Origin of the sequence: Variovorax sp. CAN15 (assembly GCF_030462475.1) — a bacterium.
Taxonomy (GTDB): Bacteria; Pseudomonadota; Gammaproteobacteria; order Burkholderiales; family Burkholderiaceae_C; genus Variovorax.
This window is the reverse complement of the sequence record NZ_JASMRZ010000002.1, coordinates 227,963-333,314: the sequence shown is the minus strand read 5'-3', so window position 1 is coordinate 333,314 and position 105,352 is coordinate 227,963. Positions and strand designations below refer to the sequence as shown.

93 protein-coding genes, 2 tRNA genes and 2 pseudogenes (1 of these 97 only partly in view) are annotated in these 105,352 nt (G+C 67.3%); 45 read left to right on the top strand and 52 right to left on the bottom strand.

Going from position 1 to position 105,352, the window contains the following annotated elements; genetic code table 11:
• From QMO14_RS03260 to flgB, 10 genes are all read right to left on the bottom strand, one after another.
• A partial coding sequence (locus tag QMO14_RS03260; protein ID WP_301504379.1) for a chemotaxis protein CheW occupies positions 1-389 on the bottom strand: 389 nt, incomplete at its 3' end.
• Between the two features lie 33 nt (positions 390-422).
• Complete coding sequence (gene flgJ, locus QMO14_RS03255; RefSeq protein WP_301504377.1) at positions 423-1,403, bottom strand: flagellar assembly peptidoglycan hydrolase FlgJ; 981 nt, start codon at positions 1,401-1,403, stop codon at positions 423-425.
• 13 nt (positions 1,404-1,416) lie between these two features.
• On the bottom strand, positions 1,417-2,475 hold the full coding sequence (locus tag QMO14_RS03250; RefSeq protein ID WP_301504375.1) for a flagellar basal body P-ring protein FlgI: 1,059 nt from the start codon (positions 2,473-2,475) through the stop codon (positions 1,417-1,419).
• A 152-nt stretch (positions 2,476-2,627) separates the two neighbouring features.
• Positions 2,628-3,308, bottom strand: a complete 681-nt coding sequence (locus tag QMO14_RS03245) for a flagellar basal body L-ring protein FlgH (protein WP_301504394.1) — start codon at positions 3,306-3,308, stop codon at positions 2,628-2,630.
• A gap of 59 nt (positions 3,309-3,367) precedes the next feature.
• Positions 3,368-4,150 (bottom strand): flagellar basal-body rod protein FlgG, encoded by a 783-nt coding sequence (gene flgG, locus QMO14_RS03240; protein WP_301504373.1) that lies wholly within the window; start codon positions 4,148-4,150, stop codon positions 3,368-3,370.
• A gap of 46 nt (positions 4,151-4,196) precedes the next feature.
• A complete protein-coding gene (flgF, locus tag QMO14_RS03235; protein ID WP_301504372.1) occupies positions 4,197-4,943 on the bottom strand; it encodes a flagellar basal-body rod protein FlgF in 747 nt (248 codons plus the stop codon).
• A gap of 46 nt (positions 4,944-4,989) precedes the next feature.
• On the bottom strand, positions 4,990-6,207 hold the full coding sequence (gene flgE, locus QMO14_RS03230; protein WP_301504370.1) for a flagellar hook protein FlgE: 1,218 nt from the start codon (positions 6,205-6,207) through the stop codon (positions 4,990-4,992).
• Positions 6,208-6,274: 67 nt separating this feature from the next.
• Complete coding sequence (locus QMO14_RS03225) at positions 6,275-6,961, bottom strand: flagellar hook assembly protein FlgD (RefSeq protein ID WP_301504368.1); 687 nt, start codon at positions 6,959-6,961, stop codon at positions 6,275-6,277.
• Between the two features lie 51 nt (positions 6,962-7,012).
• A complete protein-coding gene (gene flgC / locus QMO14_RS03220) occupies positions 7,013-7,435 on the bottom strand; it encodes a flagellar basal body rod protein FlgC (RefSeq protein ID WP_301504366.1) in 423 nt (140 codons plus the stop codon).
• 27 nt (positions 7,436-7,462) lie between these two features.
• Positions 7,463-7,870, bottom strand: coding sequence for a flagellar basal body rod protein FlgB (gene flgB, locus QMO14_RS03215; RefSeq protein WP_301504364.1), 408 nt, complete (start codon positions 7,868-7,870; stop codon positions 7,463-7,465).
• A 220-nt stretch (positions 7,871-8,090) separates the two neighbouring features.
• On the opposite strand from flgB, the gene flgA reads away from it, so the two are divergent.
• The 8 genes from flgA to QMO14_RS03175 all read left to right on the top strand — a co-directional run bounded on the left by flgA (position 8,091) and on the right by QMO14_RS03175 (position 16,747).
• A complete protein-coding gene (gene flgA / locus QMO14_RS03210; RefSeq protein ID WP_301504362.1) occupies positions 8,091-8,804 on the top strand; it encodes a flagellar basal body P-ring formation chaperone FlgA in 714 nt (237 codons plus the stop codon).
• Between the two features lie 85 nt (positions 8,805-8,889).
• A complete protein-coding gene (flgM, locus tag QMO14_RS03205) occupies positions 8,890-9,252 on the top strand; it encodes a flagellar biosynthesis anti-sigma factor FlgM (RefSeq protein ID WP_301504360.1) in 363 nt (120 codons plus the stop codon).
• Positions 9,249-9,716: a flagella synthesis protein FlgN gene (locus QMO14_RS03200; RefSeq protein ID WP_301504358.1), complete on the top strand. Its 468-nt coding sequence runs from the start codon at positions 9,249-9,251 to the stop codon at positions 9,714-9,716. Before flgM ends, QMO14_RS03200 begins: the two co-directional genes overlap by 4 nt.
• 2 nt (positions 9,717-9,718) lie before the next feature.
• Entirely contained in the window at positions 9,719-10,141 is a 423-nt protein-coding gene (locus QMO14_RS03195; protein ID WP_301504356.1) for a YadA-like family protein, read from the top strand.
• Between the two features lie 49 nt (positions 10,142-10,190).
• Positions 10,191-11,012 (top strand): winged helix-turn-helix domain-containing protein, encoded by an 822-nt coding sequence (locus tag QMO14_RS03190; RefSeq protein WP_301504354.1) that lies wholly within the window; start codon positions 10,191-10,193, stop codon positions 11,010-11,012.
• A 191-nt stretch (positions 11,013-11,203) separates the two neighbouring features.
• Positions 11,204-11,998 (top strand): 4'-phosphopantetheinyl transferase superfamily protein, encoded by a 795-nt coding sequence (locus QMO14_RS03185; RefSeq protein ID WP_301504352.1) that lies wholly within the window; start codon positions 11,204-11,206, stop codon positions 11,996-11,998.
• Between the two features lie 537 nt (positions 11,999-12,535).
• Positions 12,536-15,856 (top strand): EAL domain-containing protein, encoded by a 3,321-nt coding sequence (locus QMO14_RS03180; protein ID WP_301504350.1) that lies wholly within the window; start codon positions 12,536-12,538, stop codon positions 15,854-15,856.
• A gap of 72 nt (positions 15,857-15,928) precedes the next feature.
• Positions 15,929-16,747: a hypothetical protein gene (locus tag QMO14_RS03175; protein ID WP_301504348.1), complete on the top strand. Its 819-nt coding sequence runs from the start codon at positions 15,929-15,931 to the stop codon at positions 16,745-16,747.
• A 13-nt stretch (positions 16,748-16,760) separates the two neighbouring features.
• On the opposite strand, the gene QMO14_RS03170 is transcribed toward QMO14_RS03175, so the two are convergent.
• The 6 genes from QMO14_RS03170 to QMO14_RS03145 all read right to left on the bottom strand — a co-directional run bounded on the left by QMO14_RS03170 (position 16,761) and on the right by QMO14_RS03145 (position 21,157).
• Positions 16,761-17,063: an I78 family peptidase inhibitor gene (locus tag QMO14_RS03170; RefSeq protein WP_301504347.1), complete on the bottom strand. Its 303-nt coding sequence runs from the start codon at positions 17,061-17,063 to the stop codon at positions 16,761-16,763.
• 99 nt (positions 17,064-17,162) lie between these two features.
• Positions 17,163-17,252: transfer RNA gene (locus QMO14_RS03165), tRNA-Ser, on the bottom strand.
• A gap of 57 nt (positions 17,253-17,309) precedes the next feature.
• Entirely contained in the window at positions 17,310-18,641 is a 1,332-nt protein-coding gene (gene serS / locus QMO14_RS03160) for a serine--tRNA ligase (RefSeq protein ID WP_301504345.1), read from the bottom strand.
• Between the two features lie 145 nt (positions 18,642-18,786).
• Positions 18,787-19,752 (bottom strand): threonine/serine dehydratase, encoded by a 966-nt coding sequence (locus tag QMO14_RS03155; protein WP_301504343.1) that lies wholly within the window; start codon positions 19,750-19,752, stop codon positions 18,787-18,789.
• Positions 19,749-20,717, bottom strand: a complete 969-nt coding sequence (ispH, locus tag QMO14_RS03150; RefSeq protein WP_301504342.1) for a 4-hydroxy-3-methylbut-2-enyl diphosphate reductase — start codon at positions 20,715-20,717, stop codon at positions 19,749-19,751. Before ispH ends, QMO14_RS03155 begins: the two co-directional genes overlap by 4 nt.
• On the bottom strand, positions 20,714-21,157 hold the full coding sequence (locus QMO14_RS03145) for a peptidylprolyl isomerase (protein ID WP_019656687.1): 444 nt from the start codon (positions 21,155-21,157) through the stop codon (positions 20,714-20,716). Before QMO14_RS03145 ends, ispH begins: the two co-directional genes overlap by 4 nt.
• Positions 21,158-21,263: 106 nt before the next feature.
• Between QMO14_RS03145 and radC the strand changes: the two genes are divergently transcribed.
• A complete protein-coding gene (gene radC / locus QMO14_RS03140) occupies positions 21,264-21,941 on the top strand; it encodes a DNA repair protein RadC (protein WP_301504336.1) in 678 nt (225 codons plus the stop codon).
• Complete coding sequence (locus QMO14_RS03135; protein WP_301504335.1) at positions 21,941-22,597, top strand: Smr/MutS family protein; 657 nt, start codon at positions 21,941-21,943, stop codon at positions 22,595-22,597. Before radC ends, QMO14_RS03135 begins: the two co-directional genes overlap by 1 nt.
• 14 nt (positions 22,598-22,611) lie before the next feature.
• Here the strand turns inward: QMO14_RS03135 and QMO14_RS03130 are convergent, their stop codons facing one another.
• Genes QMO14_RS03130 through fabV form a run of 3 tightly spaced genes read right to left on the bottom strand, consistent with a single transcriptional unit; the run spans position 22,612 to position 25,528 of the window.
• Entirely contained in the window at positions 22,612-23,835 is a 1,224-nt protein-coding gene (locus QMO14_RS03130; RefSeq protein ID WP_301504333.1) for an NAD(P)/FAD-dependent oxidoreductase, read from the bottom strand.
• 49 nt (positions 23,836-23,884) lie between these two features.
• Positions 23,885-24,304, bottom strand: a complete 420-nt coding sequence (locus tag QMO14_RS03125; RefSeq protein WP_301504331.1) for a group II truncated hemoglobin — start codon at positions 24,302-24,304, stop codon at positions 23,885-23,887.
• Between the two features lie 27 nt (positions 24,305-24,331).
• Positions 24,332-25,528 (bottom strand): enoyl-ACP reductase FabV, encoded by a 1,197-nt coding sequence (gene fabV / locus QMO14_RS03120; RefSeq protein WP_301504329.1) that lies wholly within the window; start codon positions 25,526-25,528, stop codon positions 24,332-24,334.
• A gap of 183 nt (positions 25,529-25,711) precedes the next feature.
• On the opposite strand from fabV, the gene QMO14_RS03115 reads away from it, so the two are divergent.
• The 5 genes from QMO14_RS03115 (at position 25,712) to QMO14_RS03095 (ending at position 29,875) form a co-directional block, all read left to right on the top strand.
• Positions 25,712-26,542, top strand: a complete 831-nt coding sequence (locus QMO14_RS03115; RefSeq protein ID WP_301504327.1) for an ABC transporter substrate-binding protein — start codon at positions 25,712-25,714, stop codon at positions 26,540-26,542.
• A gap of 163 nt (positions 26,543-26,705) precedes the next feature.
• A complete protein-coding gene (locus QMO14_RS03110; RefSeq protein ID WP_301504325.1) occupies positions 26,706-27,401 on the top strand; it encodes an amino acid ABC transporter permease in 696 nt (231 codons plus the stop codon).
• Positions 27,402-27,417: 16 nt separating this feature from the next.
• Positions 27,418-28,128, top strand: coding sequence for an amino acid ABC transporter permease (locus tag QMO14_RS03105; protein ID WP_301504324.1), 711 nt, complete (start codon positions 27,418-27,420; stop codon positions 28,126-28,128).
• Positions 28,125-28,868, top strand: coding sequence for an amino acid ABC transporter ATP-binding protein (locus tag QMO14_RS03100; protein ID WP_176663024.1), 744 nt, complete (start codon positions 28,125-28,127; stop codon positions 28,866-28,868). The genes QMO14_RS03105 and QMO14_RS03100 overlap by 4 nt, the downstream gene beginning before the upstream one ends.
• Positions 28,865-29,875 (top strand): isopenicillin N synthase family oxygenase, encoded by a 1,011-nt coding sequence (locus QMO14_RS03095; RefSeq protein WP_301504321.1) that lies wholly within the window; start codon positions 28,865-28,867, stop codon positions 29,873-29,875. Before QMO14_RS03100 ends, QMO14_RS03095 begins: the two co-directional genes overlap by 4 nt.
• Here QMO14_RS03095 and QMO14_RS03090 read toward each other — a convergent pair.
• The 3 genes from QMO14_RS03090 to QMO14_RS03080 form a co-directional block, all read right to left on the bottom strand.
• On the bottom strand, positions 29,818-30,153 hold the full coding sequence (locus QMO14_RS03090) for a hypothetical protein (protein ID WP_301504319.1): 336 nt from the start codon (positions 30,151-30,153) through the stop codon (positions 29,818-29,820). The genes QMO14_RS03095 and QMO14_RS03090 overlap by 58 nt on opposite strands.
• Entirely contained in the window at positions 30,150-30,842 is a 693-nt protein-coding gene (locus tag QMO14_RS03085; RefSeq protein ID WP_301504317.1) for an HAD family phosphatase, read from the bottom strand. The genes QMO14_RS03090 and QMO14_RS03085 overlap by 4 nt, the downstream gene beginning before the upstream one ends.
• Before the next feature lie 67 nt (positions 30,843-30,909).
• Entirely contained in the window at positions 30,910-32,250 is a 1,341-nt protein-coding gene (locus QMO14_RS03080) for an MFS transporter (RefSeq protein ID WP_301504315.1), read from the bottom strand.
• A 179-nt stretch (positions 32,251-32,429) separates the two neighbouring features.
• On the opposite strand from QMO14_RS03080, the gene cyoA reads away from it, so the two are divergent.
• The 8 genes from cyoA to QMO14_RS03040 are packed head-to-tail and all read left to right on the top strand — an operon-like array spanning position 32,430 to position 40,004.
• Positions 32,430-33,455 carry a ubiquinol oxidase subunit II gene (cyoA, locus tag QMO14_RS03075; RefSeq protein ID WP_301504313.1) on the top strand — a complete coding sequence of 342 codons (1,026 nt, stop codon included), beginning with the start codon at positions 32,430-32,432 and terminating at the stop codon, positions 33,453-33,455.
• A gap of 1 nt (position 33,456) precedes the next feature.
• Entirely contained in the window at positions 33,457-35,460 is a 2,004-nt protein-coding gene (cyoB, locus tag QMO14_RS03070; protein ID WP_301504311.1) for a cytochrome o ubiquinol oxidase subunit I, read from the top strand.
• Positions 35,453-36,100: a cytochrome o ubiquinol oxidase subunit III gene (gene cyoC, locus QMO14_RS03065; RefSeq protein WP_301504309.1), complete on the top strand. Its 648-nt coding sequence runs from the start codon at positions 35,453-35,455 to the stop codon at positions 36,098-36,100. Before cyoB ends, cyoC begins: the two co-directional genes overlap by 8 nt.
• Positions 36,097-36,507, top strand: coding sequence for a cytochrome o ubiquinol oxidase subunit IV (gene cyoD / locus QMO14_RS03060; RefSeq protein WP_184640989.1), 411 nt, complete (start codon positions 36,097-36,099; stop codon positions 36,505-36,507). The genes cyoC and cyoD overlap by 4 nt, the downstream gene beginning before the upstream one ends.
• Positions 36,507-37,313, top strand: a complete 807-nt coding sequence (locus QMO14_RS03055) for an SURF1 family protein (RefSeq protein ID WP_301504303.1) — start codon at positions 36,507-36,509, stop codon at positions 37,311-37,313. Before cyoD ends, QMO14_RS03055 begins: the two co-directional genes overlap by 1 nt.
• On the top strand, positions 37,267-38,724 hold the full coding sequence (locus QMO14_RS03050; RefSeq protein WP_301504302.1) for an ATP-binding protein: 1,458 nt from the start codon (positions 37,267-37,269) through the stop codon (positions 38,722-38,724). Before QMO14_RS03055 ends, QMO14_RS03050 begins: the two co-directional genes overlap by 47 nt.
• Positions 38,705-39,268 (top strand): response regulator transcription factor, encoded by a 564-nt coding sequence (locus tag QMO14_RS03045; protein WP_301504300.1) that lies wholly within the window; start codon positions 38,705-38,707, stop codon positions 39,266-39,268. The genes QMO14_RS03050 and QMO14_RS03045 overlap by 20 nt, the downstream gene beginning before the upstream one ends.
• Before the next feature lie 52 nt (positions 39,269-39,320).
• A complete protein-coding gene (locus QMO14_RS03040) occupies positions 39,321-40,004 on the top strand; it encodes a hemolysin III family protein (RefSeq protein ID WP_301504298.1) in 684 nt (227 codons plus the stop codon).
• Between the two features lie 18 nt (positions 40,005-40,022).
• Here the strand turns inward: QMO14_RS03040 and QMO14_RS03035 are convergent, their stop codons facing one another.
• Positions 40,023-40,253: a SlyX family protein gene (locus QMO14_RS03035; protein ID WP_301504296.1), complete on the bottom strand. Its 231-nt coding sequence runs from the start codon at positions 40,251-40,253 to the stop codon at positions 40,023-40,025.
• Between the two features lie 168 nt (positions 40,254-40,421).
• Positions 40,422-41,930: an MFS transporter gene (locus tag QMO14_RS03030; RefSeq protein WP_301504294.1), complete on the bottom strand. Its 1,509-nt coding sequence runs from the start codon at positions 41,928-41,930 to the stop codon at positions 40,422-40,424.
• A gap of 110 nt (positions 41,931-42,040) precedes the next feature.
• Here QMO14_RS03030 and QMO14_RS03025 point away from each other — a divergent pair, with 110 nt between their 5' ends.
• Entirely contained in the window at positions 42,041-42,934 is an 894-nt protein-coding gene (locus QMO14_RS03025; RefSeq protein ID WP_301504291.1) for a LysR family transcriptional regulator, read from the top strand.
• A 75-nt stretch (positions 42,935-43,009) separates the two neighbouring features.
• Positions 43,010-43,300 carry a type II toxin-antitoxin system Phd/YefM family antitoxin gene (locus QMO14_RS03020; protein ID WP_301504393.1) on the top strand — a complete coding sequence of 97 codons (291 nt, stop codon included), beginning with the start codon at positions 43,010-43,012 and terminating at the stop codon, positions 43,298-43,300.
• A gap of 103 nt (positions 43,301-43,403) precedes the next feature.
• Here the strand turns inward: QMO14_RS03020 and QMO14_RS03015 are convergent, their stop codons facing one another.
• Together QMO14_RS03015 and QMO14_RS03010 are read right to left on the bottom strand one after the other, a co-directional pair.
• Positions 43,404-45,371: an AAA family ATPase gene (locus QMO14_RS03015; RefSeq protein WP_301504289.1), complete on the bottom strand. Its 1,968-nt coding sequence runs from the start codon at positions 45,369-45,371 to the stop codon at positions 43,404-43,406.
• A gap of 86 nt (positions 45,372-45,457) precedes the next feature.
• Positions 45,458-47,974: an ABC transporter permease gene (locus tag QMO14_RS03010; protein ID WP_301504288.1), complete on the bottom strand. Its 2,517-nt coding sequence runs from the start codon at positions 47,972-47,974 to the stop codon at positions 45,458-45,460.
• Positions 47,975-48,189: 215 nt separating this feature from the next.
• Between QMO14_RS03010 and QMO14_RS03005 the strand changes: the two genes are divergently transcribed.
• The 11 genes from QMO14_RS03005 (at position 48,190) to QMO14_RS02955 (ending at position 61,266) form a co-directional block, all read left to right on the top strand.
• Positions 48,190-48,483 (top strand): hypothetical protein, encoded by a 294-nt coding sequence (locus QMO14_RS03005; RefSeq protein ID WP_301504287.1) that lies wholly within the window; start codon positions 48,190-48,192, stop codon positions 48,481-48,483.
• 95 nt (positions 48,484-48,578) lie between these two features.
• Positions 48,579-51,656, top strand: a complete 3,078-nt coding sequence (gene fdnG / locus QMO14_RS03000; RefSeq protein WP_301504284.1) for a formate dehydrogenase-N subunit alpha — start codon at positions 48,579-48,581, stop codon at positions 51,654-51,656.
• A gap of 164 nt (positions 51,657-51,820) precedes the next feature.
• The gene (gene fdxH / locus QMO14_RS02995; protein ID WP_301504283.1) at positions 51,821-52,783 is read left to right on the top strand and encodes a formate dehydrogenase subunit beta; all 963 of its coding nucleotides are present in this window, start codon (positions 51,821-51,823) and stop codon (positions 52,781-52,783) included.
• A 13-nt stretch (positions 52,784-52,796) separates the two neighbouring features.
• A complete protein-coding gene (locus tag QMO14_RS02990) occupies positions 52,797-53,420 on the top strand; it encodes a formate dehydrogenase subunit gamma (protein ID WP_301504281.1) in 624 nt (207 codons plus the stop codon).
• Between the two features lie 162 nt (positions 53,421-53,582).
• Positions 53,583-54,599 carry a formate dehydrogenase accessory protein FdhE gene (gene fdhE / locus QMO14_RS02985; protein ID WP_301504279.1) on the top strand — a complete coding sequence of 339 codons (1,017 nt, stop codon included), beginning with the start codon at positions 53,583-53,585 and terminating at the stop codon, positions 54,597-54,599.
• Entirely contained in the window at positions 54,599-56,047 is a 1,449-nt protein-coding gene (selA, locus tag QMO14_RS02980) for an L-seryl-tRNA(Sec) selenium transferase (RefSeq protein WP_301504277.1), read from the top strand. Before fdhE ends, selA begins: the two co-directional genes overlap by 1 nt.
• A 34-nt stretch (positions 56,048-56,081) precedes the next feature.
• Positions 56,082-57,197 carry an acyl-CoA dehydrogenase family protein gene (locus QMO14_RS02975; RefSeq protein WP_301504275.1) on the top strand — a complete coding sequence of 372 codons (1,116 nt, stop codon included), beginning with the start codon at positions 56,082-56,084 and terminating at the stop codon, positions 57,195-57,197.
• A 15-nt stretch (positions 57,198-57,212) separates the two neighbouring features.
• Entirely contained in the window at positions 57,213-58,073 is an 861-nt protein-coding gene (locus tag QMO14_RS02970; protein WP_301504273.1) for a phosphate/phosphite/phosphonate ABC transporter substrate-binding protein, read from the top strand.
• The gene (locus QMO14_RS02965; protein ID WP_301504270.1) at positions 58,039-59,235 is read left to right on the top strand and encodes a ferritin-like domain-containing protein; all 1,197 of its coding nucleotides are present in this window, start codon (positions 58,039-58,041) and stop codon (positions 59,233-59,235) included. Before QMO14_RS02970 ends, QMO14_RS02965 begins: the two co-directional genes overlap by 35 nt.
• A 13-nt stretch (positions 59,236-59,248) precedes the next feature.
• Complete coding sequence (gene selB, locus QMO14_RS02960; protein WP_301504269.1) at positions 59,249-61,156, top strand: selenocysteine-specific translation elongation factor; 1,908 nt, start codon at positions 59,249-59,251, stop codon at positions 61,154-61,156.
• 17 nt (positions 61,157-61,173) lie between these two features.
• A tRNA-Sec gene (locus QMO14_RS02955) sits at positions 61,174-61,266 on the top strand.
• 147 nt (positions 61,267-61,413) lie between these two features.
• On the opposite strand, the gene selD is transcribed toward QMO14_RS02955, so the two are convergent.
• The gene (gene selD, locus QMO14_RS02950) at positions 61,414-62,481 is read right to left on the bottom strand and encodes a selenide, water dikinase SelD (protein ID WP_301504267.1); all 1,068 of its coding nucleotides are present in this window, start codon (positions 62,479-62,481) and stop codon (positions 61,414-61,416) included.
• Between the two features lie 74 nt (positions 62,482-62,555).
• Here selD and QMO14_RS02945 point away from each other — a divergent pair, with 74 nt between their 5' ends.
• The 5 genes from QMO14_RS02945 (at position 62,556) to mnmH (ending at position 67,122) form a co-directional block, all read left to right on the top strand.
• Positions 62,556-63,413 (top strand): putative selenate ABC transporter substrate-binding protein, encoded by an 858-nt coding sequence (locus QMO14_RS02945; protein ID WP_301504265.1) that lies wholly within the window; start codon positions 62,556-62,558, stop codon positions 63,411-63,413.
• A 142-nt stretch (positions 63,414-63,555) separates the two neighbouring features.
• A complete protein-coding gene (locus QMO14_RS02940) occupies positions 63,556-64,371 on the top strand; it encodes a phosphonate ABC transporter ATP-binding protein (RefSeq protein ID WP_301504264.1) in 816 nt (271 codons plus the stop codon).
• Positions 64,368-65,195 (top strand): ABC transporter permease, encoded by an 828-nt coding sequence (locus QMO14_RS02935; RefSeq protein ID WP_301504262.1) that lies wholly within the window; start codon positions 64,368-64,370, stop codon positions 65,193-65,195. Before QMO14_RS02940 ends, QMO14_RS02935 begins: the two co-directional genes overlap by 4 nt.
• Positions 65,192-65,998 carry a phosphonate ABC transporter, permease protein PhnE gene (gene phnE, locus QMO14_RS02930; RefSeq protein ID WP_301504260.1) on the top strand — a complete coding sequence of 269 codons (807 nt, stop codon included), beginning with the start codon at positions 65,192-65,194 and terminating at the stop codon, positions 65,996-65,998. The genes QMO14_RS02935 and phnE overlap by 4 nt, the downstream gene beginning before the upstream one ends.
• A 44-nt stretch (positions 65,999-66,042) precedes the next feature.
• Complete coding sequence (gene mnmH, locus QMO14_RS02925) at positions 66,043-67,122, top strand: tRNA 2-selenouridine(34) synthase MnmH (RefSeq protein WP_301504259.1); 1,080 nt, start codon at positions 66,043-66,045, stop codon at positions 67,120-67,122.
• Positions 67,123-67,280: 158 nt separating this feature from the next.
• On the opposite strand, the pseudogene QMO14_RS33350 reads toward mnmH, so the two are convergent.
• The 15 genes and pseudogenes from QMO14_RS33350 to modB all read right to left on the bottom strand — a co-directional run.
• A pseudogene (locus tag QMO14_RS33350) lies at positions 67,281-67,436 on the bottom strand (hemagglutinin repeat-containing protein); the annotation flags it as partial.
• A 468-nt stretch (positions 67,437-67,904) separates the two neighbouring features.
• Positions 67,905-68,321 (bottom strand): hypothetical protein, encoded by a 417-nt coding sequence (locus QMO14_RS02915; protein ID WP_301504255.1) that lies wholly within the window; start codon positions 68,319-68,321, stop codon positions 67,905-67,907.
• A gap of 21 nt (positions 68,322-68,342) precedes the next feature.
• Positions 68,343-68,759 (bottom strand): hypothetical protein, encoded by a 417-nt coding sequence (locus tag QMO14_RS02910; protein ID WP_301504254.1) that lies wholly within the window; start codon positions 68,757-68,759, stop codon positions 68,343-68,345.
• A 49-nt stretch (positions 68,760-68,808) separates the two neighbouring features.
• Entirely contained in the window at positions 68,809-69,396 is a 588-nt protein-coding gene (locus QMO14_RS02905) for a hypothetical protein (RefSeq protein WP_301504253.1), read from the bottom strand.
• A 190-nt stretch (positions 69,397-69,586) separates the two neighbouring features.
• A complete protein-coding gene (locus QMO14_RS02900) occupies positions 69,587-69,988 on the bottom strand; it encodes a hypothetical protein (RefSeq protein ID WP_301504251.1) in 402 nt (133 codons plus the stop codon).
• On the bottom strand, positions 69,988-78,657 hold the full coding sequence (locus tag QMO14_RS02895) for a hemagglutinin repeat-containing protein (protein ID WP_301504249.1): 8,670 nt from the start codon (positions 78,655-78,657) through the stop codon (positions 69,988-69,990). Before QMO14_RS02895 ends, QMO14_RS02900 begins: the two co-directional genes overlap by 1 nt.
• A 111-nt stretch (positions 78,658-78,768) precedes the next feature.
• Entirely contained in the window at positions 78,769-80,586 is a 1,818-nt protein-coding gene (locus tag QMO14_RS02890; protein ID WP_301504247.1) for a ShlB/FhaC/HecB family hemolysin secretion/activation protein, read from the bottom strand.
• Positions 80,587-80,769: 183 nt separating this feature from the next.
• Complete coding sequence (fdhD, locus tag QMO14_RS02885) at positions 80,770-81,651, bottom strand: formate dehydrogenase accessory sulfurtransferase FdhD (protein ID WP_301504245.1); 882 nt, start codon at positions 81,649-81,651, stop codon at positions 80,770-80,772.
• A gap of 31 nt (positions 81,652-81,682) precedes the next feature.
• Complete coding sequence (locus QMO14_RS02880) at positions 81,683-81,970, bottom strand: hypothetical protein (protein WP_301504243.1); 288 nt, start codon at positions 81,968-81,970, stop codon at positions 81,683-81,685.
• Between the two features lie 61 nt (positions 81,971-82,031).
• Complete coding sequence (locus QMO14_RS02875; protein WP_301504241.1) at positions 82,032-84,392, bottom strand: FdhF/YdeP family oxidoreductase; 2,361 nt, start codon at positions 84,390-84,392, stop codon at positions 82,032-82,034.
• A gap of 92 nt (positions 84,393-84,484) precedes the next feature.
• Positions 84,485-84,799 (bottom strand): type II toxin-antitoxin system RelE/ParE family toxin, encoded by a 315-nt coding sequence (locus tag QMO14_RS02870; protein ID WP_301504239.1) that lies wholly within the window; start codon positions 84,797-84,799, stop codon positions 84,485-84,487.
• Positions 84,796-85,080, bottom strand: a complete 285-nt coding sequence (locus QMO14_RS02865; protein WP_301504237.1) for a YlcI/YnfO family protein — start codon at positions 85,078-85,080, stop codon at positions 84,796-84,798. The genes QMO14_RS02870 and QMO14_RS02865 overlap by 4 nt, the downstream gene beginning before the upstream one ends.
• Positions 85,081-85,113: 33 nt before the next feature.
• Positions 85,114-85,902, bottom strand: coding sequence for an ABC transporter ATP-binding protein (locus tag QMO14_RS02860; RefSeq protein WP_301504235.1), 789 nt, complete (start codon positions 85,900-85,902; stop codon positions 85,114-85,116).
• Positions 85,899-86,648, bottom strand: coding sequence for a molybdate ABC transporter substrate-binding protein (gene modA / locus QMO14_RS02855; RefSeq protein ID WP_301504233.1), 750 nt, complete (start codon positions 86,646-86,648; stop codon positions 85,899-85,901). The genes QMO14_RS02860 and modA overlap by 4 nt, the downstream gene beginning before the upstream one ends.
• Positions 86,649-86,803: 155 nt before the next feature.
• A complete protein-coding gene (gene modB, locus QMO14_RS02850; RefSeq protein WP_301504231.1) occupies positions 86,804-87,487 on the bottom strand; it encodes a molybdate ABC transporter permease subunit in 684 nt (227 codons plus the stop codon).
• Positions 87,488-87,591: 104 nt separating this feature from the next.
• Between modB and QMO14_RS02845 the strand changes: the two genes are divergently transcribed.
• Positions 87,592-87,864, top strand: a complete 273-nt coding sequence (locus QMO14_RS02845) for a hypothetical protein (RefSeq protein ID WP_301504229.1) — start codon at positions 87,592-87,594, stop codon at positions 87,862-87,864.
• Positions 87,865-87,901: 37 nt separating this feature from the next.
• On the opposite strand, the gene QMO14_RS02840 is transcribed toward QMO14_RS02845, so the two are convergent.
• Both QMO14_RS02840 and QMO14_RS02835 read right to left on the bottom strand, forming a co-directional pair.
• Entirely contained in the window at positions 87,902-88,249 is a 348-nt protein-coding gene (locus tag QMO14_RS02840; protein WP_126024752.1) for a winged helix-turn-helix domain-containing protein, read from the bottom strand.
• Positions 88,250-88,347: 98 nt separating this feature from the next.
• Positions 88,348-89,097: pseudogene (locus tag QMO14_RS02835) on the bottom strand (MFS transporter); the annotation flags it as partial.
• Positions 89,098-89,614: 517 nt separating this feature from the next.
• On the opposite strand from QMO14_RS02835, the gene ffh reads away from it, so the two are divergent.
• Entirely contained in the window at positions 89,615-91,003 is a 1,389-nt protein-coding gene (gene ffh, locus QMO14_RS02830) for a signal recognition particle protein (protein ID WP_301504223.1), read from the top strand.
• A gap of 87 nt (positions 91,004-91,090) precedes the next feature.
• Here ffh and QMO14_RS02825 read toward each other — a convergent pair whose 3' ends face one another.
• The 8 genes from QMO14_RS02825 to QMO14_RS02790 all read right to left on the bottom strand — a co-directional run bounded on the left by QMO14_RS02825 (position 91,091) and on the right by QMO14_RS02790 (position 101,304).
• Entirely contained in the window at positions 91,091-92,230 is a 1,140-nt protein-coding gene (locus QMO14_RS02825; protein WP_301504222.1) for an AAA family ATPase, read from the bottom strand.
• Complete coding sequence (locus QMO14_RS02820) at positions 92,227-93,129, bottom strand: RNA ligase family protein (protein ID WP_301504220.1); 903 nt, start codon at positions 93,127-93,129, stop codon at positions 92,227-92,229. The genes QMO14_RS02825 and QMO14_RS02820 overlap by 4 nt, the downstream gene beginning before the upstream one ends.
• Before the next feature lie 305 nt (positions 93,130-93,434).
• Entirely contained in the window at positions 93,435-95,459 is a 2,025-nt protein-coding gene (gene mdoH / locus QMO14_RS02815; protein ID WP_301504218.1) for a glucans biosynthesis glucosyltransferase MdoH, read from the bottom strand.
• 402 nt (positions 95,460-95,861) lie between these two features.
• Positions 95,862-97,250 carry a sigma 54-interacting transcriptional regulator gene (locus QMO14_RS02810; protein WP_301504216.1) on the bottom strand — a complete coding sequence of 463 codons (1,389 nt, stop codon included), beginning with the start codon at positions 97,248-97,250 and terminating at the stop codon, positions 95,862-95,864.
• Entirely contained in the window at positions 97,247-97,915 is a 669-nt protein-coding gene (locus QMO14_RS02805) for a hypothetical protein (protein ID WP_301504214.1), read from the bottom strand. The genes QMO14_RS02810 and QMO14_RS02805 overlap by 4 nt, the downstream gene beginning before the upstream one ends.
• A gap of 60 nt (positions 97,916-97,975) precedes the next feature.
• Positions 97,976-99,403, bottom strand: coding sequence for a sensor histidine kinase KdpD (locus QMO14_RS02800; RefSeq protein ID WP_301504212.1), 1,428 nt, complete (start codon positions 99,401-99,403; stop codon positions 97,976-97,978).
• On the bottom strand, positions 99,403-100,752 hold the full coding sequence (miaB, locus tag QMO14_RS02795) for a tRNA (N6-isopentenyl adenosine(37)-C2)-methylthiotransferase MiaB (RefSeq protein ID WP_301504210.1): 1,350 nt from the start codon (positions 100,750-100,752) through the stop codon (positions 99,403-99,405). Before miaB ends, QMO14_RS02800 begins: the two co-directional genes overlap by 1 nt.
• A 90-nt stretch (positions 100,753-100,842) precedes the next feature.
• A complete protein-coding gene (locus tag QMO14_RS02790) occupies positions 100,843-101,304 on the bottom strand; it encodes a hypothetical protein (RefSeq protein WP_301504208.1) in 462 nt (153 codons plus the stop codon).
• 250 nt (positions 101,305-101,554) lie between these two features.
• On the opposite strand from QMO14_RS02790, the gene QMO14_RS02785 reads away from it, so the two are divergent.
• Both QMO14_RS02785 and QMO14_RS02780 read left to right on the top strand, forming a co-directional pair.
• Positions 101,555-102,730, top strand: a complete 1,176-nt coding sequence (locus QMO14_RS02785) for an efflux RND transporter periplasmic adaptor subunit (RefSeq protein WP_301504391.1) — start codon at positions 101,555-101,557, stop codon at positions 102,728-102,730.
• 55 nt (positions 102,731-102,785) lie between these two features.
• Positions 102,786-105,352, top strand: partial view of an efflux RND transporter permease subunit gene (locus tag QMO14_RS02780; protein WP_301504207.1) — the 5' portion only. The gene runs 601 nt beyond the window's last position; only the first 2,567 of its 3,168 coding nucleotides appear in the window; its start codon is at positions 102,786-102,788; the stop codon falls past the right edge of the window.

Genomic DNA, 105,352 nt, shown 5'->3' with positions numbered 1-105,352 from the left:
CTGCTGGCCCACGCCACGCCCTCCGACGCGGAGGACAAGCTGATCGACACGCTGTCCACCACCATCCCCACCACCCGACCTCCTATGTTCAGCACGATCACCACCGTGAACTGGTCGTACGTCGGCTCCCCAAGCTTGAACTTGATGCGCATGTCGATGATCGGAACGATGATCCCGCGCAGGTTCACCACCCCCTTGATGTACTCCGGCGCGTTCGCAATCCGCGTCACCGCGTCGTACCCGCGCAGCTCCTGAACCTTCTGGATGTCTATGCCGTACTCTTCCTCGCCCAGCTTGAAGGTCACGACCTCCAGCAGCGCGCCCGCGCCCTGAAGCTGGGGCGCCTGTCCTTGCCTGGTTGCTGCCGTTGACGCTGCGGTCTCTGCCATGGGGTTCCTTGGTGCAATGAGCGCTTGGGCGGCTCAACCGAATTTCTGCATGATGCGAACCAGCTTCTCGCCGTAGCGCGGGTCGGTCGCGTAGCCCGCGCGCTGCAGGCCATGGGCCGCCTCGTTCGGGTCGTCGGTCGCCAGCACGTTCGCGTAGCGCGGGTTGCGGGTAATGAAACGGGCGTAGTCGGTGAAGGCTTCCTCGTACGAGGCATAGGCGCGGAATTTCGCGCGCACCTTCTGCGGCTCGCCGTCGACGTACTCGGTGGTGGTGGTCTCCACCGTCGCGCCTTTCCAGCCGCGGTCGGCCTTGATGCCGAACAGGTTGAAGCTCTGCGTGCCGTCGTCGGCGCGGATCTCGCGCTTGCCCCAGCCCGATTCGAGCGCGGCCTGCGCAAGGATCAGCGGCGCCGGCACCCCGCTGGCCGTGCTCGCGGCCTGCGCCGATGCGCCCATGCGGCCCACGAACTCGTCGACCTGGCCCTGCAGCGATCCGGAATTCGCGCCCTGCGTGCGCCGGTCGCCGTTGAACTGGTAGATGCCGAGATCCGCCGTGCGCGCCGTCGACGCGACGGGCGCCGAACCGATCGGAATGCCCGCGCGCGCGCCCAGCGGGAAGCCGGGCATGGCCGGATCCAGCGGCATCGGTTTGACGCCGATCTCGGCATCGGCCTGCGCATCGGGCGGTCCCGACGGCATGCCGCGGCGCAGCTGCGCCAGCATCGCCTCGGCCAGCCCCACGCCGCGCCCCGAGAGGTTCTGCGTGAGCTGCTGGTCGAACATCGACAGGTACACCTTCTGGTCCTGGCTGCCGAAAAGGCCGCTCGAGGGCGTCGCCTCGCGCATGCTCTTGAGCACCATGTTCATGAACAGCGCCTCGAACTGCCGCGAGACCTGCTGCAGCCCTTCTTCAGGCGAGCTGCGCACCGTGCGGCGCAGGGCATCGACGCCCTGCACGTCGAGTGCAAAACGCTGGTCGAGCGCGCCACTGCGGTCGTTGGCCGATACCGTCATCGCACCGGCTCCGTCAGATGATTTCGAGCTCGGCGCTCAGGGCGCCGGCCGACTTCATGGCCTGGAGAATGGACACGAGGTCCTGCGGGTTCGCACCGAGGCTGTTGAGCCCCTTGACCACGTCCGACAGCGAAGCGCCGCCGCGCACCATCTGGATCGCGCCGCCGCCCTGGTTGACCGAGATCTGCGAAGTCTGCGCCGCCACCGTGCTGCCGCCCGAGAACGCTCCCGGCTGGCTGACGACCGGCTCGGTGTTGATGACCACCGACAGGTTGCCGTGTGCGATGGCGCAGTCCTTCACGCGCACGGCCTGGTTCATCACCACCGACCCGGTGCGTGCATTCACCACCACGCGGGCGCCGGCCTGCGTCGGCGTCACTTCGAGGTCTTCCAGCCGCGCAAGGAAACCCACGCGCTGCTGCGGCTCGGGCGCGCGCACGCGGATCGACCGCGCATCGATGGCCTCGGCCGTGCCCGAACCGAACTGCCGGTTGATCGCATCCACCGCGCGCTGCGTGGTGCCGAAGTCGGAGCGGTTCAGCTCGATCGAGAACGTGCCCTCGGCACCCACGGGCGACTCCACCGTCCGCTCCACCAGCGCCCCGGCCGGAATGCGCCCCGAGCTGAGCTGGTTGACCTGCACCTTGCTCCCGTTGGCCGAGGCCCCCGCGCCGCCGACCACCATGTTGCCCTGCGCCACCGCGTACGTCATGCCGTCCACGCCTTTCAGCGGCGTCATCAGCAGCGTGCCCCCGCGCAGGCTCTTCGCATTGCCCATCGAAGACACAGTCACGTCGATGTTCTGTCCGGGCCGCGCGAACGAAGGCAGCGTGGCAGTCACCATCACCGCCGCCACGTTCTTCAGCTGCATGTTCACGCCCTGCGGAATCGTGATGCCCAGCTGCTGCAGCATGTTGTTCAGGCTCTGCGTGGTGAACGGCGTCTGCATCGTCTGGTCGCCGGTGCCGTCGAGACCCACCATCAGCCCGTAGCCGATCAACGGGTTGTCGCGCACGCCCTGGATGCTGGCGAGCTCCTTGAGCCGCTCGGCATGCACAGGAACAAAGAACAATGCGCCCAGCACAGCAACCGTCGCAAAGCGCAAGCGAGCCCGAAAATTCGTGGGATGCCATGGAACCGGCTTTGCCGGGCCATTGGCATCGCCCCCTGCAAGGGGGTGGGAGTAGCGACACGAAGTGCGCGAAGCCTGGGGGTTTTTCATGTTCAAAATGGCATGACGTTGAGGAAGATGCGCTGCATCCATCCCATGGTCTGCGCCTCGTCGATGTAGCCCTTGGCCGAATACTCGATGCGCGCATCGGCCACCAGCGTCGAAGGCACGGTGTTGTTGCCCGAGACGGTGCGCGGGTTCACCACGCCCGAGAAGCGGATGTATTCCGTGCCCTGGTTGATGCCCATCTGCTTCTCGCCGCTCACCAGCAGGTTGCCGTTGCTCATCACGTCCGTCACCGTGACCGTGATCACGCCGTTGAAGGTGTTGTTGGCGTTGGCCCCGCCCTTGGCGTCGAGCTTGTTGGTGCCCGAGAGATTCGTGCCCTGCCCGTCGAGCAGGCCGCCGATGAGCTTCGGAATGACGGAGAACACGCCGGTCGTGCTGCCGGTACGGCTCGCGTTGGCGCCGGAGTTCTTGGTCGCATTGACCTTCTCGCTGATGACGATGGTGAGGATGTCGCCCACGTTTCGCGGCCTGCGGTCTTCGAAGAGCGCATTCGCGCCGGGACCGTCCTGGAAGATCGCGCCGGGCGAGCGCCGCGTCTGCACCGCCGCGTAGTTGTCGGAGCGCGCAGTCATCGGCTGGTGCACCAGCGGCTCGCGCGGCACCTGCGCGCAGCCGGTGGCGAGCACCGCGCCCCCAGCCACGAGCAGCGTCAGCAGCCGGGCCATCGCCTGGGCGGCGCCACGGCAGAGAAGACGGAGCACCTGCGACATCGTCACCATCACGCTCACAGCTGGGCCAGGCGCTGCAGCATCTGGTCCGAGGTCTGGACCGCCTTGCTGTTGATCTCGTACGAACGCTGGGTGGCGATCATGTTGACCAGCTCTTCCACCACGTTCACGTTCGAGGCTTCCACGTATCCCTGGCTCAGCGTGCCCGCCCCGTCGATGCCGGGGTTCACCTGGTTGGGCGCGCCCGATGCGTCGGTCTCGGCGTACAGGTTCTCGCCCTTGCTCTGCAGGCCCGTGGGGTTGACGAAAGTGGCGAGCTGCAGCTGGCCGATCTGCACGGTGTTGGTGCTGCCTGCCTGCACCACCGAGACGATGCCGTCGCGGCCCACGGTGATGCTGGTGGCGTTGGCCGGCACGGTGATGGCCGGCTGCACGGGAAAGCCGCTGGCGGTGACGAGCTGGCCGTCGCGGTCGGTCTGGAACGAACCGTCGCGGGTGTACGAGGTGGTGCCGTCGGGCATCAGCACCTGGAAGAAGCCGCTGCCGTTGATGGCCACGTCGGTGGGCTTGTCGGTCTTGGTGAGGTTGCCCTGCGAGTGGATGCGCTCGGTGGCGACCACGTGCACGCCGGTGCCGACCTGCAGGCCGGAAGGCAGGCGCGTCTGGTCCGACGACTGGCCTCCCACCTGGCGCAGGTTCTGGTAGACCAGATCTTCGAACACGGCGCGGCTGCGCTTGAAGCCGGTGGTGCCGACGTTGGCGAGGTTGTTGGAGACCACGTCGAGCTGCGTCTGCTGCGCGTCGAGGCCGGTCTTGGCGATGTAGAGGGAGCGGATCATTTTTGCGGGAGTCCTGCGGAAGAAGTTTCGAGAAGGAGAGCGCGCGTCAGCCGTAGGCCAGCAGCTTGTTGGCGGACTGCGCGTTGGTGTCGGCCGTCTGCAGCGACTTCATCTGCATCTCGAAGCTGCGGGCGTTGGCGATCATGGCCACCATGGCCTCGACCGGATTGACGTTGCTGCCTTCGACCACCCCGCTGACCAGCGTGACGGTCTCGTCGGCTTCGGCCGGCGGCTGGCCCGCGCGCATGCGGAACAGGCCGTCCTCGCCGCGCTCGAGCTCGGCATCCGGCGGGTTCACCAGCTTCAGGCGGCCGACTTCGGCAATGCCGGTGAGCGTGGTGGAGGCCGCGTCGCGCGCGCCCACCAGTCCGTTGGAAGCGATGCTCACCGTGGAGCCCGGCGGCACGGTCAGCGCGCCGTTGTCGCCCATCACCGGGCGCCCGCCCATGGTGGTGAGCTGGCCGTCGGCGCCGATCTGCAGGTTGCCCACACGGGTGTAGGCCTCGCCGCCATCGGGCGTCTGCACGACCAGCCAGCCCTGGCCGCTCACGGCCACGTCGAGCGCGCGGCCGGTCTCGGTGAGCGGGCCGTGGGTGAAGTCGGCGCCGGGCGTGGTGGCGGCAACGAAGGCGCGCGTGGGCGCCTCCTGGCCGACCACCGGCACCGCGCGGAAGTTGGCGATCTGCGCGCGAAAGCCCGGCGTCGAGACGTTCGCCATGTTGTTGGCGACGGCGGCCTGCTGTTCCATGACCTGCTTGGCGCCGCTCATGGCGACGTACAACATGCGATCCACTGGGTGCTCCTGGTGTCGGTCTTCGGTCTTTGTCGTCGTCTTCGCGTCAGCGGATGTTCATCAGCGTCTGCATGACCTGGTCCTGCGTCTTCACGGTCTGCGCGTTGGCCTGGTAGTTGCGCTGCGCGACGATGAGGTTGACCAGCTCGGAGGTGAGGTCGACGTTGGACGCCTCGAGCGCACCCGACTGCAGCGAGCCCAGCTTGGTGCCCTCGCCCGGCGTGCCGGTGAGCGGGTTGCCCGAGGCCTGCGTCTCGGCCCACACGTTGTTGCCCTTGGGCTCCAGGCCGTTGGGGTTGGCGAAGGAGGACAGCACGACCTGGCCCAGCAGCTTGGTCTGCTCGTTGGAGAACTTGCCGGTGATGGTGCCGTCGGCGTTGATCGAGAACGAGGTGAGCTCGCCCGAGCGGTAGCCGTCCTGCCCGAGCTTGCTCATCGCGTTGGCGGCGCCGAACTGGGTGGTGCCCGAGATGTCGATGGTGGGCGTGAGCGCCGCGGCGCCGTTGGTCAGGTTGATCGTGCCGAGGCTGAACTGGCCGCTGGCCGGGGCGGTCATCTTGCCGGCTGCGTCGAAGGTCATCGTGCCGAGCGCGCCGGCGCCGATGGCCGCGCCGTCGATGGTGCCGTACATGTCCCAGGTGTTGGCGGGCGTGGCGCTCTTGACGAAGTACACCGACACGTCGTGCGGGTTGCCCAGCGAGTCGTAGATGGGGCCGACGGCGTTCGAATAGTTGAAGGTGTCGGAGTCGGCGGGGTTGAACGGCGTCTTGGTGGGCGCCGACTTGCGCGCGTCGAGGTTGAACTCGGCGTCGATGCTGGTCGTTGCCTTGGGCGTCATCGGCGTGGTCGGGATCTGGATGGCCGCCGGCGTGCCGCCGCTGACGCCGCCGTTGGCGTTCACGCCGAAGCCGGTCAGGCGCAGGCCCGAGGCGTTGACGATGTAGCCGTCCTTGTCGCGCGTGAACTGGCCGTTGCGCGAGTACATGACCTCACCCGTGGCGCTGGTCAGGCGGAAGAAGCCGTCGCCATTGAGGATGGCCACGTCCAGCGGGCGGCTGCTCGATTGGGTCACGCCCTGCGAGAAGTTCTGCGTCACGCCCGACACCGATGCCCCCAGGCCCACGCGCGAGCCGGCGTACACGTCCTGGAAGGTGGCCGCCGCGGACTTGAAGCCGACAGTGCCCGAGTTGGCGATGTTGTTGCCGATGACGTCGAGGTTGGCCGCAGCCACGCCGAGTCCGCTGATGCCCTGGGAAAAAGCCATGTTGGTTCCTTGTCTGCCGTTGGATGCGGCGCGTTTGCGTTGAATGCGATGGGGAAGGGAAAGAAGCTCAGAGGAACAGGCGCACGTCCGACAGACCGATGCTCTCGCCCGACGACAGCTCCAGCGTCACGCCGCTGGCGCCCTGCTTGACGGCGGCGACCTGCGAGAAGGTGAGCGCGGTCGACTTCACGGAGGTGCCCCCGTTGGTCGCCTCGACGGTGAAGCGGTAGGCGCCCGCGGGCACCACGGCGCCCACGTCGTCCTTGCCGTCCCAGGTGACGGCGTTGACGCCTTCGTTCATGGAGCCGGCGTCGATGGTGCGCACCACCTTGCCGCTGGCATCAAGGATCTTGATCTGCACGTCGGAGGCGGTGCCCGGCAGCTGCACGGCGAAGGCCTGCATGGCCGGGTCCTTGCCCTCTTCCGGCGCCCTGGTGGCGAGAACGTCGCCAGGAGACAGCACGTTCTGCCCGATCAGCGAAGTGGCCTGCAGCAGCTGGTTGGAGCCGGTCTGGTTCACCAGGCCCGAGAGCGTGCTGTTGAGCTTCTCGATACCGCTCACGGTGCTCATCTGCGCGAGCTGCGAGGTGAGCTCGGCGTTCTGCATCGGGTTGAGCGGATCCTGGTTGTTCAGCTGAGTGACCAGCAGCTTCAGGAAGCGCTGCTCGCTGTCCACGTTGGAGGTGCTGCCGTTGCTGTTCACCGCGGAGGCGGCGTTCTGTCCGGTGATGGACGAGGTGTCGGAGATGGCCATGGCGCTTCGGTGCCTGTTCTTTCTTGTGTGTCCCGCGGGACCTGGGGGGAGTTACTGGCCGAGGGTCAGCGTCTTGACCATCAGCGTCTTGGCGGTGTTGAGCACCTCCACGTTGGCCTGGTAGCTGCGCGAGGCGGAGATCATGTTGGTCATCTCCTCCACCACGTTGACGTTGGGCATCGCCACATAGCCTTCGGCATTGGCGTGCGGGCTCTTGGGGTCGAACACGAGCTTCGGCGGAGACGGGTCTTCCACCACGCCGGCCACCTTGACGCCGCCGATGTCGCCTGCGCCGTATGCCGACGGCGCCACCTGGAACACCACCTGCTTCGCGCGGTAGGGCATGCCGTCTGGGCCGGCCACGCTCTCTGCGTTGGCCATGTTGCTCGCGGTCACGTTCATGCGCTGCGACTGCGCGGTCAGGGCCGAGCCGGCCACGTCGAAGATGTTCATGGAGGTGCTGTTGAAGGGCATGGAACGGGCTCCTGCTGCTTGTGCCTGTTACTGCTGCACCGCCGAGAGCAGCGACTTGATCTTCGCGTTGATGACCGTGAGGTTCGACTCGTAGCGCAGCGCGTTGTCGGCGAAGGCGATGCGCTCGACGTCCATCTCGACGGTGTTGCCGTCGAGGCTGGACTGGTTGGGCACGCGGTAGAGCAGGTCCTTGTCGGGCATGGACTGCGCCTGTCCGGCGAGATGGCGCGACGAGGTGGTGGCCAGCGACATCGACTGCGATGCGCGGCCGCGCTCCACGGCTTCGCTCAGGCGTGCGCTGAAGTCGAAGTCGCGCGCCTTGTAGTTGGGCGTGTCCGCATGGGCGATGTTGGCCGCGAGAACCTCCTGGCGTTCCGCGCGGAGGTTGAGGGCTTCGCGGTTGAAGCGAAGCGCCGCATCCAGCTTGTCGAGCATGTTTGTTCCATCCGTTGAGGCGTCGCCAACGCGCGGGGCGCAGCGACAGATGGAAAGCGAGTCTATGCATGAGCCGCTTTTGCAATCGCCCGAACAAAGGGGGTTTTCGCCTGCTGCTCGCAACTTCGATCGGCGTGCGGATTTCTAGAATTTCCGTGCGGCGGCATGCGTTGCTCCTGTGTGACGCATCGCCATCGAAGCCACTATCCACACGTATCCGATGACCCTTCCAAAGCTTGCCGAGCTTCGCGACCACGCACTGCGCACCGTGCTGCCGGCACTGGCGCTGGCGGGCTGCTGCGCGGCCAACGCAGCCGATACCTCTGCTGCCGCAGGAGCGGTCATCGAGAAATATCTGCAGGTGCAGACGGCCGGCCTTCCGGGCAAGGTGACGATCAGCCTTGAAGGCCGGGGCGCCTCCGCCCTGCCCGACTGCGACGCGCCAGAAGCCTTCCTGCCGCCGGGCGCGAAACCGTGGGGCCGGGTGTCGGTGGGCGTTCGCTGCCAGGCGGAGCGGCCATGGACGCGCTTCGTGCAGGCCCGCGTGGCGGTGGAAGGCAGTTATTTCGTGGCCACGCGTGCGATCGACGCGGGCCGGCCGCTGGGCGCGGGCGACGTCGCCGAACGCACCGGCGACCTCACCCGGCTGCCGCGCTCCATCGTCACCAGCGCGGCGGAGCTCGCCGGCGTGGTCACGGCCAACCGCGTGGCGCCCGGCGCGCCGCTGCGCAAGGAGCTGCTGCGCGGCGTGACGGTCATCCAGCAAGGCCAGGCGGTGAAGGTGGTGGCGCAGGGCCAGGGCTTCGTCATCAGCACCGAGGCCAAGGCCATGACCGGGGCGGCGGTAGGCGCCGTGGTGCAGGCCAGGACTCGCGACGGGCGGCTGGTCAGCGGCGTGGCGAACGAAGAGGGGCAGATCCAGCTGGCGCAATGACGCGGCGCACAAGACCGCCACGCACGCCATTCCTAAAGTTCTTGCGCAGGCTGCCGATATACGGGTCAGCCCCAGAGGAATCACCTTGAAAATCGATCAACCCGCCCCTTCGGCCACGCCCCTTCCCCGAACGACGCCCGCCCCCGCAGGCACGGCAGGTGCGGCCGCCGCGACCGGTGCCGATGCCGCCCAGCGCTCCGCCAAGGCGGCGGCGCCGGCTCCTTCGGCGCACATCCGCCCGCTGCCCAGCGCGGCGGGTGCCGCGAGCGATTTCGATGCGGCCCGCGTAGCGGCGATCCGCGAGGACATCCGCGCGGGGCGCTACCAGATCCGCCCCGAACGCATCGCCGACGGCCTGCTGGCCAGCGTGCGCGACCTGCTCGCGCCCGGCGCGCCCGATGCGCCCGCCGGCAACGGGCAGGACGTGAAGAAAGGCGACGGCGAATGAGGAAGCCGCACGCCGACCTGCTGGCCCACCTGCGCACCGAGGCCGCCTGTATCGAGGAATTCCTGTCGGTGCTCGACCGCGAGGCCGAGGCGATGTCGGGCGGCAGCTTCACCGACCTGGCGGCCATCGCGGGAGAAAAGACCGTGCTGCTGGACCGCATGGCCGAACTCGACGCGCAGCGCGAAGCGCTGCAGGCGGCACTGGGCTTCCCGCCCGGGCGCGAGGGCGCCGATGCCGCCGCTGCGGCAGCGGGCCCGCAGGCGCAGAAGGCCTGGCAAGAGCTGCTGGAACTCGCCGGGCAGGCGCGCGGCCACAACCTGCGCAACGGCTCGATGGTCTACGCGCATCTCGATTTCACCCAACAGGCGCTGCACTTCCTGCAGGCCAGCGCGCAGCTGTTCTACGGACCGGACGGCGCGCGCAGGACGCAGGCGGCCTCCGGCAATCGCCTCGCGGCAGGCTGAGCGTGCGGGCCGGGCTGCTGGTCGTGCTGTGGCTGTGCGCCGCCGCCGGGCACGGCATGGCGGGCGCGGCGGACGGCGCGCCGATCTCGAACGTGGCGCCGGGCGTGCGCCCGGGCGACGCGGTCAACCTCGCACAGCTGAACCAGGCGGGCGCAGCGCTGCACGACGTGGAGCGCATCGCGTACTCGGGCACGGCGATGGCCGTGGCTATGACGGCGGCGTACGTGCCCGCCCTGCAGCCCGGCGAGAAGACAGCCGGCCTCGCCTTCGGCAGCTACAGGGGCTACACGGCGGTGAGCCTGGGCTTCAGGACTCTTTCGGACGACGGGCGGACGGCCTGGGGCATGGCCGTCGCCAACGCGGGGCGGGACTGGGGATTCAACGCCGGCATCGGCTGGAAGCTGCCGCGCGGCACGGACCGCTGAGGCCGGCATGTTTCGCCCCACCACCCACCCATACATGGAAGCTTTCGACATGAACGACGATGCTCACGGCGACGCGCGACAGGTGGCGATGGTGGGTTGCGACGAAGTCCAGACACGCGCCTGGGGCCAGAGGCTGCGCCTGATGGGCTGCACCTCGGTTTCCTTCGACGGCAGCGCCGACTTCCTGCGCGCGGCCACGCACGGCGCCAATCATTTCGACCTCCTGCTGGTGGTGCTGAAGGACGAAGGCGCATGGCCGGTGCTGACCTCGATGTGCCAGGCGCTGCGCGTGCCGATCTTCCTGGTCGCCAATGCGCTGCAGCGCGAATTGCTGGCCGAGGTGCTGTCGGCGGCGGAGCCCGAGTCGCAGGGACCGGGCATCGATTTCGCGGTGCTGCCGGTCGACGACTTCGAGGTGGAGCTGCGCGTGCGCGAGGCGTTGCGGCGCAACGAGACGCTGCTGCATCCGCAGGCGACGAGCGCGCTGTTCGGCGGCTACCGCTTCATCGGCAACCGCAAGGTGGTGGTGCACAAGGGCGAGGAGATCCGGCTGAAGCCGCGCGAGTTCGAACTGGCGCTGATGTTGTTTCGCAATGCCGGCCAGTTGCTGGAACGCGAATGGCTGCTGGGTTCGCTGTGGCCGGATTCGCGCGTCGAACGCAAGAGCCGGGTGCTCGACTGCTGCGTGGCGAACATCCGCCGCAAGCTGTCGCTGCACAAGAAGAACGAGTTCGTGCTGCATTCGGTCTACGGCCGGGGCTACGAGCTTCGGCATGCGGCCGCGCAGCCGATGGCAGGCACGGTGGACGACTCGGGCTTTCCGGACACGTCGAACGAGCCGAACTGGCTGGGGGACGCGGCCCGCGCATAGATAGCCGCGCGAGCACGAGAAAGGCGTGACGATCGCCGGCCTCGAGGAGCCGCCCGCATGAAACGGGGCGGGTGCCAGGGGCAACCTCTACCAACGCCAGCAGACCGTCGACTCCAGTATCGGCCGGCAAACTTAAGCCGGGCTGAATCGAGCCGGACCGGGGGCCACCGAGGCAGGCCAGAATCCTGCGCATGCAATTGCAGATCGACCCGCATCAGGTCCACCTTTGGCACCTGTACGTTCCCGAACAGGACGACCCGGCCGCCGACGAGGCCATCATGGCCCTCCTGACGCCCGAGGAGCGGGAGAAGCACGGGCGCTTTCACTTCGCCCGGGACCGGCGCCGCTATCTCATGACGCGCGGGCTGATCCGCTCGCTGCTCTCGCGCTACGTTCCGGCGGTCGCGCCCGGAAACTGGCGCTTCGAGAACAATGAGTACGGGCGCCCGGGGATCGCCCACGCGCCTGCGCAGGCGCAGCGCATCCGCTTCAACATTTCGCACAGCGCGTCGCTCGTGGTGGCGGCGCTGGCGGTGGAGCGCGAGGTGGGCGTGGATGTCGAGCACACGGCAAGGAATGCGCCGCTGGAGATCGCGGGGCATTTCTTTTCGGCGAAGGAGGCACGTGCGCTGCAGCGGCTTTCCGCCGGACTGCAGCCGTCGCGCTTCTGGGATCTCTGGACGCTCAAGGAAAGCTATATCAAGGCGCGCGGCATGGGCCTGTCGATTCCGCTGGACCGGTTTTCCTTCGACCTGGATGGCGGTGCGGGCGAAGCCATAGGCTTCGAGCACGGCCTGGAGGACGACAGCGCCCAGCGCTGGCGGTTCTGGCGATTGCAGCCGGACGACGCGCATGCCGTCGCGCTATGCCTGGAGCGAATGAAGGACGAAAGCGAAGTGCAGATCCGGTGCCTGAAGGCAACGCCGCTGCTCGCGTCGGTAGAGGAATTCCAGGGCACGGTGACGCGCCGATCGGCGGACACCTGACGCGTGCCCGCGGCCGCCGCCGGTTCTGGTTCGCCTCGAGCTCGGCGCGGTTCCACAGACCGAAATGCAGCACCTTCGTCCATGGAAGGCCGAGCGGATGCTCCGTGGCGCCGTTGCGGGTGCTGCCGAGGTTGTCATCTAGGCGAAGTCCGAGGAAGGCGTCCAGCGGCGCCGGGGCGTTCCTGCGCCGCGGCCTTCCCAGCAGCAGATGACGGTCGCAATGGGCCTTGGCTGTGGGGATAGGAACGATTGGCCACCCGGAACTCCCGGTTTCTTGTGCGCCCCTGGCGGGCAAGTTGCCGGATTCAAGGCAGGCGGCCGCTTTCCGAGGCACCCACGGCGGGGTCTTTTGATCCGGATCAAAAGCTTTGGCATCAGACGAAGTTAATTATTAAGACCTAACAACCAGAGAACTCCTGACTCAAGATTACAGAATTAGGGGTGAATTGTTCCCAAATGAAACCACAGCGCCCGCTGGCGTGCCACACTCCGCAGCACACGGAGCCACCCGGCTTGCACAAGCGACAGGATCGAACCATGTCTTTGTCCATCTGGGCCAGGATTCGCCTGCCGCTTGTGATTTTCATCTTCGGCACGGCGCTGTCGATCGCCCTCGGAATCTCTGCCCATCAGGAAATCGGGCGCAGCGCCCGGACGCGTTTCGACGCCACCGCCCTCGACCTGGCGCGAAAGGTCGAAGCCCGGTTCGACGACTACATCGCCGTCCTGATCGGCCTGCGCGCGCGGTTCAACACTTCCGAGCCGGTGACCAGGAGCGACTTCAGGGACTACGTCGCGGGCCTGAACCTGGCAAGCGCCTACCCCGGCTTCCAGGCGGTCAACTACGCACCCAGCATCGGGCCCGGCGACAAGCAGCGCTTCGAGGAGCAGGTGCGCGGCGACGCGAGCCTCGACGCCGCCGTCGCTTCGGGGTTCGCTATCAAGCCGGGCGGCGAGCGTGAAATCTATTACCCGCTGGCCTTCATCGAACCGCTGGCCGGCAACGAGAAGCTGCTGGGCAACGACCTGGGCGCGATGCCCAACCGGGGAGACGCGCTCGAAAAGGGGCGCGACACCGGCGGACTCGTCACTTCGGGACGCAAGATCCGCATCGCGGGCCGCGAGTCCGATGTCGGACTGGCGATGCGCCTGCCGGTGTATCGCCCGAAGATGCCGATCAGCACGCTCGAGCAGCGGCGCCAGGCCTACATGGGCTCCGTCGGCGCGGGCTTCAGCCTCACGGGCATGCTGCGCGACGTGGTGAGCATCGAGGCTGCGAAGACGCTGCAGCTGCGGCTGATCGATGCCGGGCCGGGCAAGGGGCCGATCGGCACGCGCATCGAGACCAGGTTCGTGGCACCGGTCGCATTCGGCGAGCGCGAGCTGCTGTTCGACAGCGCGACGCTCGCCAGGCCCGTCGCCGAACCGGCGAACAGCATGGAACGCATGCTCGGCTTCGAACTGGGCGGCCACTCCTGGCTGGTGGAGGTGAAGCAGAGCGAGAACCAGGTCTTCGGCCCGCTGGACAAGACCATCCCGTGGCTCGTCTTCTTCGGCGGCCTCGCCACCAGCACGTTGCTGGCCGGCATCGTCCTGTCGCTGGCCAACACGGGCAGCAGGGCCCAGGTTCTGGCCGACGAAATGACCAGCCACCTGCGCGCAAGCGAGAGGCAACTGGAAGACGCCCAGCACCTGGCCAGCCTCGGCAGCTGGACCCTCGACCCCGCGACCGGCGCCCTGCAATGCTCCGAGGAAGCGCGGCGCATCCTGGGCTTTGCGGACGACCCGTTGCCGCTGGACCTGCACGCCCTGCTTTCGCGAGTACCGAACATCGAGCGCGGCGCCGTAGAGCGGCAGATCGCGCTGGCCTCCCAGTCCACGGAGCGCAGCGAGTTCGAGCACCGCATCTGCCTGCCCGACGGCACCGAACGCTGGCTTCATGTCGTCACTCAGTCCGGCGAAGACGCGGGCGAAAGACGGGTGCGCGGCACGGTGCGCGACGCCACCCGGCCGCGCAAGGACGCGTTGCGCCAGAAGCTCGAATACAAGATCGCCCGGCTGCTTGCGGGCGACGGCCGCACGGAGACGGTGATCGCGCTGGCGCTGGAGGCGATATGCACCGACCTGCACTGGGACTGCGGTGCGCTGTGGAGCATCGGCGAGGACGGCCTGGCCCACTGCACCGTGGCCTGGCATGCCGACAACAATCCGGCGGTGAGGCGCTTCGTCGATACCAGCCTCTCGCTCACCTACCGCTCCGGCGAAGGCTCGCTGGGCCGCGCCTGGGGAATCGGCAGCGTGGTGCGGATCGACACGCAGGCCTCGCCGGGTCACTTCACCCGCGACGCCATGGCTCGCGAGGCGGGACTGAGCACCGGCCTCGTCGTACCGATGGTCGCGCCCGAGATGACCACGGCGCTGGAGCTCTTCGGCGCCAATCCCTATGCCGCGGACACCGAGACGCTGGAGTCGCTGCGCGTCATCGCATTGCAGATCGCCCAGTACAGGCAGCGCAAGCTGGCCGAAAAAACCCTTCGCTTCATGGCCAGCCACGACGAGCTGACGGGACTGCTCAACCGCGCGGCGCTGCAGCACGAGCTTGCCCGGGCCATCAGGCGCAGCAACAGGCAGGAGAAGCTGTTCGCCGTGATGTTCGTCGACCTGGATCGCTTCAAGCACATCAACGACACGCTGGGCCACGGCGTGGGCGACGAGATGATCAGGACCTGCGGCAAGCGCCTGAGGACGCTGCTGCGCGATACCGACGTGGTGGCGCGCTTCGGCGGCGACGAGTTCGTGCTGCTGATGGAGAACCTGGACAGCTCGAGCGAGGCCGCGGCGCTCGCCGAAAGGATTCTGGACTGCTGCGCGGAGCCCTTCGTCATCGAGGGGCGCGAGCTGCACGTGAGCGCCAGCGTGGGCGTGAGCGTCTATCCGGAGAACGGCGGCGATGCCGAGACGCTTCTGAAGAACGCCGACACCGCCATGTACCGCGCCAAGGAAAAGGGCCGCAACACCTACCGCTTCTACGCGGCGAAGATGAATGCGCAGAGCACCGAACAGCTGATGCTCGAGAGCGCACTGCGCCACGCACTGGAGCGCGGCGAACTGGAAATGCACTACCAGCCGAAGATGAACCTGCAGACGCGGCGAATCGTCGGCGTGGAGGCGCTGATGCGCTGGCACCATCCGGTCCTGGGCATGATTCCGCCGGTGCAGTTCATCCCGATCGCCGAGGAACTCGGCCTGATCGTGTCGATGGGCAAGTGGGCGCTGGAGAAGGCCTGCGCCGATGCGCTCGAATGGCAGAAGCAGGGGCTGCCGAAGATACTGACCAGCGTCAACCTGTCTCCGCGGCAGTTCGAGAGCCGCACGCTGGTGGCCGACATCAAGGCCATACTGGAATCATCCGGCCTCGATCCGTCGCTTCTGGAACTGGAGATCACCGAGAGCGCCATGATGGCGAACCCCGAGCATGCAGCCAAGCTGCTGCGGACCATCCGCGACATGGGCGTGGGCCTTGCCATCGACGACTTCGGGACAGGTTACTCCTCGCTGTCTTACCTGAAGCACTTTCCGCTCTCGACGGTCAAGATCGATCGCTCCTTCATCAACGACCTTTCGCAGGACGCCGACGCGCGCGCGCTGATCGACGGAATCATCACGCTGGCCCACGGGCTGCGCATGAAGGTGGTGGCCGAGGGCGTCGAGACGCCGGTCCAGTTCAACTACCTGCACGGCCACGGATGCGACGAAGCCCAGGGCTACTGGCTTTGCAAGCCCGTGCCCGCCGACGAGGCACGGGATTTCATGGCGCGTCACCTGCGCAATCAATTTGTCCCGTCGGTGGCGGCCTGAGCGCCGGGCCTTCGCGGCAATCGTTACCGGGCACGTTCGCTCGGGCTTCCCCGAAACTTCACAGGAGCATTCATGACCGATTCAACCCAGAGCAAGACACTGGAGCAAACCATTGCCGCGATCCAGGCGCTCGACCTGACCCTGATCAAGTTCAAGGCCACCCGCAAGGAGGACGGCTACGGCTGGTCGGCAAGCTACGCGGACCAGATGGAAGTGGCCTACAAGCGCTACCTGATCCTGCACGCAAAGCACCCCGAGCTGACGCTCGCACCCGAGCAGGACGTCGACCGCTTCTGGCACATGCACATCCTCGACACGAGGAAATACGCGGCCGACTGCGAAGCCACCTTCGGATATTTCCTGCATCACTTTCCATACCTCGGCCTGCGCGGCGAGGACGATGCGAAGGCGCTGGAGGCGGCCTTCCAGCAGATGCAGCAACTGCTTGCCGAGGAGTTCGGCGAGCCCATGCCCGCGCTCCAGCACGCGGCGGTGAAGGATTCGGCCGCCTGGTGTTCGGCGGAGGCCGGCAAGGGCTCGGCAGCCTGGTGCTCGCTGGAAGCAGGCAAGGCCTCGGCCGCATGGTGTTCGCTGGAGGCAGGCAAACCTCAGGCAGCGTGGTGTTCGCTCGAAGCAGGCAAACCTCAGGCCGCGTGGTGTTCGCTCGAAGCCGGCAAACCTCAGGCAGCGTGGTGCTCGCTCGAAGCCGGCAAACCTCAGGCAGCGTGGTGCTCGCTGGAGACGGGCAAGGCTTCGGCTGCCTGGTGTTCGCTGGAAGCCGGCAAGCCTCAGGCGGCGTGGTGTTCGCTCGACAAGGAAAGCGCAGTCGCTCCTACCCTTGCGGCACGGCCCTCGGCGCAGGCTGGCGCACCGGCCACGGCGAACAGCTGAGAGAACGGCCGGCTTATCCGCAGTAGGCGCGGACGATCTTGCCGCTGGCCGGGTCCGTCTCGATGGTCACGCGCTCGCGGCGGTAGTCCATCGTCACGGGCTGGCCCGGCTGGATCTGGCGGACGATGGATGCGCCGGTCGCCTGCCGGGCATCGGTGTCGCTGATGCGGTTCTTTCCTGTGAGGGCAGCTGCGGCGTCCTGACGGCACGCGGCTGGCGCGCCGCTGTCCTTCGCCAGCGGTGCCGAGCAGGCAGTGATCGACAGAATCGCCAGCATCAGGGCTGCGCCCGGAATCAGCCTGGGATGGAGCTTCATGGCAAATCCTTTCCTGGAAATACGAGGAGTCTTGTCAGACCATCGACCCAAAATAAAACGGCCTGATCCACGTTCTACATGGATCAGGCCGTCATTTTTTGGAGGAGAGGGAGGGATTCGAACCCTCGGTACTATCGCTAGTACGCCTGATTTCGAGTCAGGTACATTCGACCACTCTGCCACCTCTCCGGTGCTGTCGAGCCTGCGATTCTAGCAGACAAAAACGGGGCTTTTGAAGCCCCGTGGTCACGCCTTCAAAACTTCGAGTCCGCCAAGGTATGGCCGCAGTGCCGCCGGCACGTTGATCGAGCCGTCTTCGTTCTGGTGGTTCTCTAGCACGGCCACGAGCGTGCGGCCCACCGCCAGGCCCGAGCCGTTGAGCGTGTGCACGAGTTCGTTCTTGCCTTGCGCGTTCTTGAAACGGGCCTGCAGGCGGCGCGCCTGGAAGGCTTCGCAGTTCGAGACCGAGCTGATCTCGCGGTAGGTGTCCTGCGCGGGCAGCCAGACTTCGAGGTCGTAGGTCTTGGTCGAGCCGAAGCCCATGTCGCCGGTGCACAGCAGCACGACGCGGTACGGCAGTTCCAGCGCCTGCAGCACTGCCTCGGCGTGGCCGGTCATCTGCTCGAGCGCGTCGTAGCTCTTCTCGGGGTGCACGATCTGCACCATCTCGACCTTGTCGAACTGGTGCTGGCGGATCATGCCGCGCGTGTCGCGGCCAGCGCTGCCGGCTTCGGAGCGGAAGCACGGTGTGTGCGCCGTGAGCCTGATGGGCAGCTGCGACTCGGCCACCACCTCGTCGCGCACGAAGTTCGTGAGCGGCACTTCGCTGGTCGGGATGAGGTACAGCGCCGAGTGGTCCGGCGCGGGCTCGCCGTCCTGGCCGCCCTTCTTCGCGGCGAACAGGTCGCCCTCGAACTTGGGCAACTGGCCGGTGCCGCTCAGCGTGGCGGCGTTGACGATGTACGGCACGTAGCACTCGCTGTAGCCGTGCTTCTCGGTCTGGATGTCGAGCATGAACTGCGCGAGCGCGCGGTGCAGGCGGGCGATCGGACCCTTCATGACGGTGAAGCGCGAACCCGAGAGCTTGGCGCCCATTTCGAAATCAAGGCCCAGCGGCGCACCGAGATCGACGTGGTCCTTGGGGGCGAAGGCCAGCGGCGTTGCGCTGGCGCCGGCACCGCCCTTCGGTGCCCAGCGGCGCATTTCGACGTTGCCGGTCTCGTCCTCGCCGACCGGCACACTGGCGTGCGGCAAATTGGGCACGGCCAGCAGCAGCGCGTGCAGTTCGGGCTGGATCTCGTCCAGACGCTTCGATTGCGATTCCTGCTCGACCTTCAGTGCGTTGACTTCGGCCATCAGCGCATCGGTCGACTCGCCCTTGGCCTTGAGCGGGCCGATCTGCTTGTTCAGCGTGTTGCGGCGAGCCTGGATTTCCTCGGTGCGGGTCTGCAACGTCTTGCGTTCGGCTTCGAGGGCGGTGAACGCCGAGACGTCGAGGTACGGCTGGTTCTTCTTGCGTTTTTCGAGGCCGGCCACGGCGGAGGCCAGGTCTTTGCGGAGCAGGGTGATGTCGAGCATGGGGGGATTTTAGGTGGGCGTACGCTGGCCGAAGCCGGCAAGCCGACGATGCCCTGCGGCCCACGGGTCCGGGCCACGGGCTTCGGCATGCCCGTCGACGGGCTTGGCGTGGCCTGGAGGATGAACTGCGAGAAGCAGGAAGCCGTCAGGCGACCGTCGCAGGATCGACGTTCGCCCCGCAGACGATCAGGCAGACCTTCTCGCCCGCGCGCGGCACATAGGCGCCGGCCTGCAGCGCCGCCAGCGGCAGCGCTGCGGCCGGCTCCACCGCCAGCTTCAGTTCCTTCCACAGCCACTGCTGGGCCGCGCGGATGGATTCGTCGGACAACAGCAGCGCGTCCTGCACCTGCCGCTGCGTGATTTCCCAGGCGATGCTGCCGATGCGGCGCGCGCCCAGCGAATCGGCGGCGATGCCGCCCACCCCCACGTCGACCGGCTCGCCGGCCTCGCGGGCGCGGAACAGCGTCGGCGCCTTCTCGGGCTCAAGTGCGACCACGCGGGCACGCTTCTCGAACCAGCCGGCGAGACCGCCGATCAGGCCACCGCCGCCCACGCTCACCAGCACGGAGTCGGGCAAGCCGCCCTGCTGCTCGATCTCGCGGCCCAGCGTGCCGGCGCCGGCCACCACTTCGGGCTGGTCATAGGCGTGGGTGAGCAAGGCGCCCGATTCCTTCTGGCGCGTCAGGCAGGCAGCCAGCGCATCGGGGTACAGCTCGCCAACGACGACCACCTCGGCGCCGAGCGCACGCAGCCGCGCGCGCTTGGCTTCGGGCGACACGCCCGGCAGGAATACCTGGCAGGGCACGCCCAGCGCACGCGCCGCGGCAGCGGTGGCGATGCCCGCATTGCCGCCCGAGGCCACGATCACGCCGCTTTGCGGGATGTCGTTGGCCAGCAGCCGGTTCATCATGCCGCGCGCCTTGAAGCTGCCGCTGATCTGCATGTGCTCGAGCTTGAGCCAGATCTCGGCGCCGGGCGCATCGATGCCGAGCGCTGCCGCCGGCAGCTTCCACAACGGGGTTTCGCGCAGGAAGTGGCCGGCGCGCTCGCCCAGACGTTGCGATGCGCTATCTATTTCGGAGCGCCAGTCGATGGTTTTGGTGTTGTTCAAGAAATGTGTCCAGGAGGCGGAATGTCGTCGAGCTTGAGGCCCTTGGGCAGCGGGAACTTGATGGTTTCCTCGATGCCGTCCATCTTGCGCACCGAGACCGCGCCGAACGCGCGCACGCGGTCGATCACCTCGCGCACCAGCACCTCGGGCGCAGAGGCGCCGGCGGTGATGCCGACGCGCGCCTTGCCCTCGAACCACTCGGGCCTGAGCTCGGCGGCCGAATCGACCATGTAGCTCTCGGTGCCCAGGCGCTGCGCCAGTTCGCGCAGGCGGTTGCTGTTGGAGCTGGTGGGGCTGCCGACCACGATCACGAGGTCGACCTGCGGGCTCATGATCTTCACCGCGTCCTGGCGGTTCTGGGTGGCGTAGCAGATGTCCTGCTGCTTGGGCTCGCGCACCTTGGGAAAGCGCTCGCGCACCGCAGCGGCGATGTCGGCGGCGTCGTCCACGCTCAGCGTGGTCTGCGTGACCACCGCGAGCCTTTCGGTCTGCAACGGTGCAACCTTGGCCACGTCTTCCACGTCTTCCACCAGGTGGATGCCGCTGGAGAGCTGGCCCATCGTGCCCTCGACCTCGGGGTGCCCCTTGTGGCCGATCATGATGAACTCGTAGCCTTCCTTCGCGAGCTTGGCGACTTCCACATGCACCTTGGTCACCAGCGGGCAGGTGGCGTCGAAGATCGAGAAGCCGCGGTCGCGCGCCTCCTGCTCGACGGCCTTGCTCACGCCATGCGCGCTGAACACCAGCGTGGCGCCGGGCGGCACGTCGGAGAGCTCCTCGATGAAGATCGCGCCCTTGGCCTTGAGTTCGTTCACCACGTAGGTGTTGTGCACGATCTCGTGGCGCACGTAGATGGGCGCGCCGAACTTCGCGATGGCGCGCTCGACGATCTCGATGGCGCGGTCGACGCCCGCGCAGAAACCGCGCGGCTCGGCAAGGATGACTTCGGAGATACCGGGGTTCATAGCACGCCGATGAGCTTCACTTCGAAGGTCACGGGCTGGCCCGCGAGCGGGTGGTTGAAGTCGAAGCGCACCGCGGTGTCGTTCGACTCGATGACCGCGCCCGCGTAGCTGCCCGTACCGTCGGGCGTGGGGAACTGCACCACGTCGCCCACCGCGTACTGCTCGTCGGGGTCGCCCATCTGCGCGAGCAGCTTCCTGGCCACCCACTGCTGCATGTCGGGATTGCGCTCGCCGAAGGCCTCGCCCGCGGGCAGCTCGAAGGTGGCGTGCGTGCCCTCTTCCAGGCCCATCAGGCGCTGCTCCATGGCGGGAGAAAGCTCGCCGGTGCCCAGCGACAGGGTCGCGGGCTTGTCGGCGAAGGTGTTGATGATGTCGCCCGCCGGACCGGCCAGCCGGTAGTGCAGGGTGAGAAAAGAGCCGGAATTCACGACTTGGGACATGGAGCAGGGAAGGTGTGCGAAGACGGGGAGGTGTCCCGATAAACTGGCCTCATTTTAAGGACCGGGGCTTCGACCCGGCTCCGCCAAGGTTTCACCCCGGGGTTTCATGTCTTTCAAGGATCTCCCTCTCGACGCCCGCCCGCGCGAAAAGCTCATCGCGCGAGGCGCGTCCGCGCTGGCCGATGCCGAGCTGCTGGCCCTGCTGCTGCGCACCGGCGTGGCCGGCAAGAACGTGCTGCAGCTTGCGCAGCAGCTGCTCGAACGCTTCGGCGGGCTCTCGGGGCTGCTGCACACCGGCGCCGAAGACCTCAAGTCGGTCAAGGGGCTGGGCGGCAGCGCCAAGCGCTCCGAGCTGATCGCGGTGCTCGAGCTGGCGCGCCGCGCCATGGGCGAGAAGCTGCGCGAGCGCGCCGTCTTCGACTCGCCCGACGCGGTCAAGCAGTACCTGCAGCTGCACATCGGCCAGCGCTCCTACGAAGTGTTCGCGGTGGTGTTCCTCGACGTGCAGCACCGCATGCTCGCGCTGGAGGAAATGTTCCGCGGCACGCTCACGCAGACCAGCGTCTATCCGCGCGAGGTGGTCACGCGCGCCATCCACCACCACGCCGCGGCGGTGGTGCTGGCGCACAACCACCCCAGCGGCAACATCGAGCCCTCGCGCGCCGACGAATCGCTCACGCAGACGCTGCGCGCCGCGCTGGCGCTGGTGGACGTGCGGGTGCTCGACCACATCATCGTGAGCCCCGGGCAGAGTTTCTCCATGGCCGAGAAAGGTCTGCTCTGATGCCCGCGCGCGCTCCCTCGATCAAGAACCTCGCCGACCTCAAGCAGGTGCAGCGCGCGCTCGCCGAAACCCGCGAGCGCGAAGCCGCCGAGGCAGCGGCCAAGGCGCTGGCCGAGCGCAAGCGCGCGGCCGAGAAAGACCTGTTCACCCGCGCCATCGGCGCCACCGAGCCGCTGCGCCGCAAGGCCGTGGTACCGCTCGCGCCCGAGCCGCCCGCGCCCATCCCCGTGCAGCACCAGCTCGACGAACAGCGCGTGCTGCGCGAGTCGCTCTCCGACGAATTCGACGTGACCACGCTGCTCGACGTGGACGATGCCATGAGCTTCCGCCGCCCCGGCATCGGCACCGACGTCACCGCGCGGCTGCGCAAGGGCGACTGGGCCATCCAGGCGCAGGTCGACCTGCACGGGCTGCGCAGCGACGAAGCACGCGAAACCTTGGGCGGCTTCATCCGCAACGCCTACAAACAGGGACTGCGCTGCGTGCGCGTGGTGCACGGCAAGGGCCTGGGCTCGCCGGGCAAGCAGCCGGTGCTCAAGACCAAGACGCAGCGCTGGCTGATCCAGAAGAACGAAGTGATCGCCTTCGTGCAGGCCAAGCCGGCCGAAGGCGGGGCCGGAGCGCTCGTCGTGCTGCTGGCGCCAGCGCGGCGCTAGGCAGCTTCTTCGGCTCAGGCCAGCAGGTTCTTCAGCGGAACCGAGGCATCGGCCACCGCAGCCGCATCGGGGCTGCGACCCGCTTCGAGCAGCTTGCGGCTCATCATGTGGTCGACCGGCGCGTTCACCGATTCCACGCACACGAGCTGGCCGTCGACGTAGTGGAACAGCGAGAACGCATCGGCCTTCGGACCCGCGCGGCGCGCGCTGCTCAGGCCGGGCGTTCCTTCCGCAGGCATCAGGCCCACCATCTGCAGGCGCATGCCGCCCTGGTCGGACCAGAACCACGCGACCGCGTCGTGCGCGCGCGCCTCGCCGGTCAGCGTGGCAACCGCGGTGCGCGCCTGGTCGTTGGCGTTCTGCACCGATTCGAGCCGCAGCGCGCGGCCCGCGCGGCGATCAGGGAAGCGCGTGCAGTCGCCCACCGCGAGCACGCCGGCCGCACTGGTCTGCATGTGGCCATCGACCACGATGCCGTCCGCGCATTCGATGCCGGCCGCCTGCGCAAGCGCGGTCTCCGGCACGGCGCCGATGCCCAGCAGCAGCAGGTCGACCGGCTGCTTCACGCCGTTGACCTGCAGCGACACCAGCCGGTCGCCCTCGACCTCGAAGGCGCCGGTCTGCGCGCCGAGCACGATGTCGATGCCCGCCGCGCGGTGCGTGGCCAGCACGTGCGCCGAAAGTTCAGGCGACACGGCGCGGCCCAGCAGGCGCGGTGCGCTCTCGATGACCTGCACCGTCTTGCCCAGTGCCTTGGCGGTGGCCGCCACTTCGAGGCCGATGAAGCCGCCGCCGAGCACGGTCACCCTCTCCGCCGCCGCGAGCCGCGTGCGCAGGCGATGCGCCTCGTCGGCCGCACGCAGGCTGGCGACGTTCTCCAGGCCCGGCTTCAGGTCGGGCATCTGGCGCGCTCGCGTGCCGGTGGCCAGCACCAGTTGCTGCCAGGGAAGCACCGCGCCCGAGCGCAGCGTCACGGTGTGCGCCTCGCGGTCGATGGCCACGGCCGCATCGCCCAGGTGCAGCGTGATGCCGGCTTCGCGATACCAGTCGGCGGCCTTGTGCGGCTGCGTGGTTTCCTCCGCGCTCTTCAGGAAGGCCTTGGACAGCGGCGGACGGTGATAGGGCTCGCAAGCCTCCTCGCAGACCAGGTGCACGCGCGCGCCCTGCCCGGCTTCAGCAAGGCCGGCGCAGAGCTGGGCCGCGGCGTGGCCGCCGCCGATGATGACGATGGAATTCATGATGGGAGAGCGTCTTTCGAAATCGTTGCTTGTATGTTCGGCCGAGCGGTCACTCGCCTCTGTTGCGCATCCAGTCGGCGGTCTTGAAGAAGGAATCGCGCAGCCGCGCGCGCAGGTCTTCGGGCACGCCCGTCTCGCCCATCGCCTGGTCCATGCAGGCCAGCCACTGGTCACGTTCCTTGATGCCGATGGTGTGGCCGCCGATGCTCTGCGGCAGGTGGCGCGCGCGCAGCATCGGGTGGCCGAAGCGGTCGGTGTAGTGCTGCGGCCCGCCCAGCCAGCCGCACAGGAACCAGAACAGGCGCTGGCGCGCGTTGTCGAGGCTGGTGCCGTGCACCGCACGCAGCTGCGCGTAGGCGGGTTCGAGGTCCATCAGGTCGTAGAAGCGCTCGACCAGCGCCTCCACTTTCGCTTCGCCGCCGATCCAGTCGAAGGGCGTGCCGGCGGGCGGCTTTTCTTGTATCTGCATGGGCGGGAGTATCCCCTGAGGGGCCTGCTAGAGCTGCACGATGCCCGGAATGCCCACATCGGGGTTCACGTCGGCCTCGTAGTCCACGCCCTCCACGGCGAAGCCGAAGAGCCGCAGGAACTCGGTCTTGTAGCCCGCGAAGTCGGTGAGCTCGTACAGGTTCTCCTTGGTCACCTGCGGCCACAGTTCGAGCACGCGGGACTGCACCTGCGGCGCCAGTTCCTTGTAGTCGGCGCGCAGGCGGCCTTCGGCGTCGATGTGCGGTGCGCCGCCGTAGAGGCTCTCGGCGTAGAGGCCGTGCACCTGCTCGATGCAGCCCTCGTGCACGCCCTGCTCCTTCATCACCTTGAAGAGCAGCGACAGGTACAGCGGCATCATCGGAATGGCCGAGCTGGCCTGAGTGACCACCGCCTTGAGCACCGACACGCGGGCGTCGCCGCCCTTGGCCGCGAGTTGCGCGCGGATGCCCAGCACCTTCTGGTCGAGATCCTTCTTGGCCGCGCCGATGGAGCCGTTCCAGTAGATGTCGTGCGTGATCTGCTCGCCCAGGTAGGTGAAGGCCGTGGTCTTCGCGCCGTCGGCCAACACGCCGGCCTGCTGCAGCGCGTCGATCCACATCTGCCAGTCCTCGCCGCCCATCACTGCCACGGTGTTGTCGATCTCCTCTTGCGTGGCAGGCTCGAGCACCGATTCCTTCACTGTCTCGTTGTCGGTGTCGAGGCCGCGCAGGTTCACCGCCTTGCCCACGGGCTTGAGCACCGAGTTGAAGACCTGCCCGGTCTTCGGATGCGTGCGACGTGGCGCGGCCAGGCTGTAGACGACGAGGTCGACCTGCCCCAGGTCGGCGCGGATGGTGTCGATGACCTGCTGCTTCACCGCGTCGGAAAAGCCGTCGCCGTTGATGCTCTTCGCATAGCGGCCCTCGGCGTGCGCGGCGCGCTCGAAGGCGGCGGTGTTGTACCAGCCGGGCGAGCCGGGCTTGGTCTCGCTGCCAGCGCGCTCGAAGAACACGCCCAGCGTGTCGGCGCCGCAGCCGAAGGCGGCGGTGATGCGCGCGGCGAGGCCATAGCCGGTCGATGCGCCGATCACCAGCACCTTCTTCGGGCCGCCCTCGATGGCGGGCTTCGCCTTGACGTATTCGATCTGCTGGCGGACGTTGGCTTCGCAGCCGGCGGGATGGGTGGTGACGCAGATGAAGCCGCGCACGCGGGGTTTGATGATCATGAGGATCTCGCTCGAAGAGATGCGGAAAGAAGGCGCCGGAAGCGCGTTTTTGCGCCGCGAATTTAACCCAGCCCACCAAAGCCCTCTTCAGCTCGACCATATGCATATGTCGATTGACGATTTAATAATCAGGGGTTTTATTGATATGGTCTCGCCCCTTTGCTTTCCACCAAGGAGAAGAACATGCGCCTGAACCTGATCGCCGCCGCGGCCCTCGCGGCTTCCACTTTCCTGATCGGCACCGCCGCCCATGCCGACCAATTGGCCGACATCAAGAAGAAGGGCGAACTGGTCGTCGGCGTGCTCGGCACGGACGAGCCCGCGACCTTCGTCGACCCCAAGACCCGCCAGATCGTCGGCTACGAGGTGGACCTGGTGAACGCCATCGCGAAGAAGATCGGCGTGAAGCCGGTGCTCAAGCAGATCGCGGTGGCCGCGCGCATTCCCGAGCTGCAGCAGGGCCACGTCGACCTGGTGGCCGCCGGCCTCACGCACAACAAGGAGCGCGAGGCGCAGATCGACTTTTCGCTCACCACCTTCGTCACCGGCCAGAAGGCCCTCGTGAAGAAGAACAGCGGCATCACCGAGGTGCCGCAACTCGCCGGCAAGAAGGTGCTGACCATCCGCGGCGGCACGCAGGAGCCGAACATCCGCAAGGCCGTGCCCAACGTGGAGGTGGTGACCTTCGACACGAGCCAGCAGGCCTTCCAGGCCCTGCAGCAGGGCAAGGGCGTGGGCTACGTGGACGACGAGGCCGCGCTGCTGCGCAGCTACGCCAAGCTGGGCCCGCAGAAGGCGCAGTACGTGGTGCTCAAGCAGAACCTGAGCACCGAGGCACTGGCCATCGGCATCAAGAAGGGCGAGACCGGCCTGAAGGCAGTGGTGGACGACACGCTGCGCGAGCTCGAGAAGTCGGGCGAGGCACAGAAGATCTTCATCAAGTGGTACGGCCCGAACACGGCCTCGGGCTTCCAGACGCGCGACTTCAAGCTCGACAGCGACAAGATCGACTGACCTGTCTTTCTCCTTCCCCCGCTGGGGGAAGGCCGGGATGGGGGCAAGCGGCCTACGCATGAGCGCCGCGTCTATCCAGAAGCCGCCGTGCCCCCACCCCAACCCTCCCCCAGCGGGGGAGGGAGCCAAGCTCCCCCCCGCGGCAGTGATACTGTCGCCCCCCATGCCCCTGTTCGACTATTCCTTGCTGCTGACCGGCAAGTACCACGACATGCTGGTCGCCGGCCTGCTGCTGTCGCTGCAGCTGCTCGCGGCCTCGCTGGTGCTGGCGCTGCCCATCGCGCTGGTGGTGGCGCTGCTTCGGCTGTCGCCCTTCGCGCCGCTGCGCTGGGTGGGCTTCGCGTATGTCGAGTCGATCCGCAACATTCCGCTGCTGGCGCACATGCTCTTCTGGTACTTCGGCGCGCCCGAGCTGCTGCCGGAGGACATCAAGCAATGGCTCTACGCGGGGCACATCGAGGCCTACAGCGCCATCGTCGCGCTCGCGCTGTACACGGCCGCCTTCATGGCGGAAGACATCCGCAGCGGCATCCGCGCGATTCCTGCGGTGCAGTTCGAGGCCGGCCGGGCGATGGGCTTCAGCTACCTCGCCACGATGCGACGCGTGGTGCTGCCGCAGGCGCTGCGCGTGACCGTTCCGCCGCTCATCTCTCAGACGCTGAGCCTGTGGAAGAACACCTCCATCGCGACCGTGATCGGCGTGGCCGAGCTGATGTACCAGGCCGGCCAGGTCGAGAGCGCGACCTTCCGCAGCTTCGAGTCCTTTGCGTTCGCGAGCGCGGCCTACCTCACGGTGTCGCTGGCGATCACCGCCCTTGCCACCTGGTACCACCACCGTTACCCGGTGCGGACGATCTGAGGAAGGCGACGGCGCGATGCTTCAGATCATCAACGACTACTGGGTCTACTTCCTCATCGGGCAGTACCCCAACGGCCCGCTCGGCGGGCTGGTGCTCACGCTGCTGCTGGCCTCCTGCGGTCTGGTGCTGGCGCTGCCGCTGGGCATCGTGCTCGGGCTGGCGCGGGTGAGCCCGTGGCGCTGGCTGCGCTGGCCGGTCACGGGCTTCGTGTTCGTGGTGCGCGGGCTGCCGCTGCTGATGGTGATCTTCTGGGCCTACTTCTTCCTGCCCAGCGTCACCGGCGTGAAGACCGACCAGTTCACCACCATGCTGATCGCGCTGGTGGTGTTCGACGCCGCCTACCTCGCCGAGATCGTGCGCGCCGGCATCCAGGGCCTGCCGCGCGGGCAGATGGAAACCGCCCGTGCGCTAGGTATGAGCTACGGCAGCGCGATGCGGCTGGTGGTGCTGCCGCAGGCGCTGCGCAGCATGCTGCCCTCGCTGGTGAACCAGTTCGTCTCGACCATCAAGGAAACCTCGCTGGGCTACATCATCGGGCTGGCAGAGGTGTCGTTCATCGCGACGCAGATCAACACGCAGGTGTTCACCAAGCCGGCGCAGATCTACCTCATATTGGGCGGGACGTATTTCATCCTGTGCTTCGGCCTCTCGCGCTTCGCCTACTGGCTGGAGCGCCGGCTCGCGCGCCGCGGCATCTCCACCGCCGCCACCAAGGTGTCCGCATGATCGAACTCGAAAAAGTCAACAAGTGGTACGGCAGCTACCACGCGCTGGTCGACGTGACCGAAACCATCCACAAGGGCGAGGTCGTCGTGGTGTGCGGGCCCTCGGGCTCGGGCAAGTCGACGCTGATCCGCACCTTCAATCGGCTGGAGCCGATCCAGTCGGGCCGCATCGTGGTGGACGGCCAGGACATCCACGCGCCGGGTCTGGACGTGAACGAATTCCGCTCGCGCATCGGCTTCGTGTTCCAGCAGTTCAACCTGTTTCCGCATCTCACGGTGCTGCAGAACTGCACGATGGCGCCGATGCAGTTGCGCGGCCTGACGCGCAAGCAGGCCGACGAACGCGCGATGGCGCTGCTGCACCGCGTGGGGCTGTCGAACAAGGCCAACGCCTGGCCCAGTGAGCTTTCGGGCGGCCAGCAGCAGCGCGTGGCGATCGCCCGCGCGCTCGCGATGCAGCCGCCGCTGATGCTGTTCGACGAGCCCACCAGCGCGCTCGACCCCGAGATGGTCGGCGAGGTGCTGCTGGTGATGCGCGACCTCACGCGCGACGGCATGACCATGGTCTGCGTGACGCACGAGATGGGCTTCGCGCGCGAGGTGGCCGACCGCGTGCTCTTCATGGACGAGGGCAAGGTGCTGGAGCGCGCCACGCCCGACGACTTCTTCAACCGGCCGCAGCATCCGCGCGCGCAGCAGTTCCTGGCCGACATCCGCTCCCCCTTCGCGAGAGACGCATGACCAAGACGGAAGCCAACACCCTCCCCCTCATCGACGTGTCCGCGCTCGTCGCGGGCACCGCCGCACGCGACGCCGTCGCCGCGCGGATCGGCGCCGCCTGCCGCGCCCACGGTTTCTTCTACGTGACCGGCCACGGCGTCGACCCGGCGCTGGTGAAACGGCTCGAAGAACTGAGCCACCGCTTCTTCGAGCTGCCCGAAGAAACCAAGATGCGCTGGCGCATGGCCCTGGGCGGGCGCGCCTGGCGCGGCTACTTTCCGCTGGGCGGCGAGCTGACCTCGGGCCGGCCCGACTGGAAGGAGGGCCTCTACCTCGGCACCGAGTTGCCCGCCACACATCCGCTGGTGCAGGCGAAGACGCCGGTGCATGGGCCCAACCTGTTTCCCGAGGTGCCGGGCTTTCGCGAGACCATCCTCGACTACATGCAGGCCGTCACGCAGCTGGGCCACCGGTTGATGGAAGGCATCGCGCTGAGCCTGGGCCTCGACGCCGGCTATTTCGCGAAGCGCTACACGGCCGACCCGCTGATCCTGTTCCGTCTCTTCAACTACCCGTCGCAGCCGGTGCCCGAGGGCCTGGACGTGCAATGGGGCGTGGGCGAGCACACCGACTACGGGCTGCTGACGATCCTGCACCAGGACCACATCGGCGGCCTCGCCGTGCACACGCCGGGCGGCTGGATCGACGCGCCGCCGGTGGCGGACTCCTTCGTCTGCAACATCGGCGACATGCTCGACCGCATGACCGGCGGGCTCTACAAGTCGACGCCGCACCGCGTGAAGCGCAACACCTCGGGGCACGACCGGCTGTCGTTTCCGCTGTTCTTCGATCCGAACTTCGAGGCACGGGTGCAGCGCATCGAGGGCCTGCCAGGCGCCGAAGCGCGCGACGACAGCGCCGAGCGCTGGGACCGCGCCAACGTGCACGCCTTCAGCGGGCGCTACGGCGACTACCTGCTGGCGAAGGTGTCGAAGGTATTTCCGCAGCTGCGCGACGAAGTGCTCTGAGGGGCAGGCGCGGGCAGGAGGCCGGGCTCTTCGAGGAAGACGTCCTCCCATCGCTCGATCTCGGCATCAGGGTCGGAGATGGGCACGAGCTTGTCGCTGCGGCAGTAGAAGGTCCAGCCCTCGAACAGCACGTCGTAGTAAGTGCCGGGCAGGTAGCGCTCGCTCGGCGCTTCATAGGGCGCGGAGACCACCTCCACGATCCGGCCCACGGCGCGCTCGGTGAAGGGCGACGCCAGGCAGCTGTCGACCACGTGGCAGAGCGTGCCGATCTTGATCATGCGGATTGGGGCTTCTGCGCCGCCTGCTGCGGAAACCAGCGCGGCAGGTGCCCCAGCGCGTCGTGCAGCGAATCGAGCACGTGGAAGGCCCGTTCGACGATGGACACGGGCGGATGTTTCAGGTCGGGCACCACCACCACCCGCAGGCCGGCCGCCAGCGCCGCCTTGGCGCCGTTCTCGCTGTCCTCGAAGGCGATGCATTCGGTTGGGTCCACCCCCAGGCGCTCGGCCGCGAGCAGGTAGAGCGCCGGGTCGGGCTTGGCGCGCAGCACCTCGTCGCCGCCCGCGAAGGCCGAGAAATGATCCAGCACGCCGAGGCTGCCGAGGCAGGCCTGGATCTGCCCGCTGGTCGACGAAGAGGCCACGGCGCAGCGCGTGCCGCGTTCGCGCAGCGCCGCCAGGATTTCAGCCGCGCCGGGCTTGATGGGAAAGAGCGGCGTGCCGTCGGAGCGTTCCAGCTGCAGGCGCTGGCGCACGAGGCCCACCGCGTGGCTGTAGGCGGCAGGTCCGCCCAGCAGCGAAGCGAGCACGATTTCGGATTCGGCGGTGGCCAGCCCCACGACCTGCAGGTACTGGCTGTGCGAAAGCTCGATGTCGAGCGTGCGGGCGGCCTCGATCCAGGCGGCCATGATGGGGCGCTCCGAATCGATCAGCAGCCCGTCCATGTCGAAGATGGCGGCGGCAAACATAGGGGCATCCTAATGAAAAGGGGCCGAAATGGCCCCTTTTGAACGAAACGGTCGACTGCGCCGCCGGTCAATCGCGCGCCAGTGCCCGGTTCAGCCCCAGCGCTGCCAGCGTGGCGATGGCGCCCGACAGCAGGTAGACGCTGACATAGGCCAGGCCGAAGTGGGCCGAGAGACCCAGGGCCACCAGCGGAGCGAAGGCCGCGCCGATCAGCCAGGCCACGTCGGCCGTGAGCGCCGCGCCGACGTAGCGGTACTTGGGCGCGAAGTTGGAAGTCACCGCGCCTGCCGCCTGGCCGTACGACAGGCCCAGGATCACGAAGCCCAGCAGGATGAAGATGTCCTGCCCGACCCGGCCGCCGTCGAGCAGCGTGGGGGCGAAGCCGCTGAAGGCGGCGATCACCGCGGCCAGGCCGCCCAGCGTGAAGCGGCGGCCGATGCGGTCGGCCAGCAGGCCCGAGGCGACGATGCCGGCGGCGCCGAAGGCCGCGCCGATCATCTGGATCACCAGGAATTCGGTGACCGACTGGTCGGAGTACAGCGTGATCCACGACAGCGGGAACACCGTGATCAGGTGGAACAGCGCGTAGCTGGCCAGCGCGGCGAAGGCGCCGATCAGGATGTTGCTGCCCTGCGAGCTGACCAGTTCGGTGACGCTGGTGGGTTCGAGTTCGCGCTCTTCGAGCAGGCGCGAGTATTCGTCGGTGGCCACGAGGCGCAGCCGGGCGAACAGCGCCACCACGTTGATCGCGAAGGCCACGTAGAAGCTGTAGCGCCAGCCCCAGTCGAGGAAGTCTTCGGACGGCAGGCTGGAATACAGGTAGGCGAACAGCGCGCTGGCGATGAAGAAGCCGATGGGCGCGCCCAGCTGGCCCAGCATGGCGTACCAGCCGCGGCGGTTGGCCGGCGCGTTCAGCGCCAGCAGCGACGGCAGGCCGTCCCACGAACCGCCCAGCGCCAGGCCCTGGCCGAAGCGGAACACCGACAGCAGCACGATGGCCGTGAAGCCCAGGCTCGCATAGCCCGGCAGGAAGGCGATGCCGGCGGTGGAGGTGCCGAGCACGAAAAGCGCCAGCGTGAGCTTGGCTTCCCGCCCGAAACGCCGCTGGATCACCATCGAGATGACCGTTCCGAATGGACGCGCGATGAACGCGAACGAGAAGATCAGGAACGAATAGAGCACGCCCTCGAGGTGCTGCTCGAACGGAAAGAAGACCGCCGGGAACACCAGCACCGAGGCGATGCCGTAGACGAAGAAGTCGAAATATTCGGAGGCGCGGCCGATGACCACACCGACCGCGATCTCGCCGGGAGAGATGTGCGAGTGGTCGTCGCCCTGCCGGGCGCCGCCGTGATCGGCCGGGTTCGGCATCGGCTGTGCGCCTTGCGAAAGGATGCTGGACGTCGTCATTGCTTGCTGTAATTCAGATGTAACGCCACGGCGCGACACCATAAGACCATGGAGACCCCAGAGCGTCGCACCGAATCACGTTTACCGCCATAGGACAAAACGTCCAATAGGCGAAACCCGTCTTCGAGCGTAGATTGTGGGGTCTTTTTGCGTCGCCCCTGCACCTCTTTTCCCCCGGCATGCACATCCTCAAGAACCTTCGCCGAGCACTCCTGCTGCTCCCCGCCATGCTCCTGGCGGGCTGCAACACGGTGCTGATGAACCCATCCGGCGACATCGCCCACCAGCAGGGACGACTGATCGTCGTCTCCACCGTGCTGATGCTGATCATCATCATTCCGGTGATCGCCCTGACCATCTTCTTTGCCTGGCGCTATCGCCAGTCGAACAAGGAGGCCACCTACAGCCCCGACTGGGACCACTCCACCCAGCTCGAGCTGGCGATCTGGGCAGCACCGCTGCTCATCATCATCGCGCTGGGCGCCATCACCTGGATCAGCACCCACACGCTCGACCCCTACCAGCCGCTGCGCCGCCTCGACGCCCAGCGCGCGATTCCGGCCGAAACCAAGCCGCTGACGGTGGAAGTGGTCGCTCTCGACTGGAAGTGGCTCTTCATCTACCCCGAGCAGGGCATCGCCACGGTGAACGAGCTGGCCGCCCCGGTGGACCGCCCGATCAGCTTCAAGATCACGGCCTCCTCGGTCATGAACTCCTTCTTCATCCCCGCGCTGGCCGGCCAGATCTACGCCATGCCCGGCATGGAGACCAAGCTGCACGCGGTCATCAACAAGCCGGGCGAGTTCGAAGGCTTCTCCGCCAACTACAGCGGCGCCGGCTTCTCGGGCATGCGCTTCAAGTTCCACGGCCTGAGCAACGAAGGCTTCGACCAGTGGGTGCAGAAGGTCAAGTCCGGCAAGGACGGCGAACTCTCCCGCGAGCTCTACAAGAAGCTCGAAGTGCCCAGCGAGCGCGAGCCCGTGCGCCACTACCCCACCGTTGCATCCGACCTGTACGACGCGATCCTCAACCAGTGCGTGGACCGCAACAAGATGTGCATGAAGGAAATGATGGCCATCGACGCCAGCGGCGGCATGGGCAAGCCCGGCGCCTTCAACGTTGCCACCAAGCAGGCCTGGGACATCGAATCCCTCGATACGCCCAAGCGCAAGTACGTCACCGCGATGTGCACCACCGAAGAATAAGATGTTGCAGAACCTAGACCTGACGAAGCTCGTCTTCGGCCGCCTCTCCTGGGAGGCGATTCCCTTCCACGAGCCGATCCTGCTCGCGACCTTTGCGGGCGTGGTGCTCGGCGGCATTGCCGTCCTCGGCGCACTGACCTACTTCAAGCTGTGGGGCATGCTGTGGCGCGACTGGATCACCAGCATCGACCACAAGAAGATCGGCATCATGTACATCATCCTGGGCCTGGTGATGCTGCTTCGGGGCTTCGCCGACGCGCTCATGATGCGCGCCCAGCAGGCCATGGCCTTCGGCGACAACGCCGGCTTCCTGCCGCCGCACCACTACGACCAGGTCTTCACCGCCCACGGCGTGATCATGATCTTCTTCGTGGCGATGCCGCTGGTCACCGGCCTCATGAACTTCGTGGTGCCGCTGCAGATCGGCGCGCGCGACGTGGCCTTCCCGTTCCTGAACAACTTCAGCTTCTGGATGACCACCTTCGGCGCCGGCCTCGTGATGGCGTCGCTGTTCGTCGGCGAATTCGCCAAGACCGGCTGGCTGGCCTACCCGCCGCTGTCGGGCATTCTGTTCAGCCCAGACGTAGGGGTGGACTACTACATATGGTCATTGCAGATAGCGGGGGTGGGCACATTGCTGTCCGGCGTGAACCTGCTGGCCACCATCGTGAAGATGCGCGCGCCCGGCATGACCATGATGAAGATGCCCGTCTTCACCTGGACCGCCCTGTGCACCAACGTGCTGATCGTCGCCGCCTTCCCGGTGCTGACCGCCGTGCTGGCCCTGCTGTCGCTCGACCGCTACGCAGGCACCAACTTCTTCACGAACGACCTCGGCGGCAACGCCATGATGTACGTGAACCTGATCTGGATCTGGGGCCACCCCGAGGTGTACATCCTGATCCTTCCGGCCTTCGGCATCTTCTCGGAAGTGGTCTCCACCTTCTCCGGCAAGCGCCTCTTCGGCTACGCCTCGATGGTGTACGCCACGGTCGTGATCACCATCCTGTCGTACCTCGTCTGGCTGCACCACTTCTTCACCATGGGCTCCGGCGCCAGCGTGAATTCGTTCTTCGGCATCACGACGATGATCATCTCGATCCCGACGGGCGCGAAGATCTTCAACTGGCTCTTCACCATGTACCGCGGCCGCATCCGCTTCGAGCTGCCCATGATGTGGACCATCGGCTTCATGATCACCTTCGTGATCGGCGGCATGACCGGCGTGCTGCTGGCCGTTCCCCCGGCCGACTTCGTGCTGCACAACAGCCTGTTCCTGATCGCCCACTTCCACAACGTGATCATCGGCGGCGTGCTGTTCGGCATGCTGGCGGGCATCACCTACTGGTTCCCGAAGGCCTTCGGCTACAAGCTCGACCCGTTCTGGGGCAAGTGCTCGTTCTGGTTCTGGATCGTCGGCTTTTGGTTCGCCTTCATGCCGCTGTACATCCTGGGCCTGATGGGCGTCACCCGCCGCATGAGCCACTTCCAGGACATGTCGCTGCAGATCTGGTTCCAGGTCGCCGCCTTCGGCGCCGTGCTGATCGCGCTGGGCATCGCCTCGTTCATCATCCAGCTGGTAGTGAGCTTCATCCGCCGCGAATCGCTGCGCGACACCACGGGCGACCCGTGGAACGGCCGCACGCTGGAATGGTCGACTTCCTCGCCGCCGCCCGCCTACAACTTCGCGTTCACGCCGCGCGTGCACGACAACGACGCCTGGTCCGACATGAAGGCCCGCGGCTACCAGCGTCCGCTGGAAGGCTTCAGCCCGATCCACATGCCCAAGAACACGGCCGCCGGCTTCATCATCGCGGCGCTGAGCGCGGTGTGCGGCTTCGCGCTGATCTGGCAGATGTGGCTGCTGGCCGGCATCGGCTTCGTCGCCATGCTCGCCGCCGTGATCATCCACACCTTCAACTACAAGCGCGACTACCACATCCCCACGGAAGAAGTCGTTAGCACCGAAGACGCGCGCACGCGCCTGCTGGCCGCCAATGTCTAATACCACCGCTCTTTCCTCCCACGGCAATGCCGTGAACGCACCCGCGTTCGAGGTCTTCAACGTCCGCAACGAAGACCACCACCCCGAGAACGGCACGCTGCTGGGCTTCTGGCTCTACCTGATGAGCGACTGCCTCATCTTCGCCTGCCTGTTCGCGGTGTACGGCGTGCTGGGCCGCAGCTACGCGGCCGGCCCCTCGGGCGCCGACCTGTTCGACTTGCCGCTGGTGGCGATCAACACCTCGCTGCTGCTGCTGTCGTCCATCACATACGGCTTCGCCGTGCTCGAGATGCAGAAGCGCCGCATGCGCGGCATGCTGGTCTGGCTGGCCATCACCGGCCTGCTGGGCGCGGGCTTCATCGGCCTGGAGCTCTACGAGTTCGCGCACCTGATCCATGAAGGCGCGGGCCCGCAGCGCAGCGCCTTCCTGTCGTCGTTCTTCGCGCTGGTGGGCACCCACGGCCTGCACGTGACCTTCGGCATCGTCTGGCTCATCGTGCTGATGATCCAGCTGCCCAAGCACGGCTTCACCGCCGCCAACCGCCGACGCCTGATGTGCCTGTCGATGTTCTGGCACTTCCTGGACGTGGTCTGGATCGGCGTCTTCACCTTCGTGTATCTGATGGGATCGCTGCAATGAGCGCGCACACCGAAACCGCCGGCCACGGCGCACATGGCCATGGCCACGACGACCACGGGCACGATGACGGCCCGGTGAGCCACAGCACCTTCAAGGGCTACATGACCGGCTTCGTGCTGGCCGTGATCCTCACCGCCATCCCGTTCTGGCTCGTGATGGCCAAGGTCTTCGACAAGCCCAACACCACCGCCCTCGTCATCCTGGCCTTCGCCGTGGTGCAGATCGTGGTGCACATGGTTTACTTCCTGCACATGGACGCGAAGTCCGAAGGCGGCTGGAACATGCTGGCGCTGATCTTCACGCTCGTGCTCGTGGTCATCACGCTGGCCGGCTCGCTGTGGGTCATGTACCACATGAACACCAACATGATGCCGCACTCGATGCACGACATGAAGAACATGCCCTGATGGCGGAACAGGCCGCCCGCCAGCGTTCGGCCGCCGCGCGGGTGGCGCTGGCGGTCTGCGCGGTCCTCGCCTTCGCCGGCTTCGTCGCGCTCGGCACATGGCAGGTCGAGCGCAGGGCCTGGAAGCTGGATCTCATCGCACGCGTCGACCAGCGCGTGCACGCCCCGGCCACCACGCCCCCCGGGCGAACCGAATGGCCCACGGTCAACGCGGCCAACGACGAATACCGGCATGKCCGCCTTGCCGGCACCTTCCTCCACGCCAAGGAAACGCTGGTGCAGGCCAGCACCAGGCTCGGCGCCGGCTTCTGGGTGCTGACCCCGCTGCGCAACAGCGCCGACGGCAGCGTGGTGCTCGTCAACCGCGGCTTCGTGCCGCCTGAAGCGCAGAAACGGGAGGCGCGCGCCGCCACCGAGCCCCAGGGCGAGACCACCGTGGCCGGCCTGCTGCGCCTGACCGAGCCCAAGGGCGGCTTCCTGCGCAAGAACGATCCGGCCGGCGAGCGCTGGTTCTCGCGCGACGTGCAGGCCATCGCCGCCGCGCGCGGGCTGGCCGACGTGGCGCCCTACTTCGTCGATGCCGAAGCCGCCCCCGCCAAGCCGGGCGCCCCGGCCACCGACACCCCCGCCTGGCCCGTCGGCGGCCTGACGGTCATTTCCTTTCCCAACAGCCACCTCGTCTACGCCCTGACCTGGTATGGCCTGGCCCTCATGGTGCTGATCGCGGCCTGGTTCGTGCGGCGCAGCGAAAATGCGGCCCATGCCGACGCCCGCCCCGCCGACCAAGATGCCCGCCGCGACGGCTGAGTCCGCCGCGGTCGCGGGCGAGCTGCACCCGCCCCGCGCCGGCGTCGCGAGCCTCGACAACGCCATCGGCCACCAGAACATGCAGCAGCTGATACAGCTGCGCTGGTTCGCCGTGGTCGGGCAGGTCGCCACCATCCTGGTGGTGCACTACGGCTTCGAGATCCGGCTGCCGCTGGACCACATGCTGCAGGTGCTGGCCTGCCTCGCGCTCTTCAACATGGTGAGCCTGCTGCGCTCGCGCAGCCACCGGCGCGTGACCAACGGCGAGCTGTTCGTCGCGCTGCTGGTCGACGTGGCCACCCTCACCGCGCAGCTCTACCTGAGCGGCGGCGCGACCAACCCCTTCGTCTTTCTCTTCCTGCTGCAGGTGACGCTGGGCGCGGTGCTGCTGAAGGCCTGGTCGACCTGGACCATGGTGGTCATCACCAGCATCTGCTTCGCCGGGCTGGCGCTGTTCTCGCGCCCGCTCGCGCTGCCGCTGGACCACGACAGGGGCCTGTGGAGCCCCTACATCCAGGGCATGCTGGTGTGCTTCGCGCTGAACGCGGCGCTGCTCGTCATCTTCATCACCCGCATCAGCCGCAACCTGCGCGCACGCGATGCCCGGCTGGCCGACCTGCGCCAGCGCGCGTCCGAAGAGGAGCACATCGTGCGCATGGGCCTGCTGGCCTCGGGCGCGGCGCACGAGCTGGGCACGCCGCTGGCCACGCTGGCCGTCATCCTCGGAGACTGGCGCCGGCTGCCGCACTTCAGCTCCGACCCCGAGCTGCTGACCGAGGTGGCGGAGATGGAGCTGCAGATCCAGCGCTGCAAGAGCATCGTGAGCGGCATCCTGCTGTCGGCCGGCGAGGCGCGCGGCGAGTCGTCGGAAGAAACCACCGTCAGCACCTTCCTCGACGACCTGGTCGAGGAATGGCGCACCACCCGCCCGGTGGAAGACTTCGAGTACGACAACCACTTCGGCCGCGACCTGCCCATGGTCTCCGACTCGGCCCTCAAGCAGATGATCTGCAACGTGCTCGACAATGCGCTGGAGGCGTCGCCGCACTGGCTGCGCCTCGAGGCGGCGCACGACGCCGACGCGCTGACGATCACCGTCACCGACGCAGGGCCCGGCTTCCTGCCGGCCATCCTCAAGGAGTTCGGCAAACCCTACCAGTCGAGCAAGGGCCGCGCTGGCGGCGGACTGGGGCTGTTCCTGGTGGTGAACGTGGCGCGCACCTTGGGCGGCCGTGTCGCGGCGGCCAACCGGCCGGAGGGCGGCGCCATCGTGAAGATCACGCTGCCGCTCGCGGCCATCGTGCTCGAGGAAGAAGAGACGGAAGTGGATGATGACGCGGACGACGAGGAAGCCCTCGCAGCCGCCGGCAGGACCATCGGAATGGAAGGCAATGAGCGAAACCGGAGCTGATGGACAGGCACAACAGCAGCGCCAGCTGCTGATCGTCGAGGACGACGACGCCTTCGCGCGCGCGCTCGGCCGCTCCTTCGAGCGCCGCGGCTATGCCGTGACGCATGCGAGCAACCTCGCCGAGGTCGAGGCACTGCTGGCCGGCTCCTCGCCCGGCTACGCGGTGGTCGACCTCAAGCTCAACGGCGAGGCCTCGGGCCTGGCCTGCGTGCAGATGCTGCACCGGCACAACCCCAAGATGCTGATCGTGGTGCTCACGGGCTTCGCCAGCATCGCGACCGCGGTGGAAGCCATCAAGCTCGGCGCCTGCCACTACCTGGCCAAGCCCTCGAACACCGACGACATCGAGGCCGCCTTCGGCCGCGCCACCGGCACCACCGAGGTGGAGCTGACCAACCGCTCCACATCCATCAAGACGCTCGAATGGGAGCGCATCCACGAAACGCTGGCCGAAACCGGCTTCAACATCTCCGAGACCGCGCGCAGGCTCGGCATGCACCGGCGCACGCTGGCACGCAAGCTGGGCAAGCAGCAGGTCAAGTAGGCAGGCCCATCCGGTTTCGAACCACACACACGCACTTGCGCACGGAACGACGATGACTCTCTCCCCGCCCCCGCAACGCAGCAAAGCCTCCGTCCTCGCCGCGCGCGACCAGACGGCCATGGAAGAACTCTTCAACGCCCTGAGCCACGGCCTGGGCCTGGCGCTGGCGATCGCATCGCTGCCGATCCTGGTCTACAGCGCGGCGCAGAAGGGCCAGGCCGCGGGCGTGGTCGGCGCCAGCCTGTTCGCGGGCACGGCCATCGTGCTGTACCTGATCTCCACGCTGTACCACGCGCTGCCCATCGGCCGGGCGAAGGCCTGGTTCAACCGGCTGGACCACGCAGCCATCTACCTCTTCATCGCGGGCAGCTACATGCCCTTCCTGTTCGGCGTGCTGCGCGGCCCGCTGGGCTGGACGCTGTTCGGCGCCATCTGTGCGGCGGCGGCGCTGGGCGTGGGCGCCAAGCTGTTCAACCGGTTGAAGCATCCGCTGTGGTCCACCGGCCTGTACGTGGCGATGGGCTGGATGGCGCTGATGGCCGCCGTGCCTCTGTACGAGCGCATGTCGGCGGCGGGGCTGGGCTGGCTGGTGGCCGGCGGGTTGTTCTACACGGCCGGTGCGGTGGTTTTCCTGTTCGACAACAAGGTGCGCTTCGCCCATTCGGTGTGGCACCTGTTCGTGCTGGCCGGCAGCACCTGCCACTTCTTCGCCGTGCTCTGGCACTCGCACGGCTGATCGATCTTTCCTTCGGGTTCAGTAATGCGGTGGTAGCTCGTCGCGGGGACTACGCACGGCGCCTTCCTGCATCGTGTTGCGGCTCTGTTCCCTGAGCTGCGTGACTTCGAGGATCAGCCGGTCGATCTGCTGTTGCTGGCGGTAGATCGTCATGTTCAGCTGGTCGAGCAGGTCCTCGGCGTAGCTGGACTTGATCTCTAGTTCGGTCACGCGCTCGGCGATGAGATGGTCGTGGGGCGGGTTTTCCATGCCGCTATTGGACAGGAATACCGCCCCGCCTTTTGTGACGCCGCGCTTGGCTCGCTCGATTACTGGCGACGTACCTTTGCCGCGAGCAGGTCGCCCATGCCGCAGCAGGTGACGAGGACGACCGCCTCGTCGACCTGGTGCGCGAGGGCGTCGATTGCGCGCGGGCCCTCAGCAGGCCGTCGTTTCCAGCGCCACGGCGCCAGCCTCGGCCTGCGTCTCGCCACGCAGAAAGGCGAACACCACCAGCGCCGTCGCCACCGTCACGCCCGCGAGCACCCACAGCAGCGTGCCGAACGCCATGCCGTAGGCGTGCAGCACCGCCGCGCGGTCGATGCCGGGCAGCAGCGCCAGCGCCTGTGAGAGGTCGCCGGTGGTCACGCGCTGCGCCGCGCGCGATGCAGCCTCCGCATGACCCAGCCGCGCCGCCACCAGCGCGGTCAGCCCCGCGCCCACCAGCGCCAGCGCGATGCCCTCTCCCGCCACCCGCACCGTGTTGAAGATGCCCGAGGCCATGCCCGCGCGCTCGCGCGGCACCACGCTCACGGCCAGCCCGTCCATCAGCCCCCACGGCAGCCCGATGCCCGCGCCGATCAGCAGCATCGGCCACACCATCACGCCCAGCGGCGTGCCCGGCGCGCAGCGGCTGAGCCAGAACAACCCGGCGGCGCACACCAGCAGTCCCACGGCCGAGATCGCACCGGCGGAGAAACGGTGCGCCAGCGACGCCGCCAGCGTCGGCACCACGAGGATCGGCCCCGAGAGCGCGAACATGAAAGCGCCCGCCTCGATTGCGCCGCGCCCTTCGAGCCCGATGAAACGGATCGGCAGCAGCACCAGCAGCACGACGAAACCGTAGGCCGGCGCGGCCGCCAGCAGCTGCACGCCGACAAAGCGCGGAAAGCGGAACAGCGACAGATCGAGCATCGGGTGCGCCACGCGTCGCTCGACGGCGACGAAGACCGCGCCCATTGCCGCCGCGCCCGCCAGCGCGCCAAGCACCCACGGGCTGCCCCAGCCGCTGTCGGGCGCCTGCAGCACGCCCAGCGTGAGCAGGCTCAGCGCGGCAGTGAAGCTCAGCGTGCCCGGCACGTCCAGCCCCATGGCCTGCGGGTTGCGCGACTCCTGCATCGCGAGCGACGCGATGCCGAGCGCCAGCAGGCTGGCAGCGCCGGGGCTCAGCATCACCGCCTGCCAGCCGAAGCTCTCCGCGAGCCAGCCCGAAAGCATCGAGCCGCAGGACAGCCCCACGCCGAACGAGGTGCCGATCAGGCTGAAGGCCCGCGTGCGCGCGGCGCCGTCGAACACCTGCGCCAGCGCGGCCGTGCCCGCCGCGAAAGCCGCGGCCGAGCCCAGCCCCTGCAGCGCGCGCGCCAGGTCGAAGGCCACGATGCCCGGCGCCAGGGTCAGCAGCGAGGGGCTGAGCGCCACCACCGCGAGCCCCAGCAGGAAGACGCGCTTGCGCCCATAGGCATCGGCCAGCGCGCCGGCCGCCATCAGCGTGGCGCCGAAGCTCAGCATGAAGGCATTGGTCACCCAGTTGAGCTGCACCGGGCTGCCGCCCAGCGCGTCGCGTACGGCGGGCAGCACCACCGCCGGGCCGGTGAAGCTCAGCGGCATGCCCAGCGCCGCGAGGCAGACGGCAGCCAGGAGCCAGTTTCTGGAGGAAGACGCGGACATGGGACGTGCTTTCGCGAAAGGTGAAAAGGAAGGCACGAAGATAGAAAGGAATCAATGCGCTGAGAATTGCCGCATTGCTCCTCACACTCCCAACCAAAGGTTGCCAATCCATGGAAAGCTTCAGCGGACTCGAATCCTTCGTGCGGGCGGCCGAGCTGTCGAGCTTTGCCAGGGCCGGCCGGCTGCTGGGCATCTCGGCCTCGGCCGTGGGCAAGAACGTCGCGCGGCTCGAGGAGCAGCTCGGCGTGCGCCTTTTCAACCGCACCACGCGGCACATGCGGCTCACGCAGGAAGGCGCCCTCTTCCATGAGCGCTGCCGCCGCATCCTCGACGAACTCGACGACGCGCGGGCCATGATGCAGGACGCCATCGCCGCGCCGCGCGGCCGCCTGCGCGTGAGCCTGCCGACCATCGGCTACCGCTTCCTGCTGCCGATGCTGCCGGCCTTCAGGGAGCGCTACCCCGAGATCGAGCTCGACCTGGACTTCAACGACCGGCTGGTCGACGTGATCGCCGAGGGCGTCGACGTGGCGATCCGCAGCGGCGACCTGGTCGACTCGCAGTTGGTCGCGCGCCGCCTCGGCCCGTTCCGATTCGTGCTCGTCGCCTCGCCGGCCTACCTGGAGCGCCACGGCGTGCCGCAGACACCCGCCGACCTCGCGCGGCACGCCTGCCTGCGCTACAAGTTCGTCACCGGCGGAAAGATCGAAGACTGGGACCTGCCCGGCCTGCCCACCCAGCTCCCGCCCGGCCTGCTGTGCAACAACATGGAAGCCATGCTCGGCGCCGCGGTGGCCGGCCTGGGCGTGGCCTACATGCCCGACTTTCTCGCGCGCGACTCCTTGTGCCGCGGCGAACTGCAGCGCGTGCTCGCCACCCACCTCGTTCGACAGGGCCAGTTCTCGGCGCTATGGCCGTCGAGCCGGCAGCTGTCGCCGAAGGTGCGGGCGTTCGTGGACTTCGCGGGGGAGCATATGTTCAAGGAGGACGGCGTGGCGCCGTAGTCCTGCCTCCGATCGGGTCGGGCCAAGCTCAGACCACAATGAATTCGACCGGCCACGACACCAGGGATGAGCGCAATGAATTTCTCGACTCACGTCRAACCCATCAGCTACTTCAAGAGCCATGCAGCGGACATCGTGAAGACCTTGTCCGATACCCGCGAGCCCATGCTCATCACCCAGAACGGCGAAGCCAGGCTCGTCTTGATGAATATTGAGTCCTACGAGGAGCGCGAAGCCACGCTCGCGCTTCTCAAGATCCTGGTGCTCGGCAATCACGTAGTCGAGCAGGGCCAATTCCGTTCGGCGGAAGACGTGTTCGCGGACCTGGACCGGCAGGCCGCAGAAGAAGAAAAGGACGCGAAATGAAGACCGTGTTCCCGCGATCCGCGGACTACGACCTGAAGAACCTGCTCATGCGGCGCATGGTCGGCGCCGCATGAGTTCAAGCTGGCACTGAGAGCACCGTCCGTCAGGCGACCTCTGCCGGTTGCTCTGCCTGTGGGCTCACAGCGGCCGTCTGCTCTTCGACGCGTTGCACCACTGGCGCCTCGGCAGCCACGGCGACCGAGGCTTCGACCACAGGCTCGGCGGGCTGGATGCTTTCAGCGACCACCGGTTTCGCCGGTTCGGGCGTCACGGGTGCCGGCACTTCCGCAGGCGGGACGACCGGCGCGGCGATTGCAACAGGCGCTGCTTCTGCCGGTTTGACGCTTTCCACGACGACAGGCTTCGCAGCCTCAGTCTTGACTGCCTCGGTCTTCGCAGGAGCGGCAACCTTCGCCGGCTCAGGCAGCGCGGTTGCGGGCGGGGCAGCCGGTGCAGCCACTGCAACAGGTGCAGTCTCCACTGGCTTGGCTCTTTCCGCGACGACGGGCTTCGCGGGTTCTGACTTCACAGGCTCAGGCTTGGCCGCCTCGGCGGACTTTGCCGACTTCGCAGGCTTCGCGCCCTCCGACGCGGCCTGCTTCGCGGGCGCCGGCTTCACCGGTTCCTGCGCCGCCGCCACCGGCTTCGAAGCCTCCTGCTTCACCGGCTCGCCAGCCATCCGGCTCAACGCCAGCGCCGCCTTCAGCGGGAACAGCGTGCGCTCGTCCCCCTGCGCGGTGTTGCTCACCGTCGTGCCTGAAGCCTCGTCCAGGCTCGCGGCGCGCACCGCGTCGAGCCGGTGCGTGGGCACCATGAAGGGCGAGTGCGTGGTGTAGATGACCTGGTTGCCGGCGAAATCCTTTTCCAGGTGCGCCAGCAGGTCGGCCTGCGAGTGGGCGTGCAGGTGCAGGCCGGGTTCGTCCAGCAGCAGCACGGCGTCTTCCGACTGGCCGCCCTTGGTGTCCGCGAAGAAGGCCACGTAGAAAGAGAAGAACCACTGGAAGCCACGGCTGCGCTCCTCCAGGTTCACTTCGACCTCGTAGGCGGCGTTCGGGTCGGACACCAGCGTGTCGAGGTACTGGCCGTCGAGGTTGAAGCGCACCTTCAGCGCGCGGTCTTTCCAGAGGCGGCGGATCTCGGCGGTCACCACCGAGCCGGCGCGGTTGACGAGCTGGTTGCGCGTGGCCTGGTCGTTCTTCTCGAGCAGGGCCTGCAGCTGCCGCAGGTCCAGCCCCGCGACCTTGCACAGCTTGCCGAAGCTCTGCTGCTCGGGCGTGAGCTGGCCCCAGCCCTCGCGCCCCAGGTATTCGGCGATGTTCTGGCGGCCGGGCAGCGCTGGGTATTCGTCGACGTAGACGAAGCGCGGCAGCTTGCCGATCACCCATTCCTGCGCACGCTCCAGTGCGGGCGCGTCGTTGGCGATGGCCAGCGCCATGTCTTCGAGCTCGGCCAGCATCTGCTCCTGCTTGTCGCTGAGCTCGGCGCCCGCCACGGCCAACGCCTTGCGCAGGGCCTGCGCCGCCTTGACGGCGCCGGCCGACCACTTGATGTAGTCGGGGCTCATGATCATCGCGGCGTCGAAGACGTCGGCTTCCTGGTCGAGCGCCGTCTTCGTTTCATCTGCGACCTTCTCGGCAGCGGCCTTCACCGCCGGCACGATCTTGCGGACCTTGCTCTTGATCTCGCTCACGTCCAGCGACAGCGCCGCCAGCCCTTCGAAGCCGGCCGAGCGGCTGGCCGCGTAGCCTCGGCTCGCGGTGACGTGGCGCACGCCGGCAGCGCGCGGAAGGATCGCGGCCAGCTCGGCCTGTTCGCTCTCGTCCAGGCTCCAGCGCGTGAAGACGACGGGCGTGTCGCCGGTGCACTCTTCGAGCCGGCGATGGCGCGGGAAGTCCTTGATGGGGCTGAGTTCGGCGATGCCCTCGGTGGGGTTCAGGCTGTGGAGCGCGCGCAGCAGGTTCGATTTGCCGCTGTCATTGCGGCCGAGGATCGTGGTGATCTGCGTGGAATCGATGAGGCCGCTGTCGTTGATCGAGCGAAAGTTGGTGATCTGGAAAGACGCCAGGCGCATGCAGGAATTTCTCTTCTCTGAATTGGATACGGGGCCGGGGAATGTATTGCATCCCCGGCCCCGTCTCGCCTCGAAGAAAAGAAAAATTATTCGGCCGCGCGCCGCAAGGTGTCGACCACCGGCCGGCGCAGCACCTCGCGCAGGCCCCACCATCCGGCGCCCAGGGCCAGCACCGCCCCCGCCAGCGCGCCGGCCACCGGCACGAGCGGCGATGCGGTCCAGGTGAAATCGAATACGTAGCGCGCGAGTCCCCAGCCGATCAGCGCGGCCACGATGCTCGCGAGGAAGCCCGCGAGCAGGCCCACGCCCGCGAGTTCGGCACGCTGCACCTGCCGCAGCAGGCTGGCGCGCGCGCCCACCGCGCGCATCACCGCGAACTCGCGCGCGCGTTCCTCGCGCGTGGCCGTCACGGCGGCGAACAGCACGACCAACCCAGCCGCGAGCGTGAAGCCGAACAGGAACTCGACCGCACGGATCACCTGGTCGAGCACCCGCTGCACCTGGTTGATGGTCGCGCTCATGTCCACGTTGGTCACGTTCGGGTAGGTGCGCACCAGCGCGTTGTCGAAGCCGCGCGTCTCGGGCGCGCGGAAGGCGCCCATGTAGGTGGTGGGCACGTCGGCCAGCGAGGCCACCGTGTACATCACGAAGAAGTTGGCATGCATCGAGCCCCAGTCGACCTTGCGCAGCGAGGTGATGCGCGCCTCGTTCTGCATGCCGCCGATGTCGAAGCGCAGCATGTCGCCCATCTTCAGGCCCAGCGTCTCGGCCAGGCCCTCCTCCACGCTCACCTCGCCGGCCGCGCCGGGTGTCCATTTGCCGGCGGTGATGCTGTTGTGCGCCGGCGCTTCGGCGCTGTTGCTCAGGTTGAACTCGCGGTCCACCAGGCGCTTGGCGCGGTCTTCGGTGTAGTCGTCGGGAGACACAGGCTTGTCGTTGATCGCCACGAGGCGGCCGCGGATCATCGGGTACCAGTCGAACTTGCTCACGCCCGCGTCGCGCAGCGACTTCTGGAAGGCTTCGCTCTGGTCAGGCATGACGTTGATGACGAAGCGGTTCGGCGCATCGGGCGGCGTGGCCTGGCGCCAGCTCGCAACCAAGTCGGTGCGCAGCAGCACCAGCAGCACCAGCGCCAGCAGCCCCACGGAAAGCGCGCTGACCTGCACCACCGCATAGGCAGGCCGCGCCGAGATCTGCCGCGTGGCCAGCACCAGCCAGCGCGGCGCGGTGGTTTCGTTGACGCTGCGGCGCAGCACCTTCACCGCGAGCCAGCTCAAAAGCGCGAACACCGCCACCGCGCCCGCGAAGCCGCCGACGGCGATCAGCCCCAGCTTGATGTCGCTGCTCGCCGCCATCAGCAGCGCCGCGAAGCCCGCCACGCCCACGCCCAGCACCGCGAGCGACGCGGGCTTGAGGCCGCCCACGTCGCGCCGGATCACGCGCAGCGGCGGCACGCGCGCCAGCTGCAGCACCGGCGGCAACCCGAAGGCGAAGAGCAGCGTGAGGCCCATGCCCATGCCGAAGGCCACGGGCCACAGCGTGGCCGCCGGCAGCGCGGTCTCGACCAGCCCGGCCAGCAGCAGCACGAACACGTAATGCACCGCGAAGCCGATGGCCACGCCCAGCGCGCTGGCCACGATGCCGATCACCGCGAACTCGAAGGCATAGGCGATGGCGATGGTGCGCTGGCTCTGGCCGAGCACGCGCAGCATCGCGCAGTCGTCGAGGTGGCTGGCCGCGAAGCCGCGCGCGGCCAGAGCCACCGCGACCGCAGACAGCAGCGCCGCGAGCAGCGCGACCAGGCTCAGGAATTTCTCGGCGCGGTCCAGCGTCTGGCGCATCTCGGGCCGGCCGCTTTCGAAGGAGTCGAGCCGCACGCCGCGCAGTTCGCCCTTCTTGATGGTGGCGTCGGCCCAATCGGTGAAGCGCTTGACCGCCGCGTCGCTGCCCGCCACCGCATAGCGGTAGCCGACGCGGCTGGCCGGCTGCACAAGCCCGGTGCGGGCCACGTCGGCCTGGTTGAGCATCACGCGCGGCGAGAAGCTCATGAAGCCGGCGCCGCGGTCGGGCTCCAGCGTGATGACGCGGCCCACGCGCAGGCCGGTGTCGCCCAGCAGCAGCGTGTCGCCGACCTTGAGCGCCAGCGAGTCGAGCAGCGAGGCGTCGACCCAGGTTTCGCCCGGCGGCGGGATGTCGCGCGTGACGGCGCCGGCGCCGTCGATGGCGGTGGAGGTCTGCAGGCTGCCGCGCAGCGGATAGCCCGCCGTCACCGCCTTCAGCGCCACCAGCTTGCTGGCTCCGCCCTGCGCGTCCTCGGCGCGGGCCATGGTCGGGAAGCCGTAGGTGGATGTGCCCTCGAGCCCCAGCGACTTCGCCTGAGCGACGAAGGCTGCGGGCGTGGGGTTGTCGCTGACGATGACGGCGTCGCCGCCCAGCAGCTGTCGCGCGTCGCGCTTGAGCCCGCCCTGGAGCCGGTCGGCGAAGAAGCCGACGGCCGTGAGCGCGGCAACGGCCAGCAGCACGGCGACGATCAACAGGCGCAGCTCGCCGGCGCGCAGGTCGCGCCAGAGCGTGCGCCAACCCAGGCGGAGGGAGGCGTTCATGGCCGCGACGATAGCCCAGAGCCTGCCGCACGGCTGGATTCAAGGGTTATTGCCGGGTGATTGCCGGCCTTGACCTACTTGATCGCACCATGGCCCTGTCGCATGATGCGCCAAACGCATCCCGTTTGTCGCAAACCGGGCAACCCGGCAAGCGGCGGACGAGGCCACAAAAACAGCCCCGTTTGCCGGATCCGTACTTCCCACAAGGAGTGTCGATGCCACGATGTCAGCAGCGCTTGCAGATCATCGGCCTGTGCCTGGCCTCCGGCCTGCTGGCGAGCGCATGCGATCCCAAGCCCACCGCGCCACCCACGCCGAAGGCCACCACCGGCGCGAGCCCGACGGGCATCGCCCCCGCCGCCTCCGGTGACAAGGTCGAATCCTCCAGCTCCCACCAGGGTCCGTCCGAAGGCAGTGCAGCCGTGGGCGGCATGAGCGGCCCGGGCGGCGGTGCCTCGGGCGGCGCGGCGCCCGCGCCCAGCGGAGGCGACGGCACGGCGCCCAGGTAGCGTCGCCAGGCTCATTCGAATTCGAGTTACCCGCCAGAAGAAAAGAAGACCACGATGAAACACCCCATCACTTCACCGCTGCAGGAGGTTGTGTCATGGACATGAACCGCCGGCAATTCTTCCGCGTGAGCAGCGCGGGGCTGGTCGGCTCCAGCATCGTCGCGCTCGGCTTCTCGCCGACCGCCGCGCTGGCCGAAGCCCGCAACTTCAAGCTCGCGCGCACCACCGAGACCCGCAATACCTGCCCGTACTGCTCGGTGGGCTGCGGGCTCATCATGTACAGCCTGGGCGACAAGGCGAAGAACGTGGTGTCCGACATCCTCCACATCGAGGGCGATGCCGACCACCCCGTGAACCGCGGCACGCTGTGCCCCAAGGGCGCCGGCCTGCTCGACTTCGTGCACAGCCCCATGCGCCTGAAGTACCCCGAGGTGCGCGAGCCCGGCGCCACCGAGTGGAAGCGGATCGGCTGGGACGAGGCGCTCGACCGCATCGCCAAGCTGCTGAAGGCCGACCGCGACGCCAACTTCCAGACCACCAACGCCGACGGCAAGACCGTGAACCGCTGGACCAGCTCCGGCATGCTCTGCGCCTCGGCCTCGTCCAACGAAACCGGATACATCACGCACAAGGCATTCCGCTCGACCGGAATGCTGGTGTTAGACAACCAGGCACGCGTCTGACACGGACCTACGGTGGCCAGTCTGGCCCCGACGTTCGGCAGAGGCGCGATGACCAACCATTGGCAGGACATCCAGAACGCGGATGTGGTGCTGATCATGGGCGGCAACGCCGCGGAGGCGCACCCGTGCGGCTTCAAATGGGTCATCGAAGCCAAGAAACAGAACAAGGCCCGCCTGGTGGTGGTCGATCCGCGCTTCACGCGCTCGGCCGCCATGGCCGACTATTACGCGCCGATCCGCGCGGGGTCGGACATCGCCTTCCTCGGCGGGGTCATCAACTACCTGCTGGGCAACGACAAGATCCAGACCGAGTACGTCCGCAACTACACCAACGCGCCATTCATCGTCGGCCCCGACTACAAGTTCGAGGACGGCCTGTTCAGCGGCTACAACGCCGAGAAGCGCAACTACGACCCCAAGTCGTGGGGCTACGCGCTCGACGAGCAGGGCATGGCCAAGGTCGACATGACCATGCAGGATCCGCAATGCGTGCTGCAGGTCATGAAGCGGCACTATTCACGCTACACGCCCGAGATGGTGAGCCGCATCACCGGCACCCCGCAGGACAAGTTCCTGAAGGTGTGCGAGTACATCGCGAGCACCAGCACGTCCACGCGCACCATGACCATCATGTATGCGCTGGGCTGGACGCAGCACAGCCAGGGCTCTCAGATGATCCGCACCGGCGCCATCGTGCAGCTGCTGCTGGGCAACATCGGCGTGGCGGGCGGCGGCATGAATGCGCTGCGCGGGCACAGCAACATCCAGGGCCTGACCGACCTGGGGCTGCTGTCGAACTCGCTGCCCGGCTACCTGTCGCTGGCGCGTGACAACGAGCAGACGCTGGAGGACTACTACAAGACCCGCGCGCTCAAGCCCCTGCGTCCCAACCAGATGAGCTACTGGCAGAACTACCCGAAGTTCTTCGTCAGCATGCAGAAGGCCTGGTGGGGCAGCGCGGCCACGGCGGAGAACGAATGGGCCTTCAACTACCTGCCGAAGATCGACAAGCTCTACGACGTGCTGCAGGCCTTCGAGCTCATGAACCAGGGCACGCTCCACGGCTACATCTGCCAGGGCTTCAACCCGGTGGGCTCGTTCCCGGACAAGAAGAAGATCGTCGACGGGCTCTCGAAGCTCAAGTTCCTGGTCACCATCGACCCGCTGCAGACCGAGACCAGCGAGTTCTGGCGCAACTTCGGCGAGTTCAACGATGTCAAGACCGCCGACATCCAGACCACGGTGTTCCGGCTGCCCTCCACCTGCTTCGCGGAGGAAGACGGCTCGCTCACCAACTCCAGCCGCTGGCTGCAGTGGCACTGGAAGGGTGCGGAGCCGCCGGGCGAGGCCAAGGGCGACATCGAGATCGTGGCGGGCATCTTCAACCGCATGCGCCAGGCCTACATCAAGGACGGCGGCGCCTTCCCCGATCCGATCGTCAAGCTCACCTGGCCCTACAAGATTCCGCACGCGCCTTCCCCGCAGGAGCTGGCGATGGAATACAACGGCCGTGCGCTCGTCGACCTGACCGACCCGAAGGACCCGAGCAAGCCGCCGGCTGCCAAGGCAGGCGAGCAGCTCGCGGGCTTCGGCCTGCTGCGCGACGACGGCAGCACCGCCAGCGGCTGCTGGATCTACACAGGCGCATGGACGCAGGCCGGCAACCAGATGGCGCGGCGCGACAACGCCGACCCGTACGGCATCGGCATGGTGCAGAACTGGGCGTGGGCCTGGCCCGCGAACCGGCGCATCCTCTACAACGGCGCCTCGACAGATCCGGCCACCGGCAAGCCGTGGATCGCCAGGCGCGGCCTGGTTTCATGGAACGGCAAGCAGTGGGGCGGCGCCGACGTGCCCGACATCCGCCCCGACGCGAACCCGACCGATGCCGAGGCGGTGCGCCCCTTCATCATGACCGCCGAGGGCGTGGCGCGGCTGTTCGCGCCCACCGGCATGGCCGAAGGGCCGCTGCCCGAGCACTACGAGCCCTTCGAGTCGCCGCTGGTGAACAACCTGATGCACCCGAACAACGAGAAGGCGCGCGCCAACCCCGCGGCGCGCATCTTCAAGGGCGACCTCGAGCGGCTCGGCGTGCCGAAGGACTTCCCGTACGTGGCGACCAGCTACCGGCTCACCGAGCACTTCCACTACTGGACCAAGAACGTGCGCACCTCGGCCATCATCCAGCCGCAGCAGTTCGTCGAGATCGGCGAAGAGCTGGCGAAGGAAAAGGGCATCGGCCACGGCGACATGGTCAAGGTGTCGAGCAAGCGCGGCTACATCAAGGCCGTGGCCGTCGTCACCAAGCGCATCGTCGGGCTGCAGGTGGACGGGCGCACGGTCCACACCGTGGGCCTGCCCAACCACTGGGGCTTCGTCGGCATCGCCAAGCCCGGCTACCTGGTGAACACGCTGACGCCCTTCGTGGGCGATGCGAACACGCAGACGCCGGAGTACAAGTCGTTCACGGTGAACATCGAGAAGGCGTGAGATGAAGCAATCGCTCGATGCATTCCTCCCTCCCCCGCTGGGGGAGGGCCGGGGTGGGGGCACGGCGGCCTCCACAACCACGCAGCGCCTTATCGAAGGCCTGCCCCCATCCCAACCTTCCCCCAGCGGGGGAAGGAGCAAGACCGCATACCGGAGCCGCTGAGATGTCCTCCCTCCAGACCCTCGACATCGCCGCCCGCTCGGCCACCACCACGCCGTCGCCCGAGATCCGCCATCGCCCGCAGATACAGCCGGTCGCCAAGCTGATCGACGTGTCGACCTGCATCGGCTGCAAGGCCTGCCAGGTCGCGTGCATGCAGTGGAACGACCTGCGCGACGAGATCGGCACCACGCACGGCACCTACGACAACCCGGTCGACCTCACGCCCTCCTCCTGGACGGTGATGAAGTTCTCCGAGGTGGAGCCCGAGGCCGGCAAGCTCGAATGGCTGATCCGCAAGGACGGCTGCATGCACTGCGAGGACCCCGGCTGCCTGAAGTCGTGCCCGGCTCCGGGTGCGATCGTCAAGTACGCCAACGGCATCGTCGACTTCATCAGCGAGCATTGCGTGGGCTGCGGCAACTGCGTCACCGGCTGCCCGTTCGACGTGCCGCGCATCAGCAAGGCCGACAACAAGGCCTACAAGTGCTCGCTGTGCTCCGACCGCGTTGGCGTGGGCCTGGAGCCCGCCTGCGTGAAGGCCTGCCCCACCGGCGCGCTGCACTTCGGCACCAAGGAGGACATGCACGAGTACGCCTCGGAACGCATCGTCGACCTGAAGGAGCGCGGTTTCTCGAACGCCGGCGTGTACGACCCGGCGGGCGTGGGCGGCACGCACGTGATGTACGTGCTGCAGCACGCCGACCGGCCGGGCCTGTACGCCGACCTGCCGAAAGACCCGCAGATCAGCCCGCTGGTGTCGCTGTGGAAGGGCGTCGCCAAGCCGCTCGCGATGGTCGCCATGATCGGCGCCGTGGTGGGCAGCTTCTTCCACTACATGAAGACCGGCCCCATCGAGCCGAAGGACGAGCATCCGGATGCCGAACGCGACGGCAAGCCCGACGACGTGGTGGTGATCGAGGAGCCGCCGGCCTCCTCGCCACCGTCCACCGCACCCCGCGCATGAGGAGAAGAACGCGATGACACGCTACTACCTTCGCCGCTACCGCGACGCCACGCGCATGAACCACTGGTTCGTCGCGATCATGTTCTTCGCCGCCGCGCTCTCGGGCCTGGCCTTCTTCCATCCGAGCCTGTTCTTCCTGAGCGCGCTCTTCGGCGGCGGGCCATGGACGCGCATCCTGCATCCCTTCATGGGGCTGCTGATGGTGCTGGGCTTCGTGTTCCTGTTCTTCACGATGTGGCGCGAGAACATCCTCGACAAGGGCGACCGCGAATGGCTCGCCAACGCGCCGAAGATGCTCAAGGGCGACAAGTCGAGCATGCCGCCCGTGGGCAAGTACAACGCCGGCCAGAAACTGGTGTTCTGGGCCTTCGGCATCAGCCTGCTGCTGTTGCTGGTGACGGGCTTCATGTTCTGGAGCCCGTGGTTCGTCGGCTTCTTCCCGATCCTCGTGCGGCGCATCGCGGTGGTGGTTCACGCGGTCTCGGCCGTGGTGCTGATCCTGTCGGTGATCACACACATCTACGCCGCCATCTGGGTCAAGGGCACGCTGCGCGCGATGACGCGCGGCACGGTCACCGAAGGCTGGGCCAAGCTCAACCATCCGTTGTGGCACCGCAAGATGACGCGCGGTGAATAGCGCTTCCCCGCATTTCCCCCTCCCCTCCCGGGGGAGGGCCGGGGTGGGGGCACGACGGCCTCGACCACCAAGAGCCGCTTGTTGGGCGCTGCCGCCATCCCAGCCTTCCCCCGGAAGGGGAAGGGGCAAGACAAATCGCCAGATCGCTGTAGAGTGGGCGCGATGAACAGTTCACCGCCGATCCGGACCACCCGCGTCCTCGAACCGGAGCAGATCGCGATGCAGGCCGGACGGCAGATGCCGTTCCTGCGCCTGCCGGTGCGCTCCCTCGCCTTCTCCGACCGCCAGCTCAGGCTGCGCCAGCTCGCCGCATCGCATCCGATGCGCGAGTACCTGATCTTCATCGCCGACCTCGCGCAGGCGCAGCACCAGGTGCTGCAGGACTACGCGCCGGTCGAGCTGCCCGAGACCGAAGCGCTCGAAGCCGCCGCGAAGGTGCTCAAGCCGCCGATGCCGGCTTTCGGCTGGACACGCGACCCCGTGTGGCTGAAGGAGCTGCGGCGGCTGCTCGCTCTCTTCCGCGCACGGCTGCCCGAAGGCCCCGCACGCGACACGCTGGACCGCGTGGCGGCCGCCGACGATGCATGGATCGACGCGCAGGCCGACCGGCTCTCGCGCCGCATCATGTTCGGGCTCGACCTCGCCTCCGCGCCGCTGATCGCCGCCGGGCTGCAGGCCTACTGGACGCAGCTGGTGCTGCAGGTGGCCGAGAGCGCGGGCGAGAACATCTACGGCCGCACCGACCCCGGCAACGAATGCCCCTGCTGCGGCAGCGCACCCACGGTGAGCATCACGCGCATCGGCGCCGACGAGGCGGGCTTCCGCTACCTGCACTGCTCGCTGTGCGGCACCGAGTGGCATTACGTGCGCATCAAGTGCTCGCACTGCGAAAGCACCAAGGGCATCCACTTCGAGTCGCTGGCGCCGCAGCCCGGCGTCGAGCTGCCCGCCACCGGCGCGCGCGAAGGCGCGGTGAAGGCCGAGTGCTGCGACAGCTGCGGCCACTATCTCAAGCAGATCGCGATGGAGAAAGACCCCGAGGTCGAACCCGTCGCCGACGACCTGGCGAGCGTGACGCTCGACCTGCTCGTCTCCGAAGCCGGCCACCAGCGCAGCGGCCACAACCTGATGCTGCTGTTCGGCGAACCTGAAATCCCTGACGACGGCGGAGGCGGCTGATGGCGATGCCCGAAGAGTCCGTGGTCCACGGCTCGACGGCAAGGCCCCAGGATCTGCCTTCTGTCGATCAACTGCTGCGCCTCGCCGTGCCGGGCGCGCTGCTGGCCGAGCATGGCCATACGCTGGTGGTGAAAGAGGCGCGCGCGCTGCTCGACGGTCTGCGCGCAAAAGCCCTGGCGGGCAAGCTCGCCGCTGCCGAGGTGCAGCCCGACGCACTGGGCGGCGCACTCGCTGCGCGCATCCAGTCGCGCCTCGCGCCGCGCATGAAGGCGGTGCTGAACCTCACAGGCACCGTCATCCACACCAACCTGGGCCGCGCACTGCTGGCCGACGCGGCGCTGCGGCGGCTGCTGGCGGTGATGACATCGCCCAACAACCTCGAATACGACCTCGCCACCGGCAGCCGCGGCGACCGCGACTCGCTGGTCGAAGAACTGCTGTGCGGCATCACCGGCGCCGAGGCCGCCACGGTGGTCAACAACAACGCAGCCGCCGTGCTGCTGACCATCGCGGCGCTGGCGCGCGAGCGCGAGGTGATCGTCTCGCGCGGCGAACTGGTGGAGATCGGCGGCGCCTTCCGCATGCCCGACGTGATGGCCAGCGCGGGCGCGCGCATGGTCGAGGTCGGCACCACCAACCGCACGCATCCGCAGGACTACGAGCGCGCCATCAACGAGCGCACTGCGCTGGTGATGAAGGTTCACACCAGCAACTACGCGGTGCAGGGCTTCACCTCGGCCGTCGACGAGGCCACGCTCGCCGGCATCGCCCATGCGCGCGGCGTGCCGCTGGCCACCGACCTCGGCAGCGGCTCGCTGGTCGACCTCGCGCGCTACGGCCTGCCGCGCGAGCCGCTGCCGCAGGAGATGCTCGCGGCCGGCTGCGACGTGGTCACCTTCTCGGGCGACAAGCTGCTGGGCGGCCCGCAGGCCGGCCTCATCGTCGGCAGCAAGGAGGCCGTGGGCCGCATCCGCAAGTTCCCGATGAAGCGCGCGCTGCGCATGAGCAAGCTGCCGCTGGCCGCGCTCGAAGCCACGCTCTCGCTCTACCTGCGGCCCGAGCGCCTCGCTCAGGACCTGCCTACGCTGCGCCTGCTCACGCGGCCCGCAGATGCGATCCGCGAGATGGCCGAGGCGCTGCGCGAGCCGGTGCGGGCCGCCGTGGCGCCGCGCTTCACGGTCGAGGTGGTGCCGCTGCTCGGGCAGATCGGCTCCGGCTCGCTGCCGGTCGAGCGGCTGCCTTCTGCGGGCCTTGCGATCGCGCCGGCCGGCACCTCGAAGAAGGGCGTCGGCACCGCGCTCGATACCCTCGCCACCGCGCTGCGCGGCCTGCCGCTGCCGGTGATCGGGCGCATCGCCGAAGACCGCCTGCTGCTCGACCTGCGCTGCCTGGAAGACAGCGCTTCATTCACGGGCCAGCTCGCCACCCTGCGCGAGCGCCTCCTGTAGATCGATTCCCTCAACCGCCTCTCTGGAGAAAGCGATGAACCCCCTCGAAGTGCTCGCCGGTATCGAAACGCAAACGCTGAAGCCCCTGGCCCAGCGCACCGACGCCGAGGGACGCTTTCCACGAGAGACGATCTCGGCGCTGGGCGAAGCCGGCCTGCTCGGGCTGGTATCGGCCGCGTCGGTCGGCGGCCAGGGCCTGGGCCTGAAGGAGGCCGCGCAGGTGGTCTCGCGCATCGCGCAGACCTGCCCCTCCACCGCGATGATCGTGTGCATGCACTACTGCGCCACGGCAGTGCTCGAACAGTTCGGCCCCGAAGACACGCGCCGCGCGATCGCCAAGGGCACGCACCTGAGCACGCTGGCCTTTTCCGAGGCCGATTCGCGCAGCCACTTCTGGGCGCCCACCGGCACCGCGCGCGCGGACGGCGGCAACGTGGTGCTCGATGCGCGCAAGAGCTGGGTCACGTCCGCCTTCGAGGCCGACAGCTACGTGTGGTCGAGCAAGCCGCTCGCGGCCGAAGGCGCCAGCACGCTGTGGCTGGTCGACGCCAAGTCCGACGGCCTGGGCCAGCCCGGCCGCTTCGACGGGCTGGGCCTGCGCGGCAATGCATCCACGCCGATCACCGCTAGCAACGTGCGCATTCCCGCAAGCGCGCGGCTCGGCGAGGACGGCAAGGGCTTCGACACCATGATGGGCGTGGTGCTGCCATGGTTCTCGGTGCTCAGCGCCGCCTGCTCGACCGGGCTGATGGAAGGCGCGCTGCAAGCTGCCATCGGCCACGTGAGCCAGACGCGGCACGTGCACCTCGATTCGTCGCTGGCCGATCTGCCCACCATCCGCGCCTATCTGGCGAAGGCGCGCATCAAGACCGACATGGCGCAGGCGCTGCTTGACGACACCGTCGCCGCCATCGGCGCGGGCCGGGCCGACACCATGCTGCGCGTGCTCGAAGTGAAGGCGGCCGCCGCCGAGTCCGCGCTCGAAGTCACCGACATCGCGATGCGCGTGTGCGGCGGCGCAGCCTTCCGCAAGGAGGCGGGCATCGAGCGGCTGTTCCGCGATGCGCGCGCATCGAGCGTGATGGCGCCCACATCCGACGTGCTCTACGACTTCATCGGCAAGGCCATCACCGGCCTGCCGCTGTTCTGAGGAAGGATCGACTCCATGCCCGAACCGACGCTGATCATGGGCGCCGTGGCCTACGCGCCCAAGGTCGTCACCATCTGGGAAGGCTTCAAGGCCTTCTTCGCCAAGAACGGCCTGGCCTTCGACTACGTGCTGTATTCGAACTACGAAAGCCAGGTCGAGGCCCAGTTCGACGGCACGCTGCACCTCGCGTGGAACTCGCCGCTGGCCTGGGTGCGCGCCGAGCGCATCGCGCGCAGCCGGGGCCTGAAGGTGCAGGCCGTGGCGATGCGCGACACCGACTGCGACCTGCGCTCGGCCATCGTCGTGCGCGCCGACAGCCCTGTGCAGTCGCTGGCCGACCTGCGCGGCAAGACCATCGGTTTCGGCGCGCTCGATTCGCCGCAGGCCACGCTGATCCCGCTCGACCACCTGCGCGGCGGGGGGCTGGTGAAGCAGCGCGACTTCGAGGCTCGCTGCTTCGACGTGCTCGGCGGCAAGCACGGCGACCACATCGGCGGCGAGCGCGACGCGGCGCTGGCACTGATGGCGGGCGAAATCGACGCCTGCTGCCTGATCGACGGCAACCACCTGGCCTTCGGCCTCGACGGCACGCTGCCGCCGGGCGGCACGCGCGTGGTGGCGCGCACCGGCGCCTACGACCACTGCAATTTCACCACCAGCCCCGGCGCGCCGGCCGCGTTTGTCGATCGCTTCGTCTCGCTGCTGATGGCGATGCGCTGGGACGACCCGCAGGTGCGCCCGCTGCTCGAACTCGAAGGCCTGCGCGAATGGCGCCCCGGCCGCACCAGCGGCTATGCGCTGCTCGAACGCGCGGTGGACGACGAAGGCTTCTACGACGGCGATGGCCGCATCACCAACACCGACTATCGATATTGAGTCGCTGGGCCTCGACCAGGGCGCCCTGCTGCTCATCCGCCGCGCGCTGGCCGAACGGCCGGCGGGCGGCGAGCTGCGCGTGCGCGGCCGCTCGCCGGACTGGCGCATGCACCTGGAGGCGTGGTGCCGCAGCCAGGGGCATGCGCTGCGCTTCGATGCGGCACAGGAAGAAGCGCTGGTCACGCGCGGCCCTCATGCCGAAGGCCGCTGGCTCGGCGCGCAATCGACCGGCGACACCGGCGACGTGCCCGCCGAGGATGCCGCTTCCGGCTGGGGCCTCGCCGCGCGCGGCGCCACGGTGGAAGCCGGCAGTCCGCCCTTCTTCTTCGCGCTGCATCGCCGCGACGAGCTCTGGGCCGCGACGGCCGGCGAGCTCTACCGGCAGGCGGCCGCGGCCCAGTGGGACCCGGCCACCGCCATCGACTGGGACGCCCCCTTCGAACTGCCGGGCGTCGTGGAAGCCGCCGTGGTGCAGGTGATGACCTACCTCATCGAGAACGAGAACGCCGCGCTGCTGGTGCCGGCGCGCCACCTCGGGCAGATCCATCCGCACTTCCGCGAAGTGCTGCAGCTGCTGGCGCTGCAGTGCGCGGACGAGGCGCGGCATGTCGAAGTCTTCACGCGCCGCGCCACGCTGCGCGGCCACCAGCCCGCGCTGTCGACGGCCGGCGGGCAGGCCTCGCTGCGCACGCTGTTCGACGCGCCCGATTTCTCCGTCGCCACCTTCCTGCTGGCCGTGCTCGGCGAAGGCAGCTTCGTGAACCTGCTCAACTTCCTGCATGCGCACGCGCCCGATCCGGTGACCCGGCAGATCGCGCGGCTCGCCGCGCGCGACGAGGCGCGCCACGTCGCCTTCGGCATGGCGCACCTGGAATACCGGCTCTCGGTGCAGCCCGACTACCAGGTGCGGCTGCGCAACGCCATCGAGCTGCGCTACGACACGCTGGCCGGCACGGCGGGCCTCAACGAGGAGGTGTTCGATTCGCTCGTGCTGCTGGCGGCGGGCGAGCTATCGCCCGCTGCCGTCGCGCGCGGCCATGCGGCCGTGCGGCAGCTGCAGCGCGACATGGCGGCCGGGCGCCGGGCGCGGCTCTCGCGGCTGGGCTTCGGGCACGACGAGGCGCAACGGCTCGCCGAGCTGCACACCCGCAACTTCATGTGACGACCTACCCACGATGATCATCGGCACCGCAGGCCACATCGACCACGGCAAGACCTCGCTGGTGCGCGCCCTCACCGGCGTGGACACCGACCGGCTGCCCGAGGAAAAGCGGCGCGGCATTTCCATCGAGCTCGGCTATGCGTACCTGCACGCGCCCGGCGGCGTGTCGCTGGGCGTCGTCGACGTGCCGGGCCACGAGCGCCTGCTTCACACCATGCTGGCCGGCGCCACCGGCATCGACCACGCGCTGCTGGTCGTGGCCGCCGACGACGGCGTGATGCCGCAGACGCGCGAGCACTTCGCGGTGGTGGCGCTGCTCGGCGTGCGCGATGCGACGGTGGCCATCACCAAGATCGACCGCATCGACGCCGGCGCGCGCGAAGCGCGGCTCGCGCAGGTGCGGGCCGACATTGCCGCCCTGCTCGCGCCCACGCCGCTGGCCGGTGCGCCGATGCTGGCGGTGTCCGCCACGACGGGCGAAGGCATCGACGCGCTGCGCGAGCGGCTGCTCGACGTGGCGCGGCAGGAAAGCGCGCGCGAGGACGGCCTGGCCTTCCGGCTCGCGGTGGACCGCTCGTTCACCCTGTCGGGCGTGGGCACTGTCGTCACCGGCACGGTCTTCAGCGGCACGGTACGCATCGGCGACGAGCTGCGCATCGCGCCAGGCAGCCGCACGGTGCGCGTGCGTGGCATCCATGCGCAGAACCAGCAGGCCGAGTCAGCGCATGCGGGGCAGCGCTGTGCGCTCGCGCTGGCCGGCGTCGGCAAGGACGAGGTGCATCGCGGCGAGTGGGTCTGCGCGCCGTCGGTTGCGCTCGCCTCGGCGCGCATCGACGTGCTGCTCACGCTGTGGCCCGACGAGGCGAAGCCGCTGCGCTCGGGCGCGACGGTGCATGCGCACCTGGGTGCGAGCGACGTGATGGCATCGATCGCGCTGCTCGACCGCGACGCGCTCGCGCCCGGCGAGACCGCGCTGGCCCAGCTTGTGCTGCGCGAGCCGGTCGGTGCTTGGCATGGCGACCGCGGCGTGCTGCGCGATGCCTCGGCCACGCGCACCGTAGCGGGCGTGCGCGTGCTCGATCCGTTCGCGCCGGTGCGCTATCGCCGCACGCCCGAGCGGCTGCGCACACTGGCAGCCTGGGCCATCGACGAGCGCGGCGCGCGCGTGGCCGCGCTGCTGCGCAACGCGCCGCTGGGCGTCGACACCGCGCAGGCCGCGCGTGCGCTCTCGCTGGCGGATGAAGAAGCCCTGCCGCTGCCGGCCGATGCGGTGCGCATTGGGCACACGGCCATCGCTCGGTCGCACCTGGACGCGCTCGAAGAGCAGATCGCCGGGCGCCTCGCGGACTTCCATCGCACCGCGCCGGACGAGGTCGGCCCCGACGCGCGCCGCCTCAAGCGCCTTGCCGGGCCGCGCACGGACGACGCGCTCTGGCGCCATGCGCTCGACGAACTGGTCGCGCGCGGCACGCTGGTGCGCAGCGGCACCTGGCTGCATCTGCCTGACCATGCGGCGCGCCTCGACGAGGCCGAGCAGAAGCTCGCGCAGAAGCTTCTGCCCAGGCTGGCCGACGGCGGCTTCGATCCGCCATGGGTGCGTGACCTGGCGAAGGACTGCGCGGCAAGCGAGGCGATGGTGCGGCAGACGCTCGCGAGCCTCGCGCGCCGAGGCGAGGCCTTTCAGGTGGTGAAGGACCTGTACTATCCGCAGGCGACCGTGGAGCGCCTCGCGGCGATCGCGCGCGATTGCCTCGACGGGCCCACGGGCCTGGAGGCCGCGAGCTTCCGCGATGCGACCGGGCTGGGGCGCAAGCGTGCGATCCAGCTGCTGGAATTCTTCGATCGTGTGGGCTACACGCGGCGCGTGAAGGACACGCACCTGCTGCGGCCCGACACGGCGTTGTTCGGGGCGAGGCCGTGAACGACGAAATGAGTCATGGAGGGAGATCGTCCCTGGTGGGGCGGCCGGGCTTCAAACCCGGTTGGTGGCGCCAGCCGTCGCCGGGAAGGTTCGACTCCTTCCTCCCTCCGCCGTCGAGCGGGCATTCGCCTGCTGCGCGATCCGATCTTGCACCTGCGATGCTCGACGTACCCATGTACGTCTGTGCTTCTCGGCGCAAGCTCGGACCGCTCGCGACGGCGACTGCCCACTCGACGAGTCGGCGTAGAACTGCTTCTTCAGGGCACCACGTGCAGCGAGGGCTGGCCGGCTTCCACACGGCCGATGACGGCCGCGCGCGCAAAGCCTTCGTCGCGGAAGACCTTCAGCACCGCATCGACCGCATCGGGCGCGCAACTCACGAGCAGGCCACCCGAGGTCTGCGGGTCGCTCAGCAGGTTCTGCGTGGTGGCGTGCAGTCCGGGCGCGAGGCTCACTTCGGCACCGTAGCCCGCCCAGTTGCGCCCGGAGGCGCCGGTGACGAAGCCTTCGGCGGCCATGGCGAGCACGTTTTCCAGCAGTGGCACCTTCGACCACTCGACGATGGCCGTGAGCTTCGCGCCGCGCGCCAGTTCGAGCGTGTGGCCGGCCAGGCCGAAGCCGGTCACGTCGGTCAGCGCGTGCACGCCGTCCAGCGCCGACAGCGCGATGCCGGGCGTGTTGAGCTTCGTCGTGTTCTCGATCAGTTGCCGGTAGCCGGTCTCGGAGAGCTGTTCCTTCTTGAGCGCCGCCGAAAGCACGCCCACGCCCAGCGGCTTGCCCAGCACGAGCACGTCGCCGGCCTTGGCGTCGGCGTTGCGGCGCACGCGATCGGGGTGCACGAGGCCCATGGCGACGAGACCGTAGATGGGTTCGACCGAATCGATGGTGTGGCCGCCCGCAATCGGGATGCCGGCCGCGCGGCAGACGTCCTGCCCGCCGCGCACGATCTCGGCGATGACTTCCACCGGCAGCTGGTTGATCGGCATGGCCACGAGCGCCAGCGCCATGATCGGGCGCCCGCCCATGGCGTACACGTCGCTGATCGCGTTGGTCGCGGCGATGCGGCCGAACTCGTAGGGGTCGTCCACGATGGGCATGAAGAAGTCGGTGGTCGCGATCAGCGCCTGCTGGTCGTTGAGCCGGTAGACGGCCGCGTCGTCGGCGGTCTCGATGCCCACCATGAGCTCCGGCGGGATCAGCCCGCCGGCCTGGTTCTTCAGGATCTGCGACAGCACGCCGGGCGCGATCTTGCAGCCGCAGCCGCCACCATGCGAAAAACTCGTGAGGCGCAAAGGCGCGAGCGGGTTCATGAGAGTCGGGTTCATGGCGCGATTATCGAATCGGGCCCGCTTTCTACAATCCCGTCCTTTCCAAAACCGCAAGCCCCAGAGGCGCATCCATGAAAAAGACACTCACCCGACTGGCCCTTGCCCTGACCGTTTCCGTCGCGAGCTTCGGCGCCTTCGCCCAGGGCGTGCTGCGCGTCTCGGCCATTCCCGACGAGGCGCCCACCGAGCTGCAGCGCAAGTTCACGCCGCTGGGCGACTACCTGAAGAAGGAAACCGGCATGGACGTGCAGTTCACGCCCGTGACCGACTACGCCGCCGTGGTCGAAGGCCTGGCCACCAACAAGATCGACCTGGCCTGGCTCGGCGGCTTCACCTTCGTGCAGGCGCGCATCCGCACCAACGGCGGCGCGGTGCCGATCGTGCAGCGCGCGGAGGACGAGGTGTTCACCAGCAAGTTCATCGTGCCGGTGGACAGCACCGCGAAGACGCTGGCCGACCTGAAGGGCAAGACCTTTGCCTTCGGCGCGCCCTCCTCCACCTCGGGCAGCCTGATGCCGCGCTACTTCCTGCTGCAGGCAGGCATCAACCCCGAGAAAGACTTCAAGACGGTCGCCTTCTCGGGCGCGCACGACGCCACGGTGGCCTTCGTGGCCGCATCGCGCGCCGAGGCCGGCGTGCTCAACGCCTCGGTGTGGGACAAGCTGGTCGAGGCCAAGAACCCGAACGCCGCCAAGGTGCGTGTGCTGGCCACCACACCCACCTACTACGACTACAACTGGACGGTACGCCCCGGCCTCGACCCTGCGCTCACCAAGAAGCTGACCGACGCCTTCCTGAAGCTCGACCCAGCCAACCCGGCGCACAAGGAAATCATGGCGCTGCAGCGCGCGAGCAAGTTCATTCCGACCAAGTCGTCGAACTACGACGGGATCGAGACGGCGGGCAAGTCGGCCGGTCTGATCAAGTGATTCGTCGGGCGGCGGGGACACCCTCACCCCGACCCTCTCCCGCAAGCGGGAGAGGGGGCAACGCAGGGAGCGGCTGCTGGCTCCTTCTCCCGCTTGCGGGAGAGGGCTGGGGTGAGGGGATGGCCTCGGGAAGCCCCCTGGCATGAGCTTCTCCCTCACTGCCGTCGGTATGGTCCACCCCAACGGCCAGCGCGCGCTGGCCGGCGTGACGCTGGCCGCGCGCGACGGCGAGCGCATCGCCGTCATCGGGCCCTCGGGGGCGGGAAAGACCACGCTGCTGCGCGTGCTCGGCGCGGCGTTGCGGCCCACCGAGGGCGAGGCGCAGGTGCTGGGCGCGAAGCCCTGGCAACTGCCGGCCGCGGCGCTGAAGAAGCTGCGCGCCCGCATCGGCACGGTGCACCAGTCGCCTCCCATCGCGCCGAGGCTGCGCGCGGTCACTGCCGTGCTCGCGGGGCGGCTCGGCGAGTGGTCGACGCTGCGTGCGCTGGGCTCGCTGTTTCATCCCTCGGACATCGCCGGCGCGCACGAGGCGCTCGCGCGGCTGGGCATGGAGGAGCGGCTCTTCGAACGCTGCGACCGGCTCTCCGGCGGCCAGCTGCAGCGCGTGGGCATCGCGCGCGTGCTGTACCAGCGCCCGGCGCTGCTGCTGGCGGACGAGCCGGTGTCCGCGCTCGACCCGACCCTGGCAGATGCCGCCATCGGCCAGCTCGTCGCGCAGAGCGAAGCCACGAACGCCACACTGATGGCTTCGCTGCACGCGGTGGACCTCGCGCTGCGCTGGTTTCCGCGCGTCGTCGGCATGCGCGGTGGAATGGTGATGTTCGACCTGCCGGCCGCGCAAGTCACGCCCGAAATGCTCGACGCGCTCTACGCGAGCGAAGGCGGCGTCGCGACGCAGCGGCCGCTGCCGGCCGGCGCGGCGGTCGAGGCGGCCTTCCACCGGCCGGACTGCCCTTGAGCGCGGCCGTAGCTTTGCGCGATCCGCGCGCCACGCGCCGGCTGGCCGCCTGCGTCGCGGCGCTCGTCATCGCATGGCCGATGCTGGCGCTGTCCGAATTCAAGCCGTGGGCGCTCTTCGGCAGCGGCAATCTGGCGGTCATCGGCGGCTTCCTGGCGGGCTTCTTTCCGCCGGACGGCTCGCCGGCCTTTCTCGCGCTGCTCTTCAAGGCCACGCTGGAGACGCTGGCCATGGCCACGGCCGGCACCGCGCTCGCGCTGCTGATCGGCGCGCCGCTGGGCTTCGTGACGACGCGCGCGCTTTCCATCTCGCGCATCGGGCCGGGACCGGGCCGGGTCCAGGCGGGCATCGTGCGGCAGGCGGCGCGCTGGCTGCTGATGGTGCTGCGCGCCATTCCGGAGATCGTCTGGGCACTGCTGTTCGTGCGTGCGCTCGGGCTCGGCCCGGCCTCCGGCGTGCTGGCGCTGGCCATCACCTACGGCGGCATGCTGGGCAAGGTCTATGCGGAGATCCTCGAATCGGCCGACACGCGCCCGGCCCGCGCCCTGCTCGAAGGCGGCAGCGGGCGGCTGGCTGCGCTTTGCTACGGCCTGCTGCCGAACACGGCGCAGGAGCTGGCCTCGTACACCGTCTACCGCTGGGAATGCGCGGTGCGCGCGTCGGTGGTGATGGGCTTCGTGGGCGCGGGCGGCCTGGGGCAGTTGATGGACCAGTCGATGAAGATGCTCAACGGCGGCGAAGCCAGCAGCATCCTGCTGGTGTTCCTGGTGCTGGTGCTGCTGGCCGACCTGCTGAGCAGCGCGCTGCGGAGGCTGCTGGCATGACGACGAACCGTGCGCTGCCTCCACGCCCGCCGCCGTGCTGGCGCTGCCGCATCGCCCTGCTGCTGATCGGCGCGGCGGTGGTCGCGAGCTTCGTCTACCTGGGCATCGACTATCGCGCGCTCGGTTCGATGGAATCGCTGCGGCTCATGGGCAAGTTCATCGCGGAGTTCTTCCCGCCCGATCTCTCGCCCGAGTTTCTCGCCAAGGCGGGTACCGGCGCGTTGCAGACGCTGGCGGTGTCGGCCCTGGGCACCGTGCTGGCGGCGCTCGCAGGTGCGGTGCTGGCGCTGCCGGCCTCCGGCCGAGCGGGATGGCTGCCGCGCCATGTCGCGCGCTTTGCGCTCAACTTCCTGCGCAGCGTGCCCGAGCTGGTGTGGGCCGCGCTGATGGTGCTGGCCGCCGGCATCGGCCCTTTCGCGGGCGCGCTTGCACTGTCGCTGCACACCACGGGCGTGCTGGGCCGCCTTTTCGCCGAGGCGCTGGAGAACGCGCCGCGCGAGCCCGAGCAGGCCCTGACGCTGTCGGGCGCCAATGCCGTCACCGCCTTCAGCTATGCCAGCCTGCCGCTGGTGCTGCCGCAATGGGTGGCCTACACGCTCTACCGCTGGGAAATGAACATCCGCATGGCGGCCGTGCTGGGCTTCGTGGGCGGCGGCGGGCTGGGGCAGCTGCTGTACTTCCACCTGTCGATCTTCCAGCAGCAGCAGGCGATGACGGTGCTGATCGCGATGTTCATGCTCGTCACGCTGGTGGACTTTGCGAGCGCTCGCTTGCGCAAGGGCCTGGGGCCAGCCTACGCCTGATTGCCCCTGTCGCCGACAATCGGGGACATGAGGTCCCTTCCGCCATGAGTCATCGCCAGCCCGTGCGGGTGGGCGACCGCCACGCCTTCGACACGCTGATCGACGCCCGCTCGCCGGCCGAGTTCGCGCTCGACCATATTCCCGGCGCCATCAACTGCCCCGTGCTGAACGACGAGGAACGCCACATCGTCGGCACCGTCTACGTGCAGACAGGCGCATTCGAGGCACGCCGCATCGGCGGCGCGATGGTGGCGGCCAACATCGCGCGCCATCTGCGCGAGACGCTGGCCGACCGGCCCGAGAACTGGAAGCCGCTGGTCTACTGCTGGCGCGGCGGCATGCGCAGCGGCTCGATGGTCACCTGGCTGCGCCTCGTCGGCTGGGACGCCCAGCAGCTCGCCGGCGGCTACAAGAGCTTCCGCCGGCACGTGATCTCGCAGATCGACACGCTGACCCCGAAGCTGGACCTGCGCGTGATCTGCGGCGCCACCGGCAGCGCCAAGACCCGCGTGCTGCACGCACTGGCCGCGCGCGGCGCGCAGGTGCTCGACCTGGAAGACTTCGCCCGCCACAAGGGCTCGCTGCTCGGTTCGCTGCCGGGCGTGGCGCAGCCTTCGCAAAAACACTTCGAGACGCGCATCGCGGCCGTGCTCGAAACCGTGGATCTCTCGCGCCCGCTGTACGTGGAGGGCGAGAGCATCCGTATCGGGCGGTTGTCGCTGCCCCTGCCGCTGGTGGCGCGGATGCGTGCCGCGCGATGCATCGAAGTGTCGGCTACGCCCGAGGCGCGGCTGGCTTACCTGCTGCGCGATTACGCCTACTTGGGCGATGACCGGGACGTGCTGGCAGACAAGCTCGGTGCGCTGAAGGAATTGCAGGGCAAGGAAACCGTCTCGCGCTGGCAGCAGTGGGCGCATGAGGCGGATCTGCCGCATCTGTTTGCGGAGTTGATGGCGCTGCATTACGACCCGCATTACCAGAAGTCGCAGGAGCTGCATTTCAAGGCGTGGGCGGAGCGCCGAAGTGTGGTGGCGGCTGATCTGTCGGATAAGGGGATCGGAGTTGTGGCTGAGGCGGTGTTGGGATTGGCCCAAACGAGCGATAGTGCTGATGTTGAAGGGTAAGCGGTCGGTGCAGAAGAAGTAGTTCGGTTCGTCTGTTGCCACCCACTAGCCTTGGCGCTGCAGGCGTCCACGACCGCGCGCAGGGAGTAGCTCATGCTTCGCTGATTGGTGCTTGAGGTGCGGGTGTCTTGCAGGCCTTCGATCTTCGGGTCGCCGCCCGCTTTGGCGGCCAAGCGGTCGGCTGCGATCACGCCGCCCCTGATCGTCATGTCGTCACCGCTCATGAGGCGCACTTTCTTGCCGGCGCTCACGTGGCTGTTGGTGTAGCTGGTGTCGGTGCCGTCGGACTTGCCTTTGCTGCCGGTCGCGCCGATGTTGAACAGCGGGCCGCCTCGCTAGGCTCACCTATCAGCTGCAAGTTCGAAAGCAAGTCAGTCAGCGCTGTCATTCAAGTCAATCTTTCGGCTTACGTCTTCTCCGGCGGGCGATTGCAAGAAAACCTTCCACTCCCTCAAAGCTCTCTCCATCGCATTCAGCGCAACCAACTTTAAAAAGCGCTCATCGTATAAAGAATATACCTTTACCTCGCAAATTGAAAATCTCGCCCCCCCAAGCTTCTCGATCAATGTCGATAGATTTTATTTCATACTTCCTTACGAGCGATATATTGTCCAGACACTCACTTATCCAGAAAACAGAATCCGAACAAGAAGCCCCACTATCATCCATCAAATAATTAGAAATAATCTCATCCGACTCATCTATAGGATCAGCGCACTTGCAGGCTGGCCTGAGAATTCCATCGTTGTACGCATCCGAGATGCACCAATGAAATTCTAATTTCATTTTTTCATTACCATTTTGGATAAACAGTCATCTTCGTGTGAGCAGACCTTCAACCCGAATGCGACTGGGAGCGACCCCCTTCCATATGCCAAGCCTTCCAGGAACGTAGAGCTTGAAGCATCGATGCCATTCTTTGCCTTGATCGAGGTATGACTGCCAGCACCTTGATCGGCGATGATCCCACCGCTCAGGTTCACATCGCGACCTGCGCTGGCGAACAGTGTGCTGCCCGGATTGCTCACATAGACTCCGGCCACACAGTCAATGCTGGCCTTTCCGATGAGCGCTCCACCTTGTGTGCTGATGGTTATCTCGTTGTTGGTATCACGACCTGGAGTGACCCCCTGCAGTAGTACCAACAGGCAAATCAGAACCGATACGCTAGTCGGGCCGTCAACCAGAAGAAAATACATTTCATCGATTTATTTACAGCATCAACTCACTTGATAATTAATTTGCCTCGCAATATTATCATTGGCCGCACCTGATATCAAATACACTTTAATTGCCATTCGCACATAATGGCAAAAATCCTCTGCGCTCATAAACATGTCTGGATAACCGAGTTCAAGTGCACCGGGCTCAACATGCACATGAAAATCGGCATTTTTTGGCCATTTTGCATAATACGAAATTTCAGAAGATATTTTATCTTTGCGTTCAATTAGCCATCCCGGCCACCCTTCAACTCCGCCGATTTCATGGCCATCGGTTAGCAAACATGAAAGCTCTGGCAATCGATCGCCTATGAAAATTGAGTTTAGCGCTAACTTTATAGCGGCATCTTGATCAGATTTCAGATTTAGCTCTCCAAAAGCAAGCCTTAGAAAATCCATATCAGCATCTCTCATTTAATCGGATGGACATTACCAACAAAAGCATTTCCATTTTTATCAAAATTTATATACGAACGAAAAATGCCAGTTTGAAGTCCTGGACCACCCCATTCCCAGGGTAACCAGCACCACTGGCGGCGCCTTGCACCTCATCCCTGGCGTTGTGAACAAGCCTGCTGGCGATGTCGATAGCGCCATCGGTCCAACCATAGTTGGAAAACACCCCCGTATTGAGCAGCAACTTCTGCTCTTCCTTATAGTCGGCCCCTCGGTTTTGCGAAGATACCTGTGCGGCATATCCGGCGCTGTTCGGGTCCGCCCCGGCCGCACACTTCAGAAGCGCGCACATCGCATCGGCCAGCTTTTTCTGATCGGACTCGCCCTTGTCTTTCTGCAGGCGAGCGAGCGCATCTCGCTGTGCGGCATTTGACTGGCGATTGTTGCCGTCGGCATTCAGTGCTGTCGCCGCATCAGCGGTTCCACCAACCGCCGCGCCCAACCCAGTTGCTAAGCCCGCACCAACCGCTCCCTTCACTTCGCTGGGGTGACGGGATGTTGCCGAGACCCGGGCAGCGGCGTGTCGGTAGGCGCAAAAATAGAACAGGCGGCAGTTTGTGCAGATCGCTCGGGGGGCTCTGCCCTTGGCCGCCATTGGGTAGGTGCCGACTTGCTGCGAGTGTTTTCACGTTCCCGATCACTGCCGCATGATCTCGGTCGCGATGCCCCCGGGGTCATTAAAGCCCTCAACGTAGATGTCGAAAAACACCTTCGCCCCACTTTGGTGGGTAACTGTGCGCTCGCGTAATTGACGCAGAACTTGGCACTCCTTAACGATTCGAAAATTACTCAAAGCCAAAGACAATAACCGGCAAATCATTCGATTTTCTGAAGGGGTGCATCGACATCTTGCGCGCGAAATATCCAAATACTTTCTCCAACATAGAATACGCGCCTCTTGCCTCCGAGAACCCCAAACTCCAATGGCCATCCACCAACTGCCAAGACACCATCAGATCAACTCCATCCGAATTCCAAAAACTCACCAACTGAATTTTCTTTTCAATCAATTCATCTCTAGACCACCCCTCCAATTCGACCTCATCCCCTTCATAAGACCATGCCAGGATTTTCCCAAAAGATGGAGCAACTGGACTCAAGCCAAGCAAGGATGAAATTTCTTTTACATCATTTAGTACGTTTTCAAAAGGCTGAGGCAAAACAACCCGAAGTGTGCCGATCGTCATCAAGGCTCCTTAAAAATAAAGACATTCTCTACACCCAGTCTCTTTGCCAAAAACTCATAAACTGAACGCGGCGTCGAGTCTGTGATGTAATATTGAACTATAACTCCCCGTTTGGCAGCCTCTTCCTTCAGTTTTGCAATTTCTCCTCCGAGATTTGACAACTTATTTGATTTCGCAGGCCCACCCACTCCAATCAGTTCGCCATTTGGCCCAATGACGTCGACATCCGTATGGCCGCGCCCTGTGATTATTTTTTCGTTTGAAATTTTTCCTCCCGAAATTTCAGCGACTTTAAGCTCTCGCTCCTTTCCGAGCAGGTTGGCCAAAGCGCCGCTGCTTTGATTTGACGTATTAGCATTACTAGGAAGCGAGCCACTCTCTTCATTCGAAGATGACAAAGTTGCATTTCCAGGCGCATACCCCAGCCTCCCCCCAGACACAACCGGCGCCAAACCTGGAACACAAAATGGCGGAGCAGCACACAAGACCGTAGGCATCGCCCCAACAACAACCGCACTGCCGCCCGCCGTAGGCGGCTTGCCTCCGGTATCCACATCAGGCGGAATATCGGGCGGATTTGCCGACGCTACTGCGTTCTTGAAGTCTTGGGCGACAGCATTCCCCAAGTACCCGGCGCCGCTGGCTGCCCCCTGTACCCCATCCTTGGCGTTGTGCAAGAGCGTGCTCGCAATGTCGATGGCCCCATCGGACCATCCGTAGTCAGAGAACACCCCCGTCTTGAGAAGCAACTGCTGCTCAGCCTTGTAGTCCGCGCCACGGTTTTGCGAAGAAACCAGTGCGGCGTATCCGGCGCTGTTCGGATCCGCTCCGGCCGCGCACTTCAAGATCGCGCACATGGCATCGGCCAGCTTTTTCCGATCGACCTCGCCCTTGCTTTGCTGAAGGCGAATCAGGGCATCTCGCTGTGCTGCGCTGGACTGGCGATTGTTGACATCAGCATTCAGTGCCGTCGCGGCCCCGGCCGCTCCGCCGACCGCCCCCAACGCGGCCGCCAAGCCTGCACCTACCGCACCCTTGACGCCCTCAGGCAAGTTGCGAGTCAGATCTTCGATGGTTGGCGCGGCATCCGAAGCCACTGCCGCACCCGCCGCGCCTTGCGCATTGCCGGTGAGCCCACCGACGACGACATGCGCGAGCACGCGTGAAGCCCCGCCCTCCTTCCAGTTGTCGTAGTTCTGCTGCTCCGCCGCGAGAACGGTGTTGGCATCCGCCAGATCGGTTTTGGCTTGCGCCCTGCGGTCGTCGCCAGCGGTCGGGTCGTTCAGCACCTGTTGTGCTACCGAAGCCTGCAATTGCGCACGCTCGTATTTCAGGGTCTGCCGGTCCGCATACTCCCCGACAGCCTTCACCGCCTTCGGCGCAGCGGTTTGCGTGATCTGCACTTGCGCCTGCACATCCCCGACAAGCTTCTCGGCATCCCATTTCTTCACCAACGCATTCGTGCCGTCCACCCCAGTACGCACGCTCTGGTCGCCCGCGATACCGCTGATACCGGCCCGGGTCACGCTCACTTGCTGGCCCGACGCGCTGCCCACACCAGCGCTGCCGCCCGAACCCACCTTGAACGCCGACCCCGGAATGGGCTTCTTGTCCTCACCTTTGGGCTGTTGTCCCGAGACGCTCACTCCCAGGCTCGCACCGCTGGCCTTGTAGGTGTCGATGTTCTGGATGTCGCTGGTGATCAGCCCGGCCGACTTGAAGGTGTTCTTCGCGCTGTCCACCGCTGCCTGCGTGCTCTCTATCACCGCGCCCTTCAGCTCAGTGCGCCCCTTCACGTCGACATCGAAGCCGCCGTCTCCGGCCTTGATGCCCGACTGCTCCCTCACGCTCGCGTAGTTGCCGCCGGCTTTGGCGCTGCTGGCGCTCACGCCGACGCTCCACACGCCCACTCCCACGCTCAACGACCCACCCACGCTTTGCTGCCTGCTGCTCGAGGTGCTGGTGTCCTGCAGGCTTTCGATCTTCAGGTCGCCGCCGACCTTGGCGCTCACGCGATCGGCTTCGATCACGCCGCCCCTGATCGTCGTGTCGCCGCCGCTGGCAAGGCTGACCCTGTTGCCGGCGCTCACATGGCTGTTGGTGTAGCTGGTGTCACTGCCGTCGGATTTGCCCTTGCTGCCGTTCGCGCCGACGTTGAACAGCAGACCGCTGGTGCCGAAGCTCACGCCCACGCTGCCGCCGCTGCCCTGGTTGGTGCCGTGACGCTCGCTGGTGCTTTGCGCCGCAAGAATGTCGATGCGGTTGTCGGCGACAAGGGTCGCGCTGTCGCGCGCGACGATGTCGCTGCCCTGCACCAGGATGTTGCTTTCCTTGCCGCCTCCGAGCGCGAGCATGGTGACGTTCTTGCCTTCGACGCGACTGCCGGCCGCGGTGTCGCTGGTCTCGGTCCGATTGCTCTTGTTCTGACTGCCGCCGAGGCTAATCGACAGGTTGACGCCCATTGATTGCGCCGGATTGGTGACGTTGGCGTTCGCCATGGCATCGGCCACGCCTTTGGCCTCGGCCGCGATGGAAGCGGCACCCAGCGCCTGCATGCGCCCGCTGCCGGTGTTCTTCATGGCCTTTGCCGTGCTGCCAATGCTCTGCACGGCGCTGACGACCGGCGCAGTCAGTGCGATGGTCATGCCGCCGCTTTTCTGCTTTTGCTCCGTTTCGCTGCGGCTGGTTTCGCGCGCCTCGCGGATCGCGATCTTCTTCGCGGCGATGGTCACGTCGCCATCGGACGCGACCACGTCGCTGCCGATCTGTGTGTACTGATTGCCGGCGATGAGCGTCGTGTTGCCGCCGATGCTGCCCACGGTGCTGCGCGCCGCGGTGGTGCGGCCGCTTCGGGTGTCGGTGCTCTGGCTGCGGCTGCCGATAGTGAAGCCGAAGCCGCCGGAACCCATGAGTCCGGATTGGGCCGTGCCTTGGTAGCTGCTGTCCGAGTGTGTGTTCCGATCGGCCTCAATGGAGAGATTGCGCTTTGCGACGATGGCCGTGTTCTTGTCGGCGATGACCTCGCTGCCCGACACTGTGACGTCCTGCCCCGACACCACGATGTTGCGACCGCCCAGCGTGCTGCCGATGGCCATGTCTTCGCGCTGGCTGTCGCGCTGTGTGGTGGTCTTGCTGGACAGGAAGCCCCTCTTCCTGGTTTCGCTCGCGGAATCGACGGCGGCGGTGGCGCGCCCGGTCTCGATGCGCACGTCGCCTTCTCTGGACTTGACCGCCAGATCGCCCTCGGCGTCGATAGCCGATCCACGAATGTGGATGTCTCTTCCGGCGTCCAGGGACACATCGCCGCCGCCGACAATCTGGCTGCCGACCTCTCGGCTACTGGACTGGCTGTGGAAGTTGCGCGGGCTGGTGGCTCGCTCCTGGTGTTCCTCTTCCTTGACCGTCGAGATGCTGATGTCTCGCCTGGCCTTCAGCAGCGTCTTGCTGTCCGTGCCGGTGTTGGCGACGATGGCGCCCGCGAGGCGGACGTCCCGCCCGGCAGAAGCCGCAAGGGTGCCTCCCGGATTGCCCACATAGACCCCGGCCACGCGGTCGATGTTGGTCCTGCTGGCAAGTGCCCCGCCCTGCGTCCTGGTGGTTGTCTCGATGTTGATGTCGCGACCGGCCGTCAGGGTTGCAGAGTCGCCAGCGGTGATGCTTCCTCCGATGTTGTTGAGATCGGTCCTGGCATGGATGGCAAGGTCGGCGCCCGCAATGCGTCCGCCGAGGTTGCTGACGTTGTCCTTGTCGATCCTGACCAGCGTGCGCCCGGCGATGGTGCCTGTGTTCACGAGGTCGCCATCGCCCTCGATGAAGGTCGCATCGGCGCTCAGCAGCGCGCCCGACCCGTCGACGTCGCCATGCCGCACGCGCACGTACAACTGCGGCGCCAGCACGTTCCGGAAGCTTCCGTCGGGCAGCGTCACCGTCTGCTCGACCAGCCAGACGATGTCGCTGGTCAGCTGGGCCATCTGGGCCTGCGACAGGCCGATGCCCGGGCGCAAGCCGTACTGCCTGGCAAAGGTGGCCCCGTTGTTCATGAGCGCCGTGTACTGCTCTTCATCGCTGTAGTGGCCACCCAGGTAGCGATAGCCCGTGAGCTGTGCCACCTGCTCGCGGACGAGCTTCTGCTCGTAGAAGCCGTCACCCAGGCGCTTGAGCATGTTGTTGGGGTCCAGGCCGAGGCCACTGAGCAAGTAGTCGCTGCTGAGCCAGCTGCGGTAGTTGGCAAAGCGTGGGTCGGTCTCGACAAGATAGCCTTGCGGGCCACCATTCAGGCTGAAAAGGCTGGCCCGAGGAATATCAGTCCGAGGGGTGCTGGTGCGCACGACCATCGGAACGGTTTTACTGACACCGGCGCCGGGGCTACTGCGGCTGTCGGCTTTTACGACGGCACCGACGTTGGCCGGCACTTCGACGATGGTGACATTGCGGTTGCCGCCGTTCGCGCCGCTGGCGGCCTTGCCTGCGTCGTAACCCTGGGTGGCGTTGAGGCCGCCGGTTTTCTCGTAAGCCCCGACGTCCTTGCTCACTCTCGATACGGGTTCGATGATGTCGGGTTCCCGTTTGGTTGCGCGCCAATGCACGATGGAGGCCGTCTGCGTCGTGACCTGGCCTTGCAATGCCTCGTTCCTGATGCCGGGTGCCGTCAGCACGCCGCCGGCTGTGATCTTGCTGTCACGGTTCAGCCCGCCACCATTGAGGGTCATGTCCCTGCCGGCGACGATGGTCGCAGGATCGGCATCGATGGCCGTGTCGGTGGTCGTGAGGACGGTTTTGTCCCACAGGCCCCAGACATGGCCGTTGGCGGGCCTCCAGGTGCCATCGGGGTTGCGTATCGCCAGGTTGGGCTTGCCCGGTGTGTAGGCAACATCTTCCGGCTTGAAGTGGCCGATGCCTTCCACGCCGATGGTTCGGGAGAACTGCCTGGTCGTCGTCTGCGGCCCGAGCTTGATGTGCGTGTCGAGGTTGGCGATCTGTCCCATCGAGATGGTCATGCCGCCCAACGACTCGATGCGCGCGCTCAGGTTGTTCAGGACACCGCCGCTCGTTGTGGCTTCGCGGTTCCCGTCGAGCTTGCCGCCGATGCTCATGGCCTTGGTGCCCACGCCGCCGCTGAAGATCAGCGCGTGCTCGCGGTTGCTGACAGTGCCGGCACCGATGTTCAGCGTCTCGCGCGCCGCGATGGTTCCGGCGCTGGTCACGCCGCCGACGGTTTCGGCGTAGTTGTCGAGCGTGCCGGCCGCGACGGACACTGCGTTGCCGTAGATGCGGCCCGTGCCGACGTTGTTGAGCGCGCCGGAGTCTATTTGCGTCGATCCCTGGCTGTCGATCAAGCCCCGATTGGTCAACGCTGTGGCGGCGTTGACGATGCTGTCGCCTCCCGACATCTCGGCGCCGGCGTTGTTGTCGACGCTGCCTCCGCCCACCGTGAGCGTTCCTCCTGCCCGCAGCTTCGTGTTGTTCGTGAGCTTTCCGGCGGTGACGTAGCTCAGGTTGCCACCCACGACGATGCTTGCGTTGTTCGTGACGTCCTGCACAAGTGCGATGCCCAGGTCGTTGGCGGAAATGATCTGGCCATCGCCGCTGAAAGACTTTGCGCTCAGGAACACGCCGCCTGTGCCACTGCGCATCTTGCCGTCCGCACCGAGAGCGGCGGGCTGGCCGCCCATGAGTACACCGTCGGTGTTCGTGAAGACCTGGGTATCGGCCGTCAAAGCGCCCTTCGATCCGATGGAGCCGGCCACGTTTTTGACGTCGCCCGTCTTCAGGGTGAGCCTGCCGCCGCTCGCGATGCCGCCGGTCGGGTCTGCAGGTTGGGTCCGATAGCCTGCCGCATTGGTGTTGGTCAGTACTTGGCCGTTTGTGTCGATGTGAAGTGAATCGCCCGACTGGATCAAGCCTGTATCGTTGTTCAGGGCTCCCGATCGGAGCACGACAGCCCCCATTGCGGCCATGGTGCCCTTGGCGCTGTTGTCCAGTTCACCTCCGCGGGTGTCGACCGATAGCGAAGTTCCGAAGACCTTGCCGCCGCGATTGCTCAATGAACCGGCATCGATGGTGATTTGCCTGGCGTCGGTTCGGCCGTTGTCTTGTGTGAAGCCGTTGCTTACGTCGACAACCAGTGCGCCGTTGCCGGCGATCTGGCCGCCAACCCCGCTGTAGCTGCCGCCCGCCATGCGCAAGGTGCCCGCTCCCGCATGCTCGATCTTCCCACCCGCGTTTCTGAGCATGGCGGCACTCAGGCTCAGGTCATGGCTGTTGCCGGCAATGCGCCCACCATCGTTGTTCAAGGTGCCGGACACGGCCAAGGCGGCCGCATCTGCCCCGGTCTGCACAATCTCGCCACCACGGGTATTTGTGATGTTCGAGATCTTCAGGTCCACCCGGCCGGCATTGAGCACGCCGGTGTCGTTGACCAAAGTCTGCCCGGCCCGGGCGTTGGCGGTGATGTCGATGGTGCCGGGCGTCACGACTTTGGCCTTGTCGCTGGTGCTCACGTTGCCCTGCTTCGCCGTGACGGAAATGTTCGCCGCGCTGGTCTGGCTCTTCGACAGGTCGACACTTGCGCCTTGCAACATTGCATTGCCGGCGGCGACGTTGATTCCATTCGCAGCCAACATGTCCGACGCCGTGACGCTCAGATTGCCCGCACTGCCCGGCTTGCCGTCGTTCTGTACGCCGGCACCGAGCGCACTGGCGCTCCCCGATGCCAAACTGCCGACGGTGATCGTGGTATCGCGGCCCGCGGTGATGCGACCGTCGTTGACGAACGCGCCAGCAACAGTGAGGGTGATGTCGTTGCTCGCTCGGATCGTTCCACTGGTGCCGAGCGCGCCCGCTTTCACGGAGAGGTTCGTCCCGGCACCAATCGCGCCGCCTGTACTGGCCAGTTGATTGGTGACAGCGAGTTGCGCGCCAGCGTTGACCGACTGGATGCTGCCCTTGGTGTTGTCCAGTGCGCTGGCACCGAGCGTCAGGCCCTCATTCGCGACCAGCGTGCCGGCGCCGTTACTCACGGCCTTCATTACGTCGGCCGTCAAGCGACCAACGGCTGAGATGGTGCCGCGCGTATTGTCGGCGTTCCCTCCGATCGCAAGACTCGCATCGCTGCCGCTGGTGAGCGTGCCGCCCACATTGGCCAGATCGTCGCTCGTGGTGATTTGCAGGCTACCCGCATTGAGCTTGCCGCCTGCGTTGTCAAACCGGCCGACGTTCGCACCGAAGCTCTGGCTCACGTTGAGCGTGCCACCCGCGTTGCTGAAGCTGGAACCGGTCACGGCCATGGTGGCCACGTTGAGCGTGCCGCCAGCGTTGTTGATCTGCGGTGTCTTGAGCGTGACGGGACCGCCCGCGTAGATGCGGCCACCGTCGTTCAGGATCGCGCCGACGGCGTTGATGGTGCCAGGGGCCGCAGGAACATGAGCCGGGGTCGGCGATGCGCCACGGTCGGCGGCCTCTGCGCCCTGAATGGATGGATCCGGCGTCGCGGGGGCGGCAGACGTGCCGCTGCCGATTGCCGCACCGCCCACGCCAGTTGCCGGCGTAAGTGGCTCCGCACCGATCACACCGCCGTTCGTGTTGCCCAACACCGGCGAATCGACCGTGAGGCCGGCCATGCCGGTCTGCCGGATGGTGCCGGCGCGATTGTCGATATCAGCGCCGCTGTTGAGTTGGACCCGCGGCCCTTCGAGCGTCCCTGTGTTCTCCAGCCGCCCTTGCACCGTCACGACAAGACCGCCTGTACCCGTGCCCACGTTGCCTGCATTGCGCACGCCAAGCCCGGTCTCCGTGCCGATGAGAGTGATTTTCCGGGCGTACATGCCTCCCAGCGCGGCGACATCGAGTGCAAAGGCCGGTGCTGGCCTAGTACCTGCAGCGGGCGTGACGCTGCCATGATCAGTACTGACGTGGTTGGCACCCGTGACCACCTTGAGCTCGTTCGCCCAGATGCCCGCATTGACCTGCACGGCCCTCGAAAGGATCGCCGCATAGTCCGTCTTGCTCGCATCGAGCCCCGTGCCTTCGATGCCGACGCTGCCATTGCGCACGAGGAAGCCCTCGAGCCCGCCCGCCGCATTGAGCTGCGGCACGCCGGTGGTCAACGTCGCGCGCGATGCGTTGATGAATCCGCCGCCATTCACGGAGATGCCTGCCGGGTTGGCAATGATCACTTCCGCGCGCGGCCCGCCCACCTCGACGTAACCACGCAATTGCGTGGGATTTCCGCTATTGACCTCATTGAGAATGACACGGGCCGCTCCCCTGGCCAGCCATGGGTTTCCCTGCACGAAGCCACCGAGCTGCGTCTGCGCGTTCACACGGCTGTTGTTCAGAATGGCGCCATTGCCCATCACGTCGAACTGGCTGTAGACGTTGCGGCTCACGCCTGCCGCCGACGGCGCCTGAATGTTGACGAGCGGCACACCGTTGGGCGCCACCAGCACAGTCGGTCGCAGATTGCCCGGAACGTTGGGTGCGCCGACGATCTGCGCGTGGGCGACTCCACCAACCAGCACTCCGAGGAGCACAACTGTGGCCGCGCTCCCTCTCACGACTCTGGGCGTGCCTCTGGAGGCGCCCTGGCCGACGCTGACCGCCGTTTCCTGAACCACCATGCGCATGCCGCGCGCGGGGTTGAAGATGATTCGGTGAAGATGCTTGTTCATTTTTTCTCTCCCTGATAGCTCGGAAACTCAAACTCGAATCAAGCCGGCGACCGATTGCAAAGTTCGCATCGCCGACGATTTCCTTGATCGCTCTCCAGCGTTGCTTCCGCCTCAAAAACTGAAGTTGAGGTTGAACCCGGTCGTGATCCCGGCTGTGCGGTATCCCTCTGGCTTGCTGATCGGAGCACCGAGGAAGACGTCGTAGTTCAACCCTCTCCAAGCCCCGCGAACGCCGATCACGCCGCCCGCCAGGTGATTGCCCGGCAGCCACTCGACCGACTTGCCGCCCACCTGGCCGTAGTCGATGCCTGCATAGAGCTCGGCTCCGCTCTGCCCCACTGCCCAGCCGATGTCGTTGCGCAGCAGCCAGCCTCGCTCGGCGAGCAGGCTGGTATCGCCGTCGAAGCCGCGCACGGTGTAGCGCCCGCCGATGCCGAAGCGGTCCTGCGGCGTGAGCTGGGTGCGATTCCACTGCGCGCGCCACTGGCCTGCGTAGCGCAACCGCTGCTCGCCAAGCTTGAAAGGCACGTTGAGGCTCACATCGGCCGTCGCCAGGCGGAAGCGGCTGGTTCCCTCGTCGAAGGCCTCCTCCGGCGCTCGCCTGGCGCCGAAGGCCCCTGTGCCCTGACGGAACGCGAACGTGCCATCCAGCGTGGCATCGCCGAGGAACGCCCTGTGGCTAAGGCTGGCCTCCCAGCCGCCGACCACGCGATGCTGGTTCTCGATCTGGGTGTCGTCGATGAAGCTGCGCGACTCGCGGCGCAAGGCACGGATCGAAACCGTGGTCCTGCGGCGCTGATCGCGATGGATGAGACGCGAGAGCCTGATTTCTGCGTTGTTGGCCTTGCCGGCGTAGATGTAGTCCTGGTTCAGGCCCGCCACGGCTTGCCGGTACCGGCTGTTCGAACCGGTGAATCCCAGAAGCCAGTAGCCCCAGGGCAGCGAGTAATGGACGGTCTGGCCCTCGGTGCCGCGACGCGGGTTTCCCAGCACGTACCCGTCGATGCTGTGGTTGGCATTGACATAGAAAAGATCGTTGACGCCAAAGAGGTTGTCGGCCGAGACGGTAGCGCCGGCCTGGTATCTGCCGGTGGACTCCGTGCCACTGTCGTCGACGCTGAGCACCCCGCGGAACATCCGTGGCTGCACGTACTTGATGACAAGGTCGCTGTCACCCGGTCGGGCATTGGGCTCGGCGGATGGCTCGATCTGGATGTCTGCCTCGGCGGTCGGTACGCGTTTCAGGTTCTCGAGGCCTTGTTCGATGTCTCTCAGGTCGAGCAGGTCACCGGAGCGCGCGGGGATGGCACCCGGAAGCAGGAGCCGATTTCCCTCCAGACGAGTACCCGACTCGGCTGCGCCTCGAATCGACGCGATGCGCCCCGGAATCAAGGTGAATGTCAGGGTGCCGGCGGCAAGATCCTGCGGCGCAGCCAGCACGCGTGTGGTGACGTATCCCCTTGCGATGACGGCCCTCTGGAGTCGGGCCATGACGATGTTGATTCCCCGCGTACCCAGGCATCTGCCGATGGGGCTGTCGCCTTCTTCCGCTCCCGCGGCGGCATCCAGCGCCCACTGGAAGTCAGCGGCTCTCTCTCCTGCAAGCGCAAGGCGATCGATACGGAAACAAGGTGACTCCGCCTCGGGCAAGCGGCCCGGATCTGCTCCCTGAGGCCCCTGCAGGCGGCTGTCGACCGCTCCTTCCTGTTGCTCGCGCAAGGCGCGCTCGCGTTCGCGCTGGCGCAGTTGCTCTACGAAAGGATCGGGAGAGGAAGGATTGGCTTGAGCGGACGCGTCGGCCGAAGCTGCAAGCAGCAGGCACGCTACAGGGATGATGCGCAGCGTTTGCGACGCGCACGAACGAGGGCGAAAGAGCATGAGAACCCGGATGAATGCGGCGAGGAATACGCCGCGGGCGCGGATTTTCATGCTGCGTTTGGCCGCACATATGTGGCCAAACGTGTCTCGGAGAATTCTCGAGTGTTCCGTTAGATATGCAACACCGTTGCATTTGTAAACGGCGCTGAAATTAACAACTCACCAGCCCTTTGTTATCAATATCACGAGATCAAAGCGGCCGAATGCACTCGCACCGATGAGGGCCGCGACACTTCAACTGTCGCTGCAACGCCCATCGGCATAGAGCACGCCCCGCGGCGCACGGCACAGGCCCCAGAACCGCAGGCCGCACAGCTCGGCCATGCGTACACCCATGGCCGTGGGCGCCGAGATGGTCGCCATCGCCGCGATGCCGAGTCGCGCGCACTTGCGCACCAGTTCGTGGCTGCCCCGGCTTGACATCAGCACGAAGCCCGGCTCCTCGAGGCGGCCTGCCAGCGCAAGCCTGCCGAGCAGCTTGTCGAGCGCGTTATGGCGGCCCACGTCTTCCATCAGGTCGGTGAGTTCGCCGTCGACCGTGGCCCATGCGGCCGCATGGATCGCGCCTGCCTCGGCGTTGAAGACCTGGCGCGGCGGCATGGCGGCGAAGGCGCGCAGCACGGCCGCGAGGTCGATGCGTTCGATCCAGTCGCGCCGGGGCACGCGCTGCGGAGAGAGGTCGAGGCCCGCGAAGCTCTCGACACCGCAGACGCCGCAGCCGGTGCGGCCCGCGAGGCTGCGGCGGCGGTCTTTCAGGCGCTCGAAGCTGCGCGTGGAGATCTCGAGCTGCACCTCGATGCCAGGCATGCCGGCGGGCAGGCCGGCTTCGGATGCATCGACAGTGCGCACGTCGATGCCGCGGCAATCGGCGGCGGCGTCGAGGATGCCCTCGCTCAGCGCGAAGCCGAGCGCGAAGGCCTCCATGTCCTGCGGCGTGGCCATCATCACCGCGTGCGAGACGCCGTTGAACACAAGTGCCACAGGCACCTCGGCCGCGAGGGTGTCGTCGCGCAGCTCGCCTTCGGGCGCGACGCCGCGCTCGCCGAACACGCGCACGGCGTGCCGAGACAGCGGCGGCAGGGTGTCTTCGGGGGCGTCGATATCTGGCTGCGACATATTGGCTCCGGCTGGGCCGGCCATTGTCGGCTCAGTCGCGGTTTTCGTCTTCGGGAGGCAGGGTTTGCGCCTGCGCCCTGCCGGCATCGAGCAGGTGCGCGACCCAGCGATCATCGTGCTGCACCACGCGCACCCAGCCGGGGCCGCGCACGCCGCCGATGGCGGCATCGCCCATCATCGTGAGCCGGCGCATCAGCACGCTGGCGCCCTGGCCGAGCCGCTTGCCCAGGCGCGGCAGCGAGACGCCGGTGCCGTCGGGCTCCTGCGCGAGCATGCGCAGGATGGCCACCGACAGACTGTCCTGCAGCAAGGCGCTCACGGAGTACCTCCGCCCTGGCGGGCTGCGGTGCGAGCCCCCTTCGGAGCGGCCGGGCGGGGGCTCATGCAGCCACCACGCCGTCGGCCTCGTCCTCCGCCAGCTTCTGGATCGGCAGCTCGTGCGGCACCAGCACCACGGGAATCGACTTGGAGGTCGGCGTGCCCGCGTTCTCGGCCACTGCCGACAGCGGCACCAGCGGATTGGTCTCGGGGTAGTAGGCCGCGATGTTGCCGCGCGGGATGTCGTAGGCCACCAGCTTGAAGCGGTCGGCGCGGCGCTCCTGGCCGTCGTTCCACACGGTCTGGATGTCGACCCAGTCGCCGTCCTTCATGCCCAGCGCGCGGATGTCTTCCTTGTGGATGAAGACCACGCGGCGCTGACCGAACACGCCGCGATAGCGGTCGTCCATGCCGTAGATGGTGGTGTTGTACTGGTCGTGCGAGCGCGTGGTCAGCAGCGTGAAGACGATGGTGTCGCCCTTTTTCGCGAAGCGCGCGCGGGCGCGGTGCGAGGGGGTGTCCAGCGGCACGGCGTGGGTGAAGAACACGGCCTTCTTCGACGCGGTGTTCCACACGCGCTCGCTCGCGGTGTTGCGCAGGCGGAAGCCGCCTGGGTGCGCCACGCGGGCGTTGAAATCCTTGAAGTCGTCGAACACGGCTTCGATCTTGTCGCGGATGCGCGCGTAGTCCTCGATGAGCCACAGCCACGGCGTGTTGCTGCGCGCACCCAGCGTGGCCGCGGCGAGGCGCGCAACGATGGCCGGCTCGGACAGCAGCTGCTCCGACGCGGGCGGATTGATGCCCATCGAGATGTGCACCATGCTCATGGAGTCCTCCACCGTCACGCCCTGCTGGCCGCCGGCCTGCATGTCGATCTCGGTGCGGCCCAGGCACGGCAGGATGAGCGCCTCGCGCCCGTGGATCACGTGGCTGCGGTTGAGCTTGGTGGTCACGTGCACCGTGAGCTCGCACTGCTTCAGCGCCTTCCAGGTCTGGTAGGTGTCGGGCGTGGCGGCCGCGAAGTTTCCGCCGAGCGCGAAGAACACCTTGCCCTTGCCGTCGAGCATCGACTGGATGGCCTCGACCGTATCGACGCCGTTGCGGCGCGGCGGCTCGAATCCGAACACCTGCTGCAGGCGGTCGAGCAGCGCGGCGGGCGGCTTCTCCCAGATGCCCATGGTGCGGTCGCCCTGCACGTTGCTGTGGCCGCGCACCGGGCAGGCGCCCGCACCTTCGCGGCCCATGTTGCCGCGCATCATGAGCAGGTTGCCGATCATCTGGATGGTGGCCACCGAATGCTGGTGCTGCGTGATGCCCATGCCCCAGCAGGCGATGACGCGCTCCGCGCCCAGATACACGTCGGCCGCGGCGCGGATCTGCTCCTCGCTCAGGCCCGATTCGCGCACCAGCACGTCCCACTGCTCGGCGCGCAGGTCGGCCGCCAGCGCCTCGAAGCCGGTGGTGTGCCCGGCGATGAACGCATGGTCGAGCACCGAGGGCTCGCCGCGCGCCACGGCCTCGTCCTCGCGCTCGATGACGTGCTTCATCATCCCCTTGACGGCCGAGAAGTCCCCGCCCACGCGCAGCTGGAAGTAGTGCGTGCTGATGGGCGTGGAGCCCAGGGTCGCCATCTCCAGCTTGTCCTGCGGGTCGGCGAAACGCTCCAGGCCGCGCTCGCGCAGCGGGTTGAAGCTCACGATGCGCGCGCCGCGCTTCGAGGCCGCGCGCAGCTCGCCGAGCATGCGGGGGTGGTTGGTGCCGGGGTTCTGTCCGAAGATGAAGATCGCGTCGGCCTTCTCGAAGTCGTCGAGCGTGACCGTGCCCTTGCCCACGCCGAGCTGCGGACGCATGCCGCTGCCGCTGGGCTCGTGGCACATGTTCGAGCAGTCAGGGAAATTGTTGGTGCCGTATTCGCGCACGAACAGCTGGTACAGGAAGGCCGCCTCGTTGCTGGCCCGGCCCGAGGTGTAGAAGATGGCCTGGTCGGGGTCGGGCAGCGCGTTCAGGTGCCGCGCGATGCGCGCGAAGGCATCGTCCCATTCGATCGGCACGTACTTGTCGCTCGCCGCGTCGTAGGCCATGGGGTGGGTGAGCCGGCCCTGGTCTTCGAGCCAGAAGTCGCTCTGCTCGGCCAGCTCGGCCACCGTGTGCTTCGCGAACAGCTCGGGGCCGGCCCGGCGCGCGGTGGCCTCGGCGGCCACGGCCTTCACGCCGTTCTCGCAGAACTCGAAGGTGGAGGCGTGGTTGCGGTCGGGCCAGGCGCAGCCGGGGCAGTCGAAGCCGTCAGGCTGGTTGGCCGAAAGCAGCGTCTTCGCGCCCTTGATGGGAATGTCCTGCCGCAGCAGCGCGTTCGTCACGCTGCGCAATGCGCCCCAACCGCCCGCCGGGCCCTTGTAAAACTCGATCTTCTGCTCGCTGCTCATGCGAGCGAGTGTTCGCCGCGGGCCGGAGGAGCGTCAAATTGAATCGGGACATGCGGCGATTCAAAAAGGAAATGATGGCCGCTGCCGCTTCGTCAGTGATAGTCGTCTTCGCGCTGGTGCCTGACGGCGGCCACGACGATCGAATCGTTCGCTTCTATCTCGAAGAGAGCCACATAGCCTGTAGCGCCGAACGGAATCACGAGCTCGCGGATGAAAGGACTGTCGCCCGCCTTCCTGCATGTGAAGGGTGAAAAGCAGAGAGTTGCGATGCCGTGCTCGATTGCGTCAAGGGCTCGCTCGGCCAATTCGAGATCGCCGCCTTTGGAGAGCTCGCGCTCCAGGATGAAGCCGTACAACCGCTCCAGGTCTTCGGCCGCCTGGCGCGTGAACCGGACCGAATAGCTCACCGGCGGACCGCGTCCTGTCGCTTCTTCGTTGCAGATTCGAGCTTGGTCCTGAGGCGTTGCATCATTTCGCCGGCCTCGACGTATTCGCCGCTGCGGCGGGCGCTGGCCAACGATTTCATGCCGCGCGCCACGAACTCGGCCTGGCTCTTGCGCTGCAGAACGCAGGCACGGACGGCCGCTTCGACGAACTGTGACAGGGTCTCGCCCTCGCCGAGCACCCGTTCGACCTCGTCCCGGAACTCGGGCTCGACACGCACGGAGGGGATGGTGGCGGTTTTCATCGCCAAAGTGTATCGCTTATGCGATGCAAGACGTCAGTGGCGCACGTCCTGCATGAGCAGCCCCCGCAGCTTGCGCCGCAGCGGGGTGTCTTCCGCGATATGAGCACCGGCCGCCTCGTGCAGCGCGACATCGCGGCTCTCGGCGTTGTGCAGGTCGATCTCGCGCACCACCCGGCCTTCGCTGTAGACGAAGGCCACGTCGGCCAGGGCGAGCACGTCCTCGATGTCGTGCGTGATCATCAGCACCGGAATGCCCCACTGCCTGCGCACCTGGGCGAGTTCCTCGCGCAGTTCGGCGCGCAGCATCGGGTTGAGTGCCGCGAACGGCTCGTCGAGCAGCAGCACCTGCGGTTCGCAGGCCAGGGCGCGGGCCAGCGCCACGCGCTGGCGCTGGCCGCCCGAGAGGGTCTGCGGGCGGCTGTCGGCGAGCGCGGCGAGGCCGAAGCTCTCGAGCAGGGCGTGCACCCGCTCGGCGTCTTTCGCGGCGGGCTTGCGGCGATGCCATGCGGTCAGGCCGAAGGAGACGTTCTCGCGCACGCTCAAGTGCGGGAACAGCGCGTAGTCCTGGAAGAGATAGCCGATGCGCCGCGCCGGCGCGGGCACGTCGATGCCCTGGGCCGCGTCGTACAGCGTGCGGCCGTCGAGCCGCACATGGCCCGAACGGGGATGCAGCAGGCCGGCGATGGCCTGCAGGGTGAGCGACTTGCCCGCGCCCGACGGGCCGTAGAGCGCGGCAAAGGGCACGTCCGTCGCGAAACGCACCGCGAGATCGAAGCGCCGACGGCCATCGGCCACCGTGAGCTTCAGATCGACGTCGATCATGGCTTGCCGAATCCGTAGCGCGCGAGCACTTCCTGCGCTGCCGGCGTCGAGAGGAAGGCGATGAAGTCGCCCGCCAGCGCCTTCTGCCTGCTCTCGGCGACCACGGCGATCGGGTAGGTCACGGGCGTGTGGCCGGTGGGCGTGAAGGCGATCTTCACCTTGTCGCCGGCGATGGCTGCGTCGGTGCGGTAGACGAAGCCGGCCTCGGCCTCGCCGCGGCTCACGTAGTCGAGCACCTGGCGCACGCTGTCGGCCTGCACGAACTTGGGCTCGAGCGCGGTCCAGAGGTTGGCGTTGTCCAGTACCTGCCTGGTGTATCGGCCGACCGGCACGGTCGCGACCTTGCCGACGGCGATCTTCCTGACGCCGGCACCGCCCAGGTCCTGCAGCGACTTCAGGCCCACGCCTTCCTTGGCGGGCTCGATGAGCACCAGGCTGTTGGTGACGAAGTTCTTGCGCGTGGCGGCGTCGATGGCCTTCTGCTCGACGCCGCGGTTCATGGTTTCCTGGTCGGCGCTGGCGAACACGTCCACCGGCGCGCCCTGGCCGATCTGCTGCAGCAGCACGCCCGAGGCGGCGAAATTGAAGCGCACCGAGGCGCCCGCCTTGGCGGCCTCGAACTTCGGTCCGATCTCCTTGAACGCGTCGGTCAGGCTCGCGGCGGCGGACACTGTGATCTGCTGCGCCAATGCAGCCAGCGGCAGCGCGAGCGCGACGACGAGGGACAAAAGACGCAACGGACGCATGATGATCTCCAGGAAGTGATAGAGAGCTGAGGACTAAAAAGAGACCCCTTCCCCTTCGGGGAACACCGCGGAACCGGCTTTGCCGGGCCGCAGGTGTTGCCCCCTGCAAGGGGGTTGGCGAAGCGACACGAAGTGCGCGCAGACTGGGGGTTTACTCATCTCAGCGAAAAGAAGCGGTTCGACAGCACCAGCACGGTGATCGACAGCAGCGAGGTCACGATGACCAGCAGCAGCGCAAGATCGTCATGACCGGCTTGCACCGCGTCGTAGATGGCCATCGACAGCGTCTGGGTCTGCTTGGGGATGGAGCCGGCCACCATCAGCGAGGCGCCGAACTCGCCCATGGCGCGCGCGAAGGCCAGCAGTGTGCCGGCCAGGATGCCGGGCCAGGCCAGCGGCAGCGTGACGCGCAGGAACACCGAGAACGGCGACTGCCGCAGCGTGCTGGCGGCGGCTTCGAGCGAGCGGTCCACGCCCGCGAATGCCGCGCTGGCCGACTTGAGCACCAGCGGCAACGCCACCACGGCCGAAGCCACCACGGCACCGTGCCAGCTGAAGATGATGGTGTAGTCGAGGTGCTCGCGCAGCCAGGCGCCCAGCGGGCTGCGGCGGCCCGCGGCCACGAGGATGGCGTAGCCGATCACCGTGGGCGGCAGCACCAGCGGCAGCATGAAGACGGGCTCGAGCACGCTGCTGCCGAAGAATTTCTTGCGCGCGAACACCCAGCCCAGCGCCACGCCGACGATCAGCGCCAGCACGGTCGCCACGGCGGCGACCTTGAGCGACAGTACCAGCGGGAACCAGTCGGTAGAGGTGATGAGCGAATTCGTCGTGTTCATGAGAATACGGCGATATTGTTACACGTCAGGCCCATGGTCCTTCAGGAGTACGCAAATCGGTCACCACTCATATACTGACGGATATAGCGTAGGAGACACCCGCCATGCGCGCATCCGCCCACGACGCCGTCGTCCGTTCGATCTCGGGCCGGCCGGAGCTTCGCCATCGCGTGACACAGGTACGGGAATGGCGCATCGAACGCACGATGGATGCCGCCGGCTTCGTGCTGTCCATCACCGGAGCGGACGGCGCGAGCCAGTCGTTCTTCGTGGGCGCCACCGATGCGGGCGACATCGGCGAAGTGCTGCGCCGCGAGGCGGCGTGGGCCGTGCCGCCGGTCGGAAGAGGCATTCCGGGAACGATCAAGGAGCAATGAACCGCGCGTGCCGGCAGCTCAATGGTCGCTTGCAGACCTATTGCGCCAGGAGCCGCGTCAGCGCCCGGATGTCCGCCGCGGCGGCCAGTCGCGCCGCGTTCTCGATGGCCCGGTAGTGCTTGACGATCTCCTCGCCCACCGGCGTGAGCGCCGTGCCGCCGCCGCGCGAGCCGCCTGCCGCCGTGTTCACGGCCGGCGACGCCAGCGACTGGTTCATCTCGTCGATCAGCATCCAGGCCCGCCGGTACGACATGCCCAGCAGCCGGGCTGCCGCCGAGATCGAGCCGGTCTCGGCCACGGCTTCGAGCACCGCGATCTTGCCGGGGCCGATGGCGATGGCGTCGTCCCGGTAGACGCGCAGGCGGAACTGGACTTTGGATTTCATGTGGGTGCCAAGCGTAAACCAATGCTGGGCGCCATTGTCCGCCTGCGGTCGGCCTGCGGTCGGCGCACGCCGCTGGCGCCGCCGAATCCCGCAGTTGCTCAGTTGAAGAACTTGGCGGCGCTCACCAGCGTCTTGTAGACGCCCCAGGCCAGCGGAATGCCCACCGCCAGCCAGGCCAGCGCCACGACCGCCGGGCTCACCGTGTCGGCACGGCCCGAGCCGCTGCCCACTTCGGCGGCCGAGGCCTTCTCGTGCGCCAGCTTCTTCTCGACGGCCAGCTCTTCGTCGCTCATGAAGTGCTTGTCGGCCACCGGACGCACCAGCAGGTTGGCGATGAAGCCGATCACCAGCATGCCCACCAGGATGTACATGGTCTGGTTGTAGACCTGCTCGCGCGGCAGACCCAGGCCCAGCTGGTACTCGCGCATGTAGTTCACAACCACCGGGCCGAGGATGCCGGCCGTGGCCCATGCGGTCAGCAGGCGGCCATGGATGGCGCCCACGAACTGCGTGCCGAACAGGTCGGCCAGGTAGGCCGGCACGGTGGCGAAGCCGCCGCCGTACATCGACACGATCACGCAGCACGCGCCCACGAACAGCAGCTTGCTGCCCGCGCCGGCCGAAGACGGAATGCTCGCGTACAGGATGCCGCCGAGCACGAAGAACACCGTGTAGGTGAGCTTGCGGCCCAGCTTGTCCGACATGCTCGCCCACACGAAGCGCCCGCCGATGTTGAAGAGCGACAGCAGCGCGGTGAAGCCGCCCGCCACCACGGCGATGGCCGCGAGCTGCGTCTTGTCGAGTTCGCCGTACCTGGCCGGCAGGTCGATCAGCGCGCCGCCGAACAGGCCGTACGAGGCGATGCCCAGCGCCAGGTGCAACGGCAGCCATGGCGAGGCCGTCACGTGCAGCGGCGTGCCGGGGAACAGGATGGCCAGCATCACGGCGGCCGCGCCCAGCCAGGCGAGTGCACGCCGCACCTTGAGTTGGGGATACATGCGGCTTTCGACGGCGTAGACGGTGAGCACCAGCCAGGCCGTGACCGACAGCGCGGGCGCGAACCCGAAGCGCGGTTCGCTGCCGACGAGACCGTGGGCGAGTGCGGCGGCATGCAGCAGCCATGCGATCCCGAGCGTCCATTGGGTCGACTGGCGGCTGAATCTGGCGCCGGCGGCGGCGGCAAAACCGTAGGCAACCGCGGTGGCGATGCCCAGTGCCACGCCGAGCGGGGAGGGGATCGCTAAAATCATCGGCCGGAGTTTAGCGTCTCGCTCTTGCGTTCCCGGCGCCCGGCTTCAAGTTCTTTCCCGTCTCCCAGGCTTCTCATCCGGCCCGCACCGCAGCGGGCAGCAAGGCATCCCCCTCATGGCCACCGCCCTCACAGAAAAGTTCTCCCGCCTCGTCAAGACGATGAGCGGCCAGGCCCGCATCACCGAAAGCAACGTGCAGGACATGCTGCGCGAGGTGCGCATGGCGCTGCTGGAAGCCGACGTGGCGCTGCCCGTGGTGCGCGACTTCGTCGCCCGCGTGAAGGAAAAGGCGCTCGGCCAGGAAGTGCTGGGCTCGCTCAAGCCGGGCCAGGCGCTGGTCGGCATCGTCAACCGCGAACTCGCCGCCACCATGGGCGAGGGCATCTCGGACATCAACCTCGCGGCCCAGCCGCCGGCGGTGATCCTCATGGCAGGCCTGCAGGGCGCCGGCAAGACCACCACCACCGCCAAGCTGGCCAAGCACCTGATCGAGAAGCGCAAGAAGAAGGTGCTCACCGTGTCGGGCGACGTGTATCGCCCCGCCGCCATCGAGCAGCTCAAGACCGTCACCAGGCAGGCCGGCGCCGAGTGGTTCCCGAGCACGCCCGACCAGAAGCCGCTGGATATCGCGCGCGCCGCGCTCGACCACGCCAGGCGCCACTATTTCGACGTGCTGCTGGTCGACACGGCCGGCCGCCTGGCCATCGATGAAGTGCTGATGGCCGAAATCAAGCAGCTGCACGCCGCGCTCGATCCGGTCGAAACCCTGTTCGTGGTCGATGCCATGCAGGGCCAGGACGCGATCAACACCGCCAGGGCCTTCAAGGAAGCGCTGCCGCTCACCGGCATCATCCTGACCAAGACCGACGGCGATTCGCGCGGCGGCGCGGCGCTGTCGGTGCGCCAGGTGACGGGCGTGCCGATCAAGTTCGCGGGCGTGAGCGAGAAGATCGATGGCCTGGAAGTGTTCGACGCCGAGCGCCACGCGGGCCGCATCCTCGGCATGGGCGACATCGTCGCGCTGGTCGAGCAGGTCACGGCCGGCGTCGACGTGGCGGCGGCGCAGAAGCTCGCCGCCAAGGTCAAGAGCGGCGCGGGCTTCGACCTCAACGACTTCCTCGGCCAGCTGCAGCAGATGAAGCAGATGGGAGGCCTCTCCAGCCTCATGGACAAGCTGCCCACGCAGATGGCCGCCAAGGCCAGCGAGGCCGACCTGAGCCGTGCCGAGCGCGACATCCGCCGCAAGGAAGGCATCATCAACAGCATGACGCCGCTGGAGCGCCGCAAGCCCGAGCTGCTGAAGGCCACGCGCAAGCGCCGCATTGCCGCTGGTGCCGGCGTACAGGTCCAGGAAGTGAACCGCCTGCTCAACGAGTTCGAGCAGATGCAGGGCATGATGAAGAAGATGAAGGGCGGCGGCCTCATGAAGATGATGAAGCGCATGGGCGGCATGAAGGGCCTGGGCGGGATGGGCGGCCCTGGCGGCCCGAAGCTGCCGTTCTGAGCGGACGCCGCGCACCGCGCACACACATATATATAAGAAGGCCCGCCGGTATTCGCCGGCGGGCCTTCTGCTTTTCAGGTCTGCCTTTCAGCTTTGCACTTGGTAGACCGTCTCGTGCGCTTCCACCGGCGCCGGCAGCTCCCAGCGGTGCAGCATGCGCTCGATGCCCATGTTCGACAGCGTGGTGTCGCGCTCGCGGTTGCGGCGCATCAGCTCGGCGTGCGGCACTTCCAGGTACACCAGCTCGATGTGCGCGTGGTAGGCCCACAGCAGGTCGAGCGTCTTGGTGCGCATCTGCTGGCTCAGGTGCGTGGCGTTCCAGACGAAGCGCTCCTGCCTGCGAAGCAGCGCCTTCGCATGGTCGACCGCATGGTGCGCGGCGAGCCCGTCGTTCTCGCCGTGCTTCAGGCCGAGCTCGGCGCGGGCATCGTCGAAGGACACCACCGGCCAGCCCTTGCGATGCTGCGTCACCCAGTGGTTCTTGCCGCTGGCGGGCAGGCCGCACATCACCGTCACCTGTGAGCCGGCGTTCTGGAACAGCGGGTAGTCGGGGCTGGTGTCGGCGCCGCGGAAGTAGGCCAGGCGCGTGTGGGCGTCGGCCATCTTCCTCGGGCCGCTCCAGCAGCCTTCCTCCTGCGCCAGCTGCTCGAAGAGCGCGATGTCGGCCATGCTGTCGGCACGCTTTTCATAGTGGCGCCCCAGCATGTCGCAGCGCGCCACGCAGCACAGGTCAGGCAGGCTCAGCTCCCACGAGAGCTTGTGAACCAGCCACTCAGGCCGCACGCCCTTGCGCGAGGCGAAGGCATGGAACGGTACCTGGTGCACCGCGATGATCCGGCACACCGCCTCGCGCAGCGCGAAGGGCACGCGGGCCTTCCACATCAGCACGCGTACGTCGACCGAGCCCCGGCGCGAGTGGCCCGGCTGGCCGATGCGGCCGCTGGCTTCGTCGATCACCGTGGTGTCGGGCTTGGCGATGTCGTGCAGCAGGCAGGCCATGAACAGCACGAAGCGGCCGTCGGCATCGGCGCGGCGGTAGTGCTCGTCCTGCATCAGGGCGTCGAGCACCATGCGCGTGTGGATTCCGACGTTGCCTTCGGCGTGGTAGTACGGGTCTTGCGGCGTCTCTTCGAGGCGCAGCAGGGCTGGCAGCAGGTCGCAGCATTGCGCCCAGTCGGTGTCCTTGCCGGGCTCGGGCACCAGGGCGCGCAGATCGTCGAAGTTCATCGCTTCCTCCCCGCGGTTGTCGGCCCGGCCGGGTCGCGCAAGGTGCGCAGGCCCAGGTCCTGCCATGTCACCAGCGGCGTCGGCGCGTAGAGGTCCACGCCCGGCGCGAGCTGGTTGGGCAGCACCGGCCGGCGGCTGTGGTGCGAGCCCGAGTCGAGGATGGTCTGGACGAAATCCGGGCGCACCCACTTGTAGCGGCCCGTCACCCGGCCGTCCGACTCGGTCTTGAGGTACAGGCCCTCGGCGAGGTCGGAAAGGTCGGTCTGCTGCCGCACCAGGTCGAGCGGCTGGCCTTCCTGCACGACGGCAGCTTCGAAGGCGGCCTTCCAGTCCGCGCTGCGTGCCAGCGAGGGCCGCACCAGCGTCTGCAATGCCTTCGCGCTGCGTGGCGTTTCGCCTTCGTAGAGCACGGGCACCGGCAGCACCGGGCTTCCGGCGAGCAGCGCATGCCGCGCCGGCGTCGACAAAAAGCACTGCGCCTGCCGGTCGTAGAGATCGAACTCGAGGAAGAAGGCCGGCAGCCGGTCGTACCAGCAGCTGTGCTTGGCGAAGCACCACTCGCCGTACATCACGTAGCGGTCTTCGAGCCGCTCCAGCAGCGCCGCTTCATGCGCGGCAGCCCAGTGCTTGAACAGGTTGAACTGGCGCTCGCCCGCGCCGCCCGCGAGATAGTGGCCGCGCGACTGCAGCAGCAGATCGCCGGCCGAGGTGAACGACACGGCTGCATTGGCGCCATCGAGCTTTTCCTCGATGACGACGTGCATGCCTTGCAGTTCCGACAGCGGCGTCTGGCCGTCGTCGCTGTCCCCGGCCTGCAGCCGGGAGCCTTCCAGGTGCGCAGTACGCGGGTACTTGAGCAGCGGGATCGATGAAAGAGAAGAGGAGGAAAGAGGAAACACGTTGGTTCTCCGGATGCGAATCAGGAAAGACCGACAACGTGCGGGAGCGAAGCTGGGAGCTGGAAAGCGGGGAACGGATTGCGGTCAGCGGAAAGCGCAGCTTGGCGCCCGACATGACCGGCAATGAAGCGGCGTTGTCGGCGTCAGAGGGTGATGACGGCGAGACGGGGCACTTGGCGCTCCTGTGGATCGAAGAGATCCGTGGGTGGATGAAAAAGAAGTGCGCGATTCTAGCGATGCGCGCCATGAAAGAAGCCGGCGCAGTGGCCGGCTTCTTTCGGGGGCTGGGTTTCAGCTTCAGCGCATCAGGCTGCAGCCAGAGCCGCAGGGCGGGCGAGACGCAGCGCGTGCATCCATGCCCGGCGCAGCACGGCCGGCGAACGCGATTCCTCGGGAATCAGCAGGTAGCCGCGGTCGCGCAGCGTGGTGCCCAGCGCGATCTGGCTGGTCAGCACGGTCAGCGGGATCGCCAGCAGCAGCGGCAGGCCGACGGGCATGAGCCAGACCAGCGCGCTCGGGTCGATCATGGCGACGCCGACGGCCAGCATCGCGATCACCAGCGTCATGGGAGCCAGCTGCGAGGCAGCGACCTTCCACGGCACGGCGGCGGCTTCACGCGGGGGCGACTTCCAGTCGAGCTTGATGCCGGTGAGGGCGACCAGCACGAACAGCGAGTGGGCCAGCATGCGCACCGGCGCCTGCACGATGGCAAGGACGCTTTCCATCATCGAGCTCTTCACCAGGCCCCACGCACCGCCGTACTGGCGCTGCTCGCCGCGCATCAGCACGGCGGCGATGCCCAGCACGCGAGGCAGGAACAGCAGGCACAGGGTCCAGACCCAGAGGCCGGCCAGCTCGGCGGGCAGCACACCCCAGCTCGAAACCAGGCTCGAGCCGCTCAGCCAAAGGGCCGTGCCCAGCGTCAGGAACGCGAGCCACAGAGGGGCCGAGACGTAGGCCATGGTGCCGGTCACGAACATGGCGCGGTGAACTGAATGGATGCCGGGTTCGGCCATCAGGCGGGCGTTCTGCAGGTTGCCCTGGCACCAGCGGCGGTCGCGCTGCAGCTCGGCCAGCAGGTCCGGCGGTTGCTGTTCATAGCTGCCGACCAGGTCGGACACCAGCCACACGTGATAGCCGGCACGGCGCATCAGCGCGGCTTCGACGAAGTCGTGCGACATGATGCCGCCCGACATGCCGCCGGTGCCCTTGATCGGGGCCAGCGCGCAGTGCTTCATGAAGGGCTCGACGCGGATGATCGCGTTGTGGCCCCAGTAGTGCGATTCGCCCAGCTGCCAGAACTGCATGCCCAGCGTGAACAGGCGGCCGGTGACGCGCGAGGCGAACTGCTGTGCGCGGGCGTGGAGCGTGACGTGGCCGATGGCCTGCGTCGCGGTCTGGATGATGCCGGCGGTGGGGTTGGCTTCCATCAGCTTGACCATCGAGGTCAGGCAGTCGCCGCTCATCACCGAGTCGGCGTCGAGCACGACCATGTAGCGGTAGTCCTTGCCCCAGCGACGGCAGAAGTCGGCCACGTTGCCGGCCTTGCGGTGCGTGCGGCGGGTGCGCAGGCGGTAGTACACCTCGACCTGCGGCTGGTTCGGGTTGTTCGCGTGATTCTGGGCCAGCGCGGCGCGCAGGTCTTCCCAGGCGGCGCGCTCGGCGGCGGCGGTCTCGGGGTTGTAGCTGTCGGACAGCACGAACACGTCGAACTGCTTCGCGTGGCCGGTGGCCGCGACCGATTCGCAGGTGGCGCGCAGGCCGGCGAACACGGTGGCCACGTCCTCGTTGCAGATCGGCATGATGATCGCGGTGCGTGCCTCGGGGTTCATCGGGTGGTGGGCCACCTGCTTCGCCGAGAGGGAGTGCCTGTCGCCGCGCACGGAAACGTAGAAGCCCATGAGCGCGGTCACGAAGCCGGTGACGACCCAGCCCGAGAGCAGGCCGTACAGGCCGATCTGGCCGTATTCGAGCCAGAGGTTGTCGTAGTCGGGCTGCACGCTGGCGAAAAGCGAGGACGCGATCACGGTGCTCAACAGTGTGAGCATCATGAAGGCGAAGCGGCGGCGGGCCGCTGCGCGCTGCCAGGGCTGCTTCGCTTCGTTGGCGGGGTGAGCGCCGGCTTCGGCGTCACGGCCCGCGCCGAGCTTGACCAGCGCGGCTGTGCCGAGGCTGTTCCAGAAGCCGCGCCAGGGGCGGGGCGTCATGGAGCCGCGGTTGACCGGGGGGGCGGTGACCGAGTTGGGATGGCGTTCTTCGCGAACCGGGCTCCGGCGCGAGAAATCGGTATCGGCCAGCACATTCAGTTGGGAGAAGTCGTTCGGCTTCATGTGATTTACCAACGTTGCTTGTCGAGGGAAGGGGTGTCGCCAATGGCAGGAAGGCGCTTGAAGACACAGTCGGAAGAGGCGCCGCCGGCGCTTGCGAGCGCGGCCAGCGAATGGCCCGCGGCGCGGGGCCGCGAGGGGGAAAACTGCTTTTGACGCAGGCCGTCGCGCTGCTGGCGCAGTGCGAAAGATGGGCTGGTAAGTGCTGTCATGCCTGTACAGGGGCAAACCCTGTGCCAGGCTGGAAAAGCGCTTTCAGATCAATGACTTAGCGGCAATCTGATGCGTTTTTCGGGCCGGAGTGCCGCCAAAGGGCCTCCAAACCCTCGATTTTGTCGCCGAATCCCGACAAGCCTGGACTGGCGATGGGCCTAGCCCAATCAAATCAACGACTTAGCTGCGTCGCTACTCGGCGACAGGATCTGCGCCGCCAGCGACAGCGTCGGCCTTGAAGTGGCCCGGCGTGAGCTCGTGCTTCTGCAGAAGCCGGTAGAACTCGGTGCGGTTGCGGTCGGCCAGACGGGCCGCGTCGGCCACGTTGCCGTCCGTCAGTTTCAGCAGGCCGACGAGGTAGTCGCGCTCGAAGCGCTGCTTGGCCTCGGCGTAGGTCTGCACCTCCACCGTCGGCACGCGCAGCGCCCGCTGCACCAGCGCCAGCGGGATCAGCGGCGAGCTCGACAGCGCGCAGACCTGTTCCACCACGTTGTAGAGCTGTCGCACGTTGCCCGGCCAGGCGGCCATGGTCAGCGCCTTCAGCGCCTCGGGCGCGAAGCCCGAGAGCCGCTTGCCGTACTTGGCCGACAGCCGCTGCAGGAAGTGGTTGGCCAGCAGCGGAATGTCTTCGCGGCGTGCCGACAGCGGCGGCAGCGTGAGCGTCACCACGTTCAGCCTGTAGTACAGGTCCTCGCGGAACTGGCCCGCCTCCATTGCGGCGTCGAGGTCGCGGTGCGTGGCCGAGACGATGCGCACGTCGACCTGGATCGACTGGCTCGCGCCCAGCGGCCGCACCGCGCGCTCCTGCAGCACGCGCAGCAGCTTGACCTGCAGGGCGGGCGGCATGTCACCGATTTCATCGAGCAGCAGCGTGCCGCCGTCGGCCTGCTGGAACAGGCCCTTGTGATTCGCGTGGGCGTCGGTGAACGCGCCCTTCATGTGGCCGAAGAGTTCCGACTCGAGCAGCGCCTCGGGAATGGCGCCGCAGTTGACCGCCACGAAGGGCTTGTCGGCGCGCGCGCTGGCCTTGTGGATGGCGCGCGCCAGCATTTCCTTGCCGGCGCCCGAGTCGCCGCGCAGCAGCACCGAGGCGTCTGACTTGGCGACCATGCGCGCTTCGGCCAGCAGCTCGGCCATGCGGTTGCTGCGGCTCACGATCTCGGAGCGCCAGCTGTCGTCGCCGGCCTTGCTCGGCGTTGCGGCGGGGGCGCCGAGCGCCAGCGCCTGCGCGATCTTCTCGAGCAGCTCTCGCCCGTCGTAGGGCTTGGTGAGGTAGGTGAAGACGCCGCGCGCCGTGGCTTCCACCGCATCGGGAATGGTGCCGTGCGCGGTCAGCAGAATCACCGGCAGCGAGGGATGACGCTTGCGGATCTCGTCGAAGAGCTGCAGGCCGTCGCGCCCGGGCAGGCGCACGTCGCTCAGCACCAGTTGCGGATGCTCGATTTCGAGCTGCGTGAGCGCTGTCTCGGCCGAGGTGACGGCCGTGACCTGGTAGCCCGCCGAGCTCAGCCGCATCGAGAGCAGCCGCAGCATGTCCGGGTCGTCGTCGACCACGAGGAGGCGGGCGCCAGTAGTGCTCATTGATTGGGCTTGCTTGCGTTGGGCGGCGCGGCGGGCACGGCCGACGCCGGGTTGTTGTTGGGCCGCGCGAAGCTGCGCTCGATGGCGCGCAGGGCTTCGATGCGGTCGTTCAGCTGGTCGATGCGGCGCTGGCTGTCGCGCAGCTGCTGCACCTGCTTGTCGCGGTCGTCTTCCACGCGGCGCTGCTCCACGTAACGGGCGGCGAGCGCGCGCGCCAGCGGCTGCAGCGCCTGCGCCTCGGGCGCGGGGTTGGCGATCACCCGCTGCAGCAGGCCCAGCGCGCGCGCCAGGTCGGCCGGCACGCGGGTCTGCGAGAGCAGCAGCGCCAGCTGCATCTGCGCGGTGGGCGAATCGCCGGGGTCGCCCACGCGGGCGATCTCGGCGTTCAGGTCGGCGCCGTTGAGCGGGCGCACCTTGTCGGCGTACGAAAGCATCGAGGCCACCGGCCCCTGCAACATCGTCGTGAACAGCGAGGAGGCGGGCTGCGTGGCCGGCGCCTTGGGTTCGGCCTCCACCGGCATCACGCGCGGCACGACCGGCGGCGGCGGCAGCGCATCGGCCTCCGCGGGCGGCTTGGGCTGCGAGGCGCAGGCGGCCAGCAGCAGGACGAAAGGCACGGTCATCGCCCCGGCGAAGGAGGAACGGCGGACGAACGGAAAAGACATGGGTCGAAGAAGGACGCGAGGCGTTCGGACGGTTTTTTCTGGAAAGGGGATGCGGGGTGGTCAGGCCGTGCGCGGCAGCTCGATGCGGAAGTGGGCACCGGGACCGCCGGGCTGCAGTGTGATGCGGCCCCCGTGGGCTGCAATGTACTCCTGCACGATGGAAAGGCCGATGCCCGTACCCTTGACCGTGTGCTCGGGCTGGCGCTCGCCGCGGAAGAAGGGTTCGAATATCCGGTCCCGGTCGCCCTCGGCGATGCCCGGCCCGGCGTCGTTCACGTCGATGTGCACCGCCTCCGGCGTGCCCGACACGGCCAGCGTGATGACACCTCCCGTTACCGAAAAGCGGATGGCGTTGCTCAACAGGTTGGCGATGGCGGTGCCGAGCTTGGCGCGGTCGACCGTGACGGTGACCGCCTCGCCCTCGGCGCGCACGCGCAGGCCGTGCGACTGCCACTGCAGGCGCTGGGCCTCGATCTGCTCTTCGATCAGCGGCAGCAGCTCGGTACGCTCGCGGCGCAGTTCGCGCGCTTCGAAGGCGGCGGCATTGAAGCGCAGCAGCGCCTCGATCTGGCCCTGCAGCGCCACCGTGTTCTGGTTGAGGATCTGCGCGACTTCGAGCTGCGCCGGGTTCAGCGGCCCGGTCACGCCGTCTTCGAGCAGCGACACGCCCTCGCGCAGGGCGGCCAGCGGCGTCTTCAGCTCGTGCGACACGTGGCGCAGGAAGCGGGCCTTGTCGGCGTCGAGCTCGGTCAGGCGCAGCCGCAGCCATTCGAGCTGCTGCGACACGCGCCGCACGTCGGCCGGGCCTCGGATGTCGATGGGCTCGTCGAGCCGGTTCTGGCCGAGGCCGACGATGGCCTGCTCCAGCCGCTTGAACGGGCGCGCCAGCCAGATGCCGAAGGCCAGCGCCAGCACCACGGCCAGCACGCTGGCGGCCACCACTTCGCGCATCAGCCGGCGGCGCGCGTTCTCGATGCGCCTGGCCAGCGCGTCGTTCTGCGTCTCGATGAGGAACTGCGCCTGCTGCGCGATGTTGGTGTTGAGCGCGTCGAGCTCGCGGAACTGCATCGCCATCGTGCTCTCGCGGGTGAGCGCGCTGTCGGCGCTGCCGCTCATGAGGCCCTCGATCACGCCGAGCTGCGTTCGCCACATCTCGATGCCGGCGGGCGGCAGGCCGTTCTTCTCCAGGCGCTCGAGCACCTGGTGCGCCTCGCGCGCCGCTTCGTCGAAGCGGCGGCGCAGCACCGCATCGTTGAGCACCAGCGACTGGCGCCCCGCGCGCTCCATCGCCGCGCTGCGCTCGGCCAGCGACTGGGAGGCGCCCGACAGGCGCAGCGCGCGCGCGGCCGCGTCGCGGCTCTGTGTCATGAGCGCGTCGTACTGCAGCACCGAGCGCAGCGCCACGCCGACCAGCAGCGCGGTGATGAGCAGGAAGGCGAAAAGCAGGAGCTGCTGGAACGAGCCCCGGATGGATGGCCGCTTCGCCATCAGTGGTGCGCGAGCGCCATCGGCGATTCGTTGGTCACGACTTCGCCGCGCAGCGTGTAGGCGAGCGAGCGCGTGATGCGCAGGTCGGTCATCTGCCCGACAAGCCGTGCGTCTCCCTCGAAGTTGACGACGCGGTTGCAGGCAGTGCGGCCCATGAGCTCGTTCGCGTCCTTGCGCGAGGCGCCTTCCACCAGCACGCGCTGCGTGGTGCCCACCAGCGCCTGGCCGAAGCGCTTGACGTTGGCGTCGATCACGGACTGCAGCGTGTGCAGGCGCGCGAGCTTCACCTCGTGCGGCGTGTCGTCGTGCAGCGCGGCGGCGGGCGTGCCGGGGCGCGGGCTGAAGATGAAGCTGAAGCTGGCGTCGAACCGGCAGTCGTCGATCAGCTTCATCATCTTGTTGAAGTCGTCGTCGGTCTCGCCGGGGAAGCCGACGATGAAGTCGCTGCTCAGGGCAAGTTCTGGCCGGATGGCGCGCAGCTTGCGCACCGTGCTCTTGTATTCCATGGCGGTGTAGCCGCGCTTCATCGCCATCAGGATGCGGTCGCTGCCGTGCTGCACCGGCAGGTGCAGGTGGCTCACCAACTGCGGCACCTTGGCGTAGGCCTCGATGAGGCGCGGCGTGAACTCGTTGGGGTGGCTGGTGGTGTAGCGGATGCGCTCGATGCCGGGGATCTCGGCGACGTATTCGATGAGCAGCGCGAAGTCGGCAATTTCGGCGGTGTCGCCCATCCTGCCGCGGTAGGCATTCACGTTCTGGCCCAGCAGCGTGATCTCGCGCACGCCCTGGTCGGCCAGGCCGGCGATCTCGACCAGCACGTCGTCGAGCGGGCGGTTCACTTCCTCGCCGCGGGTGTAGGGCACCACGCAGTAGCTGCAGTACTTGGAGCAGCCCTCCATGATCGACACGAAGGCAGTGGCGCCTTCCACCCGCGCGGGCGGCAGGTGGTCGAACTTCTCGATCTCGGGAAAGCTGATGTCCACCTGCGGGCGGTCCAGCCGCTCGCGGTCGTTCAGCATCTCGGGCAGGCGGTGCAGGGTCTGCGGGCCGAACACGATGTCGACGTAGGGCGCGCGCGCGATGATGGCCTGGCCCTCCTGGCTGGCCACGCAGCCGCCCACGCCGATCTTCACGCCCTTGGCCTTCAGGTGCTTCACCCGGCCGAGGTCGGAGAACACCTTCTCCTGGGCCTTCTCGCGTACCGAGCAGGTGTTGAACAGGATGAGGTCGGCCTCGTCGACGTTCTGGGTGGGCTCGTAGCCCTGGGCGGCGTTGAGCACGTCGGCCATCTTGTCCGAGTCGTACTCGTTCATCTGGCAGCCGAAGGTCTTGATGAATACTTTTTTCATGGGGAGCTCTCTCTCGTGGCCCTGTCCGAAGGGAAGGGCTCGGCGGCAGGGCGCGCGAAAGGCCGCGGCGCCGGCCGTCTTATTGCTTGCTTACTGCGTGTTGAGGGTGTCGTTCGAGGTGAACGGCCAGACGTTCAGGAACGGCTTGTCCAGCGATTCGCGGCTGGCGGTGGCTTCGTCCGGCGTGAGTATCCAGACCTCGCGCAGCAGCCCGGCAGCGTCGCGCGTGTAGTTGACGAGGTATTTCTGGCCGACGATGGCGCCAGGCATCACCAGCATGTTCTGGCCGCTGCGGATGCGGGCGCCGGCGCCCAGGCGGTCGGGCTTGCCGTCGAGCTCGACGTCGGGCGCACTGGTCACCATGAACTTGCCGCGCAGGGCGCCGACCGGGAAGACGCGGCCGCCTACCAGCGACTCGTTCTGGGTCTGGGGGCGGGGGACTTCGTCCTGCGCGCTGGCGGCCGCCGGGAAAAGGCCTGCAGCAGCAATGGCTGCTGTGCAAAGCGCTATGGAAGTGAGAGCATTCGTGGGTTTTTTCTTGCAGCGGTTCATGGGGTTCATCCAGAGGCTGTGGACCGGCGATTTTAGCGATGGGCCCCTGTGCGCCCGTGCCGGCCGCAGCGGGTAGTGCGACTTTCGGTTGACCTGCTTTACATTTCTTTACGGGCCCCGTGATCACCAGGAGTCGGCCGCTGATCCAATAGCCATGTCAGCCCAAAGTGCACAAGAACCCATGAAGAAAAATGTCGCCGTCGCCCTCGGGGGCGTGTTGATCGTAGCCGTCGCGCTCGGGTGGTGGAGCATGTCAGCAGACAAGTCCGCTGCCCGGAATGCCAAGGCCCCGAGCGCCAAGGGCGGCGCGGTGGCTGGCGGCGGCGTGCCGGCGCTGGTGACGCTGGCCACGGCGAAGAAGCAGGACGTGCCCGTGACCGTGCAGGTCAACGGCAGCGTGGTGTCCCTCAACAGCGTCGACCTGCGCCCGCAGGTGACCAACACGGTGAGCGCGGTGCACGTGAAGGAAGGCCAGTTCGTCAAGGCCGGCCAGCTGCTCTTCTCGCTCGACGACCGCAACGACCAGGCCAACCTCGCACGCGCGAGGGCGCAGCAGCAGAAGGACGAAGCCACGCTGGCCGACCTCGAGCGCCAGTACAGGCGCAGCCAGGAGCTGGTGGCGCAGAACTTCATCGCCAAGAGCGCGGCCGACGCCACGCTCTCTCAGCTCGAGGCGCAGCGCGCAGCCGTGGCGGCCGATCGCGCGGCCGTGCAATCGGCGCAGGTGGCGCTGGGCTATGCCACGCTGCGCGCGCCCATCGCGGGACGCATCGGCGCGGTCAACATCTACCCGGGCACGCTGGTGCAGCCGACGCTGTCGCTGGTGACCGTCACCCAGCTCGACCCGATCGCCGTGAGCTTCCCCGTGCCCGAGGGCAACCTGCAGGATTTGCTGGAGGCCGCGCGCTCGCGCTCCAAGGTCGAGGCCGTCGTCCCCGGACGCGGGGAGCCGCTGACCGGCACGCTCGATTTCGTCGACAACACCGTCGATCCGCAGATCGGCACGGTGCGCGCCAAGGCCGTGTTCGCCAACGCCGACCAGAGCCTCTGGCCGGGGCAGTTCGTGGGCACGCGCATCACGGTGCGCATGCTCAACGGCGTGACGGTGGTACCGGCCGCGGCGCTGATGATGCTGTCCGATGGCGCCTCGCTCTACGTCGTCGACGAGGCCAAGACCGCCACGCGCCGCAAGGTGAAGGCGCTGCACACCTTCGGCACACAGGTGGCCGTGAGCGGCGTCGAGCCCGGCGAGCAGGTGGTGATCGAGGGCAGCCAGAACGTGCGCCCGGGCGGCAAGGTGCGCGTGCACGAGAAGGCGCCGGGTGCGCCAGGCGCGCCTTCCAACGGAACGACGGGCGTCACGCCCGGCAGCGCCGCGTCTTCCGACGGCACCGACGCCAAGCCGCCACGCCGGGAACGCGCATGAGCCGCCGGGCCGCTCCCAAGGCGAATACCGCAGCGCGAAGCGCGGAGGTCGACCGATGAATATCTCGGAGCTCTGCATCCGCCGTCCGGCGATGACGGTGCTGCTGTCCGCCGCCGTGGTGGTCATCGGCATCTTCGCGTACTTCAGCATCCCCGTCGCCGCGCTGCCCAGTTACAACACGCCGGTCATCAACGTCAACGCGCAGCTGCCGGGGGCGAGCCCCGACACCATGGCGTCTTCTGTGGCGCTGCCGCTGGAAAAGCAGTTTTCGACCATCCCGGGCCTGCAGACCATCAGCTCGGTGAACACGCAGGGCGTGACCTCGCTCACGCTCGAGTTCGTGAGCAGCCGCGACATCGACGCCGCCGCCGTCGACGTGCAGGCTGCGCTGCTGCGCGCACAGCGCCAGCTGCCGCAGGAGCTGACGCAGCTGCCCTCGTACCGCAAGGTGAATCCGGCGGACGCGCCGGTGCTCTTCATCGCGCTGATCTCTCCGTCGATGAACCCGTCGGAGCTCAACGACTACGCCGAGAACCTGATCTCGCCCACGCTCTCGACCATCGACGGCGTGGCGCAGGTGGGCGTGTACGGCCGCAAGGCCTTCGCGGTGCGCATCAAGGCCAATGCCGACCTGCTCAACGCGCGCAACATCACGCTCGACGAACTGGCCAGGGCGGTGAACTCGGCCAACGCCAATACGCCGGTGGGCGTGCTCGACGGTCCGCGCCAGACACTCACCATCCAGGCCAACCGCCAGCTCATGAAGGCGGCCGACTTCGCCAAGCTCATCGTCGGCCAGCGCAACGGCTCGCCGGTGCGGCTGGACGAAGTCGCCACCATTGAAGACAGCTTCGAGTCGGTGAAGACCGCCAGCAGCTTCAACGGGCAGGCCTCGATCTCGCTGGCCGTGCAGCGCCAGCCCAACGCCAATACCGTGCAGGTGGTCGACGCAGTGCGCGCGCTCATTCCTCGCTTCAAGGCGGAGCTGCCGCAATCGGTCGAGATCCACATGGTGAACGACCGCTCCATTTCCATCCGCGAGGCGGTGCACGATGTGCAGCTCACGCTGCTGGGCACCATCGCGCTGGTGGTGCTGGTGATCTTCCTGTTCCTGCACCGTCTGGTGGCCACGCTGATCCCGGCCGCGACCATCCCCATCTCGCTGATCGGCGCGGTGGCGCTGCTCTACGCCTTCGGCTACAGCCTGGACAACATCTCGCTGCTGGGCATCACGCTCGCGGTGGGCCTGGTGGTGGACGACGCCATCGTGGTGCTCGAGAACATCATGCGCTACGTCGAGAAGGGCATGGACCCGTTCGCCGCGGCGCTGCGCGGCGCGCGCGAGGTGGGCTTCACCATCGTGTCGATCTCCATCTCCCTGGTGGCCGTGTTCATCCCGATCTTCTTCATGCCGGGCGTGATCGGCCTGCTGTTCCATGAGTTCGCGGTGGTGGTGGCGCTGGCGGTGCTGGTGTCCGCCGTGGTGTCGCTCACGCTGGTGCCGATGCTCGCGAGCCGGCTGCTCAAGCAGGTGCCGCGCCGCCCGGGCGCGCTCGACCACGAGGAAGAGCACCCCGAGCCCGGCACCGCCATCGGCCGTGCCTTCGAGCGCGGCTACCGCGCGGTGCACGCCGGCTACATGCGCACGCTCGACTGGACCCTGGCGCACCGCAAGGTCATGCTGCTGGCGGCGGCGCTGACCTTCGTCGTTACCGGCTGGCTGTTCGCCACCATCCCGAAGGGCTTCTTCCCCGAGGAAGACATCGGCCAGATCCAGATCACGACCGAGGCCGCCGAAGACATCTCCTTCACCGCCATGAAGGCGCTGCRGGACCGCGTGGCCGCCGCGCTGCAGGACGACCCGAGCGTCGCCTACGTGAGTTCATTCGTCGGCGTGGGCGGGCCGACCGCCACGCAGAACTCCGGCCGCCTGTTCGCCGTGCTCAAGCCGCGCAGCGAGCGCCCGCAGATGTCGAAGGTGCTCGAATCGCTGCGCCAGCGCTTCCGTGAAATTCCGGGCATCGCCGTCTACATGCAGCCGGTGCAGAACCTGCGCCTGGGCGGGCGCCAGAGCAAGGCACGCTTCCAGTACACGCTGCAGAGCGTCAACGCGGGCGAGATGGTGCCCTGGGCCACTCGCCTGATGGAGCGCATGCGCGCCGACCCCGACTTCCGCGACGTGACCAGCGACTCGCAGAACCGCGGCCTGCAGGCCACGCTCGACATCGACCGCGACAAGGCCGGTGTGCTCGGCGTGGCGGTGGGCGACCTGCGCACCGCGCTCTACAACGCCTACGGCGACCGCCAGATCGGCAGCATCTACGGCGCGAGCAATACCTACCAGGTGATCCTCTCGGCCGCCGACAACGACCGCCAGTTCGAGGAAGACGTCTCGCGCCTGTCGGTGCGCAGCACCACCGGCAAGCTGGTGCCGCTGTCGGCCTTCGCGACCGTCAAGCGCACCGTGGGGCCGACGGCGGTGAATCACCAGGGCCAGCTGCAGGCGGTGACGGTGTCGTTCAACCTCGCGCCCGACGTGCCGCTGGGCAACGCGACCGCGAAGATCGACCGCTTCAAGGACGAGCTGAAGATGCCGCCGTCGATCATCACCACCTACGGCGG

Bases quoted from the DNA above. Each gene is read 5' to 3' on its own strand.
- flgJ (WP_301504377.1), bottom strand. From the start codon at position 1,403: ATGACGGTATCGGCCAACGACCGCAGTGGCGCGCTCGACCAGCGTTTT.
- QMO14_RS03245 (WP_301504394.1), bottom strand. From the start codon at position 3,308: ATGGCCCGGCTGCTGACGCTGCTCGTGGCTGGGGGCGCGGTGCTCGCC.
- flgG (WP_301504373.1), bottom strand. From the start codon at position 4,150: ATGATCCGCTCCCTCTACATCGCCAAGACCGGCCTCGACGCGCAGCAG.
- flgE (WP_301504370.1), bottom strand. From the start codon at position 6,207: ATGGCTTTTTCCCAGGGCATCAGCGGACTCGGCGTGGCTGCGGCCAAC.
- QMO14_RS03225 (WP_301504368.1), bottom strand. From the start codon at position 6,961: ATGGCCATCTCCGACACCTCGTCCATCACCGGACAGAACGCCGCCTCC.
- flgC (WP_301504366.1), bottom strand. From the start codon at position 7,435: ATGCCCTTCAACAGCACCTCCATGAACATCTTCGACGTGGCCGGCTCG.
- flgB (WP_301504364.1), bottom strand. From the start codon at position 7,870: ATGCTCGACAAGCTGGATGCGGCGCTTCGCTTCAACCGCGAAGCCCTC.
- flgA (WP_301504362.1), top strand. From the start codon at position 8,091: ATGACCCTTCCAAAGCTTGCCGAGCTTCGCGACCACGCACTGCGCACC.
- QMO14_RS03200 (WP_301504358.1), top strand. From the start codon at position 9,249: ATGAGGAAGCCGCACGCCGACCTGCTGGCCCACCTGCGCACCGAGGCC.
- QMO14_RS03190 (WP_301504354.1), top strand. From the start codon at position 10,191: ATGAACGACGATGCTCACGGCGACGCGCGACAGGTGGCGATGGTGGGT.
- QMO14_RS03185 (WP_301504352.1), top strand. From the start codon at position 11,204: ATGCAATTGCAGATCGACCCGCATCAGGTCCACCTTTGGCACCTGTAC.
- QMO14_RS03180 (WP_301504350.1), top strand. From the start codon at position 12,536: ATGTCTTTGTCCATCTGGGCCAGGATTCGCCTGCCGCTTGTGATTTTC.
- QMO14_RS03175 (WP_301504348.1), top strand. From the start codon at position 15,929: ATGACCGATTCAACCCAGAGCAAGACACTGGAGCAAACCATTGCCGCG.
- QMO14_RS03170 (WP_301504347.1), bottom strand. From the start codon at position 17,063: ATGAAGCTCCATCCCAGGCTGATTCCGGGCGCAGCCCTGATGCTGGCG.
- serS (WP_301504345.1), bottom strand. From the start codon at position 18,641: ATGCTCGACATCACCCTGCTCCGCAAAGACCTGGCCTCCGCCGTGGCC.
- ispH (WP_301504342.1), bottom strand. From the start codon at position 20,717: ATGAACCCCGGTATCTCCGAAGTCATCCTTGCCGAGCCGCGCGGTTTC.
- QMO14_RS03145 (WP_019656687.1), bottom strand. From the start codon at position 21,157: ATGTCCCAAGTCGTGAATTCCGGCTCTTTTCTCACCCTGCACTACCGG.
- radC (WP_301504336.1), top strand. From the start codon at position 21,264: ATGTCTTTCAAGGATCTCCCTCTCGACGCCCGCCCGCGCGAAAAGCTC.
- QMO14_RS03135 (WP_301504335.1), top strand. From the start codon at position 21,941: ATGCCCGCGCGCGCTCCCTCGATCAAGAACCTCGCCGACCTCAAGCAG.
- QMO14_RS03130 (WP_301504333.1), bottom strand. From the start codon at position 23,835: ATGAATTCCATCGTCATCATCGGCGGCGGCCACGCCGCGGCCCAGCTC.
- QMO14_RS03125 (WP_301504331.1), bottom strand. From the start codon at position 24,304: ATGCAGATACAAGAAAAGCCGCCCGCCGGCACGCCCTTCGACTGGATC.
- fabV (WP_301504329.1), bottom strand. From the start codon at position 25,528: ATGATCATCAAACCCCGCGTGCGCGGCTTCATCTGCGTCACCACCCAT.
- QMO14_RS03115 (WP_301504327.1), top strand. From the start codon at position 25,712: ATGCGCCTGAACCTGATCGCCGCCGCGGCCCTCGCGGCTTCCACTTTC.
- QMO14_RS03110 (WP_301504325.1), top strand. From the start codon at position 26,706: ATGCCCCTGTTCGACTATTCCTTGCTGCTGACCGGCAAGTACCACGAC.
- QMO14_RS03105 (WP_301504324.1), top strand. From the start codon at position 27,418: ATGCTTCAGATCATCAACGACTACTGGGTCTACTTCCTCATCGGGCAG.
- QMO14_RS03100 (WP_176663024.1), top strand. From the start codon at position 28,125: ATGATCGAACTCGAAAAAGTCAACAAGTGGTACGGCAGCTACCACGCG.
- QMO14_RS03095 (WP_301504321.1), top strand. From the start codon at position 28,865: ATGACCAAGACGGAAGCCAACACCCTCCCCCTCATCGACGTGTCCGCG.
- QMO14_RS03090 (WP_301504319.1), bottom strand. From the start codon at position 30,153: ATGATCAAGATCGGCACGCTCTGCCACGTGGTCGACAGCTGCCTGGCG.
- QMO14_RS03085 (WP_301504317.1), bottom strand. From the start codon at position 30,842: ATGTTTGCCGCCGCCATCTTCGACATGGACGGGCTGCTGATCGATTCG.
- QMO14_RS03080 (WP_301504315.1), bottom strand. From the start codon at position 32,250: ATGACGACGTCCAGCATCCTTTCGCAAGGCGCACAGCCGATGCCGAAC.
- cyoA (WP_301504313.1), top strand. From the start codon at position 32,430: ATGCACATCCTCAAGAACCTTCGCCGAGCACTCCTGCTGCTCCCCGCC.
- cyoB (WP_301504311.1), top strand. From the start codon at position 33,457: ATGTTGCAGAACCTAGACCTGACGAAGCTCGTCTTCGGCCGCCTCTCC.
- cyoC (WP_301504309.1), top strand. From the start codon at position 35,453: ATGTCTAATACCACCGCTCTTTCCTCCCACGGCAATGCCGTGAACGCA.
- cyoD (WP_184640989.1), top strand. From the start codon at position 36,097: ATGAGCGCGCACACCGAAACCGCCGGCCACGGCGCACATGGCCATGGC.
- QMO14_RS03050 (WP_301504302.1), top strand. From the start codon at position 37,267: ATGCCGACGCCCGCCCCGCCGACCAAGATGCCCGCCGCGACGGCTGAG.
- QMO14_RS03045 (WP_301504300.1), top strand. From the start codon at position 38,705: ATGAGCGAAACCGGAGCTGATGGACAGGCACAACAGCAGCGCCAGCTG.
- QMO14_RS03040 (WP_301504298.1), top strand. From the start codon at position 39,321: ATGACTCTCTCCCCGCCCCCGCAACGCAGCAAAGCCTCCGTCCTCGCC.
- QMO14_RS03035 (WP_301504296.1), bottom strand. From the start codon at position 40,253: ATGGAAAACCCGCCCCACGACCATCTCATCGCCGAGCGCGTGACCGAA.
- QMO14_RS03030 (WP_301504294.1), bottom strand. From the start codon at position 41,930: ATGTCCGCGTCTTCCTCCAGAAACTGGCTCCTGGCTGCCGTCTGCCTC.
- QMO14_RS03025 (WP_301504291.1), top strand. From the start codon at position 42,041: ATGGAAAGCTTCAGCGGACTCGAATCCTTCGTGCGGGCGGCCGAGCTG.
- QMO14_RS03015 (WP_301504289.1), bottom strand. From the start codon at position 45,371: ATGCGCCTGGCGTCTTTCCAGATCACCAACTTTCGCTCGATCAACGAC.
- QMO14_RS03010 (WP_301504288.1), bottom strand. From the start codon at position 47,974: ATGAACGCCTCCCTCCGCCTGGGTTGGCGCACGCTCTGGCGCGACCTG.
- QMO14_RS03005 (WP_301504287.1), top strand. From the start codon at position 48,190: ATGCCACGATGTCAGCAGCGCTTGCAGATCATCGGCCTGTGCCTGGCC.
- fdxH (WP_301504283.1), top strand. From the start codon at position 51,821: ATGTCCTCCCTCCAGACCCTCGACATCGCCGCCCGCTCGGCCACCACC.
- QMO14_RS02990 (WP_301504281.1), top strand. From the start codon at position 52,797: ATGACACGCTACTACCTTCGCCGCTACCGCGACGCCACGCGCATGAAC.
- fdhE (WP_301504279.1), top strand. From the start codon at position 53,583: ATGAACAGTTCACCGCCGATCCGGACCACCCGCGTCCTCGAACCGGAG.
- selA (WP_301504277.1), top strand. From the start codon at position 54,599: ATGGCGATGCCCGAAGAGTCCGTGGTCCACGGCTCGACGGCAAGGCCC.
- QMO14_RS02975 (WP_301504275.1), top strand. From the start codon at position 56,082: ATGAACCCCCTCGAAGTGCTCGCCGGTATCGAAACGCAAACGCTGAAG.
- QMO14_RS02970 (WP_301504273.1), top strand. From the start codon at position 57,213: ATGCCCGAACCGACGCTGATCATGGGCGCCGTGGCCTACGCGCCCAAG.
- QMO14_RS02965 (WP_301504270.1), top strand. From the start codon at position 58,039: ATGGCCGCATCACCAACACCGACTATCGATATTGAGTCGCTGGGCCTC.
- selB (WP_301504269.1), top strand. From the start codon at position 59,249: ATGATCATCGGCACCGCAGGCCACATCGACCACGGCAAGACCTCGCTG.
- selD (WP_301504267.1), bottom strand. From the start codon at position 62,481: ATGAACCCGACTCTCATGAACCCGCTCGCGCCTTTGCGCCTCACGAGT.
- QMO14_RS02945 (WP_301504265.1), top strand. From the start codon at position 62,556: ATGAAAAAGACACTCACCCGACTGGCCCTTGCCCTGACCGTTTCCGTC.
- QMO14_RS02940 (WP_301504264.1), top strand. From the start codon at position 63,556: ATGAGCTTCTCCCTCACTGCCGTCGGTATGGTCCACCCCAACGGCCAG.
- phnE (WP_301504260.1), top strand. From the start codon at position 65,192: ATGACGACGAACCGTGCGCTGCCTCCACGCCCGCCGCCGTGCTGGCGC.
- mnmH (WP_301504259.1), top strand. From the start codon at position 66,043: ATGAGTCATCGCCAGCCCGTGCGGGTGGGCGACCGCCACGCCTTCGAC.
- QMO14_RS02915 (WP_301504255.1), bottom strand. From the start codon at position 68,321: ATGTATTTTCTTCTGGTTGACGGCCCGACTAGCGTATCGGTTCTGATT.
- QMO14_RS02910 (WP_301504254.1), bottom strand. From the start codon at position 68,759: ATGAGAGATGCTGATATGGATTTTCTAAGGCTTGCTTTTGGAGAGCTA.
- QMO14_RS02905 (WP_301504253.1), bottom strand. From the start codon at position 69,396: ATGGCGGCCAAGGGCAGAGCCCCCCGAGCGATCTGCACAAACTGCCGC.
- QMO14_RS02900 (WP_301504251.1), bottom strand. From the start codon at position 69,988: ATGACGATCGGCACACTTCGGGTTGTTTTGCCTCAGCCTTTTGAAAAC.
- QMO14_RS02895 (WP_301504249.1), bottom strand. From the start codon at position 78,657: ATGAACAAGCATCTTCACCGAATCATCTTCAACCCCGCGCGCGGCATG.
- QMO14_RS02890 (WP_301504247.1), bottom strand. From the start codon at position 80,586: ATGAAAATCCGCGCCCGCGGCGTATTCCTCGCCGCATTCATCCGGGTT.
- fdhD (WP_301504245.1), bottom strand. From the start codon at position 81,651: ATGTCGCAGCCAGATATCGACGCCCCCGAAGACACCCTGCCGCCGCTG.
- QMO14_RS02875 (WP_301504241.1), bottom strand. From the start codon at position 84,392: ATGAGCAGCGAGCAGAAGATCGAGTTTTACAAGGGCCCGGCGGGCGGT.
- QMO14_RS02865 (WP_301504237.1), bottom strand. From the start codon at position 85,080: ATGAAAACCGCCACCATCCCCTCCGTGCGTGTCGAGCCCGAGTTCCGG.
- QMO14_RS02860 (WP_301504235.1), bottom strand. From the start codon at position 85,902: ATGATCGACGTCGATCTGAAGCTCACGGTGGCCGATGGCCGTCGGCGC.
- modA (WP_301504233.1), bottom strand. From the start codon at position 86,648: ATGCGTCCGTTGCGTCTTTTGTCCCTCGTCGTCGCGCTCGCGCTGCCG.
- modB (WP_301504231.1), bottom strand. From the start codon at position 87,487: ATGAACACGACGAATTCGCTCATCACCTCTACCGACTGGTTCCCGCTG.
- QMO14_RS02845 (WP_301504229.1), top strand. From the start codon at position 87,592: ATGCGCGCATCCGCCCACGACGCCGTCGTCCGTTCGATCTCGGGCCGG.
- QMO14_RS02840 (WP_126024752.1), bottom strand. From the start codon at position 88,249: ATGAAATCCAAAGTCCAGTTCCGCCTGCGCGTCTACCGGGACGACGCC.
- ffh (WP_301504223.1), top strand. From the start codon at position 89,615: ATGGCCACCGCCCTCACAGAAAAGTTCTCCCGCCTCGTCAAGACGATG.
- QMO14_RS02825 (WP_301504222.1), bottom strand. From the start codon at position 92,230: ATGAACTTCGACGATCTGCGCGCCCTGGTGCCCGAGCCCGGCAAGGAC.
- mdoH (WP_301504218.1), bottom strand. From the start codon at position 95,459: ATGAAGCCGAACGACTTCTCCCAACTGAATGTGCTGGCCGATACCGAT.
- QMO14_RS02810 (WP_301504216.1), bottom strand. From the start codon at position 97,250: ATGAGCACTACTGGCGCCCGCCTCCTCGTGGTCGACGACGACCCGGAC.
- QMO14_RS02805 (WP_301504214.1), bottom strand. From the start codon at position 97,915: ATGTCTTTTCCGTTCGTCCGCCGTTCCTCCTTCGCCGGGGCGATGACC.
- QMO14_RS02800 (WP_301504212.1), bottom strand. From the start codon at position 99,403: ATGGCGAAGCGGCCATCCATCCGGGGCTCGTTCCAGCAGCTCCTGCTT.
- miaB (WP_301504210.1), bottom strand. From the start codon at position 100,752: ATGAAAAAAGTATTCATCAAGACCTTCGGCTGCCAGATGAACGAGTAC.
- QMO14_RS02790 (WP_301504208.1), bottom strand. From the start codon at position 101,304: ATGAACCGCTGCAAGAAAAAACCCACGAATGCTCTCACTTCCATAGCG.
- QMO14_RS02785 (WP_301504391.1), top strand. From the start codon at position 101,555: ATGTCAGCAGACAAGTCCGCTGCCCGGAATGCCAAGGCCCCGAGCGCC.